Consider the following 111,240-nt stretch of genomic DNA (forward strand, 5'->3'; position numbering starts at 1 on the left):
GTCAGCCGTATCGCCCGGCAAGGCGCAAAAGGCAAGACCTGACCCTTCCGCTTTTTGACCCTTTCGCTTTTCCTTCCGCTTTCTTCTCCCGCTTTTTTCCCTCACGCCCCGGCTCGTTGCCAGCGCCTTGGGCCGCTCGGCCTTATCATCCGGGAGGCGGATGGTCAGTGTGGTTATTGGTCTATCTCCTTCAGGAATTGCGCGGGGCTGAGATTCCGTAGGCCCGGCCATGTCAGCTCTCCTCCCCGCAAGTCGCGGAGGTTCCGGGTCACGATGCCTTGACCACCGCCGGCCACCGCCAGTTCGATAAGGTGATTGTCTGCCTCGTCCGGCAGGATGGGGCGCCAGCCATAACGTCGTCCCCAGGAGTGTCATAAAGGGCGTGTAACCGGTTTGATGAGGGGCGGGCTCGGTGTTTTCCCGGCTCTGGCCCCTTCCCGCCCTTCGTGGCAGGATTGCGGCCTTCCTCCGCCGCCCGATCCGCTGCCATGGCCACCACCCTCTACCGCAGCCTGACCCGCCTGGCCCTGCCGCTCGGCGCCGCTTATACCCTGGTCCGCGCCGCCCGCGACGGCGGCGGCCGCTATCTGCGTCAGCGCCTGGGCCGGGGACTGCCGGCGGGGCCGTTCGCGGTGTGGGTCCACTGCGCCTCGGTGGGCGAGGTCCAGGCCGCCGCGCCGCTGGTGGCGGCGCTGGCGCCCCGCGTCGACGATCCGGTGCTGGTGACCACCAACACCCCCACCGGGGCGGCGGTGGCGGCGCGGGAGCTGCCGCCGGTTGTCACCCATGCCTACCTGCCGCTAGATGCGCCGGGGCTGGTGCGGCGCTTCCTGGCGGCCGTTCGGCCCCGATGCGCCCTGGTGCTGGAGACCGAGCTCTGGCCCAACCTGTTCGCCGCCTGCGGCGAGCGGGGGGTGCCGCTGGCCATGGTCAACGGCCGGCTGTCGCCGCGGACCCTGAATGCCCCGGCCTGGCTGCAGCGGGCCTTCACAGAGGCCCTGTCAGCGGTGTCGCTGGGCTTGGCCCGCTCCGAGAGCGATGCCGAGCGCTTCCGCGCCCTGGGCCTGCCCGCCGACCGGCTGCGGGCAGCGGGGAACCTGAAGTTTGCCGACGGTGCCGCCGGGGAGGGAGCGGAAGGGCCCGCGCCGCTGGAGCGGTCCTACGTCCTGGCCGCCTCCACCCGGGAAGGCGAGGAGGCCCGGGTGGCCCGGGCCTGGGCGGGCCTGGACGCCGGCGGGCGGGTGCTGGTGATGGCCCCCCGCCACCCCGAGCGCCGGGAACCCGTCCTGCGCGAGCTCAACGGCGCCGGCTGGTCCGTGGCGGTACGCAGCCGCGGCGAGGCGGTCACCGCGGCGACCGAGATCTATCTGGTGGACACCCTGGGCGAGCTGGGGCCGTTCATGGCCCACGCCGATGTGGTGTTCATGGGCGGCTCGCTGGTGCCCAGGGGCGGCCACAACCTGCTGGAGCCCGCCGCGCGGGGGCGGGCGGTGGTCACCGGGGCGCACACGGCGAACTTCGCCGAAGAGGCCCAGGCTTTGCGCGACGCCGGCGCCTTGGTGGAGGTGGCCGACGAGGCCGGGCTACGCCAGGCCCTGGCCGACCTGCTGGCCGATCCGGGGCGGCGCGAGCGCCTGGGCGCCGCTGCGCGGGAGGTGGTGGCCGAGCGGGCCGGGGTGCTGGCCGCCTACGTGACCGCCCTCACCGAGTGGTGCCCGGAACTGGACGGAAAGGCTTGAAAGCGGGCCGGAGACGGCGGCCGCAAGGATTCATCTTACCCGCCGCGTAAGGAATGACCCTCCCATGAATGCTAAACGGGGACCCGCCGCATGAAGATCGTCTACGTCACCGGCCTGGGCCGCAGCGGCACCACGCTGCTGGACATCCTGCTCAACGCCCACAGCCAGATGCAGGGGGTGGGGGAGGTGCACAAGCTCTACGGCTTTGCCCACGTGCTTCGCAACCCCAACCCCCAGAGCGTGGACAGCATCGGCAATACCTGCGCCTGCGGCGCGGCCACCATCTGGGACTGCCCGTTCTGGACGGCGGTGGACGCCGAGCTAACCGAGCGCACCGGCCGGGGGCTCAAGGACCTGCGCCTGGAGGCCAGGGACCGGGCTACCTTCGAGCGCGACAACCTCGACCTGTTCCGGGCGGTGCAGGCGGTCTCCGGGGCCGCCTACGTTATCGATTCCTCCAAGCGCGTCACCCGGCTGCGTTGGCTGCTCAAGCACCCCGAGATCGAGGTGGTTCCCATCCATGTCCTGCGCAACCCCAAGGGCCGGGCGTCCTCGGTGAAGCGGCGCAAGGGTCAGGTGTTCCGGCCCACGGTGCAGTACTCCTACCGCTCCCTGCGCCTGTTCGCGCTGCTGTTCAACCGGCCCCACTTGGTGGTGCGCTACGAGCGCCTAGCCGCCGAGCCCGAGGCCGAGATGCGGCGCATCATGGGCTACCTGGGCCTGGACTACGAGCCGGCGCAGGTGAACGACTGGGCCAACAGCGCCCACCATAATCTGGCCGGCAACGCGGTGCGCCGGGCCACCAGCAGCGAGATCGGCCTGCGCGAATCCTGGCGCGAGGAGCTGGGCTGGGCCACGCGGGCCGGCATCGACCTGATCGCGGCGCCGGGGCGGGCGCTGAACTGGGTGAAGGAGTGGCGTTGGCGGGACGCGGCGAAGGGGTAGGAGCCGGCACCAGCGTCTAGGACCCTCCTTGCTGTCATCGCGAGCGCAGCGACGCGATCTGCCGGCCGGGGCCCGCGTATAGGCAGGTTGCCGCGAGCCCTGACGGGCGATCGTAACGATAACCGGCAGGGGGCTTTATTTAGTCGAAGCTGTAGCCGAGGTTGTCGATGTCCAGCCGGAAGTGGCGTTCAATGAGCTCGGCGGCGGTGTCGCTGTAGTAGCGGCGGTAGTCGCTGCGGCCCTCGGCCCGGCGCTTGTGGGGCAGGGCGGGCGGGCGCTCGAGGCCGATGCGCCGGCAGGCCTCGTAATAGTCGGCCTCCAGGCTCTCGTAATGGCCGAGGAAGTCCACCAGGCAGCGGCCGTCGAAGTCCATCAAGGAGTGCCACTGCGGCTCGATGGAGGCATCGACGATGTAGTGGTAGGGCCGCTCGGGGTCGGCCAGCTTCCAGCGCAGGAAGGTCTCGAAGTCGTCGATGCCTTCCAGCAGGTGCGGCCGCTCGCGGGCGATGTGGTACCAAGAGCTCGCCTGCAGGTCCCACGGGTTGCGCACGAAGGCAAACTTGAACAGGGACTCGAACAGATCCAGGGGTAGCATCTCGTAGGCGGTGATGGCCTTGGCGTGGCGCGGCATGCGTACCCCCATGCGGCGACCGGTGAGGTCGCTGAGGCGCCGGCAAACCAATTGCGGGTAGAACAGCGGATCGCGCCAGCGGTAGCGGTCCAGGGCCGTGCGCACGCTGGTGCCGCCGGTCTTGGCCAGGTGCACGAACAGGAAGCGGTAGCGGTGGCAGTAGAGCATGCGCCGACGTTCCTCAGTCTGGCCGCGGTTCCGGGTGCGGCGGCGTGACGCCCAGAACGTCCAGATAGGCCCAAGCGCTGGCGGTGTCGCGGTAGCGCTCGGCGGCGGCCTGCAGGTGGGCCCGATCCGGCGGATGGGCCAGGGTGCGGGCCATGGCCTCAGCCAGGGCGGCATCGTCGCCCATCGCCACCAATTCCCCGTAGCGACCATCGCCGAGGATCTCCCGCGGCCCGCTTGGGCAGTCGGTGGCTACCGCCGGGGTGCCCAGGGCCAGGGCCTCGGTGAGGGCGTTGGGCGAGCCCTCCCAGGCGCAGGACAGCACGAACAGGTCGGCGCGTGCCATCGCTGGATAGGGGTTGGCGGCGAACCCGGGCAGGCTGACTGCCTCTTCCAGGCCGAGCGTTTTGATCAGGGTCTCCAGCTCCGCCCGCTGCGGGCCCTCGCCCAGGAGGATCAGGCGGGCGGCCTCATGCTCGCGCAGCCGGGCGAAGGCGCGCAGCAGGGTGGGGAAATCCTTCTGCCGGTTCAGGCGCCCCACCGCCAGGATCACCGGCCCGTCGCCCGGTTCCCGGAGCCACGGGTGGTCCGGCTCGGCGGCTGCCCGCTCGGCCAGCTCCGGGGTCACCACCGGATTGGGCAGCACGTGGATGGCCTCCCTGGGCAGGCCGGTCACTGCGGCGGTGTCCTCGGCCACGCCGCGGCTGACGGCGATCACCGCGTCGGCCCGGCGGTAGGCCCGGCGCATGGGCAGCGTCCGCAGCCAGCGCCGCAGCCTCGAGCGGCCCTGCAAGGCCTGGGACAGGTTGTTGCCAAGGCGCACCGCCACCCGGGTATCCCCCCCCGCCAACCGGGCCGCGCGAATGGCGGCGCGGTTGGCGCGGTCCTTGGCCGCCAGCAGGGCGGTGGGCCGTTCGCGGCGCAGGTAGCGGGCCAGCGGGCCCATGCTCGACCAGCTGTGGCGGGTGCCCAGGTCCACAGTGCGCACCCCCTCCGGCAGGCTCTTGGCGTGACCGCCCTCGGCGCGCGCCCGAACCAGGTCCACCCCTACGCCCAGGCGGGCCATGGCCGCGGCCAGGTTGAGCATCATGTGCTCCACCCCGCCGTCCCCGGAGAAGGACAGGAAGATGGCGACGCGCTCGGTTACGGGCATGGGGTGGAAGCGGATAAGAGAGGCAGCATGAGGACCTAGTTTACCGGGCGCCCTCCCGGGCAACAAGGCGGGCTACGGGCCTCACGGCCCGTAGCCGAAGGTCTCCAGCAACTGGGACTGGTCAGCAGCGAATCGGCGGAGCTCGGGGTCTTCGCGGTAGGCGAAGGCGCGGCCGGAATCCAGCGAGGCGGTCAGCTCCCGCCGGGGCGCCCGATCGAGCGCCAGGCCGCAGAACTCGGCCAGGCGCTCAAGCTCCTGCTCCGGCGACCGGAGCAGGTCCTCGTAGCTAATGGTCAGGGCCCGGTTGCCCAGTTGCTCGACCTGGCGTCGGCCCTCGGCCATGTACTCGGTCCACAGCTGCAGCGCCGGCTCGCGCCGGGCCAGACGGGGGGTGTCGACCAGCTCACCGCGCTTGGGCAGGAAGCGGAACAGGGCGCGGCGCTTGTGGAAGCGCCGGCGGCTGCGCGCCAGCGAGCGCTCCCGGCGGACCACCAGGCTCTCGGCCACGTCCACCCCGTGGCGCTCCACATTGATCACCCGTGCCTCGGGGAAAAGCTCCAGCCACAACGGCAGGGTGAAGGTAGTGCGCGGGTCCTTCCAGCCCCAAAGCCCCTCCCCCCGTTTGACCAGGTTGCGCCATCCCCAGAATCCCAGGGTGCGCGGGAAAGTCAGGCTCGCGCGCAAGTAATCGGCGGCAAGCTCCCGGGAGGGCGGATCGTCTAGGATGTCGGCGAAAGGTAGCGGCCGCGTCCAGGACCCCCCGCCTTGGGCCAGCAGCCAGCGGTTCAGGCGCCGGAAGTACAGGGCCTCGTTGTTGCGACCCAGGCGCCGGCCGATGTAGACCCCGGAGCGGGCCAGCAGACCGGCGAGCATGGTCGTGCCCGAGCGGTGCGTGCCGATGATGATTAAGGGCGGGCTGGGGGTGTCCATGTATGATCGGTTGCGATTGGGTATAAAAGGTCGTCGGGAGGGTAGCACGTCCCCGGGCCTGTGGCCGTGGTGGCTGGCATCAGCGAGCCTCGCGGTTCAGGAGAGTGCCCTTATGCTCGGGTCGAGGGTTCCTGCTGGACCGCATCCGAGCCATTGCCTTTCCGAGCGACACCGGTGGTTGGCCGTGTGGGAGTGCGTGAGGGCGGAGGCCGGCCATCCCGGAGTAGCAAAAGTCGGTCAAACTCGAGTCTGTTGGTGGCGGCCTGGAGGGTTCCGAGGGCGGCTCCCGGAATGGCAAATCCACTCCAGAGCCGTATCGAACGGTGGTGGGCATGCCGGACATTTCCCGTATAATGCAAGCCTTTGCGAATTTGGGCGGCCCGGGGATTGGTCCTTGCAGCGAACAGCCGCCGTCTTGTCTTCCCGGTTCCCGCTCCGCGAGGGGCAATCCTTCCACACGGTGATGGTTTCAGCTGGTGTTGCCCTTCTCGGCTTCGGCAGCCTTCTCAGCACGGCCTCCATCTACCTCGCCTTGGGCCTCCTGGCTGTGTTGGCTGCCTCCGAGGGCCGTCCTTTCCTTCGGTTCTGTGCCCGCTCTCCCTGGGCATGGCTGGTGGTGGGCCTAACGGTCTATATGGCCTTGCGCTTGCTCATAGCCCAACAGGCCCTGCCCGACCAAGCCGATGCGATAAGCAAGCACGGTAGGCAGCTGGCTATGGTGGCAGGCCTTCCCGCCCTCTTCCTGGCCTGGCATCTGGGCCGGGATCCCAAGCGAGTGATCCTCCTGCTGACCGGACTGGTCGGCTCCCTGACGGTCTTCTTCTTCCTTGAGGCGGGCTGGTCGGCGCTAAGCCACTACCTGGTCGAGGGGGGTGGGGGGCGGCTCCAATTCGGTGGCCATAAAAACGCCATCGGTGGCTTGTACGGTGGGGGGGAGATCGCCGCCCTGTATTTGGTAACCGTCCTTGTAAAGCAGCTCCGGCAGCACCGATGGGGATGGGCCGGGATCGCCCTCCTGGTCCTGCTTGTGGGGATGGCTGCCCTTTTCTTTCTTGTGGTGATCTGGAACCAGTCCCGGACGGCGTGGCTGGGGCTGGTCTTGGCCCTGGTCCCGGTCGCCCTGTATGCCCTGGGCCGCTTCCATCGGGCGGAAAGGGTCTCCCGGGAGGCGGGTGTGATCACCGCGGTGGTCCTGCTCCTGGCCGTGCTCGCCTGGAATTACAGCGCTACCCTCGAAAAACGGGCGGCCGGGCTGGTGGACGGATTCCGGGGGGCTTCGGAGCTTCAATTGGACGATGCCGCCACGGGGTCCGTGGAGTACCGGGTCCGACTCCTCATGGCCGGATGGGAGGCTTTGGGCGAAAAGCCGCTTTCCGGATGGGGGCCGGGTCGTTTTGACTTTGTTATCGCCGAGGTGGGAGGGGGAAATCTCAGGGATTTAAACCATTTTCACAATTTCTACATCCAGATGGCTGTCGGTTTCGGGATGATTGGCCTGGTGGGCTTCTTGGCGGTATTCCTGCTCCCCCTTCGTGATACCTGGTGCCTGTTCCGGGAGCGCTCCCTTTCGCCGCACTTCACCCTGTTGGTGATTGCCACCTGGGTCTACCTGTTAACCCTGAACGGGGCCACAATTCGCCACGATGATCCGGTGGGTCAGGCCTATTTCGTTATGGCGCTGGGGATCGCCGGGGTGGCCTCGGTCAAGAGGCGAGGGGAGATCGCCGGGGAGGGGGCCGAGGCATGACGGTTCCTGATCACCACCCGAGCAAGGCGCTCCCCTTTTTCTGGGTGCATACCCATAAGGCCGGCGGGCAAAGTATGAGGGGCACGTTTAGGGGCCCGTATGTGGAAACCGAACGCAAAAGGCCCCCGCCTCTGGTGGCTTTGCCCAAGCGTCCTGCACGTTGCCTGGAGGAGAGGCATTACCCCGACGATATCGAGGGGCTGGGAAACCGCTTCGCCTACGATGAACCGGTTCTTCGGTCGAGGTTCGCCTAATGGGGATGCCAGGCCAAACGGAGGGGGTTTCCGAGCTGGAGCTCACCTTGGTGGGACTACCCAAGACGGCGACCACCTGGCTCGCTTCCGTCCTGGATTACAATCCGGAGGTGAATCTGTTCGATGAGAGTGACAAGATCGAGCGGTTGTGGGCCAGACCGCAGGGGGTTCCGTTACTGATTGCCGAATCGGTTACCGACCCCCTTTTCCTGGGGGCCGTGGAACGGCGAGCGGAGGCGGTTAGGGCCTTGCAAAGCAGGGTCCCGGGCAAGCGCCACCTCTTGTTTCTCCGCGAGCCTGGTGACTGGGTGGTTTCCTTGTATCGGCAGTTTGTCAAGCGGGGAGGCTACCGGAGGTTCCGTGATTTCTTCGGGGAAACTTCGGACCATATTGTGACCCCGGCCTACCTGGATTACGGGTGGCTGGTGGAGGATGTCGGGCAGGCCGTCCCGGGGCCGGTGGCGATTTGCCACTATGACTGTCTCCTTCGCGATCCCCAGGGCTTCGTTACCGCCATAACCCGGGCCTTCGGCGGCGACACTGGGCTTCAGGATCTGGTCTCCGGGATCCCGCCCCGTGCCTTCCATCAGCAGGCCAACGTTGGGCTGCGCGGGCGTGGGGCCCGCTGGCTGCGAGCGCTCAACCGCATCCGGCGCAGTCGCTGGAACCCCCATGGCTGGTTCTCCTGGAAGCGTGCGGAGCGGCTCCCCTGGTCGCGCCTGGGAATGGGCGGAAGCGATCTTTTGGACGACGAGGACCGGGCCTATCTGGCCGAGATGGTTGAACGCTATGCCGACTGGTCCTTATGGGAGGATCGGTTCAAGGACCGGTGCGTATTTCTTCATGGGTGAAGGCGAGCCTGTACAAAAGCTGCGAGTTACCCATTGCATGCCGATCTTTTCGGAGCTCACACAGACTTTTGTCTACGAGCTCCTCTCCAACCTACAAGCCAGACAGGGGCTGGATGTCGAGGTTCTGACCTGGAACCGAAAGAATGCCGAGGAGCGACCGTTTCATCCCGTCTACGAGGTCTCGCCCCCCACCTCCGCGGAGCTTGCCCGGCTACGCGCCCAGCGAACCCTGCCGCCGTCTTGGGAGAACGGGCTCCCCCCAACCCGCTTTGAAAAGCAGGTCCGGCAACGGCTGGTGGCGTCCCGGACGGATATCGTCCATGCCCAGTTTGGCCCTACGGCGGTACTGATCGGGCGGGCCTGTCGGGAGGCGGGGATACCCCTTGTCGTGACCTTTCGGGGGCGGGACGCTTCGGCCAAGATCCGCAAATGGCGCTGGCGACGCCTTTACCGCCGCAGCTTGGCCAATGCGGCGGCCATAACCTGTGTTTCGCCGGACTTGTGTGAGCGCATCCGCCCCATGCTGCCGGCGGAGCTGGAGCCGGTCTTTATCCCTGGAGGCAAGCACCCCCGGCTGCTGGAGTACCGGCCGCCGGGCCCGCCTTCCGGTCGCCTGGTTTCGATTGGGCGGCTGATCGATAAAAAGGGCCATTCCGACGCCATCCGTGCGGTGGCCCGTGCTCGGGAGAGCGGTGCGGAGGTTACCCTGACTGTCATCGGCGAGGGGCCGCTGCGGGACCGGCTCCAGGAGGAGATCGCCGAGCTGGGTTTGGAGGGCTCTGTGACCCTCACTGGTCCCTTGCCCTTCGAGCGGGTGGTCGCCCTGATGGGCGAAGCCGACTTCCTCGTTGCGGCCAATCGAACCGGCGCCAAAGGGGACCGGGAGGGAATCCCCAACGTGGTCAAGGAGGCCCAGCTCCTCGGAGTGCCGGTCATAGGTACGCGGCACGGGGGAATCCCCTATGCCATCCCGGGGGCCTTTCGAACGGAACTAGTAGCGGAAGGTGACATTGACGGCTTGGCGCGGCGGATCCGGGAAATGAACCAGCTTAGCGAGGGCGAGCTTGAGGAACGGGCCCGTATCGGGCGTCGGTTCGTCCTGGATCGTTTCGATCCGGTGGTAGAAGCCCGAGATTATCAAGGCCTGTATGAGCAGGTGGCAGGGGGGTCGAAGGCGCCGGCTGTTTCCAGGGAGGTCTTCGGCGATCATGCTTGATCGGGAAGAGAAATGGTGGCTTCGCTGGCACCCCCTGGCCAGGGGAATCGATCCCCGTGTCCGGGTGGAGTGGGTCACTCGGCGGGCGGCCATCAACCCGGCCCGCCGGTATTGTTATTTCCGTCTTCCTAAGTGCGCTAATTCGACGGTCATCAAGACCCTGTTCAGGTATGACCCCACCCTGGAGGAAGGGCCCGTATCGGCCGATGTCCATACCATGAAAAAGCGCTTCTCGGGACTGTTTCGAGCCCGAGTCTGGACGCCTCGGCAGCTAACCGCCAACTATTTCTGCTTTAGCGTAGTGCGAAATCCCTATACTCGCGTGCTGTCCGCCTACTTGGACAAAATCGCTGCGGCGGAAGCAGGCCAATACGGCTTTGTTGCCCGTTCCGCCGGGTTCGAGGAGGCCCGCGGGGTCTCCTTCTCCAGATTCGTCTCTTTCCTTGAGAGCGGTGGCCTTTACGCCAACCCGCATTGGGCGCCCCAGGTTGCCCTGCTCCCGGTGGAGCCGTCCGGTCTGGCCTTCCTTGGCCGGGTGGAAAGTCTTGACGAGGACTTGGGGAAGCTTGCTGATCGTCTTTTTGGGGAAGGCACCTTTCAGGGAGCGGCCCTCCGGGCTGACCGGCGAAGAGGTTCCGATATCCGGACCGCCGACTTCTACGATGCCGAGCTCTTTTGCCGCGTTTACCGGCTTTACCGTTCCGATTTTGAAGCCTTTGGGTACTCCGGCCATCCGGAATAGCTAAGTGGTGGGACGGACCAAAAGCAAGGGCTAAGCCTCCTGCTGGGAAGAGTCTATGCCAGAATTTAGGCAGGCCGGAGTCCGAACCCGGGCGGAGGATACAGGGAGCTTAAAAACGATGGCTTTGCCCAAGCTGTGGCTTCACGCCGGGGTCCACAAGACCGGGACTACCGCTCTCCAGCAATTCGCTGCTTCGCACCGGGAGACCCTCCTGGAGCGCGGCCTGTGGTATCCCGATTTTCGCCCGGTGCTGGAGGCGGGGCCCGCCTCCCACAACCGCCTTGCGCATGCCCTGGTGGGGCCGGGCGGGGCACGGGGGCTCGATCCGGCACAGGTCCGGGACCTTGTTGCCCATTGGCGGGCGAATATTGGAGATCGGTCCCTGCTGCTTAGCGCCGAGGCCTTTTGCCGACACGTTGTACCGGGGGCGGGGGAGGATTGGCTCGATCAGCGGAGGGGCTATTTAGAGGGTGTGGCGGAGGCGTTTCGCGATTTCGATGTGGAAGTCATTCTGGTCCTGCGTAGGCAGGATGAACTGGCTCACTCCCTCTATCTTGAGAACATCATGAAGGGCTCCCGCCGGGGGAGGATGTCTTTTTCGGATTTTCGAAAGTTCATTGAATCTCGCCATCTGCGGTTTGAGGACAACATCGCCACCTTCGAGCGGGTTTTCGGGCCGGTCAGGGTCCTGACCTACGAAGGGCTGGCTCGGGATAATCGGTTGCTTCAGAACTTCTTCGCCGAGCTCGGTTTTCGGGTTGCCGGTTTGGAGGATTCGGGCCTGGTCCGGCAAAGCCTTACTGTGCGGCAGGCGCGAATGAAACGCGCATTCCTTCCGTTAATCGGTTCACACGGCCAAAATCGACAGGTCAACCGGTTTCTGAGGTGGGGGCCCATGGCAAGGGCTTCGGCACGCTTTGTCGATGAGCCCGAAACCGGGTTCTGGGAGAATGAAAGCGCTCGGCAGCGCTGGCTGGAGTGCTATGCCGAGGAAAACGAGCGGATCCGCTCGCGCTTCTTCCCGGATAGGGCGAGCCTGTTTAGTCCCGGGTTAGATTGCTGAGCCCCGGAAGGGACGAGAGCCAGGGGCTCGACCAGTCATCTCGTTCGGTTGGGCGGTTTCCCTAGATCTTTGGAAGAGCCGCTACCGACCAGGTTTATGTGGTGGCTCGCAGGGGGGTGGAGCCCACCAATCTGGGGAAATTATAGTCGAGCATTTCGATGTCCGATTCGTAAAGCTGCTCTACCATGCGCAGGGTTTTTCGGGTGTAGGCCCGCTCGGGGGGTGGCTGCCCGGTGTAGGCGTTCTCTCGCGGAAAGGAGGGCCGTGACGGTAAGCCAAGGCGCCAGGCAATAATCCCAAAGTCTTCCTCGATGGTCTCTAAGTGACCGATAAAGTCGACCAAAAGCCGCCCTTCGCCGTCCGTAATATCCGGCCACACTGGGGCTGTATGGGTGGCCAGCTGCCGGTTCTTCCGGCTTGCCCAGGCCTCCGGGAGCATGGCCAGGAAGTCCTCGAATCGGTGACGAAGGCGGAAACGAGGCCAAACCTGCTGAATTACTCCCCGCCGGGTTAGATATTTCCAGCAGGATACCGCGCGAGCATAAGGGTTGCGGACAACAGTGAATTTGAAACGTTCTGAAAAATCATCGGGATAAAGGAACTCCTTAGCAAACAGCATGCGGCGGTAGTCGTATTCTCCCAGAGGGATCCGGAAGTTGTTCAAGTTGTCGTTCCATTCTTGCCTCGGTAGGGCAAGGAAAGGGCTAGGGTTTTTGCGGTGGGTTTCCACATAGGATTCCCCCAGGGCCTTGCGGATGCTCTGCCCGCCGGACTTTTTGATGTGAAGCCAAAGGAAAGAGGACGCCGGCAAGTGGGAGGATATTGTTACCATTGATAATCTGGAACCGGAGATGGGCGGTAAACACTTCCAACGGTGATCCCTCTCGGGGGCTGGACTGGTCCAGGTGAAATGCCCTCGGGAGTTATTAACGGTTTTCGGCGGAGGTGGCTGTGTTTTGATATCCGGCCCCCTTTTTCGTTTCTGGGGGTTAGCCTCAATAGGATCTGGTAAGAAGTGTGCGTGAACATTTTCCTCATCTCCTTCAAGCCTAAGCCTAACTTGGTAGCGGCCTTCCTGCCATCCCCAAAGAGTGCTCGGGTTTCCGGCGGAGCCCAGGTCAAAAGTCCCCTGGACCGGCGATCGCCACAACCGCGGGTTGATGGATTCGGTAATGCCGGCTAGCCACCGCATTGCGGTCTTCTTCGCCACCTCCGGCCGCAGCGGGGTGGATCGCCTGCTGCGGAACCTGGTTCCGGCGCTGGCCGAGCGCGGGGTGGCCGTGGACCTGCTGCGGGTCCGGGGTCATGGTCCCGAATTGGACCCGGTCCCGGAGGGGGTGCGGGTGGTGGACCTCGGCGCCGGCCATGCCGCCACCGCCCTGCCGGCCCTGGTCCGCTACCTGCGCCGGGTGCGTCCGGACGTCCTGTTTTCCGGCAAGGACCGGATCAACCGCATCGCCTATCTGGCCCGCAGGCTGGCCGGGGTGCCGGTCCGGCAGGTGTTCCGCTACGGCACTATGCCGTCGGTGGCCCTGTCTAAGCGGCGCTTTTTGGAACGCCTGATCCAGGGATGGTCCCTGCCGCGTCTGTATCGCCGGGCCGATCGGGTCCTGGTGCCTTCCGAAGGGGTGCGCAGGGACCTGGTGGGGGCCTTCGGGGTTCCCGGCGAGCGGGTGCGCACCGTGGCCAGCCCGGTGGTGGCGGCGGAGCTGTTCGACCAGAGCCGCCCCCGGCCCGACCATCCCTGGTTCCGTCCCGGCGAGCCGCCGGTGGTCCTGGGGGTGGGCGAGCTTTCTACCCGCAAGGACTTCGCCACCCTGGTGCGGGCCTTCGCCCGTCTGCGCGCCGATCGGCAGGCGCGGCTGGTCCTGGTCGGGCAGGGCGGTGAGTGGACCGCTCTGGAGGCACTCGCCCGCGAGCTGGGAGTGGCCGGGGATGTGGACCTGGTGGGGTTTCGCTCCAATCCCTACGATTACATGGGCCATGCCTCGGTGCTCGCCCTGAGCTCCCGCTGGGAGGGGCTGGGCTTCGTGCTGGTGGAGGCCATGGCCCTGGGCACGCCGGTGGCTGCCACCGATTGCCCCAGCGGGCCGCGCGAGCTGCTGGACGACGGCCGCCTGGGGCCGCTGGTGGCGGTGGGGGATTGGCGAGGCCTGGGCGATGCCCTGGCCCGCACCCTGGATGCGCCGCCCGATCCCGATGCCCTGCGGCGCGCGGCCGCCCCCTACGAGATCGGGGCCGCCACCGACGCCTACCTGGCGGAGCTGCTGCCCGAAACCGCCGAGGCCGGGGCCGCTGTGTGATAGCCTTGGCCCCTTTGCCGACGTAGAGGACCCGCTCCCCATGCGCCTGCCCGATTTCTCCCGCGCCCGCCTGCTGGTGGCCGGGGACCTCATGCTCGACCGCTACTGGTCGGGGGGGACCGGCCGCATCTCGCCGGAGGCGCCCGTCCCTGTGGTGCGGGTGGAGGGCGAGGAGGTCCGTCCCGGGGGTGCCGGCAACGTGGCCCTGAACGCCGCGGCCCTGGGCGCCAGCGTCCGCCTGCTCGGCTTCACCGGCGACGATACCGAGGCCGACGCCCTGGCCGAGTCGCTCACGGCCGGGGGCGTTGACTGCCGCTTCCTGCGCGAGCCGGCCATCCCCACCCTGGTCAAGCTGCGCGTGCTCAGCCGCCATCAGCAGCTCATCCGGCTGGATTTCGAGGAGGGCTTCGCCGCCTGCGACGTCGACGCCCTGGGCGACCGGTTCGCCAACGAGCTGGCGGGCAGCGACGCCGTGGTGCTGTCGGACTACGGCAAGGGCACCCTGGCCGATGTGGGCGGGCTCATCGAGCGGGCCCGAGCGGCCGGCAAGCCGGTGCTGGTGGATCCCAAGGGCACCGACTTCCGGCGCTACCGCGGCGCTACCGCCATCACCCCCAACAGGGCGGAGCTCGAGGCGGTGGTCGGCCCCTGCGGGACCGACGCCGACCTGGTCGCCAGGGCCGAGGCCCTGCGCGCCGAGCTGGACCTGGGGGCGCTTCTGGTCACCCGCGGCGAGCGCGGCATGACCCTGGTGCGCCCCGGGGGCGAGGCGGACCACATCGCTACCCGCGCCCGGGAGGTTTTCGATGTTACCGGCGCCGGCGACACGGTGATTGCCACCCTGGCCTCGGCCCTGGCCGCCGGCGAGGCCTGGCCCGACGCCGTGGCCCTGGCCAACCTCGCCGGCGGAGTGGTGGTGGGCCGGCTGGGCACGGTCACCGTCACCCCAGCCGAGCTGCGCCGGGTCCACCTGGCGGAGCAGGACGGGCGCAAGGTGCTGAGCGAGGCCGAGCTGATGACGGTTCTGGCGGACGCCCGGGCCCACGGCGAGCGGGTGGTGCTGACCAACGGCTGCTTCGACCTGCTGCACGCCGGTCACGTGGCCTATCTGGAGGAGGCCGCCGAGCTCGGCGACCGCCTGATCGTGGCGGTCAACGACGATGCCTCGGTGGCCCGGCTGAAGGGGGCCGGGCGGCCGGTGACGCCGCTGGCGCAGCGCATGGCGGTGCTGGCGGGGCTGGCCGCCGTGGACTGGGTGGTCCCCTTCGCTGAGGACACCCCGCAGCGCTTGATCGAACGGGTCCGGCCGGACTATCTGGTCAAGGGCGGGGACTATCGGCCTGAGGCGATAGCGGGCTATGAAGCGGTAACGGCGGCTGGCGGCGAGGTGGTGGTGCTGCCGTTCCGGGAGGATTGCTCCAGCACGGCGATCATCAATGCCCTACGGGGCACGGATACGCCGCGGAAAGAAGGGAATTGAGCATGGCCAAGGCAGAGGACCCGCGGCGCCTGAGCCTCGCCGCGACCGCGATGGTCGCGGCAGCGGTGTTGGTGGCCGGCTGCGGCGCCAAGCACACCGTGGGCGACACCGTCATCTACGATCCCGAGGCGGAGTCGAGCCAGGCCCAGGACGCCCCGGAGGGGAGTGCCTCGGAGGAGGGCTCCCCGGAGAAAGGGGATGAACCGCCGGAAGGCGGGGCGGCATCCGGCCCGGATTCCGGCTCGGGCGAGCGTGCCGAGGGCTCGGGGGATAGCACCAAAGCACGCGGATCGTCGGAGCCGAGCGCCCGAAAGGAAGGTGGCGAAGGCGGCGATGCTACGGAGACTGACGGGCAAGCCGATAACGGCGGCGGCGAAGCGCCGGATGAGCCCACCAAGCCCGAACAGGCAGGCCAGTTCATGGAGGCCAAGGGTACCAGCGTCGGGGATGAGGAATGGTTAGCCGAGATCCGGGGGGAGGGCGAGGGCCAGTGGCTGGCCAGTCCCTACGGGCCGGCCGCCACCTACGCCATGGTGCGGGCGGCCACTTACCTGCAGGGCCTGCGGATGGCCGAAGAGGACCGCGAGGCCCGACGCTTCACCACCACCCGCGCCTACAAGGCCTGGCACGGCGACAACGAGGGCGGCTGGTCCCTGACCATGAAGGTCCTCACCAAGGGCTTCGGCAAGGACGCCCGCTACCGCTTCCGGGTGTCGGTGGACCCCCGCGACGCCGGCGGCAGCCGGGTAAGCGTCGATCAGTACCGCGAGGTGATGGAGGAGGAGCCGCACCAGGACGTCGGCGATTGGGTGGAAGCCGATGGGCCCGACCCCGAGATCACCCGCAAGTACCTGGAAGGAGTCCAGCGGGCTATCGGGGAGTAGCTTCCCGGAACCTTTCGGCCAAGCCGGCCCCTGGCCGCGAGGGGCCGGTTCCCTCCTACAGCGCCTGGTTGGCGAAGTCGGCCAGGCGCGAGCGCTCGCCCTGGACCAGGGTGATGTGGCCGCCGTGCTGCCACTCCTTGAAGCTGTCCACCACATAGGTAAGCCCGGAATTGGCCTCGGTGAGGTAGGGGGTGTCTATCTGGTTGATATTGCCCAGGCAGACCATCTTGGTGCCGGGACCGGCGCGGGTGAGCAGGGTCTTCATCTGCTTGGGGCTAAGGTTCTGGGCCTCGTCGATGATGATCAGGCGGTTGAGGAAGGTGCGCCCGCGCATGAAGTTCAGCGACTTGATGCGGATGCGGTGGCGCAGCAGGTCCTGGCTGACCTGGGCCGCCCAGGAGCTGGCCTCGGCGGACCCCTTGCCGCCCTTGCCGCCGCCTGAGCCCCCCGTCAGCAGCTCCAGGTTGTCTTCAATTGCCCCCATCCAGGGGGCCATCTTCTCCTCTTCGGTGCCCGGTAGGAAGCCGATGTCCTCCCCCACGGGCACCGTCGCCCGGGTAATGATGGCTTCGGCGAAGCGCTTCTCCTCGACCACCTGGTCCAGGGTGGCGGCCAGGGTCAGCAAGGTCTTGCCGGTGCCCGCCAGGCCCAGGAGGGTGACGAAATCCACCTCCGGGTCCATTAGCAGGTTGAGGGCGAAGTTCTGTTCCCGGTTGAGAGCGGTAATCCCCCATACGGCGTTGTTGGGCTTGGCGTAGTCGCGGATGGGCTCGATGACGTAGTTGGCCGGATCCTGGCGGGGGGTGATCCGGTAGGACAGGCCCTCGTCCTCACCGTGACCCTCGGAGTAGACGAACTCGTTGGGCCACCAGTTCTCCTCCACCTGGGAAAGCCGATAGAAGGTCCGGCCCTCCTCCGGGGCGTAATCGGCGATCTGCAGCGGGTGGGACTCCCAGAAGTCATTCGCCACCACATTATGGCCGGTATAGAGGAGGTCGGGATCCTCCACCGTGTGGTCACTGGTGTAGTCCTCCACGTGAAGGCCGAACGTGCGCCCCTTGATCCGGAGGTTGATGTCATTGGTGATCAGGGTCACCGAAAGCTCCGGGTGACGGTGCTTAAGGCCCAGGACCACCCCCAGGATCTGGTTGTCGGCCTTGCTCTGGGAGACGTCGAAGGGCAGGGGGTGCTCGATGGCGTCCATCTGGAAGAACAGCCTACCGCCCGTGCCCGGCAACGGCATACCCTGGCTGAAATCCTCGACACTCTGGCACAGGTCGTCGAGGAGGCGGGAAACCTGGCGGACGTTGCGGGCCACTTCGGACATGCCCTTTTTGCCGGCGTCCAGCTCCTCCAGGACGACCATGGGCAGGAAAATATCGTGCTCCTCGAACCGGAACAGGCAGCTCGGGTCGTGCATGAGCACGTTGGTATCCAATACGAACAGGCGCTTGTCTTCTCGCATTCCCTCCGCCCTGTGGCGCATGGTTGGGTGACAGCCTTACCTAGAAGAATATCCCTAAGGGCGTTGGCCACTGCTTTCCATGACCATCCTACCGGGCCGGCGGGCGCCATCCCAGAGGCCTGGCCGGAGGGCTTGAACCGGAGTTGCTTGCTCGGGTATACGGTTGGCCGCTATAGTGCTTCCGATTCTTGACGAAGGACCCGAGGTGGGTCGGCAAAACACTGCACAGGTCGGGAGGACCGCGAGCGATGTTCCACGGAAGCATAGTCGCCCTGGTGACCCCCATGCTGGAGGACGGGGCGATCGATTGGGATGCCCTGGGCGACCTGGTGGACTTCCACCTGGAACAGGGCACCCATGGCATCGTTGCGGTAGGGACCACCGGCGAATCGGCGACCCTGGACCACGACGAGCACCGCAAAGTCATCCGCTTCGTGGTGGACCGGGTTCAAAGCCGCATCCCGGTAATTGCCGGCACCGGCTCCAATTCCACCCGCGAGAGCCTGGAACTGACCCGCCACGCCCGCGAGGTGGGGGCGGATGCGGCTCTCCTCGTGGCCCCCTACTACAACAAGCCGACCCAGGAGGGCCTCTACCAGCACTTCCAGACGCTGGCCGAGGAAGTTCACCTCCCCCAGATCCTCTATAACGTGCCCGGACGCACTGGCTGTCAGATTGATGTGGCCACGGTGGACCGGCTTTCCCACCTTTCCACTGTCGTCGGCATCAAGGACGCTACCGGCGATGTGGGCCGTTCCATGGCTCTGGTCCGGACCTGCGGCGAGCGTGTCGACATCATTTCTGGAGAGGACGGCATCGCCCTGCCCCTCATGCTCACCGGTGGCAAGGGCTGTATCTCCGTGACCGCTAACGTGGCCCCTGGGACCATGGCAGGCATGTGCGATGCGGCCATCTCCGGGGATCTGGCCCGGGCCCGGGCCCTCGACGACCAGCTGGCGCCCCTGCACCGTGCCCTGTTCCGGGAGGCCAATCCCATTCCCGTAAAGTGGGCCCTGCACGAAACGGCACAAATGGGTCCCGGCATCCGCCTGCCGCTGACACCGCTTGCGGAGACGTATCGGCCCGAGCTGCGCCGGGCCCTGGAGGGGCTGGGGCTGGTCGGAGCTTGAATGACGAGCCAGTGTCCTAGCCAAGTTCACCACGGAAGCGCTTAGGAGAGGTAATGAAGACCAACCTGATGGCTTGCGCGCTGGGGGGAATCCTGGCCCTGACCGCCAACGCGGCCTGGGCCGAAGTCCACGAGGTGGAAGTCCTCAACATGGGCAGCGACGGCGACCGCATGGTCTTCGAGCCCGCCCTGGTTGAGGCCGAACCCGGAGATACCGTACGTTTCGTTTTCAAGGATCCGGGCCACAACGCCGCCGCGTACCATCCCGACAATCGCGGCAAGCCCGAGCTGATTCCCGCCGGCGCCGATGTCTGGGATAGTGGCTTCAAGAGCCCGGGGCAGGACTACGAGGTCAGCTTTTCCACGGAGGGCGCCCATCACTACTACTGCCTGCCGCATGAAGGCCTGGGCATGGTCGGCATTATCGCCGTGGGCGATGCCTCCAAAGGCCCCGGCCTGGATGCGGTGGAAAACGCCGATATCCCCGGAAAGGCCAAGCAGCTCTTCCGGGAGCTCCATAAGGAGCTGAAGGAGTAACGTGCGGCGAGCCCGAGGCGGCAACGGCCAAAAGCTCGGGGCGGCGATTGGGCTCGTCTTGCTGCTGCCCGCCGCTGCCGCTCAGACGGACGGAGAGCCGGCGGATAAGGAAGGCGAGGGCTTGATGCCGCCCGCGGTCCAAGTGTGCCTGGGATGTCATAGCCTGGACCCGACCGACCGCCGGGGTGGCGCCGGGCCGCCGTTGCGCGGGGTGGTGGGCCGGACCCCGTCGGTGGACGGGGTGACTGCCGCGCGCTGGAATGCCCAGTTGCTGGACCGCTGGCTCGCTAATCCCCGTGCCTTGGACCCGGACACGGAAAGTCGCTTTCCCGGCTATGCCGATCCCGCCATGCGTGAGTCTGTGATCCGCTTCCTTGAAGGCTTGCAGTGATCCGCTGCCCGGCGGCGAAATTGCGATTTGCCGGGATTCCAAAGCGCGTGCTAGGGTCCGGCGGCTCGGTCACCGAGCCGAAGGCCCGTATTTTATCTTGCCCAGTCCGGCCCGAGGCTGTCACCTCGGGCCGGCTTCGTCCGGTAGGGGAGTCCGCTGCCATGAAGCCGCCCGCATCGGGAACCGTCCGCCGGTTCTCCCCCCTGTTCCCGGTGCTGTTGGCCGGGGTCTTGGCCGTCGCCTGCGGCCCCAATCGAGGCCCCGACTACGGCGCTGACCCGGTGGAGAGCCAGTCCCTGGCCATCCCCCCTGACCTTACGGCCGAGCCCCTGGCCACCCAGAACCCCTTTCCGGATCTCCCCGATATCGAGCGGCCCAGGACCGGCCCTGATTCCGCGGAGGCGGAAGGCGACTGGATGGCCAGCCTTGACGGTAACACCCTGAACGTTCCTGTTCCCGAGGCATGGGCCATGGGGTCGGTGCGGGCAGCCCTTCTGCTCCATGGCATTGCCGTTGCCGAGGAGCGCCTGGGGCTGCTGCGGACCGGCTGGCTTTCAGGCGAGGACCATCGCCATCTGGGCGTGGAGCCCCCCTCGCAGGGCCGGGTTCGCTACACCCTGGAAAGCCGGCCCCAAGCAAACGGCGCTACACGCATCCTGGCCCAGGCCGAATCCCGAGAGGGTGACGAGGTGAAGCGAGCTTCCCAGGAGAGCGTGACCCAGTTCCTGCAGGCAATCCAGCCGGCCTTCGGCAAACGCCGCTAGGCCGGGCCCAGCCAACGGGACCGGATGGGCCGGCTTGCCGCGGTTCGGACAATCCAGCCTCCCAGTTGGGGGGAGCAAAAAAGGGACGCCCCATGACCTGGAATATCCTGCTGGCCCTGGTGATCCTGGTGGTGTTCTGGTCCTTGTCGCGGTCCATGCCGGTGGTGCTCGGCGGTTGGGTGGGCAAGCTGGCCGGCAAGACCGAGACCCGCCTGGACGACCATCTGGTGGAGGAGCTCGATGACGCCACGGGGCGAGTCGCCCTGGCCGTTGGCCTGTGGCTGGCGTGGCAAGCCCTGGGGCTGGAAGGGGGTTTCGACATCTTTTTGGCAACTCTTCTGGCGCTGGGTGTGGTATTAACCGGGTCGGTCCTGGTTTTCGAAGCCCTGGTGGCCATCTTCCAGTTCTTCAGCGACCCCCACGAGGACCGCGGCCGCGACATGTTGCGCCCGTTCCAGGCCCGTTTCCGGCAGCTGGCGGGAGGCCTGGTGGTACTCGGTGGCGGCATGCTGACGCTGGCCACGGTGGGCGTGGACGGGGTCTTGCTGGGGGCCCTGGCCCTCACCGTCGGCTTGGTGGGAGCCCTTGCCCTGCAGCCCACCCTCCAGGAGCTCTCCGCCGGGCTGGATCTCGTCCAGGGCAGCGGCTGGCGCCCGGGTACGCGCATCAGCATCGGCGAGCATACCGGAACCCTGGCGTCGATCTCGCCGGCGACAGTGACCCTGGACACCTCCGAAGGCCAGGTGCAGATCGCCAACTCCCGGGCCCTGGGGGCGGCGGTGGTGCAGTCCCAGGGATGACGGCTGCCGCCGGCGGCCAAGGAGTCTAGCCCATGACCAAGGCCGAGATGCTGTACCAGGGCAAGGGCAAGCAGGTCTTCGCCACCGAGGATCCGGACACCCTGGTGCTGGCTTTCAAGGACACCGCCACCGCCTTCGACGGCACCAAGACCAGCGAGCTGGCCGGCAAGGGCCGGCTCAACAACCGCATCAACGCCCACATCATGGGTCTGCTCGCGGACCGTGGGATACCGGTCCACCATATCCGACGCCTGTCGGAGACCGAGAGCGAAGTCCGGCGCCTGGATATGCTCCCCGTGGAGGCCGTGGTCCGCAATGTGGTCGCCGGCAGCCTCGCCCGGCGCCTGGGCATGACCGAGGGGGCTGTGCTCGATCGCCCGGTGTTCGAGTTCTTCTACAAAAGCGACGAGCTCGGTGATCCTTTGATCAACCGTTTCCATATCCTAGCCTTCGGCTGGGCCACCGAGGTGGAGGTGGTCCGCATGGAGGAGCTTTCTTTCCGGGTCAACGAGGTCCTGCACGCCCTTTTCCAGGCGGGCGGCATGCAATTGGTGGACTACAAGCTGGAGTTCGGCCGCTTCCATGGCGAGCTCGTGCTCGGCGACGAGTTTACCCCCGACGGCTGCCGCCTCTGGGACCTGGAGACCGGCGAAAAGCTGGACAAGGACCGCTTCCGCCGCGACCTGGGCGATGTCCTCGAAGGCTACCGCGAGATCGGGCGCCGTCTGGGCGTCGAGCTCTAGGCCAGCCGCGCCTCACCTCCATGGGGCGCCCACGGACCAGGCCCGCGTTCCGAATCCCTGCTAAATCGAACGCCTTGACCCTGGCTTGCTCGTAGAGCGGGCCGTAACGGTGTGCCGCGGACGACGAGGTATTCCTATGGAAGTCTTTGCTGGTCCCGCCGCGTTATCCGAGTTCCGGCGGCAGCGCCTTCTGGCCGAGATACAGGCGGCCGCCCCGGCGATCGCCGATGTCGCTGCGGCCTTCGTCCATTTCGTGGAGCCCGCGGGCGAGCTGACGGCCGATGACCGGGAGGTTCTGGGGCGCCTCCTGACCTACGGCGAGGCCCCTGGGGACGATTCGGCCCTGTCCCGGCCGGACCTGATTGCGGTGCCGCGGCCCGGCACCGTGTCGGCGTGGTCGTCCAAGGCGACGGACATCGCCCGGCGCTGCAATCTGGAGCGGGTGCGGCGAGTGGAGCGGGGCACCGCCTTCGCCTTGACCAAGGAGGGCGCCGAGCCCCTGACCGAGGCCGAGCGGGCCGCGGTGGCGCCCATGTTGCATGACCGCATGACCGAGGCGGTGATCGGGGTCATGCACGAGGCCGGGGCCTTGTTCCGGGCCCCGGAGGCGCGCGAGCTGGAGGCCATCGACGTGCTCGGCGAGGGGCGCGCTGCCCTGGAAACCGCCAACCGTGAGCTGGGCCTGGCCCTGGCCGACGACGAGATCGACTATCTGGTGGACGGCTTCGGTGAGCTGGGCCGCAATCCTACCGATGTCGAGGTCATGATGTTCGCCCAGGCCAACAGCGAGCACTGCCGCCACAAGATCTTCAACGCCGACTGGATCCTCGACGACGAGCCCCAGTCTCAATCGCTGTTCGGCATGATCCGGACCACCTTTGAGAACAATCCCCGCCGGACGATCAGCGCCTACAGCGACAACGGGGCGGTCATCGAGGGTGCCTGGACCGGCCGCTTCTTCCCCGATCCGGGTACCCGCGAGTGGGACTATCACCGCGATGAGGCCCTACCCATCGTCATGAAGGTGGAGACCCACAATCACCCCACCGCCATATCGCCGTCGCCGGGGGCCGCCACCGGCTCGGGCGGAGAGATCCGCGACGAGGCGGCTACCGGCCGCGGCGCCAAGCCCAAGGCCGGCCTCACCGGCTTCACCACCAGCCATCTGCGTCTGCCCGATGCCCCCCGGCCCTGGGAGGCCGAGCGCGGCCGGCCGGAGCGTTTTGCCGCGGCGCGCGACATCATGCTGGAAGGGCCCATCGGGGCGGCGCGCTTCAACAATGAGTACGGCCGCCCCGGCATCACCGGCTACTTCCGCACCTTCGAGGCCGAGGTCGAGGGCCCGCATGGTCCCGAGCTGCGCGGCTACCACAAGCCCATCATGCTCGCCGGCGGCCTGGGCAACGTTCGCCGCCGCCACGCCATCAAGGCCAACAAGGCCTACATCAAGCCGGCCACCCCGGTGGTGGTGCTGGGGGGGGCGGCCCTGCGCATCGGCCTGGGCGGCGGCGCTGCCTCCAGCCAGACCGGCGGTGCCGGCGATGCCGAGCTGGACTACGCCTCGGTGCAGCGCGACAACCCCGAGATGCAGCGCCGCGCCCAGGAGGTCATCGACACCTGCTGGGGGTTGGGCGAGGAGAACCCCATCCTGTCCATCCACGATGTGGGTGCCGGCGGCCTGTCCAACGCCCTGCCGGAGCTGGTGCACGACGCCGATCGTGGCGGGACCTTCGATCTGAGCCGCATCCCGCGGTTGGATCCCAGCCTGTCGCCGGCGGAGCTGTGGACCAACGAGGCCCAGGAGCGCTATGTCATCGCCGTCTATCCGGATTTCCTGGCCCGCCTCCGGGCCATCTGCGAGCGCGAGCGCTGCCCCTATGCAGTCGTCGGCGAGGCCACCGAGGCCGAACACCTGAGCGTGACCGACGGCGAGGGCAGCCCGGCTGCGGTGGACATGGATCTGGACTTCCTGCTGGGCAAGCCGCCCAAGAAGACCATCGACGCCAGCCGTTTCAAGCGGCCCGGCCAGCCCCTGGGCGTTGGCTCCCTGGACATGGCCGAGGCCGCCGAGCGGGTGCTGCAGCACCCGGCGGTGGCCGACAAGACCTTCCTGATCACCATCGGCGACCGTACCATCACCGGCCAGGTAGCGCGCGATCAGATGGTGGGGCCGTGGCAGGTGCCGGTGGCCGACGTGGGCGTCACGCTGGCCGGCTTCGACACCCGCCGCGGCGAGGCCATGGCCATGGGCGAGCGCCCGTCAGCGGCGCTGCTGTCGGGGTCGGCCAGCGGCCGACTGGCGGTGGCCGAGGCCATCACCAACATCGCCGCGGCCCGCGTGCGTCGGTTGGAGGAGGTCAAGCTATCCGCCAACTGGATGGCGGCCTCGGGTCACCCCGGCGATGACGCCGACCTGTACGACACCGTGGCGGCGGTCTCCGATATGTGCCGGACCCTGGATATCGCCATTCCGGTGGGCAAGGACTCACTGTCCATGAAGACGGTGTGGACGGACGAGGCCGGTGCGCACGAGATGGCCTCGCCGGTGTCGCTGGTGGTTTCCGCCTTCGCCCCCGTGGCGGATGCCACCGCCACCCTGACCCCGCAGCTCGACCCGGACCCCGCGGCGGAGCTGCTGCTCATCGACCTGGGCGTCGGCGCCCATCGCCTGGGAGGCTCCATCCTCGCCCAGGTTTATCAGAGGCTGGGCGAGGAGGCGCCCGATGTGGATGATCCGCAGCGTTTGGCCGGGTTTTTTACCGCCATCCAGCATCTGGCCGGGGAGGACCGGCTGCGGGCCTATCACGACCGTTCCGACGGCGGCCTCCTGGCCACCCTGGCGGAGATGGCCTTCGCCGGCCACTGCGGCCTGACGGCGGACTTGGCGGAGGCGGCTGCCGATGGCGAGCCCGCCGCGGCGCTGTTCGCCGAGGAGCTGGGTGCGGTGGTCCAGGTAGTCCCCGGGGAACGGGCTGAGGTCCTGCGGGTCCTAGCGGACAATGGGCTCACCGACTGCGTGCACGTGCTGGGTGCCCCCCGGGATGACGATCGCCTGGTGGTGACCGCCGGCGGCACAACCTTCGTGGATGCCGACCGGGTGGCGCTGCACCGGATCTGGTCGGAGACTACCCGCCATATGCAGGCCCTGCGCGACGAGCCGGGATGCGCCCGCGAAGAGCACGACCGCATCCTTGATCGAGGAGACCCGGGGCTTCACGCGGAGCTCACCTTCGATCCGGCGGAAGACGTCGCCGCCCCCTTCGTGACCACCGGCGCCGCCCCAAGGGTTGCGGTGGTCCGGGAGCAGGGGATCAACGGCCAGGTGGAGATGGCCGCCGCCTTCCACCGGGCCGGGTTCGAGGCGGTGGATGTGCACATGTCCGACCTGGAGACCGGCTCCGAGGAGCTAGACGCTTTCCAGGCCCTGGCCGCCTGCGGCGGCTTCTCCTACGGCGACGTCCTGGGCGCCGGCGGCGGCTGGGCCAAGGCCATCCTGGAGAACCCTCGGCTGAGGGGTCAGTTCGGGGCCTTCTTCGCCCGCGAGGACACTCTGGCGCTGGGGGTGTGCAACGGCTGCCAGATGATGAGCCAGCTTGGCGAGCTTGTCCCCGGGTCGGAGCACTGGCCGGCCTTCCGGCGCAACCGCTCGGAGCAGTTCGAGGCCCGGCTGGTCATGGCCGAAGTGGCGGAAAGCTCGTCACTGCTAACCGCCGGCATGGCCGGCTCCCGCTTGCCCGTGGCTGTGGCGCACGGCGAGGGCCGGCCAGTGTTCGCCGCAGGAGCCCTCGAAGCCGCTGGGCAGCAAGGCGAGGTGGCCTTGAGCTATACCGACCCCCACGGCGGGCCGGCCACAGTCTATCCGGCCAACCCCAACGGGGCACCAGAGGGGGTGGCGGGACTGACCACGCCGGATGGCCGTTTCACCATCATGATGCCGCACCCGGAGCGCCTGTTCCGAACCGCGCAGTTCTCCTGGCATCCCGGGCCATGGGGGGAGGACGGGCCCTGGCTGCGGCTGTTCCGCAACGCCCGGCGTTGGTTCGGTTGAAGGTCCCGAAAGCGGTGTCTGCGGACCAAAGACCGGGGGCGGTTGACCCGCCGACGGTCTTACCGAATAAAATCGAAGTAGGAGACAACGTCCGCCCGTCGGAGTTGTCCAAGGAGTTAGCTGGCCATGGCTGTCCCGACTCAGGCCAAGGAAATCGAGCTGCTCCAGAAGATTGCCGATTTGGAGCGCTTCTATACCGAGGAAGAGCTCGACGAGATCGAGGAGTTCGACCCCGACCGGGCTTACGAGCTGGCTCGCGCCCAGGCCCTGGCCGATCAGTACGGCCTTGGCCCCGGTGAGGAGCCCACCGCGGACGAGGATCTGGCCATCGATGAGGATCGGGTCCGGGAGGCCCTGGAAGAGGCCGCCACCCTCCTCAGGGGGGATGGCGGCGACCTGGAGCTGGTAGACATCGAAGGCTCGCTGGTGCGGGTGCGGATGCTGGGGGCCTGCTCCGGGTGTCCCAGCTCCACCATGGACCTCAAGACCATCGTGGAGCGCAAGCTCAAACAGCGCGTGCCCGGTGTCAGCGAGGTGCGCAATACCATCTGAGCAGGAGCCCAATAAAAGGGGTTCCCCCCGCTGCCGATGGCGGTATAATGAGTAACAAAGGTCCCGGTGACAGCTGGGGCCTTTCGGAAAAGGGTAGCTTGGACACGGGCGGTAGTCCCTTCACAAAGGCCTCCGTCTGCACGCACTCTAACTATGGCCTGCCCATTCCGGGGTGGGTCGGTGTTGGACCCAGAGCCTAATTGGGAAAGGACGGATATGCTTCCGCATTTTTTTGACCTGCCGTGGTGGGGCTATGTCCTCTACGGTTTGGTGTTGACCCAGATCACCATTGCCTGCGTCACGATCTACCTCCATCGGGCCATCGCCCATGAGAGCGTTTCCCTGCATCCGATTGTCAGCCATTTCATGCGCTTCTGGCTGTGGCTGACCACCGGAATGAACACCAAGGAGTGGGTGGCCACTCACCGCAAGCACCATGCTTACGCCGATCGCGAGAGGGATCCGCACAGCCCTCTCAATGAAGGGATCTGGCGCATGCTCTTCCTGGGCGCCGTGGTCTACAGCAAGGCCGCCAATGACCAGGAGACGCTGAACAAATATGGCAAGGGCTGCCCCGACGATTGGATCGAGCGCCGCTTTTACACGCCCTTAAAGAATCTCGGCATTATCATCATGCTGGGCATCAACGTGGCACTGTTCGGGCCCCTGATCGGCGCCGCCATGTGGGTGGTGCAGATGGCATGGATTCCCTTCTGGGCGGCGGGTGTCATCAATGGCGCCGCGCATTACATCGGCTACATCAATTACAAGGTCAAGGACAACAGCCGCAATCTTGTCCCCTGGGGCCTGTTTATCGGTGGTGAAGAGCTCCACAACAACCACCACCGGTATCTGTCCTCGGCGCGCTTTGCGGCCCGGCGCTGGGAGATCGACATCGGCTGGATCTACATCCGAGTCCTCTCCTGGCTGCGCCTGGCCAAAGTGCGCATGGTAGCCCCCAAGTACGGGGCCGCCGAGAGCTAAGCCGATTGCTGCCAGGCCTAACCAAAGCCCGCCCGGGCATGTCCGGGCGGGCTTTTTGTTGTTCTCCGGTACAAGACAGGCTCGCCGGCTTTTCAAGGGGCTCCGGCCCCGCCCGGGCGGTGTTTGCCCCCGAACAGGCTGGAAATGTAGAAGGGTAGGAGGCCACCCGATGCCTTCCGCGCGTGCCAAACCATGGAGGCCTTTATGCGCCGCGACCTCGCCAAGACCTTTCTGTACGACATGGCCCTCGCCCGGGAATTCGAGCAGCGGGCCGCGGAGCAGTACACCGAGGGCAAAATCGCTGGCTTTCTGCACCTCTATCCCGGCGAGGAAGCGGTGGCGGTGGGCTCCCTGCGCGCCGCCGATCCCGGGGACTATGTGGTTACCACTTACCGCGAGCACGTCCATGCCCTGGTGCGGGGGATAACGCCTGCGGCGGTGATGGCTGAGCTGTTCGGCCGGGCCGACGGCTGCTCCCGAGGTTACGGGGGCTCTATGCACCTATTCGACATGGACAGGCGCTTTTTGGGCGGTTACGCCATTGTCGGCGAGACCTTCCCCGTCGCCGCCGGGGCCGCCTACTGGCTGCGCCTGAACAGCGAGCCCGATGTGGTCCTGTGCTATTTCGGCGACGGCGCGGTGAACCAGGGCACCTTCCATGAGACCCTGAATATGGTGGCCCTGTGGGGCCTACCGGTGGTGTTGATCTGCGAAAATAACCACTACCAGATCGGCACCGAGATTCACCGCCACTCGGCCATTGCCGAGGTCCACAAGCGGGCCTGCGGCTACGGTATCGAGGCCGAGCGGGTGGACGGCATGGATGTCCTGGCCGTTTATGACGCTACCCGGCACGCCCTCCACCATGTCCGCGACGGCAACGGGCCCTACCTGCTGGAATGCGAGACCTATCGCTACCGCGGCCACTCCATGGCTGACCCGGGTGCCTACCGCTCTGCCCTGGAGGTAAGCGAGTTGCGCGCCCGCGACCCCCTCCGGACTTTCCGGAAGCGGGCCAATGAAGAGGGCTGGGTGGCCGAGGACGAGGCCGACGGGCTGGCGGAGCAGGCCCGCTCGGCGGTGGACGAGGCGTTGGCCTTCGCCGACGCTAGCCCGCCGCCCACCGAACTCCATGCCGATGTGTACGTCGAGCCCATCCACCTGTATCGGGGGCGGCCATGAGCGAGCGCAAGGGCGACGATACCAACGCCGGGCTGCTTGCCCCGGTGGAACCGGGAGACCAGCTGATGGCTTGGCAGGCCCTCAACCTCGCCCTGAACCGGGCCCTAGCCGATGACGATGCGGTGTTCGTGCTGGGCGAGGACGTCGGTCTGTACGGCGGCAACTACCGGGTCACCCAGGGGCTGTACGCCAAGTACGGCGAGTGGCGGGTCCGCGATGCCCCTATCAGCGAGAACAGCTTCACCGGGCTGGGCGTGGGCGCGGCCATGGTGGGTGGCCGCCCTGTGATCGAGATCATGACGGTAAACTTCGCCCTCTTGGCATTGGACGCCATTATCAATATGGCCGCCAAGCTGCGATATATGTCCGGGGGTCAGGTGAAGGTGCCGCTGGTGGTGCGCATGCCCGGTGGCGTGGCCCACCAGCTCGCCGCCCAGCACTCCCAGCGCCTGGAGCACACCCTGATGAATGTGCCCGGGTTGCGCATGGTTGCTCCGGCCACGGTACAGGACCACTACGGCCAGCTGAGCCAGGCCGTCCGCGCCGACGATCCCGTGGTGGTGCTCGAGCACGAGCTGTTGTATTTCCACTCCGGTCCCTTCAGCGACGGCGTTGGGCTCCCCGCCATGCACGCGGCCGCTGTTCAGCGGGAAGGAGGGGATTTCACTCTGATCGCCTATTCCCGCATGGTGGAGGTGGCCCTGGCCGCAGCCGAAACCCTGGCTGAAGAAGGCATCGACTGCGAGGTGGTGGATCTGCGCAGCCTGCGACCCATCGATCTGGTGACCCTCCAGGATTCGGTGGCTAAGACCCACCGTGCCCTGGTGGTGGAGGAGGATTGCCGCTTCGGCGGGGTCGGCGCCGAGATCGCAGCCGCCTTGAACGAAAGCGCTTTCTTCGAGCTGGAGGCCCCGGTGGCCCGGGTCGCCGGGGCCGATGTACCAACGCCCTACAACGGCGAGCTGGAGGCCGCCTCCATCCCGGAAAGCGCCGACGTGGCCGAGGTAGTAAGGGAGTGGGCGGTGTCTTGACGGCAGTTTTCAGTGTTCAGTAAAAACGGTAGCGGCTGCTTTGCGTCAACGCGAGCCGCCGTTCGATTTTGGCCGTTACTGAACACTTAAAACCTAAAACTGAAAGCTTTTTGAGATTTTGCCCGTGCCCATTGATTGGGAAGACCGCTACAGGGACGCCTCCGTCGCCGATGCGGATCCCGCCGCTGTCTTGGCCGAAAATGACCACCTGCTGCCGGCGGGTGGCCGAGCCCTGGATGTGGCCTGCGGACTGGGGGGCAACGCCGTCTATCTGGCCCGGGCCGGGTTTGACGTGGTGGCCTGGGACAGCTCGGAGACGGCCATCGCCAAGCTCGCAGCCTTCGCACAAGATCGGGGCCTGTCCCTGACCGCCGAGGTGCGTGATGTGGTGGCGGCGCCGCCGGAGGCGGCGGGCTACGATGTCATCGCGGTGAGCCGGTTCCTGGAGCGGGAGCTGGCGCCTGCGCTTATCACCGCCTTGCGGCCGGGCGGGGTGTTGCTCTACCAGACTTTCAACCGCACCCGGTTAAGCGATCGCGGTCCCGGGTCGCGGCGCTTCCGGCTCGCCGACAACGAGCTGTTGGATCTGTTCGACCCCCTCCGGATCCGGGTCTATCGGGAGGAGGACCGTATCGGTGACCTTTCTCGGGGGTGGCGCGATGAGGCCCAGCTCGTGGCTCACAAGCCCCGCGGAGGCGAAAGCTAGGGCAGGGGTGCCAGGGGCGCGGGGCCGCAATTCGGCCCCCCAGGTAATGCAGGTGGCTGCCGCAGCCATGGCGGCCGTCACAGGCCCCGCATCCCTTGCAAGGGATAGAGCCGCCCACCGCGTGGTTGACCGCGCATTCCGCTTCGGCGGACAGACTCAGGAAGTGGACAGTAACGTAGGGGCTGGCCAGCAGATAATCGGCGTGCAAGCGGAGCATCTTGGTCGCGCCCGGATCGCTGTGGCGGCGCAAACGGGCCCGCAGGCCCCGCCTTGCCGATCCGGTGTGGACATACCACCCGGCAGGGAAGGTGCACCACCCGAGGGCGCCCACGGTCAGATCGATGTCGGTCGCCAAGTGCAGCCAGAGCTGATAGGTCACGGCCCGGTCCGGCAGAGGTTTGGCTGCCCCCTGTAAGCAATCCTCATGGAGGCTCATGGACTGGATCCTCAACGCGTTCGTCGTGCTGTTCGTGGTGGTGGATCCGGTGGGCAATGCGCCCATCTTTGCCGCCCTCACGCGCGGCCTTCCCGACGCCGAGCGGCGGCGGACGGCGGTGAAAGGCGTCACCCTGTCGGCGGCTATCTTGCTGGCGTTCTTCGCCGTCGGCAACGGCCTGCTGTCGGCCCTGGGCATCGGCATCCCCGCCTTCCGCATCGCCGGCGGTCTGCTGTTGTTCATGGTCGCCATCGACATGGTCTTCGCCCGGCAATCGGGGCTGCGGGGGGCTACGCCCAGCGAGCAGGCCGAGGCCTACGAGCGCGACGACATCTCCATCTTTCCGCTCGCCTTCCCTCTGATCGCCGGCCCGGGTGCCATCACCACCGTCCTGCTCATGGCTTCGGACAGTCCGGACTTAGCCGGCCAGGGCATCCGGCTGGGTGTCATCCTTGTCGTCCTATTCATCACCCTCGCATCCCTGCTGCTTACCGCCCGTATCATGAAGGTCCTGGGCGAGACCGGGGCCAACGTGATCGACCGGTTGCTGGGACTGATCCTGGCCGCGATCGCGGTCCAGTTCGTGGTGGACGGGGTTCGGGGGGCCTTCGGCCTGGGCTGATGGCTGGCGAGCCCAATGACGCCTGCGGCGCGGGCATGCCATAGTTTATCCTGTGGGCACTGGGCCCGATCCTCGCTTCCCGGGCAATAGGGGAGCCGAAGGGAGTGACGGCATGGCGAAAAACCCTAGGAAATCCCAGGACAAGTCCACCGAGGCCGGGTACACCCGGGAGCGCCGGCGCTACTACCGCGCTACCACGGGCCTGCGCTTTCGCATCCTCGAGAGCGCCATACCGCCCCGTGTCTGGCTGTATCGGCAGGACGGGGAAGGATCCGCCTTCTACCAGCCCGATTCGGCGTCCTTGGAGAACGCCCAAAAGCTCCTGGCAAAGGTACCCCAACGCAACATCAACCTGAGCGAAGGGGGCATGCGGATACGGTTTCCGGAGCAGCAGCCCGATCTGAGCTTGGTGGAAGGCGGCGGGAGTCACCGTCAGCGGCGGGTCCATGTCCTACTGGCCTTCGACGCAACAGGGGAGGGGGGCGCGGCCATCTTTCATCTCCCGGCGCACCTGATTCGGGTGGACAAGCTGCCTTGGGCGCGCTTCGTGGCGCTCGTGTTCTACGCCGTGCCCGACGGTCTGCGCCAGCGCTTGGAGGGCGAGGTCATGGCCATCGAGCGGCGCCGGCTGCGCGGCAACCTGGTGGCCTCCGGCACCACCGAGTCCGGCGATGACATGGCGGGGCGGCTCAGGCGCATGGAATCCTCCGGCAACGAGGCGCGGGAACACCAGCGCCACAAGGTACGCCGCCTGAGCCGGCGGGGTCGCCGGTTTTTCCCCTGAGCGCAGCCGCTTGCGGTGAACTTGAAAACGGGTGCCGGGGCTAGCCGTAGCCAGGGAAGGGGGGGTGGTGGGGAGCGCACGGGTTGTTGCCCGTGTAGAATCCCGGCCCCGCTTTAGATGTGTCACGTAAGGAAGGCAACATGACCCAGCACTACGATTTCCTGGTCATCGGTGGTGGCAGCGGAGGTCTGGCCGCAGCCAAGCGAGCGGCTAGTTACGGCGCGCGTACCGCGGTGGTGGAGCCCAGTCCCCTGGGTGGCACCTGCGTCAATGAGGGCTGCGTCCCCAAAAAGGTCATGTGGAACGCCGCCAGCCTCGCAGAGGCTTGCCAGGACGCTCCCGGCTACGGCTTCGAGGGCGCTACCGTGGAGCTTGATTGGGCCCGCCTGGCCGCCCAGAGGCGGGCCTACATCGAGCGCCTCAACGGTGTACACCGGCGCAACCTGGAGGTGGCCGAGGTGGACTGGATTCAGGCCCGCAGTCGTCTCACCGGGCCCGGGCAAGTGGCTGTCAACGGTGAAACCTACAGCGCCGATCACCTCCTCATCGCCACCGGGGGCCGGCCGCGCTGGCCGGATATCCCGGGTACAGAGCATGGCATCACCTCCGACGGCTTCTTCGAGCTTGACCACCAGCCCGGCCGGGTTGCCGTGGTGGGGGCCGGCTATATCGCCGTGGAGCTGGCGGGGGTCCTGAATAGTCTGGGTTCCGAAGTGACCATGCTGCTGCGCCGGGAGCACATGCTGGCCACCTTCGATCCTATCCTGCGCGAGACCCTCATGGACGAGATGAGCGCCGCCGGGGTCAATTTCCTGACCTGCATCCACATGGACGCGGTGGAGGCTACCAACGAGGGCAAGGTGCTGGTCTCCCAGGACGGGCAGCGCACGGGGCCCTTCGATGAGGTGGTGTGGGCTATCGGCCGCGACGCCAATACCCAGGGCCTGGGCCTGGAGGAGGCGGGCGTGGAAACCGGGTCGGACGGTACCGTCCCCGTGGACGAATGGCAGGACACCAATGTCCCGGGAATCCACGCCCTGGGCGATGTCACCGGGCGGGTACCGCTCACCCCGGTGGCCATCGCCGCCGGCCGCAAGCTGGCGGACCGCCTCTTCGGCGGCCAGCCCGAAGCGCGCATGGACTACGCCGACATCCCCTCGGTGGTGTTTAGCCATCCGCCCATCGGCACCGTTGGGCTCACCGAGGAGGAGGCCGAGGACCGGTACGGGCAGGGTGGCTACCGGTGCTACACCACCACCTTCAAGGACATGTACTACGCCTTGCTGGACCACAAGGTGGCCACGGCCATGAAGGTCATCACCATCGGGCCCCAGGAGAAGCTGGCCGGCATCCACATCATCGGCCGCGGCGCCGACGAGATGCTCCAGGGCTTCGCTGCCCTGGTGAAGGCCGGGGGCACCCTGGACGATCTGCGCCGGACGGTAGCCATCCATCCGACGGCGTCGGAGGAAATGGTGCTGATCGGGTAAAACAAGTTTTCAGTGTTCAGTTTAAAGTGTTCAGTAACGGCAACGGCCCGGCAGGCCGGAGAGGCCCCAATGAACCCCGAACGGGTGAAGGGCCTCCGTTTTTTACTGAACACTGAAAACTGAACACTATTCGTTGCCGTCCTGCGCCGCCAGTATCTCGTCCAGCAACGCCCAGCTCGCCTCGGCGTCGGCGGCGCTCACCTTCTCCACCGCCTGGCCCAGCTGCACCAGCACGTAGTCGCCCGGGGCCAGGTCCTCGTCCTGCAGGAACAGCAGGCTTACCTCCCGCTCCACGCCGCGGGCGGCGCAGTGTGCGACGAGCCGGTCGATGGACTGGATCTGCATGGGGACCGTCAGGCACATGGCGGGCTCCTCTCGTGGTCCTGGCCACCCTATGCACCCCACCTTACCCACGGTTTGATCCAGATCAAACCTGCCCGCGAAAAATGCCCCTGGGGATTGTGACTCCTCCGGTTGAGGCGCTAGGTTGACCCTAGGCCTTGCCCCATTCCACGAAAGGACCCCTGCTTTTGGCTCCCGATCCTCTCGGCTCTGAACCCCCGACCCCCTTAATCCTCGGTCTCGGCAATAGCCTGCGTGAGGACGAGGGGGCCGGTCTCCATGTGATCCGATACCTGGAAAGCGACTCGGACCTGCCGTCCGGCGTGCGGCTGATGGATGGCGGCACCGGCGGACTGCATCTGGTCGGTGAGGTCGCCGACAGCCGGGAGCTGGTGGTGGTAGATGCCGCGGAGCTGGGAGCCGAGCCGGGCACGGTTCGGCTACTCGCTCACGCCGAGCTGGACGGTTTTGTGAACCGCCCCTCGGGCTGGAATGTCCACGATGTCGGCCTGCCCGACCTGTTCGCCGCAGCGGCGCTTATGCCGGAAGGATTGCCCGAACGGCGGGCGGTGGTTGCGGTGCAGCCGGCGAGCTTCTCCTGGAGCGAACGGCCCTCGGCACCAGTGACGGCTGCCGTCCCGGAGGCTGCCCGGCTCGTCCGGGAGCAGGTGAGCCGCTGGCGGTTTGGGCAAGCGCCGGCGGAGGCGGGCTCGTGAGCGCGGGGGGCTTGGAGGCGGAGGATTGGTCCCAGCTGCCGGCCCCCGTGATCTCTCTGCTCCAGGAGATCGCGGTGCGGCTGGATCGGCTGGTGAGCGGCGGTGAGCCGGAGGCCATCGACCTGCGTGCCTTGCCCATCATGACCGAGGAAGACCTGCAGCAGCTGCGCGACCTGCTGGGCACCGGGGAGGTAACCGCCACGGTCCAGGCCATGGGAGCCACCGAGCTGGAGGAAACCGCTTTCCCCGGGGTGTGGTGGGCGACCTACTTCGGGGCCGACGGCGACATGGTGGCCGAGCGCATCGAGATGGCCTGGGTCCCGGACATCCTGGTTGCCCAGGCGGCCGATGTGCGGACCGGTTTGCAGCAGCTGGTGGAGCGCCTGCCCGAGGCCGCGGAGGCCGACCGGGAGGGGGGGGCCGAAGGCGCTGGTGAGGTTCCTCCCGTTCGCTGGAGCGATGATTAGAGGTCTGCCGCAACGGCAAGCAGCGGCAGCCGGAACCGGGTTCCTGTGCAACCTTTCGACCGAAAGGGGCGTGTCATGGCTGGACCATCCACTCTCGGTGATTTCCTGCTCCAGCGGGGCATAAGCCGCCGGGGCTTCATGAAGTTTTGCACCGCCATGGCTTCGGCCATGGCCATGCCGCCGTCCTTCGCCCGCGACATGGCGGCCAACCTGGAGACGGCCAAGCGCCAGTCGGTGATCTGGCTGTCCTTCCAGGAGTGCACGGGCTGCACCGAGTCCCTAACCCGGTCGCACTCGCCCACGCTGGAATCGCTGATCTTCGATTTCATCTCTCTGGACTACCACCACACCCTTCAGGCCGCCTCCGGCCACGCCGCCGAAAAGGCGCGCGAGGAGGCCATGGAGCGTGCCGGGGAGGGCGGCTACTTGGTGGTGGTGGACGGCTCCATCCCCACCGGGGCCGGCGGGGCCTACTCCACCATCGCCGGCATGACCAACCTGCAGATGCTAGCGGAGACGCTGGAGAACGCCGCCGCGGTGGTTTCGGTGGGCACCTGCGCCGCCTTCGGCGGCATTCCCTACGCCGACCCCAACCCCACCGACGCCCGCAGCGTCGAGTCGCTCATGGCCAACGGCCACGTGCCCAGCAAGCCGCTGATCAATGTCTCCGGGTGCCCGCCCGTGCCGGTGGTGATCAGCGGCACTTTTGCCCACTACCTCACCTTCGGCCAGATCCCGGAGCTCGACCACTACAACCGGCCCAAGGCCTTCTTCGGCGACACCATCCACGACCGCTGCTACCGCCGGCCCTTCTACGACCAGGGCAAGATGGCCAAGTCCTTCGATGACGAGGGCGCGCGCAAGGGCTGGTGCCTGTACGAGGTGGGCTGCAAGGGGCCCACCACCTACAACGCCTGCGCCACCGCCAAGTGGAACAACGGCACCAGCTTCCCCATCGAGTCCGGCCACGGCTGCCTGGGGTGCTCCGAGCCCAACTTCTGGGACGCCGGGAGCTTCTACAAGCCCCTGTCGGCCGGCATGTGGGGCGAGGCCGAGGGCCTGGCCGCCGCGGCCGCCGTGGGCGTTGCCGCCGGTGCCGGCGCGGCCTGGGGCCACCGCCGGCGCCATGCCCAGGCCCAAGAGGAGAGCCAGTCGTGACCCTGCTCGAATTCACCCGTGGTCCCGCCCTGGAGGCCTCGCTGATCATTTTGGTGGCGGGGGTCATCTGGCGGCTGGTGGGTCTGCTCCTGCTGCCCTACAAGCGGGATCACTCCGAGCCGCGGGGCAACCGCACGGCCCTGGGCGGGGCCCTGCAGACCATCCTGCGGCGCTTCTGGCCCTACCGGGCGTTCCAGAACCGGGTTCTGTTCAGCCATGTGATGGGCTATGCCTTCCACATCGGCTTGGCCATTGTGGTCTTCGGCTACCGGCCGCACATCCTGTTCATTCGGGATCTTACCGGGATTTCGTGGCCCGGCTTGCCCTATTGGGTTGTCTATTTGGCCGGGGCCGTTACCTTGGCGGCGCTGGTGGCCCTGCTGATTCGCCGGCTGAGCCACGGGGTGCTCCGGCTTCTGTCGACCCCGGATGATTATCTCAGCTGGCTCGTCACTATCCTGCCGGTGATAACCGGGTTCATGGCGGTGCAGCACCTCGGCGCCCGCTACGAGACCCTGCTGGCGGTCCACCTGCTGTCGGTGGAGCTGCTGCTGATCTGGCTGCCCTTCGGCAAGCTCATGCACACCTTTACCTTCCTCTTCTCGCGGGGCTTCACCGGGGCCCGCGCCGCCCACAAGGGGGCGAAGACATGAGCCAATCCTCCGCTGCCCACGATACCCGGCCGCATCGTCCCGACCTTGGCGAGGCCCGCTATGATAAGCAGGGTGAGCTATCCGACGCCGAGCGGGTGGACCGGGCCGTCAGCAACTTCGTCAAGGACATCGGCGCGGTCACCGCCACCCACCTGGATGCCTGCATCCACTGCGGCCAATGCGCCGAAGCCTGTCACTTCTACCGCGAGACCGGGGATCCCAAGTACACCCCGGTGCACAAGCTGGCGCCCTTCCGGCGGGCCTATCAGCGGGAGATGAGCCCCTTCGGCTTCATCCGCCGCTGGCTGGGGCTTACCCACAAGGTCACCGTCGACGAGCTGCAGCGCTGGCAGGAGCTGCTCTACGACTCCTGCACCGTGTGCGGGCGCTGCACCATGGTCTGCCCCATGGGCATCGATATCGCCGGCCTGGTGAGCCAGGCCCGTCACGGCATGTTCAAAGCCGGGCTGGTCCCGGCCGAGCTGCACGAGGTGGCCGAGAAGGCCGAGCGCGAGGGCAGCCCGCTCGGGGCCAACCCGGAGGTGTTCGAGGATCGCATCGAGTGGCTGGCCGATGACTACGAGGTGGCCATCCCGCTGGACAAGGAGTCGGCGGATGTCCTGGTGACGGTGTCGTCCATCGAGATCATGAAATACCCCCGCTCCATCGCGGACATGGCCAGGATCCTCAACCACATGGGCGTGGACTGGACCTTCCGCACCGACGGCTACGAGGCCACCAACTTCGGCCTGCTGTCGGGCAACACCGACTGGCAGGCGGACATGAGCGGCAAGATCATCGAGGCCGCCAAGAGCGTCGGGGCGCATACGGTGGTCCTGCCCGAGTGCGGCCATGCCTATACCGCCCTGCGCTGGATGGGGGCCAACAGCTACGGCGCCGAGCTGCCCTTCAAGGTGCGCCACATCTCGGAATACCTGGCCGACGGCGTGCGCCAGGGGAGCCTCAAGCTCAAGTCCATGGACCGCTCGGTGACCTTCCACGACCCTTGCCAGGTCTCCCGGCGGGGTGGCGCCACCGCCGAGCCGCGGGTGGTGCTCGATGCCCTCGGCGTGGAGCTGCGGGAGATGGACGAGACCGGCGACCTCAACTGGTGCTGCGGGGGCGGCGGCGGGGTGGTCACCATCAGCCGCGCCGACGCCATCCGGCACAAGGTCTTCCGCATCAAGCAGCGGCAGGTGGAGGACACGGGGGCCGAGGCCTTCGTCACCAGCTGCTCCAACTGCCGCATGACCTTCGACGACGACACCGAGCATTTCAACTGGGGCCGCAAGGTGGAGAGCCTCGTGGAGCTCGTCGCCGACCATCTGGAGGCATAGGGCATGACCAGCGAACGCGTGGTAGTCGACCCCATCACCCGCATCGAGGGCCACCTGCGGATCGAGGCCGAGACCGATGCCGAGGGCGCCATCAGCCAGGCGTACAGCGCCGGTACCATGGTGCGCGGCATCGAGACCATCCTGCAGGGGCGCGACCCGCGCGACGCCTGGGCCTTCGCCCAGCGCATCTGCGGCGTGTGCACCCTGGTCCACGGCATCGCCTCGGTGCGCTCGGCGGAGGACGCCCTGGACTACGAAATCCCGCCCAACGCCCAGCTCATCCGCAATCTGATGATCGGCGCCCAGTTCGTGCACGACCACGTCATGCACTTCTACCACCTCCACGCCCTGGACTGGGTGGACGTGCTCTCCGCCCTGGACGCCGATCCCAAAAAGACCTCGGAGCTAGCCCAGTCCATCTCCAGCTGGCCCAAGTCCTCACCCGGCTACTTCAAGGACACCCAGAAAAAGCTCAAGGGTCTGGCCGACTCCGGCCAGCTCGGCATCTTCGCCAACGGCTACTGGGGTCATCCGGCCTACAAGCTGCCGGCGGAGGCCAACCTGATGGCGGTGGCCCACTACCTGGAAGCGCTTTCCTGGCAGCGCGAGGTGGTCAAGCTGCACGCCCTGTTCGGCGGCAAGAACCCCCACCCCAACTTCCTGGTGGGCGGTTCGCCCTCGGCCATCAGCACGGGCCCCGGGGAGCAGGGCTACGGCGGCGGGGGCACGGCCATCGACATGGTTGGTCTGCAGCAGGTGAAGAACGTCATCGAGCAGATGCAGACCTTCGTCGACCAGGTCTATCTGCCGGACACCCTGGCCATCGCCGGGTTCTACAAGGACTGGGCCAAGCGCGGCGAGGGTGTGGGTAACTTCCTGTGCTACGGCGATTTCCCCGATGCCGGCAAGGGCATGGGCGCGGTGGACGATTTCCTGGTACCGCCCGGGGTCATCCTCGACCGCGACCTCTCCCGGGTGCATCCGGTGGATCTGGAGGCGGAGAAAGAGATCCAGGAGTTCGTTTCGCATTCCTGGTACGACTACAGCACTGGTAATGAGGCGGGTCTCCACCCCTACGACGGCGAGACCAACCTGGATTACGAGGGACGCGGCGGGCCCACCCCGCCCTACGATCATTTGGACCCTAGCGACGGCTACTCCTGGCTCAAGTCGCCGCGCTGGAAGGGCAAGCCCATGGAGGTGGGCCCCTTGGCCCGGGTCCTCAACATGTACGCCCAGGGCCACGAGCCCACCCGGGAGCTGGCCGGCTACGCCCTCGGTGAGCTCGACCTGCCGGTGGAGGCCATGTTCTCCACCCTGGGCCGCACGGCGGCGCGGACCCTGGAGAGCAAGGTGTTCGCGGATCAGATGTCGACCTGGTACGACCAGCTGATGAGCAATATCAGCAATGGCGACCTCACCGTTCACAACGAGGCCAAATGGGACCCCGCCACCTGGCCCAAGAAGGCCAAGGGCGTCGGTTACACCGAGGCTCCGCGCGGCGCCCTGGCGCACTGGATGGTGATCGAGGACGGCGCCATCGCCAACTACCAGGCGGTGGTGCCCAGCACCTGGAACGCCGGACCCCGCGATCCGCAGGGCAATCCTGGGGCCTACGAGGCCGCCCTGCAGGACAACCATCGGCTGCACGATCCCGACCAGCCGGTGGAGATCCTGCGCACCATCCACAGCTTCGACCCGTGCATCGCTTGTGCCGTCCACCTGCTGGACGAGGACGGCGAGGAGCGCCTCCAGGTAAAGGTGCGCTAGGCTCACCTTCTCCGGTAGCCTGTGGGCCCGCCCCGGTGGCGGGCCCCTTTTGCGCCGCATGGAGGCGAGACGGTGATCGAGGAATGGCTGGTGGTGGAGGCCGTGGTGGCGGTGGGCGCCCTTCTGCAGGGCGCGGTGGGGTTCGGCGTGGCCCTGGTGGCGGCGCCCCTGCTCATGCTGGTGCGGCCCGATCTGGTGCCGGCGCCCATGATCCTGGCGGCCTGGTGCCTGACCCTGCTGATCGCTGTCCGTGACCGGCGGGGAGTGGATTGGGGCGGCCTGCGCTGGACAGTGCCGGGTCTGCTGGCGGGAACCGCGGCCGCGGTGCTTCTGCTCCAGGGCCTACCCGAACAGGGCGTAGGCCTGATGTTAGGGACCGTCGTGCTTGCCGCCGTCGGGCTTAGCGTCGTCGGCTGGCATCCCCTTCCGCACGGGCGAAACCTGGTGGTCGCCGCTACCGCCGCCGGGTTCATGGGAACCGCCACGTCGGTGGGCGGACCGCCCATGGCACTGGTGTTTCAACGGGAGAGCGGCGTCCGGCTGCGCGGCACCCTGTCGGCGGTTTTCCAAGTGGGGGGTGTGGTGTCGCTAACCGGTTTGGCCCTGGCGGGCCGCTTCGGTCCCCAGGAGATGATGGCCGGTCTGGGCCTGCTGCCCGGGGTGGTGGTCGGTTTCGGGTTGTCCGGCCGCCTCGCCGCCCGCCTTGACGGCCGGCGGCTACGGCCAGCGGTGCTGGCCGTCTCGGCCGCGGCGGCCATGGGCGTCCTGATCCGCTACCTCTAGAGGGCTCAGGACGGCAAGCTGAAGCCACCCAGGGCGGAGCGTAGCTGCTGGGCGGTGGACTCCAGCTGACCGGCCGCCGTCTCGATCTGCGACACGTTTTCGGAGACGCTGTCCACGTTGCCGCTGATCTCACCATATTATCGGTGATCTCGGACATGGTTGCCGCCAGCTCCTCGGCCGATGCGGCGATCTGGCTGGTGGTCTGGTCGGTGTGGTTGATCATTTCCAGGATCTGATCCATCTGGGCCTGGCCCATGCCCTGGACCGAGGTCTCCGACTTGCCCTGGAGGTCGGCGGTCAAGGTGTTGACCTTATCGGTGGCCTGAGAGGTCTATTCGGCCAGCTTGCGCACTTCATCGGCGACCACGGCGAAGTCCTGGCCGGCCTCGCCGGCGTTGACGGCCTCGATGGCGGCGTTTAGACCCAGCCGGTCGGTTTTCTAGGCGACGGCCTGGATGGTGCTCATGCCCTCCGCCACCTGCTGGGAGGCTTGGCTGAGCGACCGGATGGGCTCGGAAGCCTGTTTCACCGCCTGCCGAGCCTGCTTGGTGGTGTCGGTGCTCTTGGCGGCGGGCTCCGACACCTCGCCGATGTTGTTGGTTACGTCCTGGACCACATTGGAGCCGGGGCGCTGCGGAAATGGCTGATGGCCCGCATTTCTTCGGGGATCGGCCTGGTGATCGGGGTTTCGCGGATTTTCCCTGACAGGCTGGAAGCGGAGGCGACGATACTATCTCCCAATCTGGACCCTTGCGGCGCCCCCGATCCAGAAAGCTGCAGATTTTAGGTCTCTTCTAGAGGCGAGCGTGTTTCGATCCCCAAAAGGACCAATCTTTGCGCATCCGGCACAACATAAACGTTGCCCTAGCAGAGTCTTATATGGGCTCCCCCTCGTTGGCAAGACGTCCTCGGGTACGGAAAGGAAGGTCCGACTGAACGCTTATATCCGGCCTCTTTGTGAGCCTTTCCGGCTCGGGCCCTGATGAGGATGCGCTCGCCGGAGCCCTCATCTGAAGACCGCCCTTGGTAGGGCAACTCTGCTATCAGGGTTCTCCGGCGCCGGTCCGACCGGCTTTCCATCACTGGGTCATCTGGCGCAATCGGTGGCGGGAAGACCTCGCTCTTTCAAAATCGCTATTGGTAGCGCAGGGGCGGCTGCTTTATCCCTTCGCTGGTTCGTAGTCCGCCTCCCGGGCCATCAAAGCCCAGAGGATACGGGCCTGTTTGGCGGCCAGGGCAATGGTGGCTTTGTTGAAGCCGCGCCGCTGTCGCAGCCCCTGGGCCCATTGGGCCTTGGCCGTATTCAACCGATTTAGCTGGCAAAGCGCGGTTCGCGCTCCGTGGCCTAATAGGGTACGGAGATACCGGTCCCCACGCTTGGTGATTCGGCCATGCCGTGGCTTGCCGCCGGTGGAGAATTGGCGCGGGACCAATCCCAGCCAGGCCGCGAATTGCCTTCCGTTTTTGAAGGCCCGGGCATCGCCCACCGTGGCCACCAAGGCTGTCGCAGTGACCGGCCCAATGCCTTCAACCTGCATGAGCCGGTTCGCGGTGCCCGAGTCCTCGGCCAGACGCTCGATCCGCTTGTCGTAGCCTTTGATGCGGTCTTCGAGCTCCCGAAGGCGATCCCCCAGATCGGCGATGGTGTCGCGGGCCAGGTCCGGCAACCCATTCTCGGCGTCCTCCAAAACGGCGGGCAATTCCCGGCGCAGCTTGGGAATGCTCTTTGGCAGGACGATTGCTCCCGTTCGTTGACGCGGTGAACATGGAACACCTGCTTGGCCAGATCCAGGCCGATCCGCACCATGCTCAAGGGACTCCTCCTGATCGGGTCGGATGTCTGCCTCCCGACCCCAGCTGGCCATCGGTGCCGGTTAGGTGAGAGGGAGCCCATCCCATCTGCATTCTAGCCCTGCGGGGCCGTGGCCATTCCCAGCCCGGCGGTTCCTGGCGCCGAGAGGGATTAGCCGTTGCGGAAGGCTTCAAAGGCCTCCTCCTCCAGAAGCTCGAAGCGCCCTTGGTAACGGCTGGAGAAGTGGAAGGGCACGAGCTCCCGGATTCCGGCGGCGCGGGCGAGCTGGCCGGCCTGGCGTGCGGTCAGGTGGTTAGTGGTTGCGGCGCGGTCCGCATCGGCTTCGGCGAAAGCGGCCTCGATGTAAAGCCGGTCGGCCCCCGATGCTAGATCCGCGATACGGTGGGCGTTGGCCTCGCTATATCGGGCGTCCACCACGTAGGCGATTTTCTGTCCTCGAGTCCGGCTTAGCAGGCTCTCCCGGAGCTCCCTCAGGGGAAGTGCGGCCGGCTTGCCGCTGCCCTCCCGCCAAGCCACCTGAATGGGGTAGTCATCGGGTCGGCCTTCGCGCACCGCCTCCTTGAGGGTGGCAAGCCAGTCTCCGGTGGCCAGGCCGCGCTCCTTTAAGCGGTCCGGCCATACGTTGAGGTGATCCGGCTCGGCGAAGGCGAAGGCCAGGCAGGGGGTATGGTGGTCCAGCACCGCGGCGAGCACCTCAAGCCCCGGCTCCGAAATCAACCGGCCGTCCGAGGGCCCGCTGGCTTCGTTCTCCTCCCGTTGGAATCCGGTCCGGACCCGGAAGGTGGCACGCCGGCCGAGGCCGCTTTCCCGGACCTCGGTGACCTCGAGCCGGAAATCGTTGGTGTCTGGACCTACGAGATTCCAGGTGTAGCCGCCGAGCTTGTGACCCACCCGGTCGATGAAGCCTTCGGGTCCGAATAGAAGCAGGGTCTTCGAACGGCCATGGGCGATCCGGAGCAGGCGGTCAAAGCCAGCGAAATGGTCCATGTGGGTGTGGCTGACGAAGACGGCACTTACCGTCAACAGCTGACGGGGCGATAGGCGGGCGAGGTCGCCGAGGTCAACCAGGAGGGAACGGCGGGTGTTTCGTATCCGGACCAGCAGGGCCGGATCGCCGGTAGGCCCGTTTACCAGGAGGGGACGGAAAGTGGGCCGCATGCTGGCAAACCCGGGTTGCTAATCAAAGCCCATTCAGGCGCGGAACCGCTCCGGGGGCACGGGGTGGCCTAGGAAGAATCCTTGGGCCCGGTCGCAGCCACATTGCCGGATAAGCTCCAGGCTGGCGGCATCTTCCACCCCCTCCGCAACGACCTTCAGCCCCAGGTTGTGGCCGAGCTCGACCGTGGACCGGACGATGGCCTGGTTATCGGTGCTGGTGGCCAGGTCCATAATGAACGACTTGTCGATCTTGAGGATGTCCGCCGGCAGGCCGCGCAGATACCCGAGCGAGGAATAGCCCGTACCGTAGTCGTCGATGGCGATACGCACGCCCAGGGCCCGAAGCTCACCTAGGACCAGTCGCGCCCGTTCGGGGTCCGCCATCATGTCGTTCTCCGTGACTTCCAGCTCCAGGCACTCGGAGGGTATCTCCCAGGCGTCCAGCTCCTGACGGATGAAGGTGGGGAACTCGTCGACCTGGAGGTCGTCGGTGCTCAGATTAACGGACAACCGGGGCCGGTCTGTCCTTTGCCATGCCCCTGCCTCGCGCATAGATGTATGCAGGATGCAGCGGGTTAGCTCGTGGGGGATGCCGGCCCGATGGGCCATGGCCAGGACCTCTGGCGGTGTAACGGGACCGCCTTCGGCCGGGGACCAGCGCAGGAGCGCTTCGCCGCCCGACAGTTGGCCACTGGCCAAGTCCCACTGGGGCTGGTAGTGAAGGGGAAGCCGGTCCTGCAGGAGGTCCTCGTAGAGCTCGGCGGTTTGCGTTAGCCGTTCTGGGGCATCGTCATCCTTGTGGGGCCTGGCAATGGCCCAACTTTGCCGTTTCTCCTTGGCTTGGTACATGGCCCGGTCGGCCCGGCGGATCAGGGTTTCGGCATCCGCCCCGTGAGCGGGGAAGAGGGCGATGCCCAGGCTCCCGCTAACATGGAACGAGTGGGCGTCGACCTCCATACGCGGTCGAAGCGCGGCTAGGAGGCGCTCGCCGATCGCTGGGGCGTAATCGCTGTTGGTGGTGGGCAACAGGATTCCGAATTCATCGCCGCCGAAGCGGGCCACGGTGTCGGCCTCCCGGAGCTCGCCGGTTAACCGTCCGGCCACACCTTTCAGCACGGCGTCACCGGCGGGGTGGCCGAAGGTGTCATTGATCTCCTTGAAGTAATCCAGATCCATCATTATTAGGGCGCCGCTGGTGCCATTCCGGTGGGAGCGCAGCGCGCCCTGGTTCAGTCGGTCCTCCAGCAAGGCCCGGTTGGGAAGGCCGGTCAGGGGGTCGTGGAAGGCTTGGTGCTCCAGTTCCCCTTGCCGGGCGCGAACCTCCTGGCGCATGCTCCGGAAGGCATTGCTGAGGTCCCGGATCTCGCTTGGGCCTCCGATCAGGGCGAGTGCTGCCGGTTGGCCCTCGGCGCCATGGCGCAGGGCACGGGCCAGGCGCGACAAGGGCCCCAGCACCCGGCGGCGCAAGTAGAGAAAGCCCAGGGCGATCACGATCAGGTGGACGCCCGTCAGGGCCCAGGGAAAGACGGCGATATTTTGGGCGGCCCGGAAAAGGGAGGCATTTTCTTGGCGGGCGTTTTCTTCCAGGGTTCGGCTTATGGACTGAAGCTCGCCCTGGATCGCCTCGTATCGGGGATAGAGGGCATCGGTAATAAGGGGAAAGTCAGCGCGCCAGTTGCGGTTGGCGGAGAGCCCCGCTACCTCCCGAAAGCCGGCGAACCAATCTTGCTCCAGCTCCCGCATGCGACTTAGGGCTCGATCCGCCACCAATCCCAAGCCCTTTTCGTCGTGGAGGGCTTCCAGCTCGGACAGCGTGCCCCGGACCGCCTGATGATAGTTTTCCAAGTTGGCTTTGCGGTTGAGATCCTGGGAGCCGCTAAGCAGGCCGATCCGGGCGGTCATGAAAAGCCGGAACTCGCTCACCATGCGGCTCCAATAGAACTGGGCGCGACGGAACAGGGCGCTCGACTGCGAGTTGGTGGCATTGCTTTCCAGCGCGGTCAGGCCCCGCTGGCTAGCAACCAGGAAGCGCCTGTTGGTGGGCCCGAGCGTCTCCCGCCTGATCCCCAGGCCCGGATACAGTCGATCGGGCTCTTTACGGATGGCAATTAGCTTTCGGGCCGCTTCTTCCAGCTGGGCAAACTGGTCGGCGACCTGCCTGGCGCGGTCCCGTTGGTTCAGACGCCGGGTCCAGGACAGGGTGGTCAGTTCCTGGGCCTGGTCCCGGCCGTTGCGTATGGCCATTATGGCCCGTGCCCGGTGGCTTTTCTCCGGGGTCAGGGCAAAGGCTTGGAGGTTATGCTCCACGGTCCACAGGGCGCTGCGGATAATCTGAAGGTGGGACAGTGCTTCCTGGCGCTGGCGGAGATGCGTGTAATGCTCGGCCCGCTCCCCTTCCAGGTATTTCCACGCCACCCAGGCACTCCCTCCCAGGAAGCCCAGGAGCAAAAGGGCGCCGAGCAGGTAGCGTCCCGAAAGGCTATCCAGGCCCCTTTTTGCTGCTGCCAGGAAGGGAAAATGGGGCAATCCGATGACCTTGGATGTTACGCCCGGAGGCTGCGGAGAGTGGCCTCCCTTGGAACTCAAGCCTCACCCGGATTTTGGGCGAGGGAGGGGGGCCTGGCAACTAGGCACTCGGTCTAACCCCTTTTGGGGAGGTGCCGTAAGCCTAGGGGCAGCACCGCCTTTTCCGCCTCAATCAGGATAAAGACGGTGAACGCCACCCCCACTATACGGCCCCAGGCCAGGGGGTCGAGGGCGGTGGTGCCGAACAGGTGCTGAAGAACCGGGGCATAGGTAAACAGCATCTGTAATGCGATCACCGCCGCGATCGCGTAGATGGCGTAGCGGTTGCCGAGGAAATCGGCTGGTGTGCGCAGGCGCTCGTGGATGCGGCGGGTGTTGAGCAGGTAGAAGACCTCGAAGGCCACCAGGGTGTTCACTGCCACCGTCTGCGCCAGGCCCAGGGGCGCCCCATGCATCCGCTCCCACAGGAACAGGCCGAAGGTTCCCGTGACCAGGATCAGGGACACGAAGGCGATACGGAAGGTTAGGAAACGGGAAAGGACCGGCTCCCGCGCGTCCCGCGGCAGGCGGCGCATGACCCCGGCCTCGGTGGGCTCGAAGGCCAGGGCCAGGGCCAGGGTGACGGCGGTGATCATGTTCACCCACAGGATCTGCACCGGGGTGATGGGCAGCTCCCGGCCCAGCCCGATGGCGGCCATGATGGTCAGGGCTTCGCCGCCGTTGGTGGGCAGGATGAACAGGATGGACTTCTTGATGTTGTCGTAGGTGGTGCGTCCTTCCCGGACCGCGGCCGCGATGGAGGCGAAGTTGTCGTCGCCCAGGACCATCTCCGCGGCCTCCTTGGCCACCTCGGTGCCCTTTCGGCCCATGGCGATGCCCACATTGGCCCGTTTCAGGGCGGGGGCGTCGTTGACGCCGTCGCCGGTGACCGCCACCACCCGATCCTGGTCCTGGAGGGCTTCCACCAGTTGGAGCTTGTGCCCCGGGCCGACGCGGGCGAAAACATCCGTGTCGCGGGCGGCCGCCGCCAGCTCGGCCGGGCCCATGGCATCCAGGTCCGGCCCAGTCAGGACGGAGCCGCCGTCGCCGATGCCCAGCTTGCGCCCCACGGCACGGGCGGTGGCGGCGTGGTCCCCGGTGATCATCTTGACCCGGATGCCGGCGCTGCGGCACTCGGCCACGGCGCGGATGGCGTCCTCCCGCGGCGGGTCCAGCATGCCCGCCAGCCCCAGCAGGGTCAGACCGCCCTCCACCTCGCCGAATTGGAGCTCGCGGGTCTGTGATCCCACCGGTTTGGACGCCAGGGCCAGCACCCGCTGGCCCTGGTCGGCGATGCCGTCGGCCTGACGGTGCCAGAAGGCGGGGTCCAGCGGCTCGTCCTCACCGCCACGGCGCTGGTGGCTGCACATGGCCAGGATGCGCTCGGGGGCGCCCTTGACCAGGACAAGGCCGTGCCCGGTGTGATCGTGATGGAGGGTGGCCATGAAGCGGTGCTCGGACTCGAAGGGGATGGTGTCCGTGCGCGGCAGCCGCTCCGCCTCCAGCTCCGGCTCCAGGTCCGCCTTGCGCGCCAGGGTTACCAGGGCGCCCTCGGTGGGGTCGCCTTCCAGGTGCCAGCCGTCGGCCTCGGGCTCGACGCTGGCGTCGTTGCACAGCAGCCCGGCCCGGGCCACCTCGGCCAGGGTCGGCCTGGCCCCCGGGGCCACGGGGGCGCCGTCCACGCTGAAGCCGCCGTGGGGATCGTAGCCGCTACCGCTAACCCCGAAGGTCTCCTCGGCGGTGATCACGCTGGCCACGGTCATCTCGTTGCGGGTTAGTGTCCCGGTCTTGTCGGAGCAGATCACGGATACCGAGCCCAGGGTCTCCACCGCCGGAAGCAGGCGGATGATGGCCTGACGCCGGGCCATGACCTGCACCCCTACGGCCAGGGTGATGGTGATGATGGCCGGCAGCCCCTCGGGGATGGCGGCCACCGCCAGGCCCACCGAGGCCAGGAACATCTCCGCCGGGGGGTAGCTGCGGCCCAGGGTGCCGAAGGCGAACAGCCCGGCGGCCAGGGCCACGATGGCGGCGCTCAGCCAGCGGCCGAACCGGTCCATCTGCTGAAGCAGGGGGGTCTCCAGGGTGGTTACCTCGCCGAGCATGGCGCTGATGCGCCCGATCTGGGTGGTGTCCCCGGTGGCCACCGCCACGCCGCGCCCTTGACCGGAGGTGACCAAAGTTCCCGAGAAGGCCATGGGCTTGCGGTCGCCCAGAGCGGATTCGGCGGCCACCGGGGGCGTATCCTTGGCCACGGGGAGCGACTCGCCGGTTAGGGAAGCCTCCTCCACGTGCAGGTTGCGCGCCTCGAGCAGGCGCAGGTCGGCGGGCACCTTGTCGCCCGCTTGGAGCAGCACGATGTCGCCGGGAACGAGCTCCTCGGCGGGCAGGGTGGTCGGTCGGCCGGACCGCAGAACGCTGGCCCGCGGCGACAGCAGGTCGCGGATGGCGTCCAGGGCCCGCTCGGCCTTGCCCTCCTGGATGAAGCCGATGATGGCGTTGATCACCACCACGCCCAGGATGACGCCGGTATCCACCCAGTGGGCCAGGGCCCCGGTAACTGCAGCCGCCCCCAGCAGCAGGTAGATCAGGACATTGTGGAACTGGGCCAGGAATCGGCGGATTGGCCCCCGGCGTTGGGCGGGAGTGAGGCGGTTGGGGCCGTAGCGGGCCCGCCGCTTCTGCGCGGTTTCGGTGGACAGGCCGTTGCCGTCGGCGTCCAGGGCCGCCAGGGTTGCCTCCGGCTCCCGGGCGTGCCAGGGCGGGGCCTGCGAAGGGGGCGAGCTGGTGGGTGCTTCGGTTGCGGCCATGGTGGGCTTACACTTTCGTTAATGGTTCCGTTTTCGGGGAGGAGTGCCGGTGAAACGCATCCTGCTTCTGCGCCATGCCCAATCGAGCCACGAAAACGATGGCGGAGGCGATTTCGCCCGCCGCCTGACCCCGCGCGGGGAGGGAGCGGCGCCGTTGATGGGCCGCCACATGGCCGCAGCCGGCCGGATTCCGGAGCGGGTAGTCGTCTCCGCCGCTCGCCGGGCCCGGGACACGGTGGAAGGCCTGTGGCGCGACTGGCCCACGCGGCCGCCGACCCTGGTGGAGGGCGAGCTCTATGGTGCCGCACCGGGGGAGCTGATGAGCCGTCTCCGAGGGTTGCCCGATGGTGAGGCGAGTGTCCTGCTGGTGGGCCACAACCCCGCCATCCAGCAGACCGCGCTCGACCTGGCCGGCAGCGGCGACGGCGAGGCTTATGCCGCCATGCGCGCTAAGTTCCCCACTGCCGCGCTGGCGGTGCTGGATGCCGAGGTCGAGCGCTGGACCAATCTGGGCCCGGGGTGCGCCAAACTGACCGCCTTTGTCCGTCCCCGGGACCTGGAAGGGGGTTAGCTGGCGCTGTAGCCCGGGGCGAACAGGCGGATGCGCACCGCCTCCTCCTGCTCCGCCTCTTCCAGACGCTCGCCCATGCTGCGCTCGGCCTCGCGGACTTCGGGCAGAATCACATTGTCCAGGGCGCGGGCGCGCTGCTGCGTTTTCTCGTACTCCGCAAGCAGGCGCCGCAGGTTGGCGGCCTCCGCCGCCAGCGCCGCGCCGTCGGCGGCCAGCTCGGCGAAGCGCGCGGCACAGTCGCGGGCCTCGGCTGACGGGCGCGGCGGGGCCTCGCTCCCTTCGCTCCCTTGCTGGCTTTCCAGCTGGGCGGACTCAATCAGCGACACCCCCAGGAAGTCCCGGCGGCGCCAGTGCAGCTTCACCGTTTCCAGCGGACGCGGCGGGTAGAGCTGGAGCCCTTCCAGGCCGTGGCGTCGGATGGCCATCGCCAGCGCGTCGTAAGCCGCAGCCTGCTTGTCCCGGAAGCGTTGCCGGTGCTGCTGGTAGGCCTTGATGCGCTGGAGCAGCTCCTGGGCTAGGAGCACCAGCTTCTCGTCGAGGAAGTCGTACCCCTCCTCGATAACCTCGCGATCCGCCTGGATCTCCATCAAGGTGGCGCGGGATACCGGCCGGTCGCTGTAGTCCTCGGCCATGACTTCCTCCCGAATCCGCTTTCAGCGGGAGCGGCGACCGCACAGTCGGCGAGCCCCAGGGAAGTGTTCAGTAGCCAGTGTTCAGTTTTCAGTAAAAATGGAAAACCTGCCGATGCCTTGGCCGGTACTGAACACTGAACACTGGAGACTTAATACTTGCCGCGAGCCTCCCGTCCCCTACCTGAACCGGACCGTTCTAGGCCCCCGCCCCATCCGTGCCCCCGATATGCCGCTCGATCTGCTCGTCGCTCAGGCGATTGAGCTCCTCCACCGGCAGCTGCTGCAGGACCTGCCAGCCCAGCTCCAGGTCCTCTCGCAGGCTGCGCTGGCCCTCCTGGTGCAGCACCTGCTGCTCGAAGGTATCGCCAAAGGCCAGGTATTGGCGGTCCAGCTCCGGCAGCCCCTCCTCCCCCAGGATGCCGGCCAAAGTGCGCACCTGGAGGCAGCGGGCGTAAGCCGCATAGAGCTGTTTGGCCAGGTCCGGGTGGTCGGGATCGGTGTAGCCCGAGCCGGTGCCTTCGCCCATGAGGCGGGACAGGGAGGGCAGGACTGCTACGGGGGGGTAGATGTCCTTGCGGGCCAGGTCGCGGTCGAGGACCATCTGGCCCTCGGTGATGTAGCCGGTTAAGTCCGGGATGGGATGGGTGATGTCGTCGCCGGGCATGGTCAGCAGGGGCACCTGGGTCAGGCTGCCGCCCCGGTCGCCGAGCCGGCCGGCGCGCTCGTAGATGGTGGCCAGATCCGAGTACATGTGGCCCGGGAAGCCTTTGCGGCTGGGTACCTCGCCGTGGCTGGCGGAGACTTGGCGCAGGGCCTCGCAGTAGTTGGTCATGTCGGTCATCACCACCAGCACGTGGCGCTCCTCCTCGAAGGCCATGTACTCGGCGGCGGTCAGGGCGAAGCGCGGGGTCAGCAGGCGCTGGGTGGCGGAATCGCTGGCCAGGTTCAAAAACAGGGCGGTCCGTTCCAGGGCGCCGCTGTCCTCCATGGCCTTGCGGAAGCGCTCGGCGGTGACATAGGGAACACCCATGCCCACGAAGACGATGGCGAATTCCTCGCCATCGCCGCCCTCCAGAAGCCGCGACCACTGGGCCAGCTGGATGGCCAGCCGATCGTGGGGCAGCCCGCTGCCGGAGAAGATGGGCAGCTTCTGGCCGCGCACCAGGCTGTTAAGCAGGTCGAGGGCGGTGATCCCGGTCTCGATGAACTCGCGCGGGATCTCCCGGTGCACCGGGTTGATCGGCCGCCCTTCGATGGGCAGGCGCTGGACGGCGGGGATGGGCGGTCCGCCGTCGATGACCTCGCCCACGCCGTTAAAGATGCGCCCCAGCAGCCCCGGACCGACACCGAAGCGCAATGGCTCGCCATGAAACCGCGCACGGGCGTCCGCCAGGGCCAGATTGGCGGTGGACTCCAGCATCTCGATAATCATCTGCTCCCGGTCCAGGGCGGCTATCCGCCCCAGGCGAGGCTCGCCGTCGGCCCCGATCACCTCGACCGCCTGGTTGAGGCCCACGTTGACGTTGCGGTGGAGATAGAGCAGGGGGCCTTCCAGCCGGTTGGCGGCCCCGGTTACGGAGATCTCAGCCCGCATCCTGGGCGTCCTCTTCCTGGTTGACTCGGTCGAATTCGTCGTCGACCTGGCGGGTCAGCTCGTCGAAGCGCCCCAACTCCTCCTCGCCGATCTCCAGGCCCATGCGCCGCAGCCGGCGCATGAGCGATAGGTTCTTGACGCGGTCGACCGGAACCCCGGCTTGTACCGCCTTCTGCGCCCGGTCCAGGAAGCGGTCCAGGGTCTGCATCATGGCCGCCTGGCGGGCCGGGGAGGTGTAGCGATCGACCTCGTCGAAGGCGGACTGGCGCAAAAACGCCTCGTTGACCAGCTCGGCACACAAAAGGGTGAGCTGCTGCTGCGGGGGTAGGGAGGCCTTCCCCACGATCCGGGCCATGCGCTGAAGGCGCTGCTCTTCCTCCAGCAGGCCCAGGAAGCGGCGTCGCTGGCGGTCCCATTCGGGGTGCTCCTGCTGGCGCCACCACGGGGCCAGGTCGGCGACGTCCTCCGAATAGGCCTGCAGGGGGTGGATGGCCGGGAAGAAGCGCGACCGGGCGCGGTCGCGGTCCAGGGGCCAGAAGCACCGGGTAAAGCGCTTGGTCTGGACGGTTACCGGCTCCGAGAAGTCGCCCCCCGGGGGGCTGACGGCGCCGATCAGGGTCACCGATCCGTTGTCGCCGCCCAGGGTCTCCACCGGTGCCGCGCGCTCGTAGAACTCGGCCAGGCGGCTGGCCAGGTAGGCAGGGTAGCCGCCCTCGGCGGGCAGCTCGCCCAGGCGACCGGAGATCTCCCGCAGGGCCTCGGCCCAGCGGCTGGTGGAATCGGCCATGAGGGCCACGTGCAAACCCTGGTCGCGAAAGTATTCGGCGACGGTGACTCCGGTGTAGATGCTGGCCTCACGGGCGGCAACCGGCATGTTGGAGGTGTTGGCAATGATTACCGAGCGCTCCAGTAGGGGGCGCCCAGTGCGCGGATCCTCCAGCTGAGGGAATTCGTGCAGGACCTCGGACATCTCGTTGCCGCGCTCCCCACAACCGACGTAGACGATGACGTCGGCCTCGCACCACTTGGCCAGGCTCTGCTGCAGCACGGTCTTGCCGGTGCCGAAGCCGCCGGGCATGGCGGCGGTGCCGCCGCGGGCCACCGGGAAAAGGGCGTCGAACAGGCGCTGGCCGGTGATCAAGGGCCGTTCGAGCTCCGTCCGCCGGCCGATGGGGCGGGGCTTCCTTACCGGCCAGGTATGGCTCATGGCCACCGCATGCTCCCGTCCCTGGTTGTCGCGGAGCCGGAGCACCGTGGCGTCCTCCCGGTGGGTCCCGGGCGCCGCCACGGCGATCACCTCGCCGCTCGCCTCCGGGGGCACCAGGCAGTCCTGGGTCCGCCCTTCCTCTGGGTCGATGCGGCCGAAGGCCGCCCCCGGCGAAACCTGATCCTCCGCGGTCACCAGGGGCTCGAAGGGGAATTCGCCGGGCTGGGCGGAGTAGATCCCGGGCTGCACGAAATCCGAGTCCGTCCCGGACAGGGGGCGAAGCAATCCGTCGAAGATGCGGCCCAGGATGCCGGGGCCAAGCTGGACCGCGAGCGGGGTTCCGGTGCCGGAGACCGGGTCGCCGGGGCGCAGGTTTGTGGTGTCCTCATAGACCTGGACCGTGACCTCGTCGCCGTGGGCGCTGAGCACTTCGCCCAGCAGCTCGTCCCGCCCGATCCGCACCGATTCGTTGATTGCGAATGGGCCTTGGGCCTGGGCATGCAGGACCGGGCCGCGGATGTGGCTGATGGCCGCCTCGCTCACCCGGGCTCCCTTTTGTTCCGGTGGTGCTGGATGCTGGCCAGGAGCCAGGAGCGGACCCGCTCGCGATCCACCATAAGTCCCGCCGGCGTGGCGTCCATCTCGGTTTCCCCGCAGCGGATGCGAATCCCCGCGCTAAGGCCCGACGACGGCTCGGTCTCCAGGGTAACCTGGTCCGGATCGACCATGGCGGTGAGATCGGAGGCCAGATCCTCAGGGTCCTGGGAAGAGGGGTGGGTCAGGGTCCAGGTCCCCGGAGGCAGGAAGTGCCGGGCCTGCTCCAGGGCGCCGCGGACCCATTCCTCCCGGCCCTGGGGGTTGGACCAGCGCTTATGGAGGGCCTCTTCCAGCCTATTCCAGGCCTTTTCCAGGCTGTTGCTGATGCGCTGGTGACGGCGCTGCCGCACATGGGTGGCCTGCTCGGCCTCCACCGAGCGCAGGCGCCGGCGCACGCGCTGGCGCTCGGTCTCGACCGTCCGGTGGAGACGCTGCCGGGCGCGGCTGTAGGCCTCCTGGCGAATGGCGTCGGCCTCGTCACGGGCGGCCTGGAGGATCTCCCGGCAGCGCTCCTCGCGGTCGCGCTCCACCCGCGCCAGAAGCGTCTGGAGGGGGTCCGTTTCTTCTTCCGGTGGAGGGCTCATCCGGCGACTCCGACGCGGCTGCGGATGCGGGCGGCCAGGTCGGGAACGGCGACGCGGCCGCCGGCGTCCTCGACCAGGTGCACGGGGGGATGGGCCTGGCCCAGGATCCGGTCCAGGGCGTCGGGCGCCACTTGCTGGGCGTATTCGGCGGTGAGCAGGACCAGGGGCGGGAAATGGGTGCCGGCCTGCTCCAGGGCCTGCTGAGCGTCCTGGGGGGACGGGGTCCGGATTTCCAGTCCCGCCAGCCGGTAGCCGGCCGCGGTCACCTCGTCGCCGATGAACAGGGGCCGTTCCATGCCCGAATCAGCCCAGCTGGTTGAGGATCAGGATGGCGATGATCAGGCCGTAGATGGCAATGCCCTCCGCCAGGCCTACCAGCACCAGGACCCGGCCCATGAGCTCCGGCTTCTCGGCCAGGGCTCCCACCGCGGCGCTGCCCACCTGGGCGACGGCATAAGCCGCACCCAGGGCCGAAAGCCCGGTTGCCAGGGCCGCGGCCATGAACCCCCATTTCATGGCCTCCGGGTCTATCCCGGCGCCGGCGGCAGCCTCCTGGGCTACCGCCTTGCCTAGCAGGAGCAGGGTGGTGCCCCCCAGCGCCAGGAGCCCGGCCAGGGCGGTGGGGACAAGGGCCTTAGCCGGCAGCCCCCGGGGTCGAAGCGCTGATCCCGTTTGGTCCTGCGCGCGTCTCCATAGCGGCATGATTCTCTCCTTGGCCTTCAACGAGGGCACGAGCGGCCGGTGGGCTAATGGGCTCGAAACGGCGACCGCCGCCGTGCAGGAAACGGACGAAGAACTCGAACAGGACCAGGCGGGTAGTCTGAACGGACACCACCAGGCCCTCGAGGGCGATGATCACGGCGTTGCCCAGGGCCAGCACCAGTCCCCCCATCAAGCCGAAGCCGGCAGCCGAGGCAAGGGTGGTGACCGCCTGGGAAAGGCCGGCGTGGGCCAGGGAGAAGGCCCCCACCCGGGCAAAGGAAAGGGTGTTGACCAGCAGCCTAAGGCCGCGCTCGGCCAGCTCGCCGAAGGCGGACGCCGGGGCCAGCCAGCCCTGGTCCCGGCGGGCCCAGTTGGCCCCGGCCAAAAACCAGCCCAGGCCCAACAGGGCCAGCCACAGGCCCGCGGTCGCCCAGAAGGTGGCCAGAATCCCAATGTACATAGCCACCAGACCGGCGTCGACGGCCAGCCAGTTGCGGAAGCGCCCCAGCCAGGCCTCCTGGAGGCCCTCCAGGCCCATGCTGAACAGCAGGAGACCGGCACCGAAGGCGATGGGCACCGCCAGCACCACAAGCGGATGGGTCATGGGATGGACCCACAGGGCCGGAAGGAGGTGCTCCAGGGAGAAGACGCTGCCGAACAGGCCACCGAAGACGGCAGCCGCCGCCCCGCCCGGAATGAGCAGCCGTAGCGGCGGCACACGATGGCGCAGCAGCCAGCCGGCTGCCATGAGCACTAGGCCCTGGCCCACATCGCCGAACATGTAACCGAACATCAGGGGGACAACCAGAGCCAGCGCCATGCTGGGATCCGCCTCGTTGCGCCCGGGGGTTCCGATGAGCCGGGCAAACAGCTCGAAGGGCCGGGCCCACTTGGGGTTGTGGAGCAGGAGGGGGGCCTCCTTGTCCGGCGGCGGTTTCGGGAAGTCGATCAGGGCCGGATAGTCCGACAGGGCCGGGGGCAGGGTGGTGCCCTGCCAGTCGTCGGTCCAGCCTGTAACCCAGGCGAAATGCTGGCTCATGGGCACGTTTGGCATCCGCTCCACCAGCCATTCCAGCCGGCGGACCTCGCCCAGGGCCTGGGATACCCCGTGCTCGCGGCTGAGATCGGCAATGGCCTGCTGGTGAGAGCGCTCCCGCTCGTCGAGCTCGGCGATCCGGTCGGTGAGGGTGGCCAGGGCCACGCCGGGGGTCCCGGACAGCCAGGCGGGGATGTCGATGGCGCGGGCCCGGCGCCCGCCGAGGCGTTCCCGGAGGGTCTCGATGGTGGCAGGTTCGCCCAGGAGGAGGAGGTAGCGATGGCGCGAGGTGGCCACGGTCTGTACCAGCACATCCCGTGCCATGGCAGGCACCTCGGCGTCGGCGGGTAGCACCAGAAGGGTACCGGCCAGGCTGGGCCCGGCCCGGGCCACCCGCTCGAGGTCCAGGGCCGAGCCTTCCTCCAGGCTCTCCAGGAAGCTTTGCAGGAGCCGGAATTCCTCGCGGTCTCGGCGGATCCCTTCGGTGGCATTCACATGGCGATCCGCGGCCTCGGCCCAGGCGGACAGGGTGGCCAGGGCCCGGTCCAGGGTGGCCGCAACCGATTCCGGCTCGGTCTCGGTGACGAATTCGGGCTCGGGCCAATAATTCTCGTAGCGCTCCGCCACCCGGCGGTATTCCGCCATCCGCTCACGCAGGTCCGGGAGTGCGACGGCAGGGGCCCCCACCCCCGGGCTCTCCAGCTCCACGGATCCAGTCCGCGCCAGCCTCTCCACCGCCTGCGGGATGAGCTCGGGAAGGGTGAGCACCTCGAACCAGCGGGCCGAGCTGGTGCGCAGGCTCATGCAGCGCGCACCGGGAGCAGGCGGCGCACCAGCAGCTCACCGCGTAGGCGCTGGAGATCCAGGGCGACCAGGCCCAGGTAGGCGTAGGCAGCGGCCGGCTCCTGGCTGTGCTGGCGCAGGCTCCGGCGCAGGATCCGCGCCAGATGGGCATCGGCGTTTGGGGATCCGGCGGCGACGGCCTGCCGATAGTCCTCCAGGGCGCTCGCCAGTCCCTCCACCTCGGTGCGAAAGCGCCTGGGCCGGCTCGGAAGCAGGGTGTGCCAGTGGCGGAGCGCGCGCTGCCACAGGCTATCCCCGGCGGGGCGGTCGTCTTTGAAGAGGGGCGTGGCCGCCCCCTGGGTCAGTGCCCGCAGCGGGGACGTTCCCGAATGTTGCATGGCTGTTCCGGTGAGCGGCAGATCCGTCATCCAGTCGGGCATCGGTCTGTCTTCGGCCAGATGGCTCAGGGCGGGCAGCTCGCTGGCCACTGCCAGCCAGCGCAGGGCCGGCCGCCAGGGCCCAGGCTGCCATGCCGCCACCTCTTGGACATGGCGGCGCCAGGCGCCGGATAGTGCCCGTTCCACCTCGTGGGGGCCAGCGGCGTTGCCGATGTGGCGGACGAAGCGCTCCAGCCCGGTGTCGCGGGCGATTTGCAGGTAATGGCCGAAATCGCCGACGCCCTCGAGGCGCTGCCAGTCCTCGGCCCCCGGCCGCTGGCCGTGGCGAACCAGGAGGCGGGCGCCGGCGTAGGCGAAAAGCGGCGCCTGGCTCAAGCCGAGCCGGCTTTCTCAGCGGCCCGGTCGCTTTCCGGTCGGGTCAGCTGCTCTGCCACCTCGCGGCCCGCCTGGTTCAGAGTTTCTTCGTCTGCCCACGGGGCCTCCGCCCCCGGTTCCCGATCGGCCTGGGACCGCTCCTCGGCTAGCCGGTCTTCCAGGACCTGGGCGCAGCGGTTCTGGACCCATTCGATGCGCCGATCGGCTCGGTCCTCGATGGCCTCGGCATCGGCCCGAGCGCGCTCCCGGATCGCTTCCGCCTGAGCCTCACAGCCCTCGATGGCCTCGCGTGCCCGCTCCTCGGCCTCCAGCGCCTGCTGCATGGCCTCGCTGGCTGGGTCGGGGGAGCGATAGGCACGCTGGTTGGCCATGGTTGGGCCCATCTGTTGTGGGAGACACTAGGGTCAGTTTGTCAGAAGCTGGTGGAGGGCCCAAGTCCCACCCATGGTTGGGGATCGGCCGTTTCCCGGAACCTTCGAAAGGACGGAGGCGGTTCACCGGAGCCTCGGCTTCCGTCCCGCGAGGTGCCCGGGTATGGTTGGAGCCTTTTCACAGTCCCGACCAGCAAGGAGTCCCGTTGGCGTCGATCCTCCCCGATCATGCCGGCGACTGGCCGCTCTGGGCCCGGGTGGTGCACGGGCTTATCGGTGCCTACTGCCGGACTGTGTTCCGGATGCGCAGCGACCCATCGACTCTGCCGGAGAACGGACCGGCCATCCTGGTGGCCAATCACAATGCCGGGCCCGACCCCCTTTTCCTGATCGCCACCAACCGCCGCCTGATCTCCTACCTCATCGCCACGGAATATTACCGGCTTAATTGGCTGAACTGGCTTTTGTCGCGGGTTGGCTGTGTGCCGGTGGATCGGCGCCAGGTGACCGCAGCCACCTTGCGAGGGGCCCTTAAGCGTCTGGAAGACGGGCGGGTGGTGGGCATCTTCCCCGAAGGTGGTATCCATACCCCGGAAAAGCGACCGAAACCCAAGCCTGGGGCCGCTCTCCTGGCGCTGGAAACCGGGGCGCCGGTCATCCCAGCGAGAGTGGCGGGTGTTCGCCAGCTTCCCGGGAGCGACCTGTGGACCTTTCTGCGACCGCGGCGAGCGCGCCTGCGGTACGGATCGCCGGTGCCGCTGGAAGACCTCTACCAACGTTATGCCACCAATTCCGAGGGAGACAGCCGCAAGCTGGTGGAGGAGGCCGCCCACCGTATCGTCGAGGCCATCTATGCCCTCCCCGAATAGCTCCGGCGGTGATCGGCGAGACTGGGCTAGCCGGGGTGAGGTCCTCGCCTGGGCCTTCTTTGATTTCGCCAATTCCGGCTACGTCACCGTCGTGATTACGGCGCTGTTCAATATGTACTTCGTGCGCGTGGTGGCGGCGAGCGCCGACTGGGCCGCCTTGCTATGGACCGGGGCGCTGTCGGTGGCCAACGCCCTGGTGCTGCTGCTTGGGCCCTGGGTGGGTCAGTCCGCGGATGAGAGCGGTCGCCTCAAGCCCTGGCTGGCGGTCTCCACCACGGTATGCGTGCTGGGAACGGCGAGCCTGGCCACTGTCGGGCCGGGGGACCACCTGTGGGGTGCTGGGGTGGTGATCGTGGCGACGCTGGGCTTCGGCCTGAGCGAGAACCTGATCGCCGCCTTCCTGCCCCGACTGGTGCCGCCCGAGCGACTGGGCCGTACCTCGGCCCTGGGATGGGGGATCGGTTACCTCGGCGGCATGCTGACGCTCGCCCTATGCCTGGCCTATGTGGCCTGGTCCCGGGCACGGGGCGGCGAGATGACCGATTTCGTTCCCGGGGCCATGCTCATCGTGGCCGGGGTGTTCGCCCTTGCCGCCATGCCCACCTTCCTGAGTGTGCGCGAGAGGCCGGCGGCCTGGGAAGAGCGGGCTTACCACACCAGTCCCTGGCAGCGCATGATCCAGGCATGGCGGGATGTCCGTCAGCTCCCCGATCTCTCCCGCTTCCTGATCTGCCTGGGGATCTATTATTGCGGCATCCAGACCGTGGTGGCCCTGGCCGCCGTCTACGCCGACCAGGCCATGGGCTTCACCACTCAGCAGATCCTGGGCATGATCCTGGTCCTGAACCTGGCCGCCGCCGCCGGGGCCTTCGCCCTGGGCCCCGTACACGACCGCCTGGGAGCGGTGCGGACAGTGGCCCTGACCCTGGTAGCCTGGGTCGCGGCTTTAGTGACCGCCCACCTTGCCCATTCCCCGCTGCTGTTCTGGATGGCCGCGACCCTGGTGGGGCTGTGCATCGGTGCCAGCCAGTCCAGTGGCCGGGCCCTGGTCGCCCTGCTATCCCCGGCGGGGCATGAGGGTGCTTTCTTCGGTCTATGGGGCGTTGCGGTCAAGCTGGCGGCCATCGTGGGACCGCCGGTGTACGGCCTGCTGACCTTCCTCTCCGGGGGCGACTACCGCACCGCGCTGCTGGTCACCGCCGGGTTCTTCCTTGTGGGGCTGGTGCTGCTGCGGGGAGTGAATGTGGCCCGGGGCGTGACGGCCCGCCAGCGCTTCCAGGAGGAGGCACCGGGGGCGGAATGACGCGTGTAACCTTGGCTGGGTAGCTTAGGCGCCGACATTAGGGGCCAAGCTCGCCGGGGAATCGCCGTGTCCGTCGTATCTTGCTCGCATGCGCGGAAATACCGCTACGCCGTGCTGGTTTCATTCGCTGCCCTTGCAGTCGGCCTGGCCCGGTGGGCCGTGATTGGTGGCTGAGGGCGTCGTTACGGCCGGCTCCGAGACCGTTGCGCCGGCGGCCGCGGGTCGCCTGGCGGAAGTGGACGCGCTGAGGGGGCTGGCCGTGGGCCTCATGGTGGTCTACCACCTGGGCTTCGGCCTGGACCTGTTCGGTCTGGTGCACCTGCCCGTTCAAGGCGGCTGTTACGACTACCTTGGCAACGCCATTGCCTCCCTGTTCCTCCTGGTCGTCGGCATAAGCCTCTCCATTAGCTATCACCGTGGCCGGCGCCGCCACGGACGTCATGATCCGTCTGCCGGAGACGTTCCGCCGGGCCCAGAAATGCTCCACCGCCAATGGCCGGTTGTCCCGACAAGTCTACCTGGCCAATCTCTCCATCCTGGAGATGGCGATTAAGGAGCTGGACCGCCTATCGACCCCCGAGATTGACGAAGCCAAGGTCTGCGCCGATTTGAATGGCGACAATGACACCGAGATTCGTGTTCAGGTCATCAAGGATCGGCCCAGCAGGTACGTGGGCAGGCCGCGGGTGTCAAGGTCCACGAGATGCTGTATCCCGAGGGCAGGGAATTCTTGCACACGGTCCGCTATGTCGGGGCCATAAAGGATGGCGAGATCTACCCGACGCCCCGGATGAAGGAAGTCCGGTACATGCGCAAGATCCGCTTCTATGACCAAGCGCAGCTTAAAACGCTTTACGGCAACGAGCACCAGGAGAAGATCGACGGCAACCTGCCCACATTCTCCGAAGCCGGGAAAGGGCTGGATAATGGCTTTGGCTGGAAAGTGCTCGGTTTTATCGAGGACGAGGACGGGACCCTGAGGAATCAGACTCATGAGGAGCAAAAGTTCTGCATGGGCTGCCACACCACAACCGGCTCCACCATCGATCAGACCTTTGCTTTCCCCCGCAAGGTGACAGGGCGGACGGCTTGGGTTACATCGACCTGGAGGGTATGGACGACGCCCCCGTTTACGGGCAAAGCGAAGGCGAGATCCTGCCGTATATGCGCCGAGTCGGGGGTGGTAGTGAGTTCCGCGAGAACCCCGAGATGGGGAAAAAATGGTTCGACGACCAAGGCGACGTGCGGGCGGCCAAGGTGCGAGCCGCGGATGTTGCGGAGCTGATTACCCCCTCGGTCGATCGGGCTCTACGCCTCAATAAGGCCTACCGGATCATCGTCAAGAACCAGACCTTCGTCTATGGCCGCGACGCCACCGTGAAGCCGGCGGAAAAGGTCTATGAAGATGTCCCGGGGGGTGCCGCTCCCCTTCCGGCCGAGCGGCACTACGATTACGACCTGCGGCTGGACTGGGCGCAGGAAAGCCCTTGAAGGGGATTGCGGTCGCCCCCACTTAAGGGTGAGCTGGGGGTTGCATTCGACCACCATCTAAACTAGAGTTGTTTTTAGACACAGTCTAAAAACGATTGACGCAAGTCCATGCCAACAAGGAGGTTCATCCCATGGCCGACATCAAAGACACCAAGACGCATGAGAACCTGAAGGAAGCCTTCGCCGGCGAGTCAATGGCCAACCGGCGCTACCTGTATTTCGCCCAGAAGGCGGACGTCGAGGGCGAGAACGAGGTTTCCGCGCTGTTCCGCTCCACCGCCGAGGGTGAGACCGGCCACGCCCATGGCCACCTGGAATTCCTCGAGGACGCTGGTGACCCGGCTACGGACGAGCCCTTGGGCGATACCGAAACCAACCTGAAGTCCGCGGTGGCTGGCGAGACCTACGAGTACACCGACATGTATCCGGGTATGGCCAAGAGCGCCCGGGACGAGGGCTTCGACGAGGTAGCCGACTGGTTCGAGACCCTGGCCAAGGCTGAGCGGTCCCACGCCAATCGCTTCCAGAAGGCCCTCGACAACCTCGAATAAGCCCGGACGGGGCGAGATGCCCCATCCGCGCTATTCGAAGCGCGCTGGGCGGCCCTGGCCTGGGCGCTCAGCGTTCCAATTTCGGCGAGCCGCCCAAGGCGGCCGCAAACGCCGGTCGAGGAGGTATGGGATGGCTCAGGAGGGAGCCGACAAAGCGCCGTATCGCCAACCCCTTAAGTGGCAGGACGCGTCGTTCTGGGACGAGGACGCGCTGCACGAGGAAATGGAGAGGGTTTTCGACATCTGCCACACGTGTCGGCGGTGTCTATCACTGTGCAGCGCCTTTCCGAACCTTTTCGATCTGGTGGACGAATCCGAGACCATGGAGGTGGACAGCCTCACCCGCGAGGACCACTTCCAGGTAGCCGATCGCTGCTACTTGTGCGACATGTGCTTCATGGCCAAATGCCCTTATGTGCCGCCGCACGAATGGGAGGTGGACTTCCCCCATTTGATGCTCCGGGCCAAGGCCATCCAGTACAAAAAGGGTGAGGCCTCCCGCCGAGACGAGCTTCTGACCAAGACCGACAAGCTGGGACAATTGGCTGCCCGGCCGGGTACGGCGCCCCTGGTAAACTGGGCCAACCGCAACCGGGCCACCCGGGCCACCATGGAGAAAACCCTGGGGATCCACCGGCAGCGCGAGCTGCCCAAGTACGCCTCCCGCGGTTTCGCCGACTGGAAGGCGACCTATCAGCCCGCCCGACCCGAGCCCCAAGCGGGAGAGACCACAACCGGTCGGGTGGCCGTCTTCGGCACCTGCTACGCCAATTACCAGATGCCCGAGCTGGGCAAAGATTTGGTGGCCATTCTGGAGGCCAACGATATCCCCGTGCGCTTTGTCGACGGGGAGCAGTGCTGCGGCATGCCCAGGCTGGAGTTGGGGGATCTGGAGGGAGTCCAGGGGGCCAAGGATGCTTTGGTCCCCAAGCTCGCCGAGCTGGTGGACGAGGGTTGGGATATCCTGGCGCCTATACCGTCCTGCAGCCTCATGCTGCGCGAGGAGTACGGCAACGTGGATCCCGGGGACGAGCGCGTGGCCAAGGTGGCTGAGCGCGTCTTCGACCCCTTCGAGTACCTCATGCATCGGCACAAGGATGGGCTGCTGAGCACCGACTTCCAGCAAGGGCTGGGCAAAGTGGCCTACCACCGGCCGTGCCACCAGCACGTGCAGAACATCGGCTCGCAGACCCAGCGCCTGCTGGAGCTTGTCCCGGACACCGAGGTTGCCGCCTTCGAGCGTTGTTCCGGCCACGACGGCACCTGGGGGGTGAAGGTGGAGTGGTTCGAGAAATCGCTGGAGATCGGCAAACCCCTGTTCCGGCGGATTAAGGAGTCGGAGGCCGACTTCTATGCCAGTGACTGCCCCATAGCGGGCACTCAGATCAAGCAGGGCATGGCGACCGATCAAAAGCCTACCCACCCGTTGACGCTTATGCGCATGGCCTACGGGCTTGAGGCCAAGGCCTAGGTTCTGGCCGTACCTGGAGGCTTCAGCGTTTCCGCCGGAAACCAGACCACGAGGACGCAACCATGCAGGCAATTACCCGGAATGATCTGCTCTCCCTGGAGGAATACGAGAAGCAGCGCGAGGCCATCCAGGACCGCATCAAGGCCCACAAGGACAAGCGCCGCCTGGATCTGGACGAGCACATATCCATGTTCTTCGAGGACCGCGACACCATGTGGTATCAGGTCCAGGAGATGGCGCGCGCCGAGCGGCTGTACAAGCCGGAGGAGCTGGACGACGAGCTGGGGGTGTACAACCCCATGATCCCGGACGGCAGCAACCTTAAGGGGACCTTAATGATCCAGTATGACGATCGTGAGGTGCGCCTGGAGAGGCTGTCCGAGATGGTGGGGGTCGAGAACCAGATATGGATTCAGGTGAACGGTTACGACAAGGTCTATGCCATCGCCGATGAGGACCTCGACCGTTCCACCGAGGACAAGACCTCCAGCGTCCACTTCATGCGCTTCGAGTTCGAAGACGCTATGATTCAAGCCTGGAAGGATGGGGCCCTGGTGCGCCTGGGCTGCGACCACCCCAATCGCCCGCTGGATGAGGAGCTCCCCGCCGATCTCCACGAGGCACTGGCCGCCGACTTCGATTGAAGCAGTAAGTAATTAAGTATTAAGTAGTTAAGTATTAAGTTAAAACGGCCACCCCCGCCCGGCTTATAGAGCCCCGTGCAGGGATGGCCGCTTTTTTTGTCTGCTTAACTACTTAATTACTTTAAACTTCCTATCTGCCTTTATCGCGCAGCAAGTCGCTGCGCACCCGGCCGCGGCCGTCCACCAGCAGGCGCAGGCTGCCCACCACTGCCCCCACGGTGCCCAGGGCGGTGCCTGCGGCGATCAGGAAGAAGATCACGATCTGGTACTTGACCGCCTCCACGGGGGGTGTACCCGACAGGATCTGGCCGGTCATCATGCCGGGCAGGCTGACGATCCCTGCCACGGACATGGCATTGATGATTGGGGTGGTGCCCACCCGGACGGACTCCCGTGCCAGATTGCGGATGGCTTCGCGGCGGGTGGCGCCCAGCACCAGCAATAGCTCGATAGCCCCCTGCTCGCGCTTAAGGCCGGTAAGCACCCGGTCCATGCCTAAGGCGATGCCGTTGAGGGTGTTACCCAGGACCATGCCCAGCAGCGGGATGGCATACTGGGGCTGGTACCAGGGATCCACTGAGACAATGCCGAACAGGGCCACCGCCGTCACCAGAAACGATGATCCCACCATGATGCCCCATCCCACCGGGTAGATACCGGTGTAACGGTAGCGCTGCCGGGCAACCGACTCGCGTCCGGCGAGCAGGGCCATGAGCACGCCCAGTCCCACCACCGCCAATGGGTGGCTCAGGCCGAAGACCCACTCCAAAATGGCGCCCACCGCCAGCAGCTGCACCACCATGCGGGTGGCGGCGAAGGCGATGGTGCGCCCCATGCCCAGGCTCATGGCCAGGGATAGGCCGGCGTTGAGGAGGATCAAGGCGGCGGCCACCAATAGATCTCCGGCGGTAAGGTGGATGGGGCCCTCACCCGTCATCTTGAGCTCCCCATGACTGGATCGTTGCCTCCGGATCAAGGCGCCGGATGGTATCGGGAAAAAGGCGTGGTTCGCGGAGAGGGCCGTTCAGGCAGGCACCTTCCAGGGTCAGCAGGGCATCGCCGATCCGACCGGCCTGGTCGGGGTCGTGGCTGACCCACAGAATGGACGTATCTTCCCGGGCCCGCTCCTGGATCCGTTCTTCCACGGCGCGGGCCGACCGTGGGTCGAGGGTTCCCGTGGGCTCGTCCAGAAGCAGCACTTCGGCATCCCCCGACAGCAGCAGGGCCAGTGCTACCCTGACCGTCTCCCCGCTGGAAAGCTCGTCAGCGGAGCGCTCCAGGATCGACTCGGGCAGGCCCAGCCGCTCGAGGCCCGTCCTCGGATCGGAGCATCGCCGCCGGTGCTGGAAAGCGGCCACCTGCTCCAGAAGGCCCTTTACCGGTGCCGATCCCAGCTGAGGGGTGGCGGGGAGGTAGGCCACCCGGCTGCGGTAGGCCGGTGCGCTCATCTCCCGGACCGTGCGACCCTCCAGCAACAGCTCGCCTCCCGAAGCCCGGTCCAGGTCGGCCAGGGCGCGCAGCAAACGGCTCTTGCCGGAGCCGCTGGGGCCAGCCAGCAGGGTGGTTTCACCGGGATAAAGCGCTAGGTCGAGGGGGCCCAGGGGCGGTTGAGCAAGGGTTAGGCGGCGGGCCTGTAGGAGCGCTTCGGCGGAAATGGCACGGTCCTGCCGTCTGGGAATTGGGCGATTGGGGTGCGAGCAGACGGGCCCTACAATAAAGGCCGGGCCCGGTGGCCCGGTTCAGAATACCCGAAACCCGCCGAACCATCATAGTCGGAGGAAGGGTCGTGTTTCTTTTTCAACGTCTGGCCGAGCAGCGTATCCAGGAAGCCCAGGAAAAAGGGGCCTTCGACAATCTACCGGGAGCGGGGAAGCCCTTAGACCTCGAGGACGATGCCATGGTCCCGGAGGAGCTGCGCACGGCCTACCGCATGCTCAAGAACTCGGGCCACCTCCCGCCCGAATTGGCGACCAACGCCGAGATCCGAGAGATCGAGGATCTGCTCGAGCGGGTGGATGACCCCGAGGCACTAGGCCGGGCCAGGGCACGCCTGGAGGTGCTGGTGGAGCGCGTCCAGCTCGGGCGGGGCCGGCCCAGCTCCCTCAGGACCGAGCAGGTCTACAAGGAGAAACTGCTGGCCAGGTTGGGAAGCGGCGAATGAGGCCCCTTCGCCGGATTCCCTGACCTTATCGGTCTCTGATACAAGGAGAGAAACGCCTTATTACGGAGGTTGGCCTTGTTTCGAGACCGTTGGGAAGCTGGGGAGCGCCTGGCCAGTGCGCTTAAGGAACAGGCGGTAACGGCGGATATTGTCCTGGCGGTTCCCCGCGGCGGCCTGCCGGCAGGGCGGGCCGTAGCCGACGCCCTGGGGATTCCCCTGGATATCGTGGTGGCCCGCAAGATGGGGGCGCCGGGCAATCCGGAGCTGGCCATCGGCGCCGTGGCCAGCGACGGCAGCGCCTGGCACAACGAGGCGCTGATCAAGCAGCTGGGTGTCGACGAGGACTATCTGGAGCAGGTCCGGCGGCAAGAAGCGGCCAAGGCCCGAGACAAGTTCGACCGCTACCGGGGCGATCGACCCGATCCCGATCTCACCGGCAAGCGGGTGCTCATTGTGGATGACGGTTTGGCCACCGGGGCCACGACGGTGGCCTGCATCCGGCAGGCCTTCAGCGCGGGGACGGCGGAGGTGATACTGGCGGTGCCGGTAGCGCCGCCCGATAGTGTCCGGCGTCTGCAAGAGGAAGCCGACCGGGTGATCGCGGTTTCCACCCCAGAGTCTTTCATGGCCGTGGGCCAGTTCTACGAGACTTTCGGCCAGGTTTCCGACGAGGAAGCCATGGGTTACCTCGCCCAGTAAGGGGCCGAGTGCCTCCAGGGACCCGTTCTACGATTCAGGCGGCAGGGTAGACCCGCTCGCTCCACCAGTCCCCGGTGGAATCGCAGATCAGGCACTGCGTGCTGTCCGCCTCGGTGTGCTTGGCCAGCCGGCTCATGGCCTGGAAGATCCATGCGGTGTAGGTGGGATCGTTGTCCTCGTACTCCGCCCCGAGATGGATATGGTTGTCGTGGGTTACCACCTCCGCAGGGCCGTGTTGGGGGTCCAAGCGGCGGTTGAGCTCGTCAAGCACCTCCTGGATCTCGGGGTCGCCGATGTCGTCCACATCGAAGTCGGCGAACAGTCTTAGCTCTCTAGCCATGGCCCAAGCCTCCTTTGGCAAATCGGCCTATTCCCTACCTTTTATAACGCCGTTTTGGTGAATCCGGCAAGAACGATTCGCTAACCCAAGGGGGGTTCCGTCTATGGAGTTTGCAGGGCAAGACATTTTCGGCCATTTTTTGTAAGGCCTTGTTCTTTTCCCATTGAGCGAAACCAACGCCTTAAAGTTCAGACGCTTACGGCGCAAATCAAGCCAAATCCCCTTTGGTGCCCGCGGCGGATGGGCTCACCACCAGCAGGTTCCGGGGAGGACAACGCCAAAGCTTGCATTGGCCAGCCTGAGGCGGTTGGATGGAAGGAGGCGCAATGTCGGGGATCCCACCATGACCAATGACGCCGGTGGCCGCATCCGCATCGGTACTTCCGGTTGGCAGTATGACCACTGGAGGGGCCCGTTCTATCCGGAGGGTCTGGCCAAACGGGATTGGCTGGAGTGGTACGCTTCCCGCTTCGACACCACCGAGGTGAACAGCTTTTTCTACGGTCTGCCCAAGGCGGAAACGGTGACGGGATGGCTTCAGGCGGTCCCGGCCGATTTCGAGTTCGCCGTCAAGGGCAGCCGCTACATCACCCACATGAAGAAGCTCAAGGATCCGGAAGCCAGCGTGGCGCGCTTCTGGGAGCAGGCCAGCCTGCTAGGCGATCAGCTCGGTCCGGTTTTGTTCCAGCTTCCGCCCAACTGGAATGCGAATGTGGACCGGCTGCGCGCCTTCCTTCAGGCGCTGCCGGCGGGGCAGCGCTACACCTTCGAGTTTCGGGACGAGAGCTGGTTCATCCCCCCGGTCTACGAGGTCCTCGAGGAGCACGGCGCCGCCTTCTGCATCTATGAGCTGGGGGAGCAGGCATCTCCCGTAACGGTCACCGGTGATTTCGCCTACGTCCGGTTGCACGGTCCCGAAGCGGGTTACTCGGGCGATTACGGGGAGAAAGAGCTGGTCGCCTGGGCCGAGACACTGAAATCATGGCGGGACCGCGGCCTGGATGGCTACCTGTTTTTCGATAACGACGAGGCCGGCTATGCCGCGCGCGATGGGCTTCGCCTGAGGGAGCTCCTGGGGCAGGCAGGGGAGGGGAGTCATGAATAGTGAACTGGTCCACATACCTCTCGACGGCGCCAGCCTCGAGGGCGAGCTGTCCGCCCCGGAGGAGTCCGCCGGTTTGGTGGTATTCGCCCACGGCAGCGGCAGCAGCCGTTTCTCGCCGCGCAACAATTACGTCGCCGGGGTCCTGCGGGAGGCCGGTTTCGCCACCTTCCTGTTCGATCTGTTGACCGAAAGCGAGGACAGGGTCTACGCCAACCGCTTCGACATCGATCTGCTTACCCAGCGGCTGGTGATGGCCGTGCGCTGGATGCGCGGCAAAAAAGAGATGGGGAACCTTCCCGTGGGGCTGTTCGGGGCTTCCACGGGAGCCGCAGCCGCCCTCGGCGCCGCGGCCGGCCTGGGGGATGCCGTCGATGCTGTGGTTTCCCGTGGCGGTCGCCCGGACCTGGCCATGGAGCAGCTGCCCGCGGTGGCGATGCCAACCCTGCTTATCGTGGGGGGGGTGGATACCCAGGTGATCGAGCTGAACCGGGAGGCCTACGCCCAGCTGGGCGGTCCCGCTCACCTTGAAATCGTACCCGGAGCGACCCACCTGTTCGAGGAGGAAGGTAAGCTGGAGCAGGTCGCCTCCCTTGCGGCGGACTGGTTCCGGCACTACCTTAAGGGAACCGTCTGACCACCAGCCACACCGCCCGTCCTTCGGGCCCTACCGGGAAAGGCAGCATGGCGGAACCGGACAAGCAAGGCGGCACCGGCCAGGAAGGAACCGGGGGGCCGTTTCAAGGGCGCGACCAGTGGCGGTACTGGGTGTGGTTCCTGGTTCTGGCGCTGTTGTTCGGTTATTTCCTGTGGGCGGGCAGCAATGGTTCCGGAGCCGTCGCCGATCTCACCTACACCCAGTTCAAGGAGGAGGTCCGCAGCGGCACGGTGGCGAAGGTGACCATCCACGGCCAGGAGATCTCCGGCAAATTCCGCCAGGATACCGTCCCTGTAAGCCTGGAGACGGCGGAGCGCGCCCAGCGGGTGAGCCGTTTCCAGACGGCCATGCCCTCCTTCCAGGACCCCAAGCTCATGGACCTCCTGGAGGCGAACGATGTCCAGGTACGGGCCGTCCCCAAGGGGGATTCCTGGCTGGGGCCGTTGCTGCTGGGCCTGTTGCCGCTGCTGCTGCTTATCGGCCTGTTCTGGTACGCCAGCCGGCGCATGCGGGACCAGCTGGGGGGAATGGGCCAGCAGATCTCCGGGTTCACCAAATCCCAGGCCAAGCGGTTCGAGAAGAGCGATAGCGATATCAACTTCGATGATGTCGCCGGATCGGAAAACGCCAAGCGCGATGTCCAGGAGCTGGTGGATTACCTCACCGACCCCGAGCAGTTCCACAAGCTAGGCGCCGAGATCCCGCGGGGCGTGCTGCTCATGGGACCGCCCGGGACGGGCAAGACCCTCCTGGCCAAGGCCGTGGCCGGCGAGGCCGAAGTGCCCTTCTTCTCCATTTCCGGGTCCCAGTTCGTGGAGATGTTCGTGGGCGTCGGCGCCTCGCGGGTGCGCGACATGTTCAAGGAAGCCAAGGAGGCGGCCCCGGCCATCGTCTTCATCGATGAGCTGGATGCCGTGGGCCGGCAGCGCGGTGCGGGTCTGGGCGGGGGGCACGACGAGCGCGAGCAGACCCTGAACCAGATCCTGGCGGAGATGGACGGCTTCGAATCCGATGAATCGGTGGTGGTCATGGCCGCCACCAACCGGCCGGACGTGCTCGATTCGGCCCTGCTTCGGCCCGGGCGCTTCGACCGCAAGGTGACCCTGGAGCGTCCCGCCAAGGTAGCCCGCGAGATGATCCTAGGGGTTCATACCAGCGACGTACCCCTGGCCGACGACGTCGACCTGACCGACATCGCCGCCCGCACCGTGGGCTTCTCCGGGGCCGACCTGGAGAATCTGGTCAACGAGGCCGCGCTGTTTGCGGCCCGGGGCAAGAAGGAGCAGGTGGACTCGGAGGACTTCGACAACGCCCGCGACAAGATCCTCTTCGGCAGCGAGCGTGAGGACCTGTTACAGGAGTCCGAGAAACGCCGCATCGCCTATCACGAGTCGGGCCACACCATCGTCGCCCGGTTGCTCAAGGACACCGACCCCCTCAAGAAGGTGACCATTATCCCGCGGGGGCAGGCCCTGGGGGCTACCGAACAGATGCCCGAGGAGGATCGCTACAACTACACCGTGGCCTACCTGCGTGCCCGCCTCGCGGTTATGCTCGGTGGCCGGGTGGCGGAGAAGGTTCACTTCAACGATTTCTCCACCGGGGCTCACGACGACCTCCAGCAGGCGACACGGCTGGCCCGGCAGATGGTGACGCAGTGGGGTATGAGCGACCGCCTCGGGCCCGTGGCCTTCCGCAACGGCGAGGAGCACGTCTTCCTGGGCCGGGAAATGGCCCAGGCCAAGGACTACAGCGAATACACCGCCCGGGTCATCGACGAGGAGGTGCACGACCTCATCGCCGACCAGGAGAGCCGGGCGGAGCAGATCCTCAGTGACCACCGCGAGCGCCTCGATGGTCTGGCCGAGGCCCTGCTCGAGCGGGAGACCCTGGAAGCCGACGAGATCGACACGGTGCTCGGGCTCTCTGGTGAGGCCGGGGAGGCCGACGGTACTTCAGCCCCGGAAAGTGGCGATGGCGGCGACGGTTCCCGCCGCTCCGCGGCATCCGGCAGCAGGGCCGAATGACTCGGAGCATTAAGCCCCTGCTCAGAACCACCACCAAACCGCCCCGCCGGCGGCGAGCACCAGGGCGAAGGCGGTTCCCACCTGGGCGGCCATGCGCAATCCGCCCACAATCGCCACCATCCCCGCCTTCACCACGGTGTTCACCGCGGCCGCCAAAATTACGCCCCCCACTGCCACCTCATTGGCCAGTTCCCCTTGGGCCAGCCGAGCCAGCGATAGCGTGATGGCATCGACATCGGTGATGCCCGAGACCGCGGCCAGAACGTAGACCCCCGCGTCCCCGAACCAGGCCTGGGCCCCTTCCGCCAAAAGCATTACCCCGGCCAACAGGGCGCCGAATTGCAGGGCCGGTCCCAATTCGAAGGGATTCTTCAATGGCACCTCGCCTTCGTTGCCGCCCCCGGGGGCCAAAAGCCAAAGGATCAAGGCGGCGGCAAAGCCCAGGACGGTCATGGTGCCCACTGCGGGCGACAGCTCCACCAGCAGGTCCGGGTTGACCACGCTTACCTCGAGCAGGATGCGCGGGAACATGGTGGCCGCCGAAACCGTTACGCCAGCGGCAAGCAGACCCTGAAGGGCGGCCCGACGGCGGGCCATCCGGGAAAGGCTAAGAGTGGTGGCGGTGCTCGAAGTCAAACCACCGAACACCCCCGTCAGGGGGATGCCGCGGTTGGGTCCCAGGACCTTCATGGCGAAGTAGCCCACGAAGGAGATGGCGGCGATCAGGACCACCAACCACCACAGGACATAGGGGTTGAGGGCGTTCCAGGGCCCGTAGCCCCGGTTGGGGAGGACCGGGAGTATGACCACGGAGATCAGGGCCAGCTTGAGTACCGCCAGCAGCTCGGTCTGAGTGAGCCGCCGCAGCCAGACGTGGAGCACCGGCTTGAGGCCCAACAAGAGGGCGACCACCACGGCTCCGGCGGCCGCGATGCTGGTATGGCCCAGGGCCGCAACGGCGCCCAGGGCAAAGGTCAGCAGGGCGGCAATCAGTGTGGTGATGCCGTAATCCGCATCCTCGGTGGTCTGGACCTTTTGGCGATGCGCCAGGATGAGCACTCCGGCAAGGGCGAGGAAGCCCAGCCCCAGAACCGTAGGCCCAAGCCCCTGGGACAGGAAGGCCCAGACCCCCCCGAGCAGGCCGACCAGACCAAAGGTTCGCAGTCCTGCCAGCCGGGAACCTTCGGCCTGCTCCCGCAGCTGCCAGCCGCGCTCCAGACCGATCAGCAAGCCCAGAGCCAGGGCGACCCCGAGCCGTTCGAAAAGAACGAGAGGCTCCACGCTCACAGGGCCAAGCTTTCGTCAGTCCCGCTCGGACATAGGGGTGAAATCCCGCTGGTGGGGCCCGGTATACAGCTGGCGCGGCCGAGTGATGCGCATGCTCGGGTCTTCGATCTGCTCCTTCCAGTGAGCGATCCAGCCCGGCAGCCGACCAAGGGCAAACAGCACGGTAAAGAAGTTGGTGGGAACGCCCATGGCTCGGTAGATGAGACCGCTGTAGAAGTCGACATTGGGGTATAGGTTGCGCTCAATGAAATAGTCATCGCTGAGCGCGGCTTCCTCCAGTTGGAGGGCGATCTCCAGCAGGGGATCGCGCACGCCCAGCTTGTTAAAGGTGAGGTCCGCGGCCTGCTTGATGATGCGGGCACGCGGGTCGTAGTTCTTGTAGACCCGGTGGCCGAAGCCCATGAGGCGGAAGTCCGAATCCTTATCCTTGGCCAGGTTGATCCACTTGTGGACGTCGCCGCCGTCGGCGTGGATCCGCTCCAGCATCTCCACCACCGCCTGGTTGGCGCCCCCGTGGCGGACCCCCCAGAGGGCGTTGATGCCCGCCGACACCGAGGCAAACAGGTTGGTCTGGGCGCTGCCCACGGTGCGGACCGTATGGGTGGAGCAATTCTGCTCGTGATCGGCGTGCAGGATCAGCAGCTGGTTGAGCACCTTTACCAGGTCCTCGTCCACCTCGTAGGTCTCGGTGGGCAGGGCGAACATCATGTGCAAGAAGTTGCCGCAGTAGGAAAGATGGTTCTGGGGGTAGGTGAAGGGCTGGCCGTGGAGCTTCTTGTAGGCGAAGGCGGCGATGGTGCGCAGCTTGGACAGAAGCCGCACGATGGTCCGGTCGCGCTCCTCCAGATTGAGGGCATCCTGAGATTCGGGATAGAAAGTGGATAGCGAGTTCACCATGGCCGACAGGATGGCCATGGGATGGGCGGTCATGGGATAGCCGTCGTAGAACCGTTTCATGTCCTCGTGAAGCAAGGAATGGTCCGACAGGGCCCGGGAAAAGCCGTCGTGCTCGGCCTGGGACGGCAGTTCGCCGTAGATCAGCAGGTAGGCGGTTTCCACGAAAGAGGCCCGCTCCGCCAGGTCCTCGATGGCATAGCCGCGGTAGCGGAGGATGCCGTTCTCGCCGTCGAGATAGGTGATGGCGCTGGTGGTGGCGGCGGTATTGGCCAGCGCGGGGTCGTAGGTCACGATGCCGGTGTTGCGGCGAAACCGGGTGATGTCCGCGCCCCGCTCGCCCTCGCTTCCCTCCAGGAAATCCAGGGCATTTTCTTCCCCCCGGTACTGGAAGGCGGCCGCGCCGGAGTGGCGCTTGAGGGATGTCTCTTGTTCGCTCATGGCGTGCTCCTTCGAAACCGCTTCCGGGAACTGATAGAGCCCTGCCGGCGGCAAATCCGGGCGCCAGCCACATGGGGCTTCCAATTGTACGCCCAGAGGTCCGGGGCGCGAAGCTTACCAGTGTCCTGTCCCAGGAGTGCGCAGAGGTTCTGAGCGTTCAGGGCCGGTTCAGAGCAGGGCGTCCCGCCCCTGTCGCGGCCGTCCAATAGGCACCTGGTTCGGCGCCGAGCCCGGGCAGGGGCGGGGGATGGAGCCCCCAGATCGAGGAGGCGCTTGGCGGTGCTGGGCTGGCTCGCAGACTCCCCTAAGCGCTCCTGGAGCAGGACACTAACCCTTACATCCGGCTGCGGACAGTGTAGTAGGCCATGCCCAGGTACTCGTGGAAGGTGTCGGAGCTGGTGGCTAGGGCCCCGGCCGAGGGAACCAGGTCGAGCCAATGGAAGGAAGCGCCGTAGCCCTCGTGATAGTCGGTGGGCGCCGCTGTGGGATCCAGGCCCCCGGCCCGGAAGGTGGCCATGGCCCGGGGCATGTGCCAGGCCGTGGTCACCAGAACCACCTGCTCCCGCTCGTCCAGGAGGGGCTTGAGCAGGGGCACATGCTCGGCCGTATTGCGGGAAGCCGTTTCCTCGACAATCCGTCCGGCATTCATGCCGAGGTGGTCGGACAGGACCCGAGCCATGGTGCGGCCCATGGGAATGCCTCGGTCCAGGGGGGTTCCTCCCGTGGTGTAAATGGGCAGGTCGTTGCCACGGGCTAGATAGGCCGCATAGTGGACTCGCTGCAAGGAGCTGTCGCCCAGCCAGGCGCCGGGGTATTCGGGGCTGCCCGGAATCTGGCTACCGCTCAGAACGACGATGGCTTGGGCTTCCGAGGGGATCCCATCGAGGGGCGGGTAGCGCTGCTCCAGGCTCGCGACCAGGGTATCGGCAACCGGCCGGATGCTCAGAAGGTAAGCTACGACCAGGACCCCGATCGCAAGGATGCGAGCAGCGCGAGGCGAACGCAGAGCCAGGACAAGCGCGGCAGCGCCAGCAAGAATGAGAATGCCGGGTGGCATCAGCAACAGTCCGGCAGCCTTGGCAACGGCTAGTAGCATCGCATACTCTTGGTGCAGGCTGATGAGGCACCTACGAACAGGAGAGTACCAATGGGCTCCGAAGACGCCGGGAGCTACACCGATTTCGCACCGCCCGGGATCGAGAGCGGCAGCTCCGCCGAGACCCGGGTCGAATGGGTGCTTGAGGAAACCCTGCGCAGCCGGCGTTTCGCTGCCGCTATGGTAGTCGGCACCCACGGCTGGGCCTTGGCCAACCGGGGATTCGACAATCCGGACCGGGTCACTACCCTGGCTCCCGAGTCTATCCGCCTACTTAACGCCCTGAAAGAGGCCTTCCCCGGGGAAGCCGCTTCGGCCGGCCGCCAGGCGGGGGAGGCCGCTTCCTTCGCCGGTTTCGGCGAGCCGGAAGCGGAAGAACGGAACCCCGAGTTCGTAGTGGTCAGTCTTGACCAGGAGCGCAAGCTGTTGTTCCGGCCCCTGGAAGTCCAGGGCGAATCCTTTACCTTGGTTTTGCTTACCCGTGGCCTGGCCGCCAATACCGACGCCGTGCTGGAAGGCATCGGTCGGGCGGTTAGTACCTGCCTGGCCACCAATTGGTCGCGCCAGGCAGAAAGCTGAATCTCCTCCCTCCGGCGGCTGACGGCTAGTTTTAGGATGGAACATGGCTGAGGGTGGCTGGCCTCGTGCCCCGATTGCGAGCGCCTACCCGAGCCGATCGACGGCCCCGTTCGGCTCTTAACATGGATCCCCCTGGGCCATGACCAGGGTAAGTTGCCCCGATTGCTGGATGAGCACGCCCTCTACTAGGGGAGCGGGGAGGATTTGGGGGGGCGCCGAGGGGGGCTGGGTGTTGGCGAGCCGGCCACGCTTGCCAGCCGATTGGGGTCGGTCATGAGCGGGGGGGAGGTGAGCCATGTTCGGTCTCTCTACCCTCCCGGCCGAGCCGGGCCTGGCCCGCCCAATTACGGCCGGGAAGCCCCTCTGCGCCATTGGTTGGCCGCTGCCGAGGCCCCCCTGGCTGATAAACATGATGGCCGAGCAACGCCTTACCAGCCACTTTCAGCCCATCGTGGAGGCCGCCCATCCGTAGCGGATTTTCGCCCTCGAGGCCAGGCTGCGCGGTTGCCAGTCCGATGGCGTGCTGGTCGCCGGCGGTCCCATTAAGGGCCAGGCGGCCCAGGGTGGCATGATGTTCCAAGTGGATCCGGCCGCTCGCTGCAGGGAGGTTCGGGGTTTTGGGGCTCGGGCCGAGCCGGGTCAGCGGGTTTTCATCAATTTCTCCCCCCACCTCCATCCATAATCCTGCCTACTGCCTGCGCACCACCTTCCGCGCGGTGGAAGAGATTGGGCTACACCCCGATCAGGGGGGTGGAGGTTACCCAATCCGAGTACGTCGGTGATACGACCAGCCTGACCGAAGTCCTGATTTACTACCGCAACCGCGGCTTCGGGGTTGCTCTGGACGACCTGGGTCGGGGCCATGTCCCCCTAATCTGCTGCACGTCGGGAAGCCGGATGTCTTCAAGCTGGATATGGGCTGGGTTCGCGAGGGGGATCAGCAGACCCGCAAGGCGGCCCTAGCGGCCAAGCTCCTGGAGGCGGCGGTGTATATGGGTATTGGCACCGTCGCCGAAGGGGTGGAAACTCGGGGAGAATTGAACTGGCTCCGTGATCACGGTGCCGATGTGGTTCAAGGGTTTCCGATCGGACGCCCTGACTCCGACCTGGTCGCCTCCGGACCCGATCTCTAGGCGGCCAAAGCGCTCTGCGCGCAGCATAGCCCCGGCTTCAGCCGGTGCCATGCTTGTTTCGTGGCGCGCCTAAGGGCTAGCCGGCCATCTGGCGCAGCACGTAGGGCAGGATACCGCCGTTCTTGAAATAGGCCAGCTCATTGGGGGTGTCCAGACGCGGCTGAACCATGAAGCGCTTGTTCTCGCCGTTGGGGGCCTGGACCATGACGATGAGGTCCTCATCGGGGTCCTCAATGTCGTACATACCCACGATGTCGAAGGTCTCGGCCCCGGTTAGCTCAAGCTCGTCGGCGTTGTCGCCGTGCTGGAATTCCAGGGGGAGGATGCCCATGCCGATGAGGTTGGAGCGATGGATGCGCTCGAAGCTCTCGGCGATCACCGCCTTGACCCCCAGCAGGGCCGGGCCCTTGGCTGCCCAGTCGCGGGAGCTGCCGGTGCCGTATTCCTTGCCGGCCAGGACGATTAGCGGTGTCGCTTCGGCCTGGTAACGCATGGCGGCGTCATAGATAGGTACGATCTCCCCAGAGGGAACGTGGGTGGTCCATCCTCCCTCGCGGCCGAAGGCCATCTTGTTGCGCAAGCGCGGATTGGCGAAAGTGCCGCGCATCATGACCTCGTGGTTGCCGCGACGGGCGCCGTAGGAGTTGAAGTCCTCGGGCGCCACGCCGCGGTCCATGAGGTACTGCCCCGCGGGACTGTCCGCGGCGATGGCGCCGGCCGGGGAGATGTGGTCGGTGGTTACCGAATCCCCCAGGTTGGCCAGGCACTTAACCCCCTCGATGTCGGCAAGGTCTTCCGGGGTGCGCGCCAGGTTGGTGAAAAAGGGCGGATTCTGGATGTAGGTGGAATCCGGGTCCCAGCCGAAGCGGTCGCCGGTGGGGGTATCCAGCGCCTTCCAATGCTCGTCGCCGGCGAAGATGTCGGCGTAGGCCCGCCGGTAATCCTCGGGATCCAGGCTCGAGTCCATGAGGGCCGAGATCTCGCTCAGCGACGGCCACAGGTCGGCCAGATAGGCTGGCTGGCCGTCGGCGTCCGTGCCCAGTGGTTCGCTCTTGAGGTCGATGGCCATGGTCCCGGCCAAGGCATAGGCCACCACCAGCGGTGGGCTCGCCAGGTAGTTGGCCCGGACCTTGGGGTGGATGCGCCCCTCGAAGTTCCGGTTGCCGGAAAGCACCGAGGCCCCCACCAGGTCGCCGGCGTCGATGGCGGCTTCCACCGGCTCGGGTAACGGGCCGCTGTTGCCGATGCAGGTGGTGCAGCCGTAGCCCACCAGGTTGAAGCGTAACTGCTCCAGGTCATCCAGCAGGCCGGCCGACTCCAGGTAGTCGGTCACCACCTTGGACCCGGGGGCTAGGCTGGTCTTGACCCAGGGCTGGGTGGCCAGGCCCCGCTGGACGGCGTTGCGGGCGATCAGCCCGGCAGCGAGCATCACCGAAGGATTGGAGGTATTGGTGCAGGAGGTGATGGCGGCGATTACCACCGAGCCGTGGCCCAGCTCGGCCGGGCCCGATCCCAGCTCCGCCGTGGCCGTAGCATCACGGCTGTCGCCCTTGCCGAAGGTCCCCTCCAGCTCGCTGCGGAAGCTTTCCTTGGCGTCGGAGAGGGCCACCCGGTCCTGGGGGCGCTTGGGACCGGCCAGGCTGGGCTCCACCGCGGACAGGTCCACCTCCACCGTGGCGTTGAAGGTCGGCTCGGGCTGATCGGGGGTCCAAAGCAGCCCTTGGGCCCGCAGATAGGTCTCCGTGCGCTCGATCTGCTCTTCCGTCCGGCCGCTGGCACGCATGTAGCTCAGGGTGTTCTCGTCGGCCGGGAAGAAGCCCACCGTGGCCCCGTATTCCGGGGCCATGTTGGCGATGGTGGCACGGTCGGCGACGGGCAGCTGGCCGATGGCGGGCCCGAAGAACTCCACGAACTTGCCCACCACCCCCTCGCGGCGTAGGCGCTCGGTGATGGTCAGCACCAGGTCGGTGGCTGTGGTTCCCTGGGGTAGGCTGCCAGTGAGGCGCACCCCCACCACCTCGGGGATGAGCATGGATACCGGCTGGCCGAGCATGGCGGCTTCGGCCTCGATGCCGCCCACGCCCCAGCCCAGCACACCCAAGCCGTTGATCATGGTGGTGTGGCTGTCGGTGCCCACCAGGGTGTCTGGGTAGGCCAGAGACCCTCCCGCGTCGGTATCGGCGAACACCACCCGTGCCAGGTACTCCAGGTTCACCTGGTGGACGATACCGGACTCGGCCGGAACCACCTGGAAATTGTCCAGGGCGTTCTGGCCCCACCGCAGGAAGCCGTAGCGCTCCCGGTTGCGCTCGTACTCCTTGTCGGTGTTGGCCGCCCAGGCGCCCGCGGAGCCGAACTGGTCCACTTGCACCGAGTGATCAATCACCAGCTCCGCCGGCACCAGCGGGTTAATGCGACCGGGATCGCCCCCGAAATCGGCCATGGCGTCGCGCATGGCGGCCAGATCCACCACCGCCGGCACCCCGGTGAAGTCCTGGAGCAGCACCCGAGCCGGCGAGAAGCCCACCTCGCTGGTACCCGCGGCGGACGGGGTCCAGTTGACCAGGGGCGCTACCTCCTCGGCGCGGACCCGGTCGCCATCCTCGTTGCGCAGCAGGTTCTCCAGCAGCACCCGCAGGCTCACCGGCATGCGGGAGACGTCGGTGTCGAGGCGGTTGAGGTTATAGAAGGCGTAGTCGGCCCCGCCGACACGCAGGGAGTCGCGGGTGCCGAAGCTGTCCAGGCTGGGCATGGGAAGGGCTCCTGCGGGTTAGTGCTTGCTATTCGGTTACGCGCCACTCTGACCGGGGTGCCGGATTGTCCCGGTGAGGCGTGAGGAGTGAGGTGTGAGGCGTAAGGCGTAAAGGCAGCGGCGGAAAGGCGTTATCCGCAGATTGCGCCGATGAACGCAGATTACGGCACGCCCTGATGCCTATCGGGATAGGGGCAACAAGCTGCCGGCGCATCTTCATGCCTGACTTCTGGTGTCATCTGTGGCCATCTGCGACATCTGCGGATAACGCCTTTCGATCCGTTGCCGCAGGCTTCGCCGTTACCCTTCACTCCTCACGCCTAACCCCTCACCGCCCGGGCCTTCGGCCCGGGCTCAGGTGATGATCCGGCTCGGCCCCGATCCGGCCGCCTCGCCCATCATGGTGGCCATGCGCTTGGCGGTGGCGGCTGGGTCGGGCAGGTCGGCCCCCTGGGCCAGTCGGGCCTGATCCAGAAGTAGCAGACCCCATTCCCGGAGGCGGTCATCGTTGGGGTCGGTGGCGTGGATAGCCTGCATCTGCTTGACCAGGGCATGCTCGGGGTTGAGCTCCAGGATGGGCGCGCTTTCCGGAACCGGCTGGTTGGCGGCCTTGAGCAGGCGCTCCATGTGCTCCCCTAGGGCATTGTCATCGGCCACGATGCAGCTGGGGCTGCCGGTCAGCCGCCGGGAAAGACGGACGTCGCTAACGGATCCGGCCATGGCGTTCCGAAGCGTGGTGACCAGGTCCTCGAAGCCGGCTGGGCTCTCCGCCTCGCTCGCCATGGACTCGGTCTCCTCGCCGCCGATGCCGGAGAGGTCGACATCGCCGTGGGCCACGCTCTTCAGCGGCGTGCCGTCGAATTCAGGCAGGTGCATGGTCACCCACTCGTCCACCGGATCGGTGAGCAGCAGCACCTCCACCCCCTTCTTCTCGAACACCTCCAGCTGCGGGCTGTCCTTGAGAGTGGCCACGTCGTCGCCGGTGAGGTAGTAGATGGCCTCCTGGCTCTCGCGCATGCGCTCCTTGTAGGCGGCCAGGCTTAGCCACTGGTCAGGGGCGCGGTTGCTGTGGAACCGCAGCAACGGCGCAAGCTCGTCGCGGTTGGAGGCATCCTCGGGGACGCCCTCCTTGAGCACGGCGCCGAAGTTGTCCCAGAAGCGCCGGTAGCGGTCCGGCTCGTTTGCGGCCATGTCCCCCAAACGCTTGAGGACGCGGCGAACCACGCCCTTGCGGATGCGGGCCACCTGGGCGTCGGATTGGAGCATCTCGCGGGAGATGTTCAGGGGTAGGTCCGGCGCGTCCACCACCCCGCGCAGGAAACGCAGGTAGGTGGGCAGCAGGTCGCGCGCCTGGTCGGTGATGAACACCCGACGGACGTACAGGCGCACACCATGGCGGGCGTCGGGCTGCCACAGGTCCAGCGGCGGTTGGCTGGGCAGATAGAGCAGGGCGGTGTACTCGGTAGTGCCCTCGGCGTGGAAATGCAGCCAGGTCAGCGGATCGGTATCGCCGTGAGCCACGTGGGCGTAGAAGTTGCGGTATTCCTCCTCGCTGATCTCGTTACGGGGCCGCGTCCAAAGCGCCGATGCTTCGTTCAGGGTTTCCTCGCCCTCGGCGCCCTCCAGGACCACGGCATAGGGGATATGGTCCGAGTAGGTTTTGACCACCCGGCGCAGGGTCTCCGCTTCCAGGAACTCGCTGGCGTCCTCCTTGAGCTCAAGGGTGATGGCAGTGCCCAGTTCGGGGCGCTCCATGGTCTCTACGGTGTAGCTACCGGTGCCGTCGGAGGTCCAGCGCACGCCGTTGGTGGGATCCACTCCGGCCCGGCGGGTCTCCACGGTTACCCGACCGGCCACCATGAACGCCGCGTAGAAGCCCACGCCGAACTGGCCAATGAGCTCCACGTCGCGGTCCTCGTCGCCGGTCATCTGGTTGAGGAAGGCCTGCGAGCCGGAATGGGCGATGGTTCCCAGGTTTTCCACCACCTCGTCGCGGTCCATGCCGATGCCGTTATCGATGACGGTGAGAGTTCCCGCATCGCTGTCGGTAACCAGCCGAATGCGGCCTTCCTTCTGGCCTTCGAACAGGGCCTCGTTCTTGAGGCCTTCGAAATGAAGCTTGTCGATGGCGTCGGAGGCGTTGGAGATGAGCTCCCGTAGAAAGATGTCGCGATGGGAGTAGAGGGCGTGCACCATCAGGTGCAGCAGTTGCTGGACTTCGGTCTCGAAGGCGCGGGTTTCGCTCTGGCTGTGATCCGTCGTCACCTTGTTGCCCCTCCTTGCCAGTTGGGCCTGTCCCTATCGGAAATTCGGCCGCGGGTTAAACCCCCCATTGTAGGACAAAAGGAGCAGGGACTGCAGGGCCGGATTACGTGGTAGGGACCTCGGCGTCGGAGGCGGTCTTAGCATCCTCGGCGGCCTCGGTTGCGGAAGCCTCGCTATCGACCCAGCGGACAATGGCCTGGACGGGTAGGTGGTCGGAAAGAAGCTCGGGAAGGGGGCCATATTCCTCAAGCGTCAGCTCGGGGGTGGCCAGAATGTGATCCACGGCCACCCTCGGCCGCCAGCTGGGCAGGGTGGCGTGTGCCGGGCGGCTGGCCATGCCCAGACCGGCCTTGTCGGACAACTGAACGATTTCCGGGGACCGGGGCTTGGCGTTGAAATCGCCCATGACCACCGACGGCCCCGCCCTCCGGACGAGCTGGGCGAGGTAGGCCGCCTGGCGCAGACGGGTGCGCTGGCGCAAAGCGAGGTGGGTTACGAAAACCGTCAGGGGCCGGCCATCGAGATTGAAACGGGCCTCGAGCGTCCCGCGGCCATCCATGGCTCCCGGAAGTCGGTGCTCGTGAATGCCCTGGATGGGGATCCGGCTGAGCAGTGAGTTGGTGTGCTGGGCGAAGCGGCCGAAGTCCCGGGTGACCATGCTCTCGCAGAAACGGTAGCCAGCGCTGGAGGCGAGGTAACGGGCCTGGTCCACGAAGGCGGTGCGGAAGCTGCCGCCATCGGCCTCCTGCAGGCCGACGATGTCGAAGTCTGCGATGAGCTCGGCGATGCGGTCGAGGTTGTGCAGGCTCTGCCCGTGGGGCATGACGTACTTCCAGCCGTGGCTCACGTAGTGCCGGTATCGCCGGGAGCCGATGGCCACCTGGATGTTGTACGTGAGCAGGCGTAGCGCCGAGCCGGCCATGGGTTCGAGGGGCGCCTCCGCAGGTGGTTGGGAGCGTGCAACAGGGGCGGGACCCTGTCCGCGTAAGCGTACGGGGTGCCCCAAAGGGCGTCAATCGGCCTTGTATAGGCCTTAAAGGCCCTCGCGGAGGGCGGCTTCGGCCTCCTCGATTCCCTCCTCGAGGTAATGGCCGTAATAGTCTCGGCCGCCTTTGAAGCCGATCAAAGAGGAGGTTAGCCGCTGGCCATCGGGACCGTAGAAGGCGATGGTTGGGGTGAAGGTATGCTCTTGCCGGTGAGCGAAGCCCTGCTGTCGCACCTCTTCGCCCCCGAAGTTCTTGATGGCCCCGTCGCCCCGGGTGTCGATCTTGCGGAGGATGATGCGCTCATTATAGGCAGGGTCACGGTTTATGGGCTTCAAGTACTCCTTCCAAACCGCATCGCAGTAGTGGCATTCGTCCTGATAGAAGAACACCACCATGGGCTTGCCTTCCCGCTCCACCTGTTGACCGAGGGCTGCTAGATTCTCGGCTGTGGGCAGATTGTCCCCACCTTGGGCGGGCCCGAAGGCGCCCAACGCAACCAGAGCGATCAACGATAACAGGCGTTTCATTGGCTACCCTTGCCTTGACACATCCAGTAGGAACCTTAGCCCAGTACGGGTTCGGATTCAATATTTCAACTCATGGGACCATTCAAACCGCCGCCGGTTTGATCGACGGTTTAGGCGCCGCCGAAGGGGCGCCCCGGTTTGATTTCCGTTGGGCAATTGACCAACATAGTCCCTTTATTTAACGGTGCGTGGTTCCGCCCACCAGCGTCGCCCTCCGGGAGCCGGTTGCCAGCTCCCCCTCACACCCCCGGAAGCGCCGTCCCCTGATGGGCGGACCCGGCTCGACGAAAGGGAGCCTCCTTGAGCGGTGAGCGCATTCGCATCGGCACCCGCGGCAGCAAGCTGGCCCTGTGGCAGGCCCATCATGTCAAGGATCAGCTGCAGGGCGCCCATCCCGAACTGGCCGTGGAGGTTGTGACTATCACCACCACCGGGGATCGGGTTCAGGACCGGTCGCTGCTGCAGATGGGCGGCAAGGGCGCTTTTGTCAAAGAGATCGAGGAGGCCCTGCTAGGCGAGGCGATCGATATCGCCGTGCATTCCATGAAGGACGTTCCGGTTTCCCTGCCGGATGGTCTCCACCTCCCGGTGGTAGGCCGCCGCGAGGACCCCCGCGACGGCTTCATCGCCAACGATTACGACCACCCCCGTGAGATGCCCGCTGGCTCCCGCCTCGGCAGTTCCAGTCTGCGCCGCAAGTGTCAGCTCATGGCGCGCTTCCCGGAGCTGGAGGTCACGGAGATTCGGGGCAATGTCGACACCCGCCTACGTAAGCTTGACGAGGGGCAGTACGGTGCCATCGTTCTGGCCGCCGCCGGGCTGCGTCGGCTGGGCTGGGCGGAGCGCATCACCACCCTGCTGGATCCGGCCGATAGTCTCCCGGCCATGGGCCAGGGCACCATCGGCATCGAGTGCAGGGAAGGCGACAACGCCACCCTGGCCCGCCTCCGCGCCATCGAGGACGCCGACACTGCCATCCGTACCCGCGCCGAATGGGCGCTGAATCGGCGCATGCAGGGGGGGTGCGAGGTGCCCATGGGTGGTTACGCCGAGCTGGACGGCGACCAACTGCGAGTCAGGGGTCTGGTGGGCGAGCCGGATGGCTCGCGTTTGATTGAGGACGAGGTCAACGGTGCCGCCGCCGATGCCGAGGCCCTGGGTACCGAGCTGGCCGAACGTTTGCTCGCTGCAGGCGCCGAGGCCGTCCTGGCGCAGGTGCGCGGCCGTGTCTGAACCAGCCGGCCGGGGGGATTGGGCCGGCTGCCGGATCCTGGTTACCCGGCCGGTCCATCAGAGCACGCCCCTGCGGCGGGCCATCGAGGCCCGCGGTGGCGAAGTCCTACTGTTCCCCACCATTGTCATCGGTCCGCCCGCCGATCAAGAACCGTGGCGGGCCGTTGCGGGCCGGCTGGCGGAATTCGACTGGCTGGTGTTTGTTAGCGTCAATGCCGTAAACGCCTTCGCCGAGCGCCTGGCTGCCAGCGGGCTGGCTTGGCCAACGGCCCCGGCCTATGCTGCCATCGGTGCTAAAACCGCCGCCGACCTGACGGAGCGCTGCGGGCGAAGCGTGCTGACCCCGCCGGATTTTCGCTCCGAATCCCTTCTGGATCTGCCGGAGATGACCGCCGAGCGAGTGGCCGGTCAGAGGGTCCTGCTGCTGCGCGGCGAGGGCGGGCGCGAGCTGCTGCCGCAGACCCTCGCAGAGCGGGGCGCCCGGGTGACGCGGCTGCCGGTCTACGCCCGGCAGCCGCCGCAGGCCAGCCCCAGGCCGGTGCAAGAGGCCCTGATCCAGGGCCGTATCCATGCCGTGGTGCTGACCAGCCCCGACACCTTCGTCAATCTGCTCGACGTGCTCGACGAGGCGGCCCGGACGGCCCTGGCCCAGGTGGTCCTGGTGGTCATCAGCCCGGTCACGGCCCGTGCCGTGACCGAGCGCGGGTTTGCCGCGCCTGTAGTGGCCCCGGAGGCCAGCGACGAGGGCCTGGTGCGGGCCCTGGACGAGCACGTGTGTCCTCACACCCCAAAAAACCACGTCACGGAGGCTCGCTGACCATGCGCTACCGTCCCCGCCGCCTGCGCCGCAACAGCGCCATCCGGTCCATGGTCCGGGAGCACCATCTGCGGCCCGAAAACTTGGTCCAGCCCCTGTTCGTAAAAGCGGACGCGACGATGCCCCAGGCGGTGCCGTCCATGCCCGGGGTTTTCCAGCTCCCTCTCGACCATGTCGCCGATGCCGGTCGGGAGGCACGGAACGCTGGCCTGGGGGGTGTTATCCTGTTCGGCATCCCGGCGGAAAAGGACGCCGAAGGCACCGAGGCCTGGAACTCTGAGGGCATCATCCAGCGGGCCGTGCGTACCCTTAAAGAGGCGGTTCCGGATCTGTACGTGATTATCGACGCCTGCTTTTGCGAATACACCGATCACGGCCACTGCGGGGTCCTCCGTTCCGATGGGGGGGTGGACAATGACGCCACACTCGACAACTTGCAGCGGGCGGTGGTCAGCTATGCGGGGGCCGGGGCCGATATGGTCGCCCCTTCCGGCATGATGGACGGCATGGTGGATGCCATCCGGTCAGCGCTGGACCAGGCTGAGTATGTGGAGACCCCTGTGATGGCCTATACCGCCAAGTACGCCAGCGCCTACTACGGGCCCTTCCGGGACGCCGCCGAGAGCGCGCCGTCCGCCGGTGACCGTCGCGGGTACCAGATGGACCCCGCAAACGGTCGCGAGGCGGTTCGGGAAGTGGAGCTGGACGAGGCGGAGGGGGCCGATGTGGTCATGGTCAAGCCGGGCCTGGCCTTCATGGATGTGGTCCACCGCCTGCGCGAGAGCACGGACCTGCCGGTAGCGGTCTACAATGTCTCGGGGGAGTACAGCATGATCAAGGCGGCGGCCGAGCGCGGCTGGGTGGACGAGCGGGCCGTGGTCCTGGAGACCCTGACCGGCTTCAAGCGTGCCGGCGCCGATATCATCTTGACCTATCACGCCCTGGATGCCGCCCGCTGGTTGCGGGACCAAGATTAGGCCCCGGGCGCCCGACCCCTACCGGTCGGGGGCAGCAAGCTAGCGAGAGGCACTATGGCCGAGGAACAAGGAAATGGCGGACAGGGCCAGGACACCTGGAATGGCCCGGCCAGCACCGATGGGGAAGAGACCGAAGCGTCGGAGGCCGGTGAAGGGTCGGAAGAGACCTCGGCCAGTGAGCAGGGCGGCCCCGATGCGGCAAAGTCCGCGATCCGGCGGGGGCGGGGTGGCCTGTGGCTCGGCCTGCTGGCCCTGCTGGTGGCCCTGGTCGTTGGTGGTGCGGGTGGCTACGGGTACTGGCTTTTCGAGAAACGATTCGCTCAGGTGGAAGAGCGCTTGGCAGCGGCCGAGCGGGAGCGCCAGTCGGAACGGGAGGCCGTAGCCGAGCTGCGGAACGCGCTCGAGGGCGTGCGTGGCGAGCTCCAGTCTGTCCAGGGAGACCAGCAGGGGCTCGCCGACCGTCTAGCCAAGATCGACGACCAGCTGGGCACCCTTCGGGACGCCACCAAGGACCTGTACGCCCGCCTTGAAGGCGGACCCACCTACTGGCGCCTGGAACGAGTGGAATCGCTCTTGCTGGCTGCGGACCGGGTCGCCCGGCTCGAGGGGGACGCGCAGGCCGCCCATGCGGCTCTGGCCGAGGCCGACCGCATGTTGCGGGACCTCAATGATCCGGCCTGGCTTAATGTGCGGGAAGCCATCCAAAAAGCCATGACCCATCTGGAGCAAGTGCCCGACGTCGATGTCGCCGGCATCGCTTTCCGTTTGGCCAGCCTCACCGAAGCGGCCCTGGATCTGCCGCTCAAGGGCAACGAGGCCCCCTCCCTGGGGCCCGAGCCGCCTGAAGCCGAGGTGGAGCCCCCGCCGGAGGGTGTTTGGGGGCGCATCAAGGCGGCCCTCGGGCAATTCTGGACGGACATTAAAGGGCTGGTTCGTCTAAAGCGCTCCGGCGAGGAAGTCGAACCCCTGCTACCGCCTGACCAGGCCGCCTTCCTTCGCCACAATCTGGTTCTCAATCTGCAGGCCGCTCGCCTCGCCCTGCTCCGCGAGCGGCCGGCGGTTTACCGGCAATCTCTGGGTTCGGCCCGCGATTGGGTGGAGCGCTTCTTCGACGGTGAAAGCGATGAAGTGGCGGGGATGATTGCTGCCCTCAAGGAGCTGCAGGATCGAAGCCTAGCCGCCGATCTGCCCGAGCTGCATGAACCGCTCCAGGCGCTGCGCCAGGCGCGCCAGGAGCGGCAAGACTGATGCGCCTGCTCCTCAAGATCCTCCTTGTCCTGGCGATCGCCGTGGCGGTGGTAACCCTTTTCGGCGAGGGCCCGGGTTACGTTTTGGTCCAGGTGGGGGAGTGGACCCTCGAGACCACGGCCACCTTGGGGCTGATCGTCCTGGTGCTGGTGTGGGCGCTAGGGTGGGAAGTGTGGTCCCTGTTAATCACGGCCTGGCACATGCCGGGCCGGCTGGCCGGGGTCCGGGACCGTCGTCGCCGGCGCCGCAGCCTCGAGCTCTTGGAGAGGGGCCTGCTGGCACTGGAGGGTGGTGACGCCGGCCAGGCCCAGCGGCACCTGGCCCGGGGCGCGCGCCTGGCCCAGGCTCCCGCCGCCTTCCACCTGGAAGCGGCCCGGGCCGCCCATCTTGCCGGGGCCAAGGCCAAGGCCGAGGAGTACCTGGACCAGGCGCAGCAGACCGTCGCGGGCGACGATCCGGCGGTAACCCTGCTGCGCGCGGAGATCGAGATGGGTGCCGGCCGCGCCGAGCATGCCCTTGCCCTGCTTTCCGACCTGGAGAACCAGGACGCCGACAATCCCCGTTTGTTGAAGCGACTGCTGGTCCTCTACCGGCGGGTGGCGGACTGGGACGCCCTGATGCGGCTGTTGCCGCGAGCGCGCAAGGCCGGTGTGGTGACTCCGGAGGAGGCCGACAGCGAGCTTACGCTCGCCCGCGGCCGGCGCATGGAAGAGGCCCGGCTGGCGGACGAGGGCGAAATCGTGGAGCGGCTGTGGAAGGAGGCGGGACGGGACGAGCGGGGCGATCCCCGCATTGCCGTTCCGTGGGTGCGCTACCTTCTGGCCCGGGACCGCGTCGATGACGCCAGGAAGGCTTTGGAGCAAGGGCTGGGTCGGAGCTGGGGCGGCGAGCTGGTGGACCTGTATCTGGCCCTGCCCGAGGCCCAGGCTTCCCCCCAGGAGCTGCTGAGGCGCCTGGAACGCTGGCGCAACGACCACCCCCGCGATCCCCACCTGCTTACAGTGCTCGCCCAGTTGGCCATCAGCGCCCAGTTCTGGGGCAAGGCTGACCAGTACCTGGCCGAGGCTGGCGCCCAGTCCGATCTGCCACCCCAAATCCTGCTGCGTCTGGCCCACCTTTACCAGGCGCGGGAGAAGCCGGACCAGGCGCTTACCTTTTGCCAGCGGGGGCTGGCGGCTCTCGGCGGGGAGCAGGCCCCGGAGCTGCCGCCGCCTGGTCCGGAAGCCTCCGGCTATTCGGTGGAGTAGGTGAAGGCGTCCGAGTACAGTTGCTCGGGAACCATTCCCAGTTCCCGCATCCGGGCGGAAACCGCGTCCACCATGGGCGGCGGACCCGCCAGATAGCCCTCGTGGGCGGAGAGGTCGGTGAAGTAGCGTGCGATCACCTCGTCAAGGTAGCCGCTATCGCCGCTCCAGTCGCTGTCCTCGGGAGCGGGGTCGGAAAGCGCCGGAGTCCAACGGAAGTTGGGGTAATCCCGTTGCCAGCGATCCAGGGTCTCCGTCAGGTACAGATCGCGCTGGGCGCGGACACCAAAGAAAAGATGGAAGTCGCGTTCGATGCCCTCCTCGAAGGCCGTCTCCAGGATGGCCTTGATCGGTCCCAGGCCGGTACCGCCGGCCACCAGGAGGGCGGGCTTGTCGCTGTGGCGCAGGTAGAAATTGCCCAGCGGGCCTTCGAAGTTCCAGATCTCTTTGCGCTTGAGCCCGTGGAAGATGTGCTCGGTGAACTCCCCGCCGGGGACATAGCGGATGTGGACGGTCAAAAAGTCGTCTTGCAAGGGTGTGTTGGCGATGGAGAAGGCCCGCCGGCGGCCGTCCTTGAGGATAACCTCGATATATTGGCCGGCGAGGTACTGGAGGCGCTCGGCGGCTGGCAGCTTGAGCCGCACCTCCATGATGTCGTGGGTTAGCTGGCGCCAGTCGTGGACCCGGCAGGGCAGGCGGCGCACTTCCATTTGCCGGGCATCGTCGATCTCCTCGGCCTCCAGGACCAGATCGGAGCGGGGCGTTGCCTGGCAGAATAGGGCATAGCCCCGCGCCCGCTCGTCCTCGTCCATGGCCCAGGGCTGGTAGTCGCCGTAATCCACCTGCCCGCTAAGGATCTTGCCCTTGCAGTCGCCGCAGGCACCGTTGCGGCAGCCGTAAGGGAGGTTGATGCCTTGATGGAGGGCGGCGTCGAGGATCTTGTCGGCCTCGTCCGCCTCGAACTGCTTGCCACTGGGCTCCAGCTTGACCGTGTACGCCATTGCAGCTGTTCGCCTCTCCGGTTGGTAATCCGGTTGAAAAAGGGCCGCCCTTGCTGGGAACGGGGGCGATCTCAGGGGCGGGGATATGCCCGACTCCGATTCGGTTCCTGAACGAAACGGTAGGTTATTATGCCACCCACACCCCTTGCCCGTCCCGTCGTGGCTATCGCCGGCTGCGGTTACGTCGGGATGCGTCTGGCGCATTGGCTTGCCGCCGGCGGCTACGCCGTTCTGGCCGGAAGCCGCGATCCAGGGGCACTGCGCCATCGTCTTCCCCGGAACGCGCTGGCTTTCCGTTTGGATCTGGACAGCGGCGCGGGGGTGGCCGCCCTGGCTGCGGCGGACCGGGTAGTGGCAGCCTATCCGCCGCCGCGTGGGGGCACCAACGATCCGCGCAGCGCCCGATTGGTTGCGGCAATGGCGGATCGTGGCAAACCCCAGCAGGCGGTCTATCTCAGCACCACCGGGGTCTACGGCGACCGCGGCGGCAAGGCGGTAAGCGAAATCGATGCGCCCGCACCCCGAAGCGAGCGCGCTCAACGCCGCCTGGACGCGGAGGCGCGCTGGCGCAGGCTGGGCCGGGAGGGGCGCTTCCGGGTGAGCGTTTTGAGAGTGGCCGGCATCTATGGCCCGGGCCGGTTGCCGGCAGAAGCGGTCAAGGCTGGAACCGCGCCGCGGGTGGCCTGGCCGGAGACCCGCTACACCAACACCATCCACGTGGACGATCTGGTGGCCCTTATAGGGCGGGTGCTGGACAACGGCCGCCCTAACCGCGTCTACCACGGTTGCGACGGCCAGCAACGTCGGCAAGGGGCCCTGATCGAGGCGGTTGCCCGTGCCCTAGGGACCTCGCTACCCCCGCCTTTGGATCCGGCTGCGGCCGAGCGGGAGCTGTCGCCCATGCGGCTGTCCTTCCTGGCGGAGTCGCGGTGCTGCTGCAACCAGCGGGCTCGCCGGGAGCTGGGCTGGTCGCCGCGCTTCACCGACCTGGACGCGGGTGTAGCGGCTAGCTTGGCGGAGCAGCGAGGCGAGGGTTAGCCGCTGTCCCAGGCTTTGGTAGGGTCCCCGCTTCCCATATCTTGCCGCGAGGTGTCATGAGCCGCCACCCAGATTCCCCTGAGACTTGCCCCGACCGCCCGGACCGGGTGCGTAGCTTCGCTCTGCGTACCGGCCGCCTAACCAAGGGCCAGCGGCGCGCCCTGGAAAAGCTGTTGCCCGTGTACGGGGTTCCCGATACCCCCGAACGGCTCGAGCCGGAGGCGCTTTGCGGCCGCCGTGCCCCGCTGGGCATGGAGATCGGCATCGGCGGTGGCGAGGCGGTGATGGCCCTGGCCCGGAATCATCCCGACTGGGATTGGCTGGGCCTGGATGTCTACGCCCCCGGCCTGGGCAAGCTGCTGCTGCGGCTGGAGCAGGAGCCGCTGCCCAATCTGCGCGTGGCCAAGACGGATGCAGTGGCGTTCCTCGAGGAACGTCTACCCGCCGGCTCCATGGATGCCGTCTACATCTTCTTCCCCGACCCCTGGCCCAAGGCCCGGCATCACAAGCGCCGCCTGATCCAGGCCTCTTTTCTGGGGGTGCTGGCGAGCCGCATGCGCCCGGGGGCCGACCTGTTCCTGGCCACCGATTGGCCCGATTACGCCCAGTGGATGGTGGAAGTCCTCGAGGCCGACCCTCATTTCGCCAATGTCCACGGTTGCGGGGCGTGGGCTCCCCGCTGTCCCGACCGGCCGCCTACCAAATTCGAGGAGCGCGGGGAGGGCCGGGGTCACGAGGTGTTTGATCTGCACTATCGATTGGAAGGCGGCGAATGACGGCGGGAGATCACGGTCCGGTGGAACGGCTTTAGCCAATGGGTTCCGCCCGGTCTTTACTCCGGACTAGGGGGCGCCAAATCCCCTCAGGTAGCTCCGTACCGCCCAGTCGGTCCCTCCCCTCGGCGTCCATGAAGTAGGCGTAGACCTTGCCCATTGGCGCCCCCTGAGGGGTGAAGGCGAACACGGTCAAGCGCTGATACAGGTTGCGGCCCGGATTCCGGCCCGGCTCGAAGCCTTCGATCGCGTCCACCACTGCCAGCTTCTCGGCCGGCAGGTGGAGCGCATAGCCGTGGACGCGGCCATTGCCCGCGGTGGCGGCGGGAAAGCCCGTGGCCAGATCGAAAAGCCGCCCACGGATGACGGCGGCCCTCCAGCGCCGAACGTGCCCCCTCAGGGCGCGCTCCCAGTTCGCTTGCCCCGGCTTCAGGGTGCCGTAGACAAAAACCCGGATGACCGCTCCCCCGACCGCCATGCCGTTATCCTTCCAGGAACAGCCCCACCAGGTCGTTGAGGAAGGCCCGACCGCGCTCCGTGGGCGCCAGGCGCTGGGGGTCCGAATCCAGCAGGCCCAGTGCCTCAGCCCGCCCGCGGGGGCCGGACAGGTGCCCGCTATCCAGGCCGGTGCGCTCGCGAAACAGGGTCACTGGGACCCCCTCCTGGAGCCGGAGCGCGTTGAGGGCGAATTCGCCCACGGCGTCTCCGGTGTCCAGAAAGGTGGCCTCGGCTGTAGTGCCACCCTCGGCGGCGCCGGCCATGTAGGCGTCGGGCCCCGCGTAATTGCGGGTGCGCAGGATGCCGTCGGGGGTGGTTAGCTTGCCGTGGGCCCCGGCACCCAGCCCCAGGTAATCGCCGAACTGCCAGTAGTTGCGGTTATGCCGGCATTCGTAGCCGGTACGGGCGTGGTTGGAGACCTCGTAGTGGCCGAAGCCGGCTTGCGCCAGCCGCCCCCGTAGGGCCTCCTCGGTGTCGGCTACGGTATCGGAATCGGGCAGCTCCGGCGGGCGCGCGGCGAAGACCGTGCCCGGCTCCAGGGTGAGCTGGTACAGGGCCACGTGCTCCGGTCCCAGGGCCAGAAGCGCCTCCAGGTCGTCGATGGCATCCGCGGAGGCCTGACCGGGCAGGCCGAACATCAGGTCCAGATTGAGGTGGTTGAACCCGGCCTGGCGGGCCGCATCCACTGCGGCCCGGGCGTCGTCCGCGGAGTGGATCCGGCCCAGGTCGCCCAGGCGCCCATCGTCGAGGGATTGCACCCCGATGCTGAGGCGGTTGATGCCGGCGGTCCGATACCGGGCGAAGCGCGCTGCCTCACTGGCGCCGGGATTGGCCTCCAGGGTGATCTCACAGTCGCCGGCCAGCCCGATCCGGTCCTCCAGCCGCGCCAGCACCTGGGCGTAGAAATCCGGTGCCATAAGCGACGGGGTGCCCCCGCCGAAGAACACCGACACCGCCCGCCGGCCCCCGGCCCCGGGCGCCCACCGGTCCAGCTCGCGCTCGAGGGCGGCCAGATAGTCCGCCTCCGGCAGCGTGCCCTTGGCGGCGTGGGAGTTGAAATCGCAGTAGGGGCACTTTCGGAGGCAGTAGGGGATGTGGACATACATCCCCAAGGGGACACCGTTGGGATCCGGGATCGGCCGGGCCGCCTCCGGTGGTTCGGGGCTCGGGCTCACCAGCGCTCCCGGATCTCTTCGCGCAGGCGCCGCATGGCCTTGCCCCGATGGCTAATGGCGTCCTTCTCCTCGGGGTCAAGCTCAGCCGAGGTGCAGCCGCGCTCAGGGAGCTCAAACAAGGGATCGTAGCCGAAGCCACCCTCGCCTCGGGGTTCTAAGCCGATCCGGCCCCGCCATTGACCCTCGGCGATGATGGGGCAGGGATCCTCGGCATGGGTCAGCAGCACCAGGGAGCAATGGTAGAAGGCCCCGCGCTGCTCGGGCGGCAGGTCGCCAAGCTCGGCCACAAGCTTGCGGTTGTTGGCCTCGTCGTCGCCCTCAGGCCCGGAATAGCGGGCGGAATAGATCCCCGGGCGGCCGCCGAGGGCGTCCACGGCCAGGCCGGAGTCGTCGGCGAGGGCGGCCAGCCCGGTGCTCTGGGCGGCGTTTCGGGCCTTGATCAGGGCGTTCTCCACAAAGGTCAGGCCTGTTTCCTCGGGCTCGGGGACGTCGAACGCCTTCCGAGAGCGCACCTGCCAGCCTAGGGGCTCGAGCAGGTTGTCCAGCTCCCGGAGCTTGCCCGGGTTGCCCGAGGCGAGAACGATCTCCTGCATGGTCACTCCGTAAGCGGTTGCTGCGAAATGGTAAACAGGTCCGATCCTACCTATCGGCGATGGTTTCCGCATCGTCCTCCGGGGACCCGGGGACGTACCGCCAGGCCGGAGTCAGGACGAACAGCCGCCCTTCCTGCTTCATCCTTCCCGCCAGCCACTCCGCCGGCATCCCCTGACCGGTGAACAGATCGGCGCGCACGGGACCGCGAATGGCACCCCCCGTGTCCTGGGCGAGGACCAGCTGGCGCCAGGGGGGCTCCCGGTCGTTGGGGTCCGGACCTGGCAATCGGGTCGCCACCCAGACCGGGTAACCCAGGGGGATGTGGCTCGGGTCCACGGCCAGCGACCGCCGGGGTGTCAGTGGGACGCCCAGGGAGCCAACCGGATCTTGGCGGGTCGGCTCACGCAGCTGGAAAAAGACGTAACTGGGGTTAGTATTGAACAGTTCGCGGCGCTCGTCGGGATGGGCGGCCAGCCAGGAGCGGAGCCGGGGCAAGGATACCTCCTCCCGTTCCATGGCCCCCCGCTCCACCAGTACGCGGCCGATGGAGACGTAGGGATGGCCATTCTGGTCGGCGTAGTCCAGGGCCATAACCTTGCCATCGCGAAGCTGGATCCGGCCCGAGCCCTGGATATGGAGGAAAAAGCGGTCCACGGGGTCGTCCACCCATACCAGTTCGTTGCCGGCCAGTGGCTTTGCCGGCCCTTCGATTTCGGCCCGGGTGGGGTAGGGTACCACCCTGCCCTGCGGGGTGTAGCGGCCCCGGACGCGCTCCCCGGCAAGGGCCGTGAAGCGGCGGTCCAGCTGGATGGTTACCAGGTCCGGCGGGGGCGCGTAGATGGGGAAATGGAAGCGGTCGGTGGGCTGTCGGCTGCCTTGCAGCAGGGGCTCGTAATAGCCGGTGATCAAGCCGCGGGTGTCGCCCCCTTGGTCGTGCACCGGTCGGGCCATGAACCGCCCCTCAAAGAAGGCCCGCACCTCGGCGTTGCTGGGCCGGCCGGGATAAAGCTCCGCCTCCGGGCACAGGGAGCGCCACGGCTCTTGGCCCTCCAGCTTCCGACAGGTCCGCAGCAGGGCCGGCCAGACGCCCGCCTGGTCGCCTTCCTCCCAGCCCGGCACTTCCGTCCATGGCATGGATTCCCCGGGACCGGGTTCCGGCGAGGTACCCATGCCGGCGCAGCTGCCCACAAGGACGGCGGTCAGCAGGGCAAGCCCGGTGCGAACGGCGCATGTCTGGGTCACGGCGCGTTTCCTTCCGCCAAGGCGTGCCAACCAGCTCCCGGGCCCAGCGGGGGGGAGCCCGGTTGGGTCCAAACCGCTTGGACGCCTCATCGGCTCCGTTGTTCGGGGGGCGATTCCTCGACCAGGCCGGGGAATAGCTTAACAGAGATGCGTGGCCCCGGCCGGACCCGCTTCGTCGTGGCGCGCTTGGCAGGTAGGATAGGCCCTTCCCGCAGGCCGTACTCCCTTAGGCACGGAAAGGAACCGTCCTCCATGATCCGGAGCATGACCGCTTTCGCTCGCGCCGAGGCTGACCTGGAGGCCGTCCAGGCCACCTGGGAGCTGCGCAGCGTCAATCACCGCTATCTCGAAATACAGGCTCGTCTGCCGGAGGGGTACCGCCAGCTGGAGCCTACCGTACGTGAACGGGTCCGGGCCCAGCTGGAGCGGGGCAAGGTCGATGTTACCCTTCGCCTAGGCGATATTACCCGGGACAGCGGCGGTCTGGAGCTGGACCAGGGACTCGCCGCCAGCCTGGTGGCGCTCGCCGATGAAGCGAACCGAAAGCTGGGCACCGCGGGCGGTCTCACCACCGCCGACCTGATGCAGTGGCCTGGTGTGGTGCGGACCCCAGTGTTGGAGGAGAGCGAGGCCGAACGGCGCTTGCAGGAGGCCCTGGACCGCGCCCTGTCGGACCTCGTAGCCGCGCGGGAGCGGGAAGGCGCGGCGCTGGCCCGGGCCATGCAAGAGCGCCTTGAAGCGGTGGAGGCCGGGCTCGCCAGCATCCGTCGGCGGCTGCCGGAGGTTCGCCAGGCCCTGCGCGAGCGACTTCAGGGCCGGCTGGCGGAGCTGCAGCAGCAGGTGGATCCCGAGCGCTTGGAGCAAGAGCTGGTTCTGGCCACCCAGCGCATGGATGTGGACGAAGAGCTCGATCGCCTGGCCACCCACGTCGGCGAGACCCGGCGGGTGCTGGATGCCGGCGGCGCCTGTGGCCGGCGGCTGGACTTCCTGATGCAGGAGATGAACCGGGAGGCGAATACCATCGGCTCCAAATCCTCGGATCCGGAGGTGAGCCAGACGGTGGTGGATCTCAAGGTCGCCATCGAGCAAATGCGGGAACAGGCACAGAACATCGAATAGGAACGCGGACAGGGGGCGGGCCAGATGCCACATGCCGAAGCCGAAACCGATCGGATCCCGGGCCAGTCCGGGCTGTTGCTGATCCTATCCGCGCCTTCCGGGGCCGGCAAAACCTCCCTGTACCAGGCCCTTTTGGAGCGCGTGGAGGGGGTGGTGGCCTCGGTCAGCCACACCACCCGCTCCCCGCGGCCCGGCGAGACCGACGGCACCGATTACCACTTCGTCGATCCCAACGAGTTCGAGCGGCTGGTGGCGGCGGGTGCTTTTCTGGAGCATGCCCGGGTGTTTGATCGGGCCTACGGTACCAGCCGGGAGTCGGTGGCGCGCGAGCGCGCGGCGGGCAACGACGTGGTCCTGGAGATCGACTGGCAGGGCGCCCGTCAGGTACGGGAGCGGGTCCCGGACGCCGTCAGTGTGTTCGTCCTCCCCCCCTCACGACCGGTCTTGCGCGAGCGCCTGGAGGGCCGGGGGCAGGACGACGCCGAGGTCATCGAGCGGCGCATGCGGGAGGCCGAGGCCGAGATCAGCCACTACGCCGAGTACGACTACGTCATCGTCAACGACGACTTCGAAGATGCCCTAGCCAGCCTCATGGCGGTGTTTCGCGCCGAGCGCTGCCGGCTGGTGCATCGCCGCGAGTCCCTAGACGCCTTCGCGGAACGGCTGATGGGCAAAATTGACGAAAACGGCGGAGAGTCGTAAACTATAAGGTTTACCTTTCGTAACATTCGTGATTGTGGCCCTTTTCAAGGAGGGCAGCCACCGCATGGCCCGCATTACCGTCGAAGACTGTCTCGACCACATCGAGAACCGTAATCGTTTCCACTTGTCGCTGATCGCCAGCCGCCGGGCCCGTCAGTTGCGCGAAGGGGCACACCCTCTGGTGAAGTCCGAAGAGGATGACTATACCGTGCTGGCCCTGCGTGAGATCGCCACCGGGCAGGTGACGATTGATTTCCTGGACAGCATCGATCGGGAACTGGAAGCCGAGACCGCCCCCGGAGAGCGACAGGAGGTATCGGCCGATTCGGTGGCCGAGGCCGCGGAAGCCCTGGGTGCCAGCATGGCCGCAGGGATGGACGAGTCCTCCGAAAGCGGGGCCAAGCAGGGTGAGGAGCCCGCTCCGGAAGAGCCCGGCATCCAGGACGAAACCGAGATGGGCGAGGAAGCCACCGATTTCGACCAAGGCGGCGAAGCCTCCGACGAGGAGGGGCCCTGAAGCCGCCGCCTTGCCGGCGGAGCCCATCCGGGTCCCGCCCCCCTCCACGGTAGACAGCCCCCGTGCTGCGAAGTCACGAGCTCATTGAAGAGGCCCGGTCCTACCTCCCCGAGCGGGATGTGGATCGCGTTCACCGCGCCTATCTGCTGGCCGCCTCGGTTCACGAGGGCCAGCAGCGGGCTTCGGGTGAGCCCTACGTAATCCATCCCATTGCGGTGGCCCGGATCCTGACCGGGTTCCACATGGACGGCCACTGCCTCGTGGCCGCTCTGCTCCATGATGCCGTGGAGGACACCCAGGCGTCCCTCGGCCAGATCCGGGAGCAGTTCGGCGACGAGGTGGCCGGCCTGGTGGACGGCGTTACCAAGCTCGGTCAGGTTCATTTCGAGACCCGCGAGGAAGCCCAGGCGGAGAACTTCCGCAAGATGCTGTTGGCCATGTCCCGCGACCTGCGGGTCATCATCATCAAGCTGACCGATCGCCTGCACAACATGCGCACCCTGGGCTATCTCTCCGAGGGCAAGCAGCGCCGGGTGGGGCGGGAGACCCTGGAGATCTTCGCCCCCATCGCCCACCGTTTGGGCCTCAACCAGATCAAAAACGAGCTCGAGGAGCTGTCCTTCCGATACCTCTATCCGCGCCGGTACAAGGTGCTGGCCGAGGAGGTCCGCAAGGAGCGGGGCAACCGGGCCCACGTCACCGACAGCATCGAGGCCGCCGTCGGCACGAACCTCGGCGAGGCCGGTCTCGATGCCGAGGTCGCCGGGCGGGAGAAGCATCTCTACAGCATCTATCGCAAGATGCAGAAGAAGGGCCTGTCCTTCGAGGAGGTGCAGGATATTTACGCCTTCCGCATCCTGGTGAGCGACACGCCTACCTGCTACCAGGTGCTGGGACGGGTGCACAATCTGTTCAAGCCCATCCCGGGCCGCTTCAAGGACTACATCGCCATCCCCAAGGTCAACGGCTACCAGTCGCTGCACACCGTGGTGATGAATCCCTATGGCGGGGTCATGGAGTTCCAGATCCGCACCCGCGACATGCAGGAGGTGGCCGAGGCCGGTGTCGCGGCCCATTGGCGCTACAAGGTGGCCGGATCCGAGCCGCCGCATGGGCGAAAGCTGGAGCAGAGCTACGCCTGGCTGCAGCAGCTGCTGCAGATCCAGCAGGAGGCCGGCAACTCCGCCGAGTTCCTGGAGCACCTCAAGGTCGACCTGTTTCCGGACGAGGTCTATGTGTTTACCCACAAGGGTGAGATCCTGCGCCTGCCGCGCGGTGCCACTCCCGTGGATTTTGCCTATGCCGTGCACACCGAGATCGGCCATCAGTGCGTCGGCGCCCGGGTCAACGGCCGCATCAGCAGCTTGCGCACCTCCCTACGCAACGGCGACCGCGTGGAGATACTAACGGATCCCGAGCATCAGCCGACCAGTTCCTGGCTGCACTTTGTGGTTACCGGCAAGGCCCGGTCGGCGGTCCGCCATTTCCTTAAGACCCAGCAACGGGATAAATCGGTGGCCCTGGGCCGCGGCATGCTGGAGCGCGCCCTGGAGGGTATCGGGGTTTCCTTCCCGGAGGTGTCCGAAGCCGACCTCGACGAGACCGCCGAGCAGTTCCAGCTTGGCTCCCGGGAGGCCTTATACGAGGCCATCGGGCGGGGTACGGTGCTGGCCCCGGCGGTTGTGCAGCACCTGTTTCCCGGTCACCTCGATCGGGAATCGCGCCTCGCCGGCGAGCTGGAGTCCGGCTGGTCGGAGGGCAGCGAAAAGGGCGCGGGCAACGTCATGGTCAAGGGCATGGAGGGGATCGTCGCCAATCTGGCACGGTGCTGCTATCCTGTTCCTCGAGACCCCATTGTGGGCTTTATCTCGGTGGGCCGGGGGGTGATGGTTCACCGCGAGGACTGTCCCAATCTGAACGACCTGACAGACCACCCGGAAAAGTGGGTGACGGTAAAATGGGCTCCGGAGGTCCAGGGCGTTTTCCCGGTGGCGATCCAAGCGGTTGTTCGCAATACCAAAGGAGTGCTGGCCAACCTCGCCTCGGCCATTGCCGAGGATGGCGCCAATATCGAGCACGTCCAGGTGGATGATCGGGACGGTTCCCACAAGGTCATCACCCTGACCCTGGAGGTGGAAGGCCGCGACCACTTTGCGCAGCTAATGCGCATCCTGCGCGGGCTGGACGCGGTGGAACGGATTATTCGGAAGAAGGGTTGATGCCGTTATGACTATGTACTTCCGGGAAAGCTACCACACCGATGCCGCGCCTCAGGCCATCGGTCCCTATTCCCAGGCGGTGCGGGCAGGCGAGACGATTTACATCTCCGGCCAGATACCGCTGGATCCCAACACCATGGAGTTGGTGGCCGGGGATTTCCGGGGTCAAGTTGAGCAGGTAATCACCAACATCGAGGCCGTTTGCGGTGCTGCCGGCGGAACCCTGTGCCAGGTGGTCAAGCTCAATGTCTATCTCACCGACCTGGCCAAGTTCGAGATGGTCAACGAGGTCCTGGACGAGTATTTCCTGGAGCCCTATCCCGCCAGGGCGGCGGTGGGTGTGGCACAGTTGCCCAAGGGGGCCGAGGTGGAGATGGAGGCGGTCATGCACGCCGCGGATCTGGAAAGCTAGCCTTTTTATACTGGGCCCTGGACGTAAAAAAGCCGATCCGGCGGGGGATCGGCTTTTTCGTGTGCGGTTTCGCGGGCCTCAGGCCGGTTTCTGGACGTATCCAGAGCGAATGCACTGGGCGCAAGCATTCACGCGCTTAACCTGACCGCCTACCTTGGCCCGTACTTTGTGCAAGTTGGGCAGATAACGTCGACGGCTCTTGTTGTTGGCGTGGCTCACATTGTTGCCAGTGCCGGGCCCCTTCCCGCAGATCTCACAGCGCTTAGCCATTTTGGTGGCTCCCCACTAGCTGAACCCGTTAAACTCCCTATTTTACCACATTCTTCTCGAAGCGTCACAGGCCCATCACCATGACTCAGGCCTCCAGCTTGCGATGGCATGAACGGACGCCGGCAGTCCCTTTACCGCAAAGGGGAGAGGGCTCGTGAGCGCCGGCGGCGCCCTGTCCGAGATTCCGGGCCTGGGGCCCCGCATGGCCGAGCGCCTGGAGCGGCTGGGCGTGCGCTCCCAGGAGGATCTGCTGTTCCACCTGCCGCAGCGGTACCAGGACCGGACCCGCGTCCAGGCCATCGGCTCCCTGGCTCCCGAGCAGGAGGCCGGATGCCGCGCCACGGTGCAGGGGGCGGAGACGACGGGGCGGCGCAGGCCCATGTTCGTGGTGCGGGTGGCCGACGGTACCGGCTTTCTGACCCTGCGTTTTTTCCAGGTGCGCGACTACCTCAAGCAGCACCTTCGTCCCGGGCGGGGAGTGTGGTTTTTCGGCAGCGTTCGCCATGGCCCCCAGGGCCTGGAGATGGTGCACCCCGAATTCGAGGTGGGTGAGCAGCCCCCGGACCCGCCCGCCTATTTGACCCCGGTCTATCCCCTAACCGAGGGGCTTACCCAAGGCCGTGTCCGGACCTGGATCGGCCATGCCCTGGACCGCGCCGCCGGGCTGCCGGAGCACCTTCCCGAAGCGGTGCGCGGAGAGCATGGCTGGCCAACCCTGGCGGCGGCCCTGGAGGCGTTGCATCGCCCGCCCTCCGACACCGACCCCGAGGCCCTGGCTGGATTCCGCACCCCTGCGCAGCAGCGTTTGGCCTTCGAGGAGCTGCTGGCCCACCACTTGGCCCTGCGCCAGGTGGGCAACGCCCGCCGGGAGGTCGGTGCCCCCAACCTCGAGGCCGCCGGCGAACTGCCGGGGGCCTTGTTGGCTGGTCTGCCGTTCGAGCTTACGTGGGCCCAGGTCCGTGCCTGGGACCAGATCCGCTCGGATCTGACCGCGGATCGCCCCATGCAGCGGCTGGTCCAGGGCGATGTAGGCTCCGGCAAGACCGTGGTGGCCGGCCTGGCCATGCTGCAAGCGGTGGAAGCCGGCTACCAGGCCGCTTTCATGGCTCCAACCGAGATCCTGGCCGAGCAGCATGCCACCACCCTGGAGGCCTGGCTGGCCCCGCTGGGGATTGAGGTCCATTTCCTGGTGGGCAGCATGAGTCAGCAGGAGCGCAGCGCCCGCGCCGACGCTATCGCCAGCGGCGCGGCGCAAGTGTTGGTAGGGACCCATGCCCTGTTCCAGGAAGACGTCCGCTTTGCGGCGCTGGGGCTGGCGGTGATCGACGAGCAGCACCGCTTCGGCGTGCACCAGCGCATGGCCCTCAAGGAAAAGGGTGCCGCCCCCCACCTACTCATCATGACCGCGACCCCTATACCGCGCACCCTGGCCATGACCGCCTTCGCCGACCTCGAAGGGACAGTGATCGACGAGCTGCCCCCGGGGCGGCAGCCGGTGGAAACGGTGGGCATCTCCGATAACCGGCGGGAGGAGGTGGAGGCGCGAATCCGTAACGCCGTGGCGGCGGGCCAGCAGGCCTACTGGGTCTGTCCTTTGGTGGAGGAAAGCGACTCCCTCCAGTTGGAGGCCGCCACCGCCACCCACGAGCGACTGCGTGCAGCCTTTCCCGAGCTGTCGGTGGGCCTGATCCACGGCCGTATGGGGCCGGCGAACAAGGAAAACGCCATGGCCGCCTTCAAGGCCGGCGACACCCACCTGCTGGTGGCCACACCGGTGATCGAAGTGGGGGTGGACGTGCCCAACGCCACGCTCATGGTCATCGAGCACGCCGAGCGCATGGGGTTGGCGCAGCTCCATCAGCTGCGCGGCCGAGTGGGCCGGGGTAGCCGCAAATCGGCCTGCGTGCTGCTCTACCATCCTCCCCTGACGGATAAGGCCAAGCGCCGTATTGCCGCCATGCGGGAGAGCAATGACGGCTTCCGCATCGCCCAGGCGGACCTGGAACTGCGGGGTCCGGGGGAGGTCCTAGGCACGAGACAAACCGGGCTGGAGCAGATGCGAATCGCCGATCTGGGCCGGGATAGGGGGCTGGTTGCGGCCCTTCCGGGGGCCGCCGACCGCGTCCTGGCCGAGGAGGAGGGTGCCGCAGAGGCCCTGGTCCACCGCTGGGTTGGGGATCGCGCGATTTACGGGGAGGTTGGGTAACGTCGAGGCTGGTCCGCTTGACATACGCGCGAAATCGCCTAGATTCCGAGGCGTGCCGGCCAAGGGCCGGTGCCCTCGCAGGCTAACTCATCGAGACGGTTATGGATGGCAACGAGCGCCGCTGGCTTCACTCTTGGCGGGAAGTCAAAAGCGAGACCTACTACCCGAGTCCGGGTCTGTCCCGGATGAGGGAGCGCTATCGTCTGCGCACCCCCAACCGTCCTCTCGATGCCCGCGAGGCCGAGGCTCTGGTTCGCGAGACGGAGGCGGCCCACGACCGCTTTCAGGCCGAGCTGGACCGTCGGGTGGACCGGCTCCTGGATCGGCTCCTCGGGCCCCAATCCCCTTCCGATGAGAACGAATCCTCCTGAACCCTCGCTATCCGGTGGTCCCTTCCGCCCAGAGGCTCGACATGACGGTCCGTGTGCAGCAAAAGCCGTTCGACGTCGGGGCCGAGGTGGCGGCCCACGTGCTACCCGGGGGCGCGGCGGGAGCCGCCGTTCACTTCGTGGGGACCATGCGCGACATCAACAACGGCGACGATGTCGCGGTCATGGAGCTGGAGCACTATCCCGGCATGACCGAGCGCGAACTGGAGCGAGTGGCGGGGGAGGCGGCCTCCCGTTGGCAAGTGCTCGACACCCTGGTTATCCATCGCTACGGTGAACTCCACCCGGGCGAGCCCATCGTGCTTGTCGCCGTGTGGTCGGGGCATCGCCACGATGCCTTCGAGGCTTGCCGCTACATCATCGATATCCTCAAGACCCAGGCCCCTTTTTGGAAAAAGGAGACGCTGGTCGACGGTAGCCAACGCTGGGTGGAGCCGCACCTTGGCGAGGGCCAGCCCTCCTGATGGGCCGACCCTCGCCAAGGGTGGCTCAGAAATGGAAAAGCAGGGACGTCGAGGTGTAAGTATCCGTGCGCTCCACATCCGCCAACGGCTGGCTGTCATGCTCAACGGTGACGCTGGTCTTTAAGGCGACGCGGGCGTTGAGGCGGAAGCTCAGGGAGGTCTCGCTCGTCAGCAAGAAATCATCACCGTGCTCCAGGGAGGGGGTATAGATGATTTCCTGGGTAAAGCCGGAGGCCTCCCGGAAGCGCCAATCGAATAAGGTGCGTAGACGTGCCCGGGCGGAGCTCTCGTAGGTGTCGTCGGTCCGCCATTCCTGGCGCAGGGCCGGACCGCCTTCCAAGCGCCAGGTCATGGTGTCGCGCTGCAGCAGGAATCGGCCCAAGCCGACGGCCTCCTGCAGGCGGGCATCGTAGCCGGCAAAGCGGTCGTGGGTGATCTCCACCACCCCGAAGCCGTAGGTGCGAGGTTGGAACTGGTAATCCAGCTGGGTCAGGCCGTGGCCACGCTGTGACGTTGTCACGCTGTCCTCCTGGGAAAAGCGCCCCTCCGCTAGGAGGTGGAGGACGAACCGGTTCCCGGTCCGATCGCTGGCGATCCGGCCCCTGGTCGTGGTGGTATCGGTGTTGCCCGAGGAAGTGCTCAGGCCCAGCTCCGCCTCCGTTTCCCACAGCCTGGCCTTGTCTTCAGCGGCCCCTTCGGTTTCGGGGTCGGGCAGGTCCTGAGCGGCAGCAGCGAGGGGCAGCAGGAGCGACGCTACCATGAAATGTGGGACGTAATGGGGCATATCCAGGTTTCCAATGTGTGGGCTCGGGCCGGTAAGGGCCGTGGGGGGTTCCTTACGCTCGCCGCTGTGGCGAGAGAGCCAAAACCGGCGGCAAAGCGGCGGGCCTTAGGAGCGAAGCTTGTACTCTAGCGGAGCAGGCGGACTTAGTACATACGAGTCGGACACCTTGGTCGTGGGTGGTGGCATCATGGGGCTGACTACCGCCCTTGCCCTCATCGACCGGAGCGAATCGGTTACCGTTCTCGATCCCGGCCGGCGGCAGGGCATCAGCTCCTGGGCGGGAGGGGGGATCCTTTCGCCTTTGTTCCCTTGGCGCCAGGATCCGGCCGTGAACGCCCTTGCCCGGCGCAGCCAGCAGGTTTATCCCGAGCTGTGTCGACGGCTTAGGGAGCGGGCCGGTGTCGATCCGGAATTGCGCAGCCTCGGCATGGTCTATGCCGATTTTCCCAGCAAAGCACCGCTGGACCGCGAACGGGGCCGGGATTGGGCCCGGGATCAGGGAATCGAGTTCCAGGAGCTCGACGGCGAAGGCTTGATGGATCTGGAACCTGAACTCAGTCCGGTTGCGGAATACGGCCTGCGCCTCCCCGGCATCGCCTGGCTGCGTAATCCCCGTCTCATGCGCGGCCTTGCCCGTCTGGCCCACGAGGCAGGGGCCGGTCTCGTGGACGGCGCCACGGCCCTGCGACTGATCCAGGAAGGGGATACGGTCCGGGGCGTCGAGACCGACCGCGGGCCCCTGCACGCCGAGCGCGTGGTGGTTGCGGCGGGGCCGTGGAGCCGTGAGCTGATCCGGCCTTTGGGCGTCGAACTCCCCGTCCGGCCCATCAAGGGCGGCATGATCCTGCTCCAGAGCAGTCGCCCGCTACTCGGCCAACTGGTGATGGCTGGAGGCCACTATCTGATCCCGCGCGCCGACAACCGCCTTCTGGTAGGCTCCACAGTGGACGATGCCGGGTTTGACAGCCGCACCTCGCTGGGGGCGGTGCGGGCCCTGGCGCAGGCCGCGGTGGACATGGTACCCGAAACCGCCAACCTCGAGCTGGAGGATTACTGGGCCGGTCTGCGCCCGAGCAGTCCCGACGACCGACCGTTTATAGGGGCCGTACCTGAGATCGAGGGTCTCTACCTCAACACCGGCCATTCGCGCAACGGCGTGGTGCACGCCCCCGCTTCGGCGGAAATGCTTGCTACGGCCCTGACCGGGGAGGAGCCGCCTCTCGATCCCAGCCTGTTCGCCGTGGATCGGGAGCTTCCCGAAGGCGGCTAGGAGTTTTTCCCCGCAGCCCTTGTCAAAAGCATCACAGAGAGACCATTATTCAAATGAGTTTGAGACTAATTCCAGTTGAGTGACCGAAACATCAGCCGATAGAGCCCGTAAGGCGAGTTTTCTATGGAGCTCCAAAGCAAAAATGATATCGCTCGGACCCTGCGTGGGTACCACATCCAGCCCACCAGCCAGCGGGTGGAGATTGCCCATGTGCTGTTCCAGGGGGCGGGTGATGCGGATACCGATCACCATCTAAGCGCGGATGAGGTTCTCGAACGTGTCAATGCCGACTATCACCGGGTTTCGAAGGCCACGGTGTACAATGCCCTCCGCCTGTTCGAGGAGCTCGGTCTGATTCGCGTGGTGGTGGTTTCCTCCAGCAAGGTGTTCTACGACGCCAACACCGCCCCACATCACCACCTTTACGATGAAAGCAGTGGTGAGCTCCGGGATATCCCGGCCGAAGAGATCGATGTGAGCCAGCTTATGCCACAGCTTCCGGAGGACGTCTCCGGTGACGAGCTCGACATCGTCGTGCGGATCCGCGGCCAGGCCTGACCCCGGGGTGGGTCCGTTGCCCGCCCCGGAGGCTCGGGGTAGAATCTGCGGGTCCCAAGGGAGGCCGGTGTAGCTCAGATGGTAGAGCAACCGATTCGTAATCGGTAGGTCCGTGGTTCAACTCCGCGCACCGGCACCAATGCCGTAAAGCCCCGGGGGTCACCCGGGGCTTCGTTGTGCGGGCTCGTCGCCGGCGGGGTGCCGGTGGGTGCATTGTGATTTAGACTCGACCCTTGGGGTTGATTTCACGGAGGCAGCAGCCATGATCAAGCCCTTTTCGCCCTGCGGAGGCTTAGGCATTCGCGTCGCCGTCGGTGCTACTCTCGCCGGTGGCCTGATTGCTGGCGAGGCCAGTGCGGAAAACCCCTTCGCCGTTCGGGATCTGCCCCGGGGCTATATGCTCGCGGCTGATACGTTTGCCCCCACCGTTCCCGAAGACAAGGAAGACCAGGAAGGGGCCCTGTGCGCAGGTGAGATGGGATCCGAAAGGGACAAGAACGTCGAGGAAGGGCGTTGCGCTTACCATGATACCGACGGATCCAACCCCGACCAGGACCGGGATCAAGAAGAGGCGGAGCAGGCCGCCGAAGCGCGGGGCTAGCCTACTCCGCGGTTGACTCGCTTGCGCGCCCTTTTCCCGAGGCGGCTCCGAAAATGGCCTACCCATCTGATACATTGGCGGCCCGGATGGGCCCGGGGGGCCAGCCCCTGCCTAGGCAACGAAACCGGCTGTAACAATTTCCCGACCCCATTCCCTAGCCTTCCGCCTAGGGTGGAGGAACAGGAGGCATAGCTATGAGCGAGGAGTATTCCGAGGCCGTCGAGACCGCTCGCGAGTACTACAACAGCGAAGACGCTGACACCTTCTACTTCACCATCTGGGGCGGTGAAGACCTCCACATCGGCATGTACCAGTCCGAGGACGAGTCCATCTTCGATGCCAGCGTCCGGACGGTGCACCACATGGCCGATCAGGTCCGCCAGACCATTAATGCCAGCACCCGGGTCTGCGACATCGGTGCCGGTTACGGCGGTACCGCCCGCCACCTGGTCAAGCGCTTCGGGTGCCACGTAGATGCGCTGAACCTCTCGGAGGTGGAGAACGAGCGCGACCGCCAGATGAACAAGGAACAGGGCCTCGATCACCTGATCGACGTCTACGACGGTAGCTTCGATGATACCCCGTTCGCCGACAACAGCTTCGGTCTAGTCTGGTGCCAGGATTCCATCCTTCACGCCGACGACCGCGAGGTAGTGCTCAAAGAGGTGGACCGCATCCTGAAACCGGGGGGCGAGTTCATCTTCACCGACCCCATGCAGACCGACGACGTCCCCGAAGGGGTGCTGGACCCTATCCTGGCCCGCATCCACCTGCCCAGCCTGGGCTCCGTGAGGTTTTACCGTGAGGTGGCGGCTAAACTGGGTTGGGAGGATCTGGGCTTCGACGACCATACGCCGCAGCTGCCGCGTCATTACGGCCGTGTCCTGGAGGAGTTGCAGCGCCGTGAGAACGAGCTTCGCGGCAAGGTTAGCGACGAGTACATCGAGAACATGAAGAAGGGCCTGCGCCACTGGGTGGACGGCGGCAACAGTGGCTACCTCGCCTGGGGAATCCTGCACTTCCGCAAGCCGGAGCAGTAAGCCTTTGCAGGCAGCGGGCGGGCAGGGCCCGCTCATGGAAAAGCCCGCCGGAGGTCACCCCGGCGGGCTTTCTTGCGCGCTATCGGCGCCGGCTCAGTGGATGCGGACTAGCCCCGATTCGACCTCGTCGCGGGCCGGCTCCCCCTGCAGCATCTCGATCAGCTTCAGGCCGAACTCCATGGCGGTGCCGGGCCCCCGCGAGGTGACCACGGGCCCGTCCACCACCACCGGGTCCTCCACATAATCCACCTCGCCGAGATTGACCTGGTTCTGGAACTCGGGATTGGAGGTCACCTGCCGACCTTCAAGGTGGCCGCGTGCGGCGAGGATCGTCGGAGCGGCGCAGATGGCGGCGGTGTACTTGCCCTTGTCATTGAAACGGTCGATCAGATTCTGGATGCGCTCGTCCTTCTTGAGGTGGTCTACTCCGGGCAAGCCACCCGGTAGGGTGATCATATCGAAATCCTGGTCCATGACCTCTTCGAGCGTGGCATCGGGGACGATCTGGGTTTTGCGGGAGCCGGTTACCGGCTCCTTGCCATCGAGCCCTGCCGTGGTGACCTCGATACCCGCTCGTCGCAGAACGTCGATCACGGTTACTGCCTCCAGCTCCTCGAAGCCTTCCGCCAGAGGCATCAGCACACTCGCCATTGGTCAGTCTCCCTGTTTGGTCCTCCGGAACGGGCCGAAGGGCGTCCGAGGCGATGGGTAAAATCCTGCCATCCTGGTCGGTTCCTCAACAACGCAGTTGTTGCCCGGCTCAGTACTGAAGAAAGGCGTAGCCCTTTTTCTGGTAGCGGATGATCTCTGCCTCGGCCATGGGGACCAAGGTGAGGAAGCCGTGGATGTCCTTGGGATCGTAGCCGTGTCCCTTGGCGGCCTGCCGGCACATGCGGAACTCGATGACGCCGCCCACGGTGAGGCTCTGGGCCCGGGTCATGAGCTCCTCGTACTCGGCGTAGTTCTCGACGGCGAAGAATGGGATCTCGTTGCCGTGGAGCACCAAAACAATGGAGTTGCTCAGGGGATTGCCGCCGGTGAGGTTATTGATGTAGCTGGCTCGGTCGAGTACCGCGTTCATGCGCTCGACGTTGTCCACGGTGACGTCGAGGACCACCTTCTGGTTCTGGTATTCGATCTCCTTGGCCTGGGCCCGGCCCCAGGGGGCCTCGGTCTCCGCAGCGACGCCCCCGAATGGCAGCAGCAGGCCGGCCAGGAGCAGGAGTGCTTGGGGCAGGCGGCACATGATGGGCCTCCGGATTGGAAAGGTCTGTAAATGGCGACGGGACACCAGCCTAGCCGGCTAGGAGCCGCCGGGAAACCGTTGCGGGAATTCGGCGGCTCGACTACAGACCAAAATTCCTAGGAGCCTGCTGGGCATTGGACTGCTGCTCGCCTTTGGTGCGCTCAGCCAACTAAGACATAGGAGATGGTTATGCCTGTGGCATATGGGTCGATCAAGAAGAACGGCAACGTCGTTATGGACAGGGTGCAGGTATGGGTAAACTGCAAAGACGACCAAGCAGGTCACAAGGATTGTTGGGGTTACATGAACCCGGAATGGGAGGACCCCATCGGCGTCAATGATCCCGAAGGGGGCGAGGATCTCCGCTACGAGCTGGAGCTGGACAATGGCGATACCCTGCCCATCCGGGTGTGGGACCACCGCGATACTTACTTCGTCCAGTCCAACCAGAATGGCTTCCGCACCATCCAATTCAAAACCGCCTAGGGCCTGCTTTCCGCATCGACAAGGGCGGACCGGCAACGGTTCGCCCTTGCTTTGTGCCGGGGACAAAGCCCCGTGGCTTGATACACTCCGGGTATGGGCCCATTAACCCATAGCCCCCATCTGCCCAATCTTCCGGGGAGCCGGGCGTGACCACCGAAAGCGAGCGAATCGTTCTCGGCTGGCGGGAGTGGGTGACTCTGCCCGATCTGGGCATCCCGTCCATCAAGGCCAAAGTGGACACCGGGGCCCGCACCTCGGCGCTTCACACCTTCTTCCTCGAACCTTTCCACCGCCGGGGCGCAGCGATGGTCCGTTTCGGTATTCACCCCTTTCAGGAGGGGGTTGAGGCGGTGGAGGTGACCGCGACGGTGGCCGACCGCCGCTGGGTCAGCGATTCCGGCGGGCACCGGGAGTACCGCTTCGTAATCGAGACCACCCTGGTCCTGGGCGGCTATACCTGGCCGGTGGAGATGACCCTGACCAATCGCGAAACCATGACATTCCGCATGCTGCTCGGGCGCACGGCCCTCCAGGATGGCTTCGTTGTCGATCCGGGAGCCAGCTACCTGGTGGGCCATCCGCCGGGGCCTGACGCCAGCCTCAAGGGCCCCCGATGAAGATCGCCATCCTCTCCCGTAACCGCAGGCTGTATTCCACCCGGCGTCTGGCCGAGGCCGGTGTCCAGCGCGGCCACGACATCCACATCATCGATCCGCTGCGCTGCACCATCGACATCGCCTCCCAGCGGCCCACCATCCAATTCAAGCAGCAGGAGCTGACCGGCTTCGACGCGGTGGTGCCCCGCATCGGCGCCTCCATCACCTTCTACGGCCTGGCCGTGGTGCGTCAGTTCGAGATGATGGGGGTTTATCCCCTCAACGAGTCGGTGGCCATCGGGCGCTCCCGTGACAAGCTGCGCTCTCTTCAGCTGTTGGCCCGGGCCGGGGTAGGCCTGCCCCTGACCGGCTTCGCCCACTCGGTGGACGACACCGGCGCCCTGATCGAGATGGTGGGCGGGGCGCCGCTGGTGGTGAAGCTGCTGGAGGGCACGCAGGGCCGCGGCGTGGTCTTGGCCGAGACCTACAAAGCGGCGGAGAGCGTCATCGATGCCTTCCGTGAGCTTGACGCCAACTTCCTGGTGCAGGAGTTCATCAAGGAGGCCTCGGGCGCCGACATCCGCTGCTTCGTCATCGGCGACAAGGTGGTAGCCTCCATGAAGCGCCAGGCCAAGGAGGGCGAGTTCCGCTCAAACCTCCACCGCGGCGGGGCGGCCACGCTGGTCAAGGTAACCCCCGAGGAGCGCTCCACCGCGCTGCGCGCCGCCAAGAGCATGGGGCTCAACGTGGCCGGCATCGACATCCTGCGCTCCAATCACGGGCCCGTGGTCATGGAGGTCAATTCCTCCCCCGGTCTGGAGGGCATCGAGACCGCCACTAACAGGGATGTGGGCGCCCAGTTGATGCAGTTCATCGAGAAAAACGCCAAGCCCTACAAGACCAAGACCCGCGGCAAAGGTTGAAGGCGTGGCCGAGCCCTTCGTTATTAATGGCCAGCTCATCCCTCCGGGGACGCGAACTACCGTCGACCTGCCGGTGGCCCAGATGCATACCCACACCCCGGTCAATATGCCGGTGCAGGTGCTTCGGGGCCGC

At 66.6% G+C, this 111,240-nt stretch carries 108 protein-coding genes, 1 tRNA gene and 4 pseudogenes (1 of these 113 only partly in view); 71 read left to right on the plus strand and 42 right to left on the minus strand.

From position 1 onward, the window contains the following. Positions 1–488: 488 nt before the first annotated feature. Both V5A19_RS01635 and V5A19_RS01640 read left to right on the plus strand, forming a co-directional pair. Positions 489–1,739, plus strand: coding sequence for a 3-deoxy-D-manno-octulosonic acid transferase (locus V5A19_RS01635; RefSeq protein WP_332317566.1), 1,251 nt, complete (start codon positions 489–491; stop codon positions 1,737–1,739). A gap of 90 nt (positions 1,740–1,829) precedes the next feature. Continuing rightward, positions 1,830–2,684 carry a sulfotransferase family protein gene (locus V5A19_RS01640; RefSeq protein WP_332317567.1) on the plus strand — a complete coding sequence of 285 codons (855 nt, stop codon included), beginning with the start codon at positions 1,830–1,832 and terminating at the stop codon, positions 2,682–2,684. 139 nt (positions 2,685–2,823) lie between these two features. On the opposite strand, the gene V5A19_RS01645 is transcribed toward V5A19_RS01640, so the two are convergent. The 3 genes from V5A19_RS01645 to V5A19_RS01655 all read right to left on the minus strand — a co-directional run bounded on the left by V5A19_RS01645 (position 2,824) and on the right by V5A19_RS01655 (position 5,563). After that, positions 2,824–3,483, minus strand: a complete 660-nt coding sequence (locus tag V5A19_RS01645; RefSeq protein ID WP_332317568.1) for a sulfotransferase family 2 domain-containing protein — start codon at positions 3,481–3,483, stop codon at positions 2,824–2,826. Positions 3,484–3,496: 13 nt separating this feature from the next. Continuing rightward, positions 3,497–4,633 (minus strand): glycosyltransferase, encoded by a 1,137-nt coding sequence (locus tag V5A19_RS01650; RefSeq protein ID WP_332317569.1) that lies wholly within the window; start codon positions 4,631–4,633, stop codon positions 3,497–3,499. A gap of 81 nt (positions 4,634–4,714) precedes the next feature. Further along, positions 4,715–5,563, minus strand: coding sequence for a sulfotransferase (locus V5A19_RS01655; RefSeq protein ID WP_332317570.1), 849 nt, complete (start codon positions 5,561–5,563; stop codon positions 4,715–4,717). 394 nt (positions 5,564–5,957) lie between these two features. Here V5A19_RS01655 and V5A19_RS01660 point away from each other — a divergent pair, with 394 nt between their 5' ends. From V5A19_RS01660 to V5A19_RS01680, 5 genes are all read left to right on the plus strand, one after another. Beyond that, complete coding sequence (locus tag V5A19_RS01660) at positions 5,958–7,310, plus strand: O-antigen ligase family protein (protein WP_332317571.1); 1,353 nt, start codon at positions 5,958–5,960, stop codon at positions 7,308–7,310. Between the two features lie 259 nt (positions 7,311–7,569). Continuing rightward, the gene (locus V5A19_RS01665; protein ID WP_332317572.1) at positions 7,570–8,415 is read left to right on the plus strand and encodes a hypothetical protein; all 846 of its coding nucleotides are present in this window, start codon (positions 7,570–7,572) and stop codon (positions 8,413–8,415) included. Positions 8,416–8,452: 37 nt separating this feature from the next. Then, on the plus strand, positions 8,453–9,631 hold the full coding sequence (locus V5A19_RS01670) for a glycosyltransferase (RefSeq protein ID WP_332317573.1): 1,179 nt from the start codon (positions 8,453–8,455) through the stop codon (positions 9,629–9,631). Continuing rightward, the gene (locus tag V5A19_RS01675; protein ID WP_332317574.1) at positions 9,624–10,373 is read left to right on the plus strand and encodes a sulfotransferase family protein; all 750 of its coding nucleotides are present in this window, start codon (positions 9,624–9,626) and stop codon (positions 10,371–10,373) included. Before V5A19_RS01670 ends, V5A19_RS01675 begins: the two co-directional genes overlap by 8 nt. Positions 10,374–10,845: 472 nt before the next feature. Further along, on the plus strand, positions 10,846–11,436 hold the full coding sequence (locus V5A19_RS01680) for a hypothetical protein (protein ID WP_332317575.1): 591 nt from the start codon (positions 10,846–10,848) through the stop codon (positions 11,434–11,436). A 94-nt stretch (positions 11,437–11,530) separates the two neighbouring features. Here the strand turns inward: V5A19_RS01680 and V5A19_RS01685 are convergent, their stop codons facing one another. Beyond that, the gene (locus V5A19_RS01685; RefSeq protein WP_332317576.1) at positions 11,531–12,628 is read right to left on the minus strand and encodes a sulfotransferase family 2 domain-containing protein; all 1,098 of its coding nucleotides are present in this window, start codon (positions 12,626–12,628) and stop codon (positions 11,531–11,533) included. Here V5A19_RS01685 and V5A19_RS01690 point away from each other — a divergent pair. Genes V5A19_RS01690 through V5A19_RS01700 form a run of 3 tightly spaced genes read left to right on the plus strand, consistent with a single transcriptional unit; the run spans position 12,609 to position 16,103 of the window. Continuing rightward, positions 12,609–13,739, plus strand: coding sequence for a glycosyltransferase (locus V5A19_RS01690; protein ID WP_332317577.1), 1,131 nt, complete (start codon positions 12,609–12,611; stop codon positions 13,737–13,739). The two genes, V5A19_RS01685 and V5A19_RS01690, sit on opposite strands and share 20 nt — an antisense overlap. Before the next feature lie 40 nt (positions 13,740–13,779). Next, positions 13,780–15,219, plus strand: coding sequence for a bifunctional D-glycero-beta-D-manno-heptose-7-phosphate kinase/D-glycero-beta-D-manno-heptose 1-phosphate adenylyltransferase HldE (hldE, locus tag V5A19_RS01695; protein ID WP_332317578.1), 1,440 nt, complete (start codon positions 13,780–13,782; stop codon positions 15,217–15,219). Between the two features lie 2 nt (positions 15,220–15,221). After that, positions 15,222–16,103 carry a hypothetical protein gene (locus V5A19_RS01700; RefSeq protein WP_332317579.1) on the plus strand — a complete coding sequence of 294 codons (882 nt, stop codon included), beginning with the start codon at positions 15,222–15,224 and terminating at the stop codon, positions 16,101–16,103. 55 nt (positions 16,104–16,158) lie between these two features. On the opposite strand, the gene V5A19_RS01705 is transcribed toward V5A19_RS01700, so the two are convergent. Then, positions 16,159–17,568, minus strand: coding sequence for a PhoH family protein (locus V5A19_RS01705; RefSeq protein ID WP_332327677.1), 1,410 nt, complete (start codon positions 17,566–17,568; stop codon positions 16,159–16,161). Between the two features lie 248 nt (positions 17,569–17,816). Here V5A19_RS01705 and dapA point away from each other — a divergent pair, with 248 nt between their 5' ends. The 12 genes from dapA to V5A19_RS01765 all read left to right on the plus strand — a co-directional run bounded on the left by dapA (position 17,817) and on the right by V5A19_RS01765 (position 30,435). Next, positions 17,817–18,698 (plus strand): 4-hydroxy-tetrahydrodipicolinate synthase, encoded by an 882-nt coding sequence (gene dapA, locus V5A19_RS01710; protein WP_332317581.1) that lies wholly within the window; start codon positions 17,817–17,819, stop codon positions 18,696–18,698. 53 nt (positions 18,699–18,751) lie between these two features. Then, positions 18,752–19,234: a plastocyanin/azurin family copper-binding protein gene (locus V5A19_RS01715; RefSeq protein ID WP_332317582.1), complete on the plus strand. Its 483-nt coding sequence runs from the start codon at positions 18,752–18,754 to the stop codon at positions 19,232–19,234. Between the two features lies 1 nt (position 19,235). Then, the gene (locus V5A19_RS01720) at positions 19,236–19,625 is read left to right on the plus strand and encodes a c-type cytochrome (RefSeq protein ID WP_332317583.1); all 390 of its coding nucleotides are present in this window, start codon (positions 19,236–19,238) and stop codon (positions 19,623–19,625) included. A gap of 161 nt (positions 19,626–19,786) precedes the next feature. Further along, the gene (locus tag V5A19_RS01725) at positions 19,787–20,389 is read left to right on the plus strand and encodes a hypothetical protein (RefSeq protein WP_332317584.1); all 603 of its coding nucleotides are present in this window, start codon (positions 19,787–19,789) and stop codon (positions 20,387–20,389) included. A 92-nt stretch (positions 20,390–20,481) separates the two neighbouring features. Then, positions 20,482–21,189 carry a hypothetical protein gene (locus tag V5A19_RS01730; protein ID WP_332317585.1) on the plus strand — a complete coding sequence of 236 codons (708 nt, stop codon included), beginning with the start codon at positions 20,482–20,484 and terminating at the stop codon, positions 21,187–21,189. Positions 21,190–21,221: 32 nt separating this feature from the next. Then, positions 21,222–21,932, plus strand: coding sequence for a phosphoribosylaminoimidazolesuccinocarboxamide synthase (purC, locus tag V5A19_RS01735; RefSeq protein WP_332317586.1), 711 nt, complete (start codon positions 21,222–21,224; stop codon positions 21,930–21,932). A 136-nt stretch (positions 21,933–22,068) separates the two neighbouring features. Beyond that, positions 22,069–25,980 (plus strand): phosphoribosylformylglycinamidine synthase, encoded by a 3,912-nt coding sequence (gene purL / locus V5A19_RS01740; RefSeq protein ID WP_332317587.1) that lies wholly within the window; start codon positions 22,069–22,071, stop codon positions 25,978–25,980. Positions 25,981–26,106: 126 nt separating this feature from the next. Further along, positions 26,107–26,532, plus strand: coding sequence for a NifU family protein (locus V5A19_RS01745; protein ID WP_332317588.1), 426 nt, complete (start codon positions 26,107–26,109; stop codon positions 26,530–26,532). A gap of 216 nt (positions 26,533–26,748) precedes the next feature. Further along, on the plus strand, positions 26,749–27,516 hold the full coding sequence (locus V5A19_RS01750) for a DesA family fatty acid desaturase (protein ID WP_332317589.1): 768 nt from the start codon (positions 26,749–26,751) through the stop codon (positions 27,514–27,516). 204 nt (positions 27,517–27,720) lie between these two features. After that, the gene (gene pdhA, locus V5A19_RS01755; RefSeq protein WP_332317590.1) at positions 27,721–28,698 is read left to right on the plus strand and encodes a pyruvate dehydrogenase (acetyl-transferring) E1 component subunit alpha; all 978 of its coding nucleotides are present in this window, start codon (positions 27,721–27,723) and stop codon (positions 28,696–28,698) included. A 65-nt stretch (positions 28,699–28,763) separates the two neighbouring features. Beyond that, the gene (locus tag V5A19_RS01760; RefSeq protein ID WP_443081398.1) at positions 28,764–29,729 is read left to right on the plus strand and encodes an alpha-ketoacid dehydrogenase subunit beta; all 966 of its coding nucleotides are present in this window, start codon (positions 28,764–28,766) and stop codon (positions 29,727–29,729) included. A gap of 124 nt (positions 29,730–29,853) precedes the next feature. Then, positions 29,854–30,435: a class I SAM-dependent methyltransferase gene (locus V5A19_RS01765; RefSeq protein WP_332317592.1), complete on the plus strand. Its 582-nt coding sequence runs from the start codon at positions 29,854–29,856 to the stop codon at positions 30,433–30,435. Positions 30,436–30,490: 55 nt separating this feature from the next. Here V5A19_RS01765 and V5A19_RS14270 read toward each other — a convergent pair. Continuing rightward, positions 30,491–30,937: pseudogene (locus tag V5A19_RS14270) on the minus strand (DUF123 domain-containing protein); the annotation flags it as partial. Between V5A19_RS14270 and V5A19_RS01770 the strand changes: the two are divergent. The 3 genes from V5A19_RS01770 (at position 30,870) to gorA (ending at position 33,767) form a co-directional block, all read left to right on the plus strand. After that, entirely contained in the window at positions 30,870–31,493 is a 624-nt protein-coding gene (locus tag V5A19_RS01770) for a MarC family protein (RefSeq protein WP_332317593.1), read from the plus strand. The pseudogene V5A19_RS14270 and the gene V5A19_RS01770 sit on opposite strands and share 68 nt — an antisense overlap. A gap of 112 nt (positions 31,494–31,605) precedes the next feature. After that, on the plus strand, positions 31,606–32,277 hold the full coding sequence (locus tag V5A19_RS01775) for a hypothetical protein (RefSeq protein WP_332317594.1): 672 nt from the start codon (positions 31,606–31,608) through the stop codon (positions 32,275–32,277). A gap of 140 nt (positions 32,278–32,417) precedes the next feature. Beyond that, the gene (gene gorA / locus V5A19_RS01780) at positions 32,418–33,767 is read left to right on the plus strand and encodes a glutathione-disulfide reductase (protein ID WP_332317595.1); all 1,350 of its coding nucleotides are present in this window, start codon (positions 32,418–32,420) and stop codon (positions 33,765–33,767) included. A 126-nt stretch (positions 33,768–33,893) separates the two neighbouring features. Here the strand turns inward: gorA and V5A19_RS01785 are convergent, their stop codons facing one another. Then, positions 33,894–34,130: a HypC/HybG/HupF family hydrogenase formation chaperone gene (locus V5A19_RS01785; RefSeq protein ID WP_332317596.1), complete on the minus strand. Its 237-nt coding sequence runs from the start codon at positions 34,128–34,130 to the stop codon at positions 33,894–33,896. Positions 34,131–34,297: 167 nt separating this feature from the next. Here V5A19_RS01785 and V5A19_RS01790 point away from each other — a divergent pair, with 167 nt between their 5' ends. The 7 genes from V5A19_RS01790 to V5A19_RS01820 all read left to right on the plus strand — a co-directional run bounded on the left by V5A19_RS01790 (position 34,298) and on the right by V5A19_RS01820 (position 40,993). Next, a complete protein-coding gene (locus V5A19_RS01790) occupies positions 34,298–34,825 on the plus strand; it encodes a hydrogenase maturation protease (RefSeq protein ID WP_332317597.1) in 528 nt (175 codons plus the stop codon). Further along, on the plus strand, positions 34,822–35,292 hold the full coding sequence (locus V5A19_RS01795; protein ID WP_332317598.1) for a hydrogenase expression/formation C-terminal domain-containing protein: 471 nt from the start codon (positions 34,822–34,824) through the stop codon (positions 35,290–35,292). The genes V5A19_RS01790 and V5A19_RS01795 overlap by 4 nt, the downstream gene beginning before the upstream one ends. Positions 35,293–35,367: 75 nt before the next feature. Beyond that, on the plus strand, positions 35,368–36,450 hold the full coding sequence (locus V5A19_RS01800) for a hydrogenase small subunit (RefSeq protein ID WP_332317599.1): 1,083 nt from the start codon (positions 35,368–35,370) through the stop codon (positions 36,448–36,450). Beyond that, the gene (locus tag V5A19_RS01805; RefSeq protein ID WP_332317600.1) at positions 36,447–37,103 is read left to right on the plus strand and encodes a hypothetical protein; all 657 of its coding nucleotides are present in this window, start codon (positions 36,447–36,449) and stop codon (positions 37,101–37,103) included. The genes V5A19_RS01800 and V5A19_RS01805 overlap by 4 nt, the downstream gene beginning before the upstream one ends. Then, positions 37,100–38,440 carry a (Fe-S)-binding protein gene (locus V5A19_RS01810; RefSeq protein ID WP_332317601.1) on the plus strand — a complete coding sequence of 447 codons (1,341 nt, stop codon included), beginning with the start codon at positions 37,100–37,102 and terminating at the stop codon, positions 38,438–38,440. Before V5A19_RS01805 ends, V5A19_RS01810 begins: the two co-directional genes overlap by 4 nt. Positions 38,441–38,443: 3 nt before the next feature. Continuing rightward, on the plus strand, positions 38,444–40,210 hold the full coding sequence (locus tag V5A19_RS01815) for a nickel-dependent hydrogenase large subunit (protein WP_332317602.1): 1,767 nt from the start codon (positions 38,444–38,446) through the stop codon (positions 40,208–40,210). Positions 40,211–40,282: 72 nt separating this feature from the next. Beyond that, a complete protein-coding gene (locus V5A19_RS01820) occupies positions 40,283–40,993 on the plus strand; it encodes a sulfite exporter TauE/SafE family protein (protein WP_332317603.1) in 711 nt (236 codons plus the stop codon). A 334-nt stretch (positions 40,994–41,327) separates the two neighbouring features. Here V5A19_RS01820 and V5A19_RS14275 read toward each other — a convergent pair. The 6 genes and pseudogenes from V5A19_RS14275 to V5A19_RS01850 form a co-directional block, all read right to left on the minus strand. Next, a pseudogene (locus V5A19_RS14275) lies at positions 41,328–41,423 on the minus strand (methyl-accepting chemotaxis protein); the annotation flags it as partial. A 9-nt stretch (positions 41,424–41,432) separates the two neighbouring features. Beyond that, the gene (locus V5A19_RS01830; RefSeq protein ID WP_332317605.1) at positions 41,433–41,609 is read right to left on the minus strand and encodes a hypothetical protein; all 177 of its coding nucleotides are present in this window, start codon (positions 41,607–41,609) and stop codon (positions 41,433–41,435) included. A gap of 544 nt (positions 41,610–42,153) precedes the next feature. After that, positions 42,154–42,858 carry an IS110 family transposase gene (locus V5A19_RS01835; protein WP_332317606.1) on the minus strand — a complete coding sequence of 235 codons (705 nt, stop codon included), beginning with the start codon at positions 42,856–42,858 and terminating at the stop codon, positions 42,154–42,156. A 98-nt stretch (positions 42,859–42,956) separates the two neighbouring features. Further along, a complete protein-coding gene (locus tag V5A19_RS01840; RefSeq protein WP_332317607.1) occupies positions 42,957–43,964 on the minus strand; it encodes a ribonuclease Z in 1,008 nt (335 codons plus the stop codon). Positions 43,965–43,997: 33 nt separating this feature from the next. Next, complete coding sequence (locus V5A19_RS01845; protein WP_332317608.1) at positions 43,998–46,490, minus strand: putative bifunctional diguanylate cyclase/phosphodiesterase; 2,493 nt, start codon at positions 46,488–46,490, stop codon at positions 43,998–44,000. 113 nt (positions 46,491–46,603) lie between these two features. After that, a complete protein-coding gene (locus V5A19_RS01850) occupies positions 46,604–49,339 on the minus strand; it encodes a cation-transporting P-type ATPase (RefSeq protein ID WP_332317609.1) in 2,736 nt (911 codons plus the stop codon). Between the two features lie 49 nt (positions 49,340–49,388). On the opposite strand from V5A19_RS01850, the gene V5A19_RS01855 reads away from it, so the two are divergent. Then, positions 49,389–49,910 carry a SixA phosphatase family protein gene (locus V5A19_RS01855; RefSeq protein ID WP_332317610.1) on the plus strand — a complete coding sequence of 174 codons (522 nt, stop codon included), beginning with the start codon at positions 49,389–49,391 and terminating at the stop codon, positions 49,908–49,910. Here the strand turns inward: V5A19_RS01855 and V5A19_RS01860 are convergent. From V5A19_RS01860 to V5A19_RS01900, 9 genes are all read right to left on the minus strand, one after another. Continuing rightward, the gene (locus tag V5A19_RS01860; RefSeq protein ID WP_332317611.1) at positions 49,907–50,542 is read right to left on the minus strand and encodes a V-type ATP synthase subunit D; all 636 of its coding nucleotides are present in this window, start codon (positions 50,540–50,542) and stop codon (positions 49,907–49,909) included. The genes V5A19_RS01855 and V5A19_RS01860 overlap by 4 nt on opposite strands. A 196-nt stretch (positions 50,543–50,738) precedes the next feature. Next, positions 50,739–52,136, minus strand: coding sequence for a V-type ATP synthase subunit B (locus tag V5A19_RS01865; protein ID WP_332317612.1), 1,398 nt, complete (start codon positions 52,134–52,136; stop codon positions 50,739–50,741). Beyond that, on the minus strand, positions 52,126–53,886 hold the full coding sequence (locus V5A19_RS01870) for a V-type ATP synthase subunit A (protein WP_332317613.1): 1,761 nt from the start codon (positions 53,884–53,886) through the stop codon (positions 52,126–52,128). Before V5A19_RS01870 ends, V5A19_RS01865 begins: the two co-directional genes overlap by 11 nt. Beyond that, complete coding sequence (locus tag V5A19_RS01875; RefSeq protein WP_332317614.1) at positions 53,883–54,524, minus strand: hypothetical protein; 642 nt, start codon at positions 54,522–54,524, stop codon at positions 53,883–53,885. Before V5A19_RS01875 ends, V5A19_RS01870 begins: the two co-directional genes overlap by 4 nt. Continuing rightward, positions 54,521–54,820 (minus strand): hypothetical protein, encoded by a 300-nt coding sequence (locus V5A19_RS01880; RefSeq protein WP_332317615.1) that lies wholly within the window; start codon positions 54,818–54,820, stop codon positions 54,521–54,523. Before V5A19_RS01880 ends, V5A19_RS01875 begins: the two co-directional genes overlap by 4 nt. Before the next feature lie 7 nt (positions 54,821–54,827). Next, on the minus strand, positions 54,828–55,226 hold the full coding sequence (locus V5A19_RS01885; RefSeq protein ID WP_332317616.1) for an ATP synthase subunit C: 399 nt from the start codon (positions 55,224–55,226) through the stop codon (positions 54,828–54,830). Then, entirely contained in the window at positions 55,159–57,066 is a 1,908-nt protein-coding gene (locus V5A19_RS01890) for a hypothetical protein (RefSeq protein WP_332317617.1), read from the minus strand. The genes V5A19_RS01885 and V5A19_RS01890 overlap by 68 nt, the downstream gene beginning before the upstream one ends. Continuing rightward, the gene (locus tag V5A19_RS01895) at positions 57,063–57,818 is read right to left on the minus strand and encodes a hypothetical protein (protein WP_332317618.1); all 756 of its coding nucleotides are present in this window, start codon (positions 57,816–57,818) and stop codon (positions 57,063–57,065) included. Before V5A19_RS01895 ends, V5A19_RS01890 begins: the two co-directional genes overlap by 4 nt. Further along, positions 57,815–58,189, minus strand: a complete 375-nt coding sequence (locus V5A19_RS01900) for a hypothetical protein (protein ID WP_332317619.1) — start codon at positions 58,187–58,189, stop codon at positions 57,815–57,817. Before V5A19_RS01900 ends, V5A19_RS01895 begins: the two co-directional genes overlap by 4 nt. Before the next feature lie 206 nt (positions 58,190–58,395). Here V5A19_RS01900 and V5A19_RS01905 point away from each other — a divergent pair, with 206 nt between their 5' ends. The 3 genes from V5A19_RS01905 (at position 58,396) to V5A19_RS01915 (ending at position 60,914) form a co-directional block, all read left to right on the plus strand. Then, on the plus strand, positions 58,396–59,058 hold the full coding sequence (locus tag V5A19_RS01905) for a lysophospholipid acyltransferase family protein (RefSeq protein WP_332317620.1): 663 nt from the start codon (positions 58,396–58,398) through the stop codon (positions 59,056–59,058). After that, entirely contained in the window at positions 59,042–60,361 is a 1,320-nt protein-coding gene (locus V5A19_RS01910) for an MFS transporter (protein WP_332317621.1), read from the plus strand. The genes V5A19_RS01905 and V5A19_RS01910 overlap by 17 nt, the downstream gene beginning before the upstream one ends. A 166-nt stretch (positions 60,362–60,527) precedes the next feature. Next, positions 60,528–60,914: a heparan-alpha-glucosaminide N-acetyltransferase domain-containing protein gene (locus tag V5A19_RS01915; protein WP_332317622.1), complete on the plus strand. Its 387-nt coding sequence runs from the start codon at positions 60,528–60,530 to the stop codon at positions 60,912–60,914. Between the two features lie 87 nt (positions 60,915–61,001). Here V5A19_RS01915 and V5A19_RS01920 read toward each other — a convergent pair whose 3' ends face one another. After that, complete coding sequence (locus tag V5A19_RS01920; RefSeq protein WP_332317623.1) at positions 61,002–61,385, minus strand: hypothetical protein; 384 nt, start codon at positions 61,383–61,385, stop codon at positions 61,002–61,004. 65 nt (positions 61,386–61,450) lie between these two features. Between V5A19_RS01920 and V5A19_RS01925 the strand changes: the two genes are divergently transcribed. The 4 genes from V5A19_RS01925 to V5A19_RS01940 all read left to right on the plus strand — a co-directional run bounded on the left by V5A19_RS01925 (position 61,451) and on the right by V5A19_RS01940 (position 64,518). Further along, the gene (locus tag V5A19_RS01925) at positions 61,451–61,852 is read left to right on the plus strand and encodes a hypothetical protein (RefSeq protein ID WP_332317624.1); all 402 of its coding nucleotides are present in this window, start codon (positions 61,451–61,453) and stop codon (positions 61,850–61,852) included. A 131-nt stretch (positions 61,853–61,983) separates the two neighbouring features. Next, a complete protein-coding gene (locus tag V5A19_RS01930) occupies positions 61,984–62,403 on the plus strand; it encodes a rubrerythrin family protein (RefSeq protein ID WP_332317625.1) in 420 nt (139 codons plus the stop codon). Between the two features lie 130 nt (positions 62,404–62,533). Beyond that, the gene (locus V5A19_RS01935) at positions 62,534–63,874 is read left to right on the plus strand and encodes a heterodisulfide reductase-related iron-sulfur binding cluster (protein ID WP_332317626.1); all 1,341 of its coding nucleotides are present in this window, start codon (positions 62,534–62,536) and stop codon (positions 63,872–63,874) included. A gap of 62 nt (positions 63,875–63,936) precedes the next feature. Then, positions 63,937–64,518, plus strand: a complete 582-nt coding sequence (locus tag V5A19_RS01940; protein ID WP_332317627.1) for a DUF3501 family protein — start codon at positions 63,937–63,939, stop codon at positions 64,516–64,518. A gap of 130 nt (positions 64,519–64,648) precedes the next feature. Here V5A19_RS01940 and V5A19_RS01945 read toward each other — a convergent pair whose 3' ends face one another. Continuing rightward, positions 64,649–65,455: an ABC transporter permease gene (locus V5A19_RS01945; protein ID WP_332317628.1), complete on the minus strand. Its 807-nt coding sequence runs from the start codon at positions 65,453–65,455 to the stop codon at positions 64,649–64,651. Further along, positions 65,445–66,233 carry an ABC transporter ATP-binding protein gene (locus V5A19_RS01950; RefSeq protein WP_332317685.1) on the minus strand — a complete coding sequence of 263 codons (789 nt, stop codon included), beginning with the start codon at positions 66,231–66,233 and terminating at the stop codon, positions 65,445–65,447. Before V5A19_RS01950 ends, V5A19_RS01945 begins: the two co-directional genes overlap by 11 nt. Before the next feature lie 71 nt (positions 66,234–66,304). Between V5A19_RS01950 and V5A19_RS01955 the strand changes: the two genes are divergently transcribed. Together V5A19_RS01955 and V5A19_RS01960 are read left to right on the plus strand one after the other, a co-directional pair. After that, positions 66,305–66,679, plus strand: coding sequence for a DnaJ family domain-containing protein (locus V5A19_RS01955; protein ID WP_332317629.1), 375 nt, complete (start codon positions 66,305–66,307; stop codon positions 66,677–66,679). A gap of 75 nt (positions 66,680–66,754) precedes the next feature. Further along, on the plus strand, positions 66,755–67,378 hold the full coding sequence (locus V5A19_RS01960; protein WP_332317630.1) for a phosphoribosyltransferase: 624 nt from the start codon (positions 66,755–66,757) through the stop codon (positions 67,376–67,378). 34 nt (positions 67,379–67,412) lie between these two features. On the opposite strand, the gene V5A19_RS01965 is transcribed toward V5A19_RS01960, so the two are convergent. After that, positions 67,413–67,718: a hypothetical protein gene (locus V5A19_RS01965; protein WP_332317631.1), complete on the minus strand. Its 306-nt coding sequence runs from the start codon at positions 67,716–67,718 to the stop codon at positions 67,413–67,415. 343 nt (positions 67,719–68,061) lie between these two features. Here V5A19_RS01965 and V5A19_RS01970 point away from each other — a divergent pair, with 343 nt between their 5' ends. Genes V5A19_RS01970 through ftsH form a run of 3 tightly spaced genes read left to right on the plus strand, consistent with a single transcriptional unit; the run spans position 68,062 to position 71,505 of the window. After that, complete coding sequence (locus tag V5A19_RS01970) at positions 68,062–68,823, plus strand: DUF72 domain-containing protein (protein ID WP_332317632.1); 762 nt, start codon at positions 68,062–68,064, stop codon at positions 68,821–68,823. Next, entirely contained in the window at positions 68,816–69,457 is a 642-nt protein-coding gene (locus tag V5A19_RS01975; protein ID WP_332317633.1) for a dienelactone hydrolase family protein, read from the plus strand. Before V5A19_RS01970 ends, V5A19_RS01975 begins: the two co-directional genes overlap by 8 nt. Positions 69,458–69,504: 47 nt before the next feature. After that, entirely contained in the window at positions 69,505–71,505 is a 2,001-nt protein-coding gene (gene ftsH / locus V5A19_RS01980) for an ATP-dependent zinc metalloprotease FtsH (RefSeq protein ID WP_332317634.1), read from the plus strand. 21 nt (positions 71,506–71,526) lie between these two features. Here the strand turns inward: ftsH and V5A19_RS01985 are convergent, their stop codons facing one another. The 3 genes from V5A19_RS01985 to V5A19_RS01995 all read right to left on the minus strand — a co-directional run bounded on the left by V5A19_RS01985 (position 71,527) and on the right by V5A19_RS01995 (position 75,223). Then, positions 71,527–72,792: an MgtC/SapB family protein gene (locus tag V5A19_RS01985; RefSeq protein WP_332317635.1), complete on the minus strand. Its 1,266-nt coding sequence runs from the start codon at positions 72,790–72,792 to the stop codon at positions 71,527–71,529. Between the two features lie 15 nt (positions 72,793–72,807). Then, a complete protein-coding gene (locus tag V5A19_RS01990) occupies positions 72,808–74,127 on the minus strand; it encodes a citrate synthase (RefSeq protein ID WP_332317636.1) in 1,320 nt (439 codons plus the stop codon). A 334-nt stretch (positions 74,128–74,461) separates the two neighbouring features. Continuing rightward, complete coding sequence (locus tag V5A19_RS01995; RefSeq protein ID WP_332317637.1) at positions 74,462–75,223, minus strand: YdcF family protein; 762 nt, start codon at positions 75,221–75,223, stop codon at positions 74,462–74,464. Between the two features lie 51 nt (positions 75,224–75,274). Between V5A19_RS01995 and V5A19_RS02000 the strand changes: the two genes are divergently transcribed. After that, positions 75,275–75,802 carry a hypothetical protein gene (locus V5A19_RS02000; protein ID WP_332317638.1) on the plus strand — a complete coding sequence of 176 codons (528 nt, stop codon included), beginning with the start codon at positions 75,275–75,277 and terminating at the stop codon, positions 75,800–75,802. 863 nt (positions 75,803–76,665) lie between these two features. Further along, positions 76,666–76,935 (plus strand): annotated as a pseudogene (locus tag V5A19_RS02005) (EAL domain-containing protein); the annotation flags it as partial. A gap of 76 nt (positions 76,936–77,011) precedes the next feature. Here V5A19_RS02005 and acnA read toward each other — a convergent pair. The 4 genes from acnA to V5A19_RS02025 all read right to left on the minus strand — a co-directional run bounded on the left by acnA (position 77,012) and on the right by V5A19_RS02025 (position 83,465). Continuing rightward, positions 77,012–79,687: an aconitate hydratase AcnA gene (gene acnA, locus V5A19_RS02010; RefSeq protein WP_332317639.1), complete on the minus strand. Its 2,676-nt coding sequence runs from the start codon at positions 79,685–79,687 to the stop codon at positions 77,012–77,014. A 354-nt stretch (positions 79,688–80,041) separates the two neighbouring features. Then, complete coding sequence (htpG, locus tag V5A19_RS02015; RefSeq protein WP_332317640.1) at positions 80,042–81,952, minus strand: molecular chaperone HtpG; 1,911 nt, start codon at positions 81,950–81,952, stop codon at positions 80,042–80,044. Between the two features lie 103 nt (positions 81,953–82,055). Then, the gene (locus V5A19_RS02020) at positions 82,056–82,874 is read right to left on the minus strand and encodes an endonuclease/exonuclease/phosphatase family protein (RefSeq protein WP_332317641.1); all 819 of its coding nucleotides are present in this window, start codon (positions 82,872–82,874) and stop codon (positions 82,056–82,058) included. Between the two features lie 111 nt (positions 82,875–82,985). Further along, positions 82,986–83,465, minus strand: a complete 480-nt coding sequence (locus V5A19_RS02025) for a thioredoxin family protein (protein ID WP_332317642.1) — start codon at positions 83,463–83,465, stop codon at positions 82,986–82,988. Positions 83,466–83,765: 300 nt separating this feature from the next. On the opposite strand from V5A19_RS02025, the gene hemC reads away from it, so the two are divergent. The 5 genes from hemC to V5A19_RS02050 are packed head-to-tail and all read left to right on the plus strand — an operon-like array spanning position 83,766 to position 88,987. Then, complete coding sequence (gene hemC, locus V5A19_RS02030) at positions 83,766–84,698, plus strand: hydroxymethylbilane synthase (RefSeq protein WP_332317643.1); 933 nt, start codon at positions 83,766–83,768, stop codon at positions 84,696–84,698. After that, positions 84,691–85,515: a uroporphyrinogen-III synthase gene (locus V5A19_RS02035; RefSeq protein WP_332317644.1), complete on the plus strand. Its 825-nt coding sequence runs from the start codon at positions 84,691–84,693 to the stop codon at positions 85,513–85,515. The genes hemC and V5A19_RS02035 overlap by 8 nt, the downstream gene beginning before the upstream one ends. A gap of 2 nt (positions 85,516–85,517) precedes the next feature. Next, positions 85,518–86,492: a porphobilinogen synthase gene (gene hemB / locus V5A19_RS02040; protein ID WP_332317645.1), complete on the plus strand. Its 975-nt coding sequence runs from the start codon at positions 85,518–85,520 to the stop codon at positions 86,490–86,492. A 54-nt stretch (positions 86,493–86,546) separates the two neighbouring features. Beyond that, positions 86,547–87,740 (plus strand): uroporphyrinogen-III C-methyltransferase, encoded by a 1,194-nt coding sequence (locus tag V5A19_RS02045; RefSeq protein ID WP_332317646.1) that lies wholly within the window; start codon positions 86,547–86,549, stop codon positions 87,738–87,740. Beyond that, positions 87,740–88,987 (plus strand): heme biosynthesis HemY N-terminal domain-containing protein, encoded by a 1,248-nt coding sequence (locus V5A19_RS02050; RefSeq protein ID WP_332317647.1) that lies wholly within the window; start codon positions 87,740–87,742, stop codon positions 88,985–88,987. Before V5A19_RS02045 ends, V5A19_RS02050 begins: the two co-directional genes overlap by 1 nt. Here V5A19_RS02050 and V5A19_RS02055 read toward each other — a convergent pair. Continuing rightward, positions 88,972–89,985, minus strand: a complete 1,014-nt coding sequence (locus tag V5A19_RS02055; RefSeq protein ID WP_332317648.1) for a CDP-6-deoxy-delta-3,4-glucoseen reductase — start codon at positions 89,983–89,985, stop codon at positions 88,972–88,974. The two genes, V5A19_RS02050 and V5A19_RS02055, sit on opposite strands and share 16 nt — an antisense overlap. A gap of 129 nt (positions 89,986–90,114) precedes the next feature. Between V5A19_RS02055 and V5A19_RS02060 the strand changes: the two genes are divergently transcribed. Further along, positions 90,115–91,023, plus strand: coding sequence for an NAD-dependent epimerase/dehydratase family protein (locus tag V5A19_RS02060; RefSeq protein WP_332317649.1), 909 nt, complete (start codon positions 90,115–90,117; stop codon positions 91,021–91,023). A 56-nt stretch (positions 91,024–91,079) separates the two neighbouring features. After that, on the plus strand, positions 91,080–91,799 hold the full coding sequence (gene trmB, locus V5A19_RS02065; protein ID WP_332317650.1) for a tRNA (guanosine(46)-N7)-methyltransferase TrmB: 720 nt from the start codon (positions 91,080–91,082) through the stop codon (positions 91,797–91,799). A gap of 31 nt (positions 91,800–91,830) precedes the next feature. Here trmB and V5A19_RS02070 read toward each other — a convergent pair whose 3' ends face one another. From V5A19_RS02070 to mltA, 4 genes are read right to left on the minus strand one after another with little or no spacing between them, the layout of a single operon-like run. After that, positions 91,831–92,274: a gamma-glutamylcyclotransferase family protein gene (locus V5A19_RS02070; RefSeq protein ID WP_332317651.1), complete on the minus strand. Its 444-nt coding sequence runs from the start codon at positions 92,272–92,274 to the stop codon at positions 91,831–91,833. Between the two features lie 4 nt (positions 92,275–92,278). Then, positions 92,279–93,469: a radical SAM family heme chaperone HemW gene (hemW, locus tag V5A19_RS02075; protein ID WP_332317652.1), complete on the minus strand. Its 1,191-nt coding sequence runs from the start codon at positions 93,467–93,469 to the stop codon at positions 92,279–92,281. After that, complete coding sequence (rdgB, locus tag V5A19_RS02080; protein ID WP_332317653.1) at positions 93,466–94,062, minus strand: RdgB/HAM1 family non-canonical purine NTP pyrophosphatase; 597 nt, start codon at positions 94,060–94,062, stop codon at positions 93,466–93,468. Before rdgB ends, hemW begins: the two co-directional genes overlap by 4 nt. Positions 94,063–94,108: 46 nt before the next feature. Next, positions 94,109–95,305, minus strand: coding sequence for a murein transglycosylase A (gene mltA / locus V5A19_RS02085; protein ID WP_332317654.1), 1,197 nt, complete (start codon positions 95,303–95,305; stop codon positions 94,109–94,111). Positions 95,306–95,557: 252 nt separating this feature from the next. Between mltA and V5A19_RS02090 the strand changes: the two genes are divergently transcribed. The 5 genes and pseudogenes from V5A19_RS02090 to V5A19_RS02110 all read left to right on the plus strand — a co-directional run bounded on the left by V5A19_RS02090 (position 95,558) and on the right by V5A19_RS02110 (position 100,274). Beyond that, positions 95,558–96,424: a YicC/YloC family endoribonuclease gene (locus tag V5A19_RS02090; RefSeq protein WP_332317655.1), complete on the plus strand. Its 867-nt coding sequence runs from the start codon at positions 95,558–95,560 to the stop codon at positions 96,422–96,424. A gap of 24 nt (positions 96,425–96,448) precedes the next feature. Then, entirely contained in the window at positions 96,449–97,126 is a 678-nt protein-coding gene (gene gmk, locus V5A19_RS02095) for a guanylate kinase (RefSeq protein ID WP_332317656.1), read from the plus strand. Positions 97,127–97,190: 64 nt separating this feature from the next. Then, a pseudogene (gene rpoZ, locus V5A19_RS14280) lies at positions 97,191–97,418 on the plus strand (DNA-directed RNA polymerase subunit omega); the annotation flags it as partial. 287 nt (positions 97,419–97,705) lie between these two features. After that, positions 97,706–99,862 (plus strand): RelA/SpoT family protein, encoded by a 2,157-nt coding sequence (locus V5A19_RS02105; protein WP_332317658.1) that lies wholly within the window; start codon positions 97,706–97,708, stop codon positions 99,860–99,862. A 7-nt stretch (positions 99,863–99,869) separates the two neighbouring features. Beyond that, positions 99,870–100,274 carry a RidA family protein gene (locus tag V5A19_RS02110; RefSeq protein WP_443081397.1) on the plus strand — a complete coding sequence of 135 codons (405 nt, stop codon included), beginning with the start codon at positions 99,870–99,872 and terminating at the stop codon, positions 100,272–100,274. A 78-nt stretch (positions 100,275–100,352) separates the two neighbouring features. Here the strand turns inward: V5A19_RS02110 and rpmB are convergent, their stop codons facing one another. After that, complete coding sequence (rpmB, locus tag V5A19_RS02115) at positions 100,353–100,544, minus strand: 50S ribosomal protein L28 (RefSeq protein ID WP_332317659.1); 192 nt, start codon at positions 100,542–100,544, stop codon at positions 100,353–100,355. A gap of 154 nt (positions 100,545–100,698) precedes the next feature. Here rpmB and recG point away from each other — a divergent pair, with 154 nt between their 5' ends. The 3 genes from recG to V5A19_RS02130 all read left to right on the plus strand — a co-directional run bounded on the left by recG (position 100,699) and on the right by V5A19_RS02130 (position 103,603). Beyond that, complete coding sequence (gene recG / locus V5A19_RS02120) at positions 100,699–102,750, plus strand: ATP-dependent DNA helicase RecG (RefSeq protein WP_332317660.1); 2,052 nt, start codon at positions 100,699–100,701, stop codon at positions 102,748–102,750. Between the two features lie 101 nt (positions 102,751–102,851). Beyond that, on the plus strand, positions 102,852–103,121 hold the full coding sequence (locus tag V5A19_RS02125) for a hypothetical protein (protein WP_332317661.1): 270 nt from the start codon (positions 102,852–102,854) through the stop codon (positions 103,119–103,121). Positions 103,122–103,162: 41 nt separating this feature from the next. Then, the gene (locus V5A19_RS02130; protein WP_332317662.1) at positions 103,163–103,603 is read left to right on the plus strand and encodes a molybdenum cofactor biosynthesis protein MoaE; all 441 of its coding nucleotides are present in this window, start codon (positions 103,163–103,165) and stop codon (positions 103,601–103,603) included. A gap of 25 nt (positions 103,604–103,628) precedes the next feature. Here V5A19_RS02130 and V5A19_RS02135 read toward each other — a convergent pair whose 3' ends face one another. Further along, a complete protein-coding gene (locus tag V5A19_RS02135) occupies positions 103,629–104,387 on the minus strand; it encodes a DUF481 domain-containing protein (protein WP_332317663.1) in 759 nt (252 codons plus the stop codon). A 118-nt stretch (positions 104,388–104,505) separates the two neighbouring features. Here V5A19_RS02135 and thiO point away from each other — a divergent pair, with 118 nt between their 5' ends. From thiO to V5A19_RS02160, 5 genes are all read left to right on the plus strand, one after another. After that, the gene (gene thiO, locus V5A19_RS02140) at positions 104,506–105,657 is read left to right on the plus strand and encodes a glycine oxidase ThiO (RefSeq protein WP_332317664.1); all 1,152 of its coding nucleotides are present in this window, start codon (positions 104,506–104,508) and stop codon (positions 105,655–105,657) included. Between the two features lie 123 nt (positions 105,658–105,780). Further along, a complete protein-coding gene (locus tag V5A19_RS02145; RefSeq protein ID WP_332317665.1) occupies positions 105,781–106,215 on the plus strand; it encodes a Fur family transcriptional regulator in 435 nt (144 codons plus the stop codon). Positions 106,216–106,278: 63 nt separating this feature from the next. Next, positions 106,279–106,354 (plus strand) — tRNA-Thr (locus V5A19_RS02150). A 123-nt stretch (positions 106,355–106,477) separates the two neighbouring features. Beyond that, entirely contained in the window at positions 106,478–106,816 is a 339-nt protein-coding gene (locus V5A19_RS02155) for a hypothetical protein (protein WP_332317666.1), read from the plus strand. A gap of 194 nt (positions 106,817–107,010) precedes the next feature. Beyond that, positions 107,011–107,856 carry an SAM-dependent methyltransferase gene (locus tag V5A19_RS02160; RefSeq protein ID WP_332317667.1) on the plus strand — a complete coding sequence of 282 codons (846 nt, stop codon included), beginning with the start codon at positions 107,011–107,013 and terminating at the stop codon, positions 107,854–107,856. Positions 107,857–107,949: 93 nt separating this feature from the next. On the opposite strand, the gene V5A19_RS02165 is transcribed toward V5A19_RS02160, so the two are convergent. Continuing rightward, a complete protein-coding gene (locus tag V5A19_RS02165; protein ID WP_332317668.1) occupies positions 107,950–108,507 on the minus strand; it encodes a DJ-1 family glyoxalase III in 558 nt (185 codons plus the stop codon). Between the two features lie 109 nt (positions 108,508–108,616). Further along, entirely contained in the window at positions 108,617–109,102 is a 486-nt protein-coding gene (locus tag V5A19_RS02170; protein WP_332317669.1) for a DsrE family protein, read from the minus strand. A gap of 189 nt (positions 109,103–109,291) precedes the next feature. On the opposite strand from V5A19_RS02170, the gene V5A19_RS02175 reads away from it, so the two are divergent. The 4 genes from V5A19_RS02175 to V5A19_RS02190 form a co-directional block, all read left to right on the plus strand. Then, positions 109,292–109,588 carry a hypothetical protein gene (locus tag V5A19_RS02175; RefSeq protein ID WP_332317670.1) on the plus strand — a complete coding sequence of 99 codons (297 nt, stop codon included), beginning with the start codon at positions 109,292–109,294 and terminating at the stop codon, positions 109,586–109,588. A 146-nt stretch (positions 109,589–109,734) separates the two neighbouring features. Further along, complete coding sequence (locus V5A19_RS02180; protein ID WP_332317671.1) at positions 109,735–110,205, plus strand: ATP-dependent zinc protease family protein; 471 nt, start codon at positions 109,735–109,737, stop codon at positions 110,203–110,205. Beyond that, positions 110,202–111,107, plus strand: coding sequence for a 30S ribosomal protein S6--L-glutamate ligase (rimK, locus tag V5A19_RS02185; protein WP_332317672.1), 906 nt, complete (start codon positions 110,202–110,204; stop codon positions 111,105–111,107). Before V5A19_RS02180 ends, rimK begins: the two co-directional genes overlap by 4 nt. Before the next feature lie 4 nt (positions 111,108–111,111). Beyond that, positions 111,112–111,240: the 5' portion of a succinylglutamate desuccinylase/aspartoacylase family protein gene (locus V5A19_RS02190; RefSeq protein ID WP_332317673.1), read on the plus strand. The gene runs 903 nt beyond the window's last position; the window shows 129 of its 1,032 coding nt (coding positions 1–129); it begins with the start codon at positions 111,112–111,114; its stop codon lies off the right edge, out of view.

The sequence above is a fragment of the Thiohalorhabdus sp. genome, from assembly GCF_036628635.1.
Classification (GTDB): Bacteria; Pseudomonadota; Gammaproteobacteria; order Thiohalorhabdales; family Thiohalorhabdaceae; genus Thiohalorhabdus.

What these genes read in the sequence shown, in the direction of transcription:
- V5A19_RS01865 (WP_332317612.1), bottom strand. Translation starts at nt 52,136, where the DNA reads ATGCGGGCTGAGATCTCCGTAACCGGGGCCGCCAACCGGCTGGAAGGC.
- V5A19_RS02055 (WP_332317648.1), bottom strand. Translation starts at nt 89,985, where the DNA reads ATGGCGTACACGGTCAAGCTGGAGCCCAGTGGCAAGCAGTTCGAGGCG.
- V5A19_RS01730 (WP_332317585.1), top strand. Translation starts at nt 20,482, where the DNA reads ATGACCTGGAATATCCTGCTGGCCCTGGTGATCCTGGTGGTGTTCTGG.
- V5A19_RS01880 (WP_332317615.1), bottom strand. Translation starts at nt 54,820, where the DNA reads ATGGAACGGCCCCTGTTCATCGGCGACGAGGTGACCGCGGCCGGCTAC.
- V5A19_RS01750 (WP_332317589.1), top strand. Translation starts at nt 26,749, where the DNA reads ATGCTTCCGCATTTTTTTGACCTGCCGTGGTGGGGCTATGTCCTCTAC.
- V5A19_RS01965 (WP_332317631.1), bottom strand. Translation starts at nt 67,718, where the DNA reads ATGGCTAGAGAGCTAAGACTGTTCGCCGACTTCGATGTGGACGACATC.
- V5A19_RS01900 (WP_332317619.1), bottom strand. Translation starts at nt 58,189, where the DNA reads ATGGCCAACCAGCGTGCCTATCGCTCCCCCGACCCAGCCAGCGAGGCC.
- V5A19_RS01935 (WP_332317626.1), top strand. Translation starts at nt 62,534, where the DNA reads ATGGCTCAGGAGGGAGCCGACAAAGCGCCGTATCGCCAACCCCTTAAG.
- V5A19_RS02125 (WP_332317661.1), top strand. Translation starts at nt 102,852, where the DNA reads ATGGATGGCAACGAGCGCCGCTGGCTTCACTCTTGGCGGGAAGTCAAA.
- V5A19_RS02045 (WP_332317646.1), top strand. Translation starts at nt 86,547, where the DNA reads ATGGCCGAGGAACAAGGAAATGGCGGACAGGGCCAGGACACCTGGAAT.
- V5A19_RS01690 (WP_332317577.1), top strand. Translation starts at nt 12,609, where the DNA reads ATGCCGGCTAGCCACCGCATTGCGGTCTTCTTCGCCACCTCCGGCCGC.
- V5A19_RS01945 (WP_332317628.1), bottom strand. Translation starts at nt 65,455, where the DNA reads ATGACGGGTGAGGGCCCCATCCACCTTACCGCCGGAGATCTATTGGTG.
- V5A19_RS02020 (WP_332317641.1), bottom strand. Translation starts at nt 82,874, where the DNA reads ATGGCCGGCTCGGCGCTACGCCTGCTCACGTACAACATCCAGGTGGCC.
- V5A19_RS01975 (WP_332317633.1), top strand. Translation starts at nt 68,816, where the DNA reads ATGAATAGTGAACTGGTCCACATACCTCTCGACGGCGCCAGCCTCGAG.
- V5A19_RS01775 (WP_332317594.1), top strand. Translation starts at nt 31,606, where the DNA reads ATGGCGAAAAACCCTAGGAAATCCCAGGACAAGTCCACCGAGGCCGGG.
- V5A19_RS02165 (WP_332317668.1), bottom strand. Translation starts at nt 108,507, where the DNA reads ATGGCGAGTGTGCTGATGCCTCTGGCGGAAGGCTTCGAGGAGCTGGAG.
- V5A19_RS01840 (WP_332317607.1), bottom strand. Translation starts at nt 43,964, where the DNA reads ATGCGGCCCACTTTCCGTCCCCTCCTGGTAAACGGGCCTACCGGCGAT.
- rdgB (WP_332317653.1), bottom strand. Translation starts at nt 94,062, where the DNA reads ATGCAGGAGATCGTTCTCGCCTCGGGCAACCCGGGCAAGCTCCGGGAG.
- V5A19_RS01890 (WP_332317617.1), bottom strand. Translation starts at nt 57,066, where the DNA reads ATGAGCCTGCGCACCAGCTCGGCCCGCTGGTTCGAGGTGCTCACCCTT.
- V5A19_RS02170 (WP_332317669.1), bottom strand. Translation starts at nt 109,102, where the DNA reads ATGTGCCGCCTGCCCCAAGCACTCCTGCTCCTGGCCGGCCTGCTGCTG.
- V5A19_RS02025 (WP_332317642.1), bottom strand. Translation starts at nt 83,465, where the DNA reads ATGAAACGCCTGTTATCGTTGATCGCTCTGGTTGCGTTGGGCGCCTTC.
- ftsH (WP_332317634.1), top strand. Translation starts at nt 69,505, where the DNA reads ATGGCGGAACCGGACAAGCAAGGCGGCACCGGCCAGGAAGGAACCGGG.
- V5A19_RS01940 (WP_332317627.1), top strand. Translation starts at nt 63,937, where the DNA reads ATGCAGGCAATTACCCGGAATGATCTGCTCTCCCTGGAGGAATACGAG.
- V5A19_RS01645 (WP_332317568.1), bottom strand. Translation starts at nt 3,483, where the DNA reads ATGCTCTACTGCCACCGCTACCGCTTCCTGTTCGTGCACCTGGCCAAG.
- V5A19_RS02145 (WP_332317665.1), top strand. Translation starts at nt 105,781, where the DNA reads ATGGAGCTCCAAAGCAAAAATGATATCGCTCGGACCCTGCGTGGGTAC.
- V5A19_RS02155 (WP_332317666.1), top strand. Translation starts at nt 106,478, where the DNA reads ATGATCAAGCCCTTTTCGCCCTGCGGAGGCTTAGGCATTCGCGTCGCC.
- V5A19_RS01745 (WP_332317588.1), top strand. Translation starts at nt 26,107, where the DNA reads ATGGCTGTCCCGACTCAGGCCAAGGAAATCGAGCTGCTCCAGAAGATT.
- purC (WP_332317586.1), top strand. Translation starts at nt 21,222, where the DNA reads ATGACCAAGGCCGAGATGCTGTACCAGGGCAAGGGCAAGCAGGTCTTC.
- V5A19_RS01930 (WP_332317625.1), top strand. Translation starts at nt 61,984, where the DNA reads ATGGCCGACATCAAAGACACCAAGACGCATGAGAACCTGAAGGAAGCC.
- V5A19_RS01850 (WP_332317609.1), bottom strand. Translation starts at nt 49,339, where the DNA reads ATGGCCGCAACCGAAGCACCCACCAGCTCGCCCCCTTCGCAGGCCCCG.
- V5A19_RS01860 (WP_332317611.1), bottom strand. Translation starts at nt 50,542, where the DNA reads ATGGCCGAGGACTACAGCGACCGGCCGGTATCCCGCGCCACCTTGATG.
- V5A19_RS02135 (WP_332317663.1), bottom strand. Translation starts at nt 104,387, where the DNA reads ATGCCCCATTACGTCCCACATTTCATGGTAGCGTCGCTCCTGCTGCCC.
- acnA (WP_332317639.1), bottom strand. Translation starts at nt 79,687, where the DNA reads ATGCCCAGCCTGGACAGCTTCGGCACCCGCGACTCCCTGCGTGTCGGC.
- V5A19_RS01910 (WP_332317621.1), top strand. Translation starts at nt 59,042, where the DNA reads ATGCCCTCCCCGAATAGCTCCGGCGGTGATCGGCGAGACTGGGCTAGC.
- V5A19_RS01650 (WP_332317569.1), bottom strand. Translation starts at nt 4,633, where the DNA reads ATGCCCGTAACCGAGCGCGTCGCCATCTTCCTGTCCTTCTCCGGGGAC.
- V5A19_RS02175 (WP_332317670.1), top strand. Translation starts at nt 109,292, where the DNA reads ATGCCTGTGGCATATGGGTCGATCAAGAAGAACGGCAACGTCGTTATG.
- V5A19_RS02160 (WP_332317667.1), top strand. Translation starts at nt 107,011, where the DNA reads ATGAGCGAGGAGTATTCCGAGGCCGTCGAGACCGCTCGCGAGTACTAC.
- V5A19_RS01815 (WP_332317602.1), top strand. Translation starts at nt 38,444, where the DNA reads ATGACCAGCGAACGCGTGGTAGTCGACCCCATCACCCGCATCGAGGGC.
- V5A19_RS02090 (WP_332317655.1), top strand. Translation starts at nt 95,558, where the DNA reads ATGATCCGGAGCATGACCGCTTTCGCTCGCGCCGAGGCTGACCTGGAG.
- hemB (WP_332317645.1), top strand. Translation starts at nt 85,518, where the DNA reads ATGCGCTACCGTCCCCGCCGCCTGCGCCGCAACAGCGCCATCCGGTCC.
- gmk (WP_332317656.1), top strand. Translation starts at nt 96,449, where the DNA reads ATGCCACATGCCGAAGCCGAAACCGATCGGATCCCGGGCCAGTCCGGG.
- V5A19_RS01640 (WP_332317567.1), top strand. Translation starts at nt 1,830, where the DNA reads ATGAAGATCGTCTACGTCACCGGCCTGGGCCGCAGCGGCACCACGCTG.
- dapA (WP_332317581.1), top strand. Translation starts at nt 17,817, where the DNA reads ATGTTCCACGGAAGCATAGTCGCCCTGGTGACCCCCATGCTGGAGGAC.
- V5A19_RS01995 (WP_332317637.1), bottom strand. Translation starts at nt 75,223, where the DNA reads ATGCTACTAGCCGTTGCCAAGGCTGCCGGACTGTTGCTGATGCCACCC.
- V5A19_RS02000 (WP_332317638.1), top strand. Translation starts at nt 75,275, where the DNA reads ATGGGCTCCGAAGACGCCGGGAGCTACACCGATTTCGCACCGCCCGGG.
- V5A19_RS01885 (WP_332317616.1), bottom strand. Translation starts at nt 55,226, where the DNA reads ATGCCGCTATGGAGACGCGCGCAGGACCAAACGGGATCAGCGCTTCGA.
- V5A19_RS01785 (WP_332317596.1), bottom strand. Translation starts at nt 34,130, where the DNA reads ATGTGCCTGACGGTCCCCATGCAGATCCAGTCCATCGACCGGCTCGTC.
- V5A19_RS01705 (WP_332327677.1), bottom strand. Translation starts at nt 17,568, where the DNA reads ATGCGAGAAGACAAGCGCCTGTTCGTATTGGATACCAACGTGCTCATG.
- rimK (WP_332317672.1), top strand. Translation starts at nt 110,202, where the DNA reads ATGAAGATCGCCATCCTCTCCCGTAACCGCAGGCTGTATTCCACCCGG.
- V5A19_RS01700 (WP_332317579.1), top strand. Translation starts at nt 15,222, where the DNA reads ATGGCCAAGGCAGAGGACCCGCGGCGCCTGAGCCTCGCCGCGACCGCG.
- V5A19_RS01655 (WP_332317570.1), bottom strand. Translation starts at nt 5,563, where the DNA reads ATGGACACCCCCAGCCCGCCCTTAATCATCATCGGCACGCACCGCTCG.
- V5A19_RS01675 (WP_332317574.1), top strand. Translation starts at nt 9,624, where the DNA reads ATGCTTGATCGGGAAGAGAAATGGTGGCTTCGCTGGCACCCCCTGGCC.
- V5A19_RS01715 (WP_332317582.1), top strand. Translation starts at nt 18,752, where the DNA reads ATGAAGACCAACCTGATGGCTTGCGCGCTGGGGGGAATCCTGGCCCTG.
- V5A19_RS02070 (WP_332317651.1), bottom strand. Translation starts at nt 92,274, where the DNA reads ATGGCGGTCGGGGGAGCGGTCATCCGGGTTTTTGTCTACGGCACCCTG.
- hldE (WP_332317578.1), top strand. Translation starts at nt 13,780, where the DNA reads ATGCGCCTGCCCGATTTCTCCCGCGCCCGCCTGCTGGTGGCCGGGGAC.
- V5A19_RS01635 (WP_332317566.1), top strand. Translation starts at nt 489, where the DNA reads ATGGCCACCACCCTCTACCGCAGCCTGACCCGCCTGGCCCTGCCGCTC.
- trmB (WP_332317650.1), top strand. Translation starts at nt 91,080, where the DNA reads ATGAGCCGCCACCCAGATTCCCCTGAGACTTGCCCCGACCGCCCGGAC.
- purL (WP_332317587.1), top strand. Translation starts at nt 22,069, where the DNA reads ATGGAAGTCTTTGCTGGTCCCGCCGCGTTATCCGAGTTCCGGCGGCAG.
- V5A19_RS01770 (WP_332317593.1), top strand. Translation starts at nt 30,870, where the DNA reads ATGGACTGGATCCTCAACGCGTTCGTCGTGCTGTTCGTGGTGGTGGAT.
- V5A19_RS01725 (WP_332317584.1), top strand. Translation starts at nt 19,787, where the DNA reads ATGAAGCCGCCCGCATCGGGAACCGTCCGCCGGTTCTCCCCCCTGTTC.
- V5A19_RS01970 (WP_332317632.1), top strand. Translation starts at nt 68,062, where the DNA reads ATGACCAATGACGCCGGTGGCCGCATCCGCATCGGTACTTCCGGTTGG.
- V5A19_RS01685 (WP_332317576.1), bottom strand. Translation starts at nt 12,628, where the DNA reads ATGCGGTGGCTAGCCGGCATTACCGAATCCATCAACCCGCGGTTGTGG.
- gorA (WP_332317595.1), top strand. Translation starts at nt 32,418, where the DNA reads ATGACCCAGCACTACGATTTCCTGGTCATCGGTGGTGGCAGCGGAGGT.
- rpmB (WP_332317659.1), bottom strand. Translation starts at nt 100,544, where the DNA reads ATGGCTAAGCGCTGTGAGATCTGCGGGAAGGGGCCCGGCACTGGCAAC.
- V5A19_RS02050 (WP_332317647.1), top strand. Translation starts at nt 87,740, where the DNA reads ATGCGCCTGCTCCTCAAGATCCTCCTTGTCCTGGCGATCGCCGTGGCG.
- pdhA (WP_332317590.1), top strand. Translation starts at nt 27,721, where the DNA reads ATGCGCCGCGACCTCGCCAAGACCTTTCTGTACGACATGGCCCTCGCC.
- V5A19_RS01760 (WP_443081398.1), top strand. Translation starts at nt 28,764, where the DNA reads ATGGCTTGGCAGGCCCTCAACCTCGCCCTGAACCGGGCCCTAGCCGAT.
- V5A19_RS02130 (WP_332317662.1), top strand. Translation starts at nt 103,163, where the DNA reads ATGACGGTCCGTGTGCAGCAAAAGCCGTTCGACGTCGGGGCCGAGGTG.
- V5A19_RS01670 (WP_332317573.1), top strand. Translation starts at nt 8,453, where the DNA reads ATGCCGATCTTTTCGGAGCTCACACAGACTTTTGTCTACGAGCTCCTC.
- V5A19_RS01990 (WP_332317636.1), bottom strand. Translation starts at nt 74,127, where the DNA reads ATGAGCGAACAAGAGACATCCCTCAAGCGCCACTCCGGCGCGGCCGCC.
- V5A19_RS02060 (WP_332317649.1), top strand. Translation starts at nt 90,115, where the DNA reads ATGCCACCCACACCCCTTGCCCGTCCCGTCGTGGCTATCGCCGGCTGC.
- V5A19_RS01665 (WP_332317572.1), top strand. Translation starts at nt 7,570, where the DNA reads ATGCCAGGCCAAACGGAGGGGGTTTCCGAGCTGGAGCTCACCTTGGTG.
- V5A19_RS01835 (WP_332317606.1), bottom strand. Translation starts at nt 42,858, where the DNA reads ATGGCCAGCTGGGGTCGGGAGGCAGACATCCGACCCGATCAGGAGGAG.
- V5A19_RS01800 (WP_332317599.1), top strand. Translation starts at nt 35,368, where the DNA reads ATGGCTGGACCATCCACTCTCGGTGATTTCCTGCTCCAGCGGGGCATA.
- V5A19_RS01875 (WP_332317614.1), bottom strand. Translation starts at nt 54,524, where the DNA reads ATGAGCCCTCCACCGGAAGAAGAAACGGACCCCCTCCAGACGCTTCTG.
- V5A19_RS02110 (WP_443081397.1), top strand. Translation starts at nt 99,870, where the DNA reads ATGACTATGTACTTCCGGGAAAGCTACCACACCGATGCCGCGCCTCAG.
- V5A19_RS01810 (WP_332317601.1), top strand. Translation starts at nt 37,100, where the DNA reads ATGAGCCAATCCTCCGCTGCCCACGATACCCGGCCGCATCGTCCCGAC.